Raw genomic sequence first — 113,559 nt, 5'->3', positions numbered from 1 at the left:
GAAACGACCCGGTCGATCCGGCATCGCGCGCCGCCGCTCGGCCGACGGAGCGGGAAGCCGTCTCGGCGCGGCACGGCCAGATGGCCGACCGGGGCGACTTCGACGCGTTCACCGGCAGTGAGGCGGCACACCACCCGGGAGCGGAACCCCCGGCGGCGGATCACACCTCACCCGGCGCGATGGTCGGCTGACCACCTTCGGTACCGGCCCCAGGGGCCCTTCACCCCCGCAGATCCACCAGAACCGGCGGCGCATGCTCGCCCCGTACCGACGTCACCGACAGCACCGCGTGTCCCGGGGGGACCGAGTTGGCCAGGTCGGAGGCGGACCAGCGTTCGCGTTCCACGGTGCGGACGGTGACGGCCTTGGCGGTGGCCGCCTTGCCGGTGACCAGGTGGCGGAAGATGTGGAACGCCTTCATCGCCGCGCCCTCCGCGATGATCTGCCGGTCGGTCACATCGCGTGTCTCGACCCACTCCTTGCCCCACACCTCGGCGAAGCGCGCCCCGTCCCAGGTCGTCACGCCCGCGAACGCCATCCGGCAGCCCACCGCGCCCAGCAGCGCGCTGCGCAGGGTCTCGGGGACGTCGTCGAGGGAGCGCAGGGTCATCAGGACACCTGCGTTGGCGGCGCGCAGCCGCTGCAGGCCGCGCAGCGACTCGGCGGTGACGGTGTGCGCCGCGTCGTCGAGGACCAGGCAGGCGAAGAGCGAGCGGTCGGTGCGGGCGGCCGCGCATTCGGTGAACTGGGCCAGCACCAGCCGGGCCAGGATGCGCGACGCCTCCGCGTGCCCGCGTTCGGGCAGGTCGATACGGACCCGCAGCGGATGGTCGAGCGTGCGCAGCGAGAGCTGGCGGTCGCCGCCCTCGGGGTCGAAGTACGGCGCGAAGGCGGGGCGGTCGAGGAGGGCGACGCGGTCGGCGAGGAGTTCGCCGATGTCACCGGGGCGGCCGGACTGCCGTTCGCGGGCGTCGAGTTCGCGCAGCAGCGCGTGCGCCTCTGCGGTCTTCAGCGCGGTACGCAGGGCGGCGAGCGCCGTCGCCGTGCCGTCGAGGAGTTCGCGCAGTTCGGGTACGGAGGGGAAGCGGCCGTGCGCGGCGCGGAACGGGCCGAGCAGCTGGCCGAGCGCGGTCGCGGCGCGCCGGCTGTCGCCGCCGGGCAGGGTGGCGGCCAGATCGCCGACCAGCGCCTCGGCGAGGACGCCGGCCGCCTCGTCGGGGTCGGTGGTGCCGCCGTACAGGTCGAGGTCGCAGTCCGGTTCGGGGGCGCCGATCCGTACGACCACGTCGAACGCGTCGTCCGGGCCGAGCGTGGAGCCGGCCGCGCCGACGGCGACCACCGCGCCGCGCCCGGCCAGCGCCTGGAGGCACATGGCCTCGACGACGGGCCGCACCACGCGGGTGGTCTTGCCGGCGCCGGGCGGGCCGACGGCCAGCAGTGAGGTGCCGAGCAGGGCCGGGTCGAGGGCGAAGCCGGTGCCGCGGTGCTGGTGGGGGTTGCGCGGGTGGTCGGTGGCGGTGCCGATGCGTACCTGGTGGGCGAGCAGGTCGTGGTGGGCGGAGCGGGCGGGCAGGTCGCGCAGGCCGGAGGGGTGGGCGCAGGCGGCCGCACCATGCCGCAGGACGGTGTCGGTGAAGGAGGCGAGGGAGTTCCTGCCGGAACGCACGGAGTGCCAGGCGCGTTCGATGCGGGCTGCGTCGACGTCGTTCATGCGGCCGGCGAGGGTCTCGGCGGCGAGCTTGTCGGCGGCGTCGGGCGCGCCGCCCGCGCGCAGGGCGGGCCACTGGGCGCGGTCCGCCTGCGGCTCCGGTACGGCGTCGGGGGCGCGTTCCCGGGCGCGGCGCAGCACCGGCCCCAGGCAGCGCCGCCCCAGCTCGGCCCAGCGCCCCAGGCGTCCGAAGACGAGGACGAGGGCGGCCAGGAAGAGGGCGTAGTAGAGGTAGGTGACCCAGACGTAGATCATCTTGTCGCCGCCGGCCGCACGCCAGGAGTCGGGCGTGAGCAGCAGCAGGGGGTAGAGCCAGTAAGGGCCGAGGTAGCCGTTCCAGAGCAGGGACCACAGCAGCCAGCCGCACAGGAACGAGATCAGCGCACCGGTGACGAGCTGCCGGGTGGGCACCCGGTCGGGGTTCTCCGCCGGTTTGGGGACGTGTCCGTATGTCCAGATGCCGGGCGCGGCGGCCCGGCGTGGGGCGCGCAGCCAGCGCAGGAAGGTGCCGTCCTCGTAGGCGGCGGGCGGGCCCGGCGGCACCGGCGGGATTCCCGGAGCCGGCGGGGCGGACGGGGCCGGTGGTGCCGTGGGGCGGGGTACGGGGTGGTCGGTGCGGGTGTGCGGTGCGTCGTGCTGCGTGCCCTCGGTGTCCATCCGGTGCCCCTCGTCCCCCTTGAGACGTTCGGACGCGGGACGGAAACGGTTCCGCCCGCGCGCCCTGCTGTTCCCTGCCGTTCCCTGCGTACGCCGCTGTTCCCCGCGTGCGCCGCCGCTCAATCTACTGGCCGTGGCGCGCCGCTATGTCCGGTGCGGACAACGCAACACGCGCACTTCTCCCGAACGGAACATGCCGACGCCCCGCTCCTCCCCCTAGCCTGCGAGCACAACCCCTTCAGTACGTCCCGTTCCACCCCCAGGAGACTGCCATGACCGAACTGTCCGGAGGCCCGGCCCTCCCCCAGGAGCGTCGCGTCGTCACCGCGATCCCCGGCCCCAAGTCCCAGGAGCTGTGGGCCCGTAAGCAGGCCACGGTGGCCGGTGGCGTAGGGGCGGTGCTGCCCGTCTTCGCCAAGCGCGCGGGCGGCGGCATCCTGGAGGACGTCGACGGCAACTCCTTCATCGACTTCGGCTCCGGCATCGCCGTGACCTCGGTCGGCAACAGCGCCGAGGCCGTGGTGCGCCGCGCGACCGCGCAGCTCGCGGACTTCACCCACACCTGTGTGATGGTCACGCCGTACGAGCCGTACGTGGAGGTCTGTGAGCAGCTCGCCGAGCTGACGCCGGGCGACCACGCCAAGAAGTCGGCGCTGTTCAACTCGGGCGCGGAGGCCGTCGAGAACGCCGTCAAGATCGCCCGTGCGTACACCAAGCGCCAGGCGGTCGTCGTCTTCGACCACGGCTACCACGGCCGGACGAACCTGACGATGGCGCTGACCGCGAAGAACATGCCGTACAAGCACGGGTTCGGCCCGTTCGCGCCGGAGGTCTACCGGGTGCCGCTGGCCTACCCGTACCGCTGGCTGACCGGCCCGGAGAACTGCGCCCAGGAGGCGGCGGACCAGGCCATCTCGCAGATCACCAAGCAGATCGGCGCGGAGAACGTGGCCGCGATCATCATCGAGCCGGTGCTCGGCGAGGGTGGTTTCATCGAGCCGGCCAAGGGCTTCCTGCCCGCCCTCGCCAACTTCGCGAAGGAGAACGGCATCGTCTTCGTCGCGGACGAGATCCAGTCCGGCTTCTGCCGTACCGGCCAGTGGTTCGCGTGCGAGGACGAGAACATGGTCCCGGACCTGATCACGACCGCGAAGGGCATCGCGGGCGGCCTGCCGCTGGCCGCCGTCACCGGCCGCGCCGAGATGATGGACGCGGCGCACGCGGGCGGCCTCGGCGGCACCTACGGCGGCAACCCGGTCGCCTGCGCGGCGGCGCTCGGCTCCATCGAGACCATGCGCGAGCTGGACCTGAACGCGAAGGCCCGGCGGATCGGCGAGGTCATGAAGCCGCGCCTGCAGGCGATGGCGGACAAGCACGACATCATCGGTGAGGTCCGCGGCCGTGGCGCGATGATCGCCATCGAGATCGTGGAGTCCGGTTCCAAGGAGCCGAACCCGAAGGCGACCGCGGCGCTCGCCGCGGCGTGCCACCAGGAGGGCCTGCTGGTGCTGACCACCGGCACGTACGGCAACGTACTGCGCTTCCTGCCGCCGCTGGTCATCGGCGAGGACCTGCTGAACGAGGGTCTGAACATCATCGAGAGCGCCCTCGCGACGGTCTGACCCGAGGTGCCCGGAGGCAGGACGTGAAGAATGTGTGCGGGGCCCATGGCGGGCAGGTGATCTGGCTGTCCGGCCCCGCCTCACTGCCGTACGGTTTCTGCAGATGAGAGAAACACCCCGCTCACAGGGGACTGTGAGCGACGCCCGGTCGGGGCTTCCCCAGCTCCGGCCCGGCCGTGCCTTCGCGCACGACTCCGGGGCCCCGCGCCCCGGGAATCCTCACCGATCGGACGGCCGCCCGCCCCAGACCCCCCGGGGCGCGCGGCACTCCAGTCAGCCCGGCCGCCTCGGAACCACCCCCCCTGTTCCGAGGCGGCCGACCTTCTTCCGCCACCGCCTTCTGCGGGTGGGCGTGCTGTGCGCCGTGCTCTTCGCGGTTCTCGCCTGGCAGGTGGCTTCCGACGGCCCGCTGCGCGCGCTGGACGAGCGCCTCGGCCGCGCGGTCGTCCACAGCCTCATTCCCGCGCCGCTCGCGGAGTTCTTCGCCGACCTCGGCAACACGGCCGTCGCCCTGCCGGTGCTGGCCCTCGCGGCGCTGTACGCGGCCTGGCGCGGGCGGCGGGGCGCCGTGCCGCGCTGGTGGCTGCCGCCGTCGGCCGCCGTGCTGACGATGGCCGTGGTGCCCGCGCTGGTGGTCCCGCTCAAGACGTGGCTGGCCCGGCCGGGTCCCCCGGAGATGGCCGGCGGCACACACGGCGGTTTCTTCCCGTCGGGGCACGGGGCGACGGCGGCGGTGGCGTACGGGGCGGTGGCCCTGCTGCTCGCCCGGCCGCGGCACGCTCGCCCGGCACGCGCGCGCAGGCCGATGACGACCGGTCTCGCAGCCGGTGTCGGGCTGCTCAACCTCGCGGTCGGCATCGGCCTGGTGCGCCGCGGCTACCACTGGCCGCTGGACGTACTGGCCAGTTGGTGCCTGGCCGGGGTGCTGCTCGCGGCATGCGCGGCGGCGTGCGGGCCGTGGGCGCATCCCCCGAAGAGACGCCCACAGCACCCGCAGCACCACCCGCACCGGCAGGACGGTCAGCTCGCCACGCCGAACAGCTCCGACGCGATGTAGTGGCTCGGGCGCCAGCTCGGGCCCGCCGGAATGCCGACCCGCTCCGCCTCATGCCGCTTCATCAGCCGGAAGCGGTCCACGCCGGTCTGCACGACGACGGCGTGCCAGGGCGTCAGCCAGTTGTCCGCCGCCTCCAGCAGCGCGATCCCGAACTTCGCCGAGCCGCAGTCCTGCGGGTGGATGGACAGCCGTACGGTCTGCCGGTAATGGTGGGCGATCAGCTCGCCCCATGCGCGGCTGCGCCGCAGGACGCCGTACGCGCGGCTCCGGCACTCGCGCTGCAACTGGGCCTTGGAGCCGGTCCAGTCCGCGGTGTCCTCGACGAGGAAGCGGATGGTGCCGCGGTAGTGGCTGAGCGCCGGGCCGCCGGCCCGTACCTCGGCCCGCAGTTCCTCCACGCTCTGTGCGAAGTCCCGCTCCAGCAGGGCGCGCTTCTCGTCGTAGGTGCGCTCCTCGTAGACGTGGTCGAGGCCGAAGGTGTCGATGTGCCGCAGACCGTTGGCGTCGATCATGTCGCGCAGCGCCTTGCCGTACGCGTCGATGTGCGCGTCCGGGACCCGTATCAGGTCGCCGAAGACATGGCCGTCCGAACAGATCAGCAGCCGGGCGCCGGGCGGGTAGACCGCGCCGACGGCCGCGCACAGGTCGTCCAGGAAGCGCAGCGAGAGCAGTTCGCCGAGGTCGGGCAGGTGGCCGGCGACCTTGGCGGGGTTGGGCGACTTGCAGGGGAAGGCCGGCAGGGTCAGCTGCACCGGTTCGCGGCGGGCCACGAAGCCGCGGATCTGGGCGAGCTGTTCGGCGAAGCACTCCTCGGGGCGGTGACCGTAGTGTTCGCCGTCGTGGTGGCCGCCATCCTCGGCGCGCGCCTCGGCCGGTGCGCCGACGGGCCGGCGGTGCGGCAGCAGCAGCTCCAGGATGCGGGCGCAGTACTGCTCCGTGCGGGCCCCGTACGCGGCGTCCCCGTCGTCCTCCCCCTGTTCCTGGTGCTCGGCGTGCTGCTCGTACGTCACGGTCATGCGGTCCCCCGCTGGGTGTCGGTCCCGGTGGTGCCCTGTTGGTCGTGGATGTGGCTGGGCAGCGGGGGGTCGCCCAGGACGTGGACGCGGCGCAGGTGGCGCGGCAGTCCGCGGCGGTAAGGCACACGGGTGTGCAGCAGGGTGTAGTTGTCGGCGACGACGATGTCGTCCCGCTGCCAGGCGTGGACGTACACGTGGCGGGGGTCGTACGCGGCGTCGCGGATGGCGGCCAGTTCGGCGGCCGCCGCCGCGCCGTCGAGTCCGTCGACGCTCACGTCGGGCTCGTTGATGATGTGTTCGCCGTCCGGCACCGGTTCGAGGAACCGCATGACCGGGAATCCGGCGTCGGGGTGCGGCTCGATCAGGGGCGAGACGACGAGCCCGCCGTAGTGGGAGACCTTGGCGTTGCGGTAGCGCAGGGTCAGGCCGCGCCAGCGTTCCAGGGTCTCGGGGTCGGCGTCGGCGAGGACGCGGGTGGTGTCGCAGAAGAGCGTGCCGCCGCCCTCGGCCGGGCCGGGGGCCGCGACGCAGTGGAAGACCTGGAACTCGGGTACGAAGTCGACGTACATCCCGTCCCAGTGCAGCGGCATGAAGCCGGTGTCGAAGACGTGGTCCTCGGGGTCCTGGTGGGCGCGTACGTCGAAGACCGTGCCGAACGGCCACTCCATCACCTCGCCCCAGGTGCGTGCGTACGCGTCGAGGGCCGCCGCGTCGGCGGGGGCGGCGAATCCCCTTAAGGCCACGAGGTGGTGGCGGCGGGCCAGGTCGCGCAGCCACGGCACGGGAACGGCGGTGACCGGGGTGCCGGACTCGGTCGCGGTGATCAGGACACCGAACGGGCCGGGTTCGGCCGTCGTCCAGGACCGGGTGTCGTCAGGGGCGTCGGCGGCGGTCGGGCCGGACGCGTGGACGGCTTGGGACGTCATGGTTCCTCTCCGGGAAGCGGCGCGCCGGACCGGTCGGTCCGTGCGCGGTGACAGCGAGAGTACTTGAGAGTTCAAGATCTTCGCACGTCGCGGTGACATCTCGCTGACACGGACGACTTTTGCCGCCGCCGCCCCGTGCGGGGAAGGCGCGGGCGGTGGCCCGAACCGGCCCCGGCCCGTTCAGGTCCGAGCTGCCGGGCGGGGCGCCGTGGGCGGGGCCGTCGGGGGTGGTCTCGCCTGGGGCGGTCTCGGTCCGCGCGGCCCCGTTCCGTGCGGCCCCGTTCCGTGCGGCCCCGTCCTGTGCGGCCCCGTTCCGCGGCCTCGTCCCCGACCCGGGCGGGTCCAGTTCGGCGTTGTCCCCGCGTCGATCCCGTGCTGTCGGGCCCCGGCGCCTGCCAGGCTCCGCCCCATGCGGCCCGCCCCATGCAGCCCCAACCCCGCCCCGTCAGGTCCCGATGCCTGCCAGGCTCCGCCCCATGCGACCCACCCCGCGCGGCCCGCTCCGTCAGCCCCCGGCGCCTCCCAAGCTCCGCCCCATGCGTCCCGCCCCATGCAGCCCCAGCCCCGCCCCGTCAGGTCCCGATGCCCGCCAGGCTCCGCCCCATGCAGCCCGCCCCGTGCGTCCCACTCCATGCAGCCCCGCCACCCCGTCAGGTCCGGACGCCCCTCAGACCCCGCCCCACGCAGCCCCGCCCCACGCGATCCAAGCCCCGTCAAGACCGGGCGCCCGTCAGGCCGACGACGCCGGGAGGTAGCCCAGCTGGGCCGCGAGCACCCCCGCCTGGAACCGGCTGCGTGCCTTCATCCCCGCCATCGCGTCGGTCGCGATCCGGCGTGCCGTACGGGGCGAGACGCCCAGCCGCCGGGCGACCGAGGCATCCGTATGGCCTTCGGCGAGCAGTTGCAGCGCGGCCAGGTGCTGCCGGGTGAAACCGTCCGCCACGCGCCGGGACGGCGGCGGGCCCAAACGTTCCGCCGACGCCCAGACCGCGTCGAACAGCGTGCTCAGCGCGGTCACCACGCCGGGCACCCGCACGGAGACGGCGGCCTCCGCGGCGCCCTCTCCGGCGGTGAAGACGACCGCGGCCCGCCGGTCGACGACGGCCATACGGGTGGGCAGCACGGCGGCGGTACGGACCTCCGCACCGGCCGACGCCAGCCACTCGGCGTGCGCCACGGCCTCCGGGTCGTGCCGCGCGCTGTCGAGGCAGACGGCGCGCACCCGTACGCCCCGCGCGAGCAGGCCCTCGTACAGCCGCCGGGAAGCCAACGGTTCGGGCAGCCCCACCGCCGCACACGGCCGCCCGGCGGCGAACACCTGGAACTCCTCCTCGGCGACGGCGCCGAGTTCCGTCAGATGGTCGGCGATCCGGTCGGCCCCGGCCAGCCGGGCCACCCCGTGGTCGGCGGCGGACCGCTGGTGCGTGGCGAATTCGGAGACGAGCCGGGCGGCCGCGGCCCGGCCCTCCTCCACGCGCTGTTGCTGCGCGGCGAGTTCGGCCTGCTGCCGGGCGAGCAGGATGTCCATGCCCAGGCGCGGGCTCACCGCGTACAGCCGGCCGGGGTGCTCCACCGAAAGGCGCACCAGCGAGAGGGCGGCCAGCCGCTCCAGGCACCGTTCGACCTCCTGCTCGGCCATCCCCGTGCGGGCCGCCAACTCGGACGCCTCTGCATGCGGTTGGGTCAGCAGGGCACGGTAGACCGCTTCCGTAGTCGGCTCGACTCCCAGCCGTCCGAGGACGTGCTCCGACGTGCGCATGATTCTTCCCCCTGAGGTGCTGCGCCTGCCCCCGGCCGGGCGCCCCGCACGCCCGGACCGGCGGGGAGCCCCGGCGGGCGTCCCTCCAGAGGCACGCGCCCGGCGCCCGGGCGACTCAACTCGGCTCCGCCGGGAGGGTGTTTGTGTCGCGCCTCACGCTGCGACGCCCCGGCTCCGGCCCCTCACCCGTCGGCGGCGAGTGACGCGGCGGCCTCGTGCATCGCCAGTTCGAGCACCGCCGGTTCGGTGAGGCGGCCCGTACCGTCCGGGACGACGAGCCAGCGCACGCCGCCCGTCACCCGCCCTGGATACGGCACCACGATCCAGCTGCCGTCGCCCGCGCCGCGCACCCCCGTGCCGAGCCAGCGCGCGGCCGTACCGGGCGGCACGAAGAACCCCGTACGGGCGTCTCCGAAGTCCCCGAGGACCGGCCCCGGCCGGTCCAGCACGCGGGTCAGTACGTCCAGGGTGGGGCGTCCCAGCGCGCCGGGCACGATCAGTACGTCCCAGAGCCTGCCGGCCGGAAGGAGAGCGACCCCGAGGGGGTTGCGCTCCCATTCCCACCGGCAGGCGTCCGGGTCCGCTGCTGCCGTCACCAGCCATTCCACTGCGTTCTTGGCCCCCGCGGCGTCCATGTCTCCTCGCTTCCGCGGTCCGCTCGGACCGCTGTCCGCCCGGTGAGAGACAGCGACGGCGGCATCCTTACACGGGTTTGCCGGGGTTTTTCGCGGGAGACGGAAGCGGTTGGGGGCGTGGGGTGGTGCGGGGAGGCACTTGGGGCACATGGCGGGCGCGCCCGGAAGACGGCAGGCGCGCTCCCGGAGACGGCAAGCACGCCCGAAGGCCGTACACAGCCGCCCCGCCCCATGCACGGCCGAGCCCCCCGGACGGGGCCAGCCCCCATGCACGGCCGATCCCCCTCCCGTACGCGGCCGCCCCGCCCCACGCACGGCCGACCGCCCCCCATGCACAGCCGATCCGCCCCACCCACCCGCGGCCAGCCCGCCCCATGCACAGCCGAGCCCCCCTCCCGGACGGGCCCCACGCACGGCCTGCCCCCTGCACAGCCGGTCCCCCTGCTCCCCCTCAGCTGTCGAAGCCCAGCCCCGCCCTGTCCATCGCCCGCAGCCACAGGTTGCGCCGCCCCCCGTGGGTGTCGGCCCGCGTCATGGACCACTGCGTCAGGCCGATCCCGGCCCACCGCAGCGGCTCCGGCGGGAACGGCAGCGGCTTCCTGCGGACCATTTCCAGCTCCGTGCGCTCGGTGCGCTCCCCCGCCAGCAGGTCGAGCATGACCTCCGCGCCGAAGCGCGTGGCGCCCACGCCGAGGCCCGTGTAGCCGGCGGCGTAGGCGACCCGCCCCGCGTGCGCGGTGCCGAAGAAGGCCGAGAAGCGCGAGCAGGTGTCGATGGCGCCGCCCCATGCGTGTGTGAAGCGCAGGCCCGCCAGTTGCGGGAAGCACTGGAAGAAGTGCCGGGCCAGCTTCTCGTACGTGGCGGGGCGGTGGTCGTACTCGGCGCGGACCGTCGCGTTGAAGCGGTAGACGGCGTCGTATCCGCCCCACAGGATGCGGTCGTCGGCCGTGCGGCGGAAGTAGTGGAAGTGGTGGTTGCTGTCGGACAGGCCCTGGCGGCCCTGCCAGCCGATGGCGGCGAGCTGTTCGGCGGACAGCGGCTCGGTCATCAGCGCGTGGTCGTAGACGGGCACGACGTACGGGCGGACGCGGCGCACCAGGGAGGGGAAGACGTTGGTGCCCAGGGCGACCCGGCGGGCGAAGACGCGGCCGTACGGCGTGCGGGCGGCCATGCCCACGCCGTCGGCGGCGAGGGCGGTGGCGGGCGTGTGCTCGTAGATCCGTACGCCGAGGTCCAGGCACGCCTTCTTCAGGCCCCATGCCAGGCGCGCGGGGTGGAGCATGGCGACGCCCGTGCGGTCCCAGAGGCCGGCGAGGAAGGTCGGTGAGTCGACCTGGGCGCGCAGCGCGTCGCGGTCGAGGAACCGGATGCCGGGCAGGCCGAGTCGGGCGGCCTGTTCGGCGTCTTCCTTGAGTTCGGCGACCTGGTGGGGTTCGGTGGCGACGTTGATCTCGCCGGTGCGCTCGAAGGCGCAGTCGATGCCGTAGCGGGTGACGGCGTCCTCGATGGCGTCGAGGTTGCGGGCGCCGAGTTCTTCGAGCTTCGCCAGCTCGTCCGGCCAGCGGTCCAGGCCGTTGCCGAGGCCGTGGGTCAGGGAGGCGGCGCAGAAGCCGCCGTTGCGGCCGGACGCGGCCCAGCCGACTTCCTGGCCCTCCACGAGGACAACATCGCGTCCGGGATCGCGTTCCTTGGCGATCAGGGCGGTCCACAGGCCGGAGTAGCCGCCGCCGACGACGAGGAGGTCGGTCCGTTCGTCGCCGACGAGGGCGGGGAGGGCTGCGGGGCGCGCCGCGTCGTCCAGCCAGAAGGAGGTCGGCGCGGCGTCCGCGAGGGCGTGGACGGGGGTGGTCATGGCAGCTCGTGCCATGGTTCTCAGCTCCTCTTCCGGCGTCCGGAGAGCAGCTGGGCCCCCAGGACGCAGAGCACGGCGATCAGGAACATCGCCGTTCCGATGACATTGATTTGAACGGGTGTGCCACGCTGCGCCGATCCCCAGACGAACATGGGGAACGTCACAGTGGAGCCGGCGTTGAAGTTCGTGATGATGAAGTCGTCGAAGGACAGCGCGAAGGAGAGCAGGGCGCCGGCCGCGATGCCGGGCGCGGCGATCGGCAGGGTCACCCGCAGAAACGTCTGTGCGGGGGACGCGTAGAGGTCCTGGGCCGCCTGTTCCAGGCGTGGGTCCATGCTCATCACGCGGGCCTTGACCGCGGTGACAACAAAGCTCAGGCAGAACATGATGTGTGCGATCAGAATCGTCCAGAACCCGAACCGAATGCCCATGTTGAGGAACAGGGTGGCCAGCGAGGCGGCCATCACCACCTCGGGCATCGCCATCGGCAGGAAGATCAGCGTGTTGACGGCGGGCCGGGCACGGAAGCGGTACCGGGCCAGCGCGAAGGCGATCATGGTGCCCAGTACGGTCGCGCCCACCGTCGCCCAGACGGCGATCTGCAGGCTCAGCCCCAGCGATCCGCACAGGTCGGCGACGCCGCACGGATCGGCCCAGGCGTCCGCCGAGAAGCGCTGCCACTCGTAGTTGAAGCGGCCGTTGGGCTTGTTGAAGGAGAAGGCCAGCACGACGAGGTTGGGCAGGATCAGGTACCCCAGCGTGCCGAGGCCCGCGAGTACGACGAGGTGGCGGCGCAGCCACCGGAGCACGGCCATCAGACCAGGTCCTCCGTCCCGGACTTGCGGATGTAGAGCGTGACCATGGCGAGGATCGCCGCCATGAGGATGAAGGAGAGCGCGGCGGCCGTCGGATAGTCCAGGACGCGCAGGAACTGCGACTGGATGACGTTGCCGATCATCTTCTGGTCCGTGGAGCCGAGCAGTTCGGCGTTGATGTAGTCGCCGGCGGCCGGGATGAACGTCAGCAGCGTGCCGGCCACCACGCCCGGCATGGACAGCGGGAAGGTCACCCGGCGGAAGGTGGTGACGGGCCGGGCGTAAAGATCGCCGGCGGCCTCGTGCAGCCGCGGGTCGATGCGCTCCAGCGAGGTGTACAGCGGCAGCACCATGAACGGCAGGAAGTTGTACGTCAGGCCGCAGACCACCGCGAGCGGCGTGGCCAGCACCCGCTGCCCTTCGGTCAGGCCGAGCCAGCTGGTCACGTCCAGGACGTGCAGCGAGTTCAGTACGCCGACGACCGGGCCGCCGTCCGCCAGGATCGTCTTCCAGGCCAGCGTGCGGATCAGGAAACTGGTGAAGAACGGGGCGATGACCAGGATCATCACGACGTTGCGCCAGCGGCCCGCCTTGAAGGCGATGAGGTAGGCGAGCGGGTAGCCCAGGACCAGGCAGAGCACGGTCGCGGTGGCCGCGTAGCCGACCGAGCGCAGGAACTGCGGCCAGTACGAACCGAGTGCGTCCCAGTACGTCGCGAAGTGCCAGGTGACCTTGAAGCCCTCTTCGAGGGAGCCGGTCTGCACGGACGTGGACGCCTGGTAGACCAGCGGCGCCGCGAAGAAGACGACCAGCCACAGGATGCCGGGGAGCAGCAGCCAGTACGGGACGAGCCGCTTGCGCGTGGCGCGTCCGCGGACCTCCGGTACCTCCTCGGCGGCGGGCGGTGGCGGCGCCCCGGTGGTCGTCGTCATGCGGCCTCCTCGCCCGTGTCCGCTCCGGCCCCGATGTCCTGGGAGGCGTCCAGGCCGAAGGTGTGGGCGGGGTTCCAGTGGAGGACGACCTCGGCGCCGGGCACCAGGCGCATGTCGCGTTCGACGTTCTGCTCGTAGACGGCGAGGCGCCCCGCGCCCGGGGACTCGATGACGTACTGCGTGCTGACGCCGAGGAAGCCGGCGTGCGCGATGCGGCCGGGCAGCCGGTTGCGGCCGTCGGCGATCGTGCCCGCGTCGTCGGCGTGGGTGAGGCCGATCTTCTCCGGCCGGACGCCCGCCAGGACCTTCCCGCCGGTACGGACCGTGGCGCGACATCGCCCGGCGGGCAGCCGCAATTTGGCCCCGCCGGCGGTGAGCAGCAGATCGTCGCCGCCGGCCGTCACCACCTCGGCCTCGATGAGGTTGGAGGTGCCCAGGAAGTTGGCGACGAAGGTGGTGCCCGGGTTCTCGTACAGGTCGGCGGGGGCGCCGAGCTGCTCGACCCGGCCGCCGTTCATCACCGCGACCGTGTCGGCCATCGTCATGGCCTCCTCCTGGTCGTGGGTGACGTGCACGAAGGTGATGCCGACCTCGGTCTGGATGCGCTTGAGTTCGAGCTGCATCTGGCGGCGCAGCTTGAGGTCGAGGGCGCCCAGCGGCTCGTCGAGGAGGAGCACCTGCGGGTGGTTGATCAGGGCGCGGGCGACCGCGACGCGCTGCTGCTGGCCGCCGGAGAGCTGCTGCGGCTTGCGGCGCGCCATGGGGCCGAGCTCGACCAGGTCGAGCATCTCCCCGACCTGTTTCTGCACGGATTTGATGCCGCGACGGCGCAGGCCGAACGCGACGTTTTCGAAGATGTCCAGGTGTGGGAAGAGCGCGTAGTTCTGGAAGACGGTGTTGACCGGGCGTTTGTACGGGGGCAGCGCGGTGACGTCCCTGCCGTCCAGCGCGACGGTGCCGGTGGACGGGTCCTCCAGACCCGCGATCATGCGCAGCGTGGTGGTCTTGCCACAGCCCGAGGCGCCCAGCAGCGCGAAGAAGGAGCCCGCCGGGACCGTCAGGTCGAGCGGGTGGACGGCGGTGAAGGAGCCGTAGGTCTTGCTGATCCCGGAGAGGCGGACGTCGCCACCGGAGGTCTGTGTCATGGGTGGTCCCGTGGGTCGGAGGGCGGGCGCGGGCTGGGGCGCGACCGGTGCGGGGCGGCGTGCGGGGGCGGCGTGCGGGCGGTACGGGTCCGGACGGGTACCGGTCTGTACGGGTAACCGTCCGAACGGGTACGGGCCCGAGCGGGGCTCACGCGCCCGTGAGGTCGGCGAATTTCTGGGCGAAGACCTTGCTCTCCTCGCCGTCCAGCGCGCGGAAGGAGTGCGACCGGGCGGCCATCTCCCGGTCGGGGAGGATCAGCGGGTTGTCCGCCAGGCCCCGGTCGATCTTCGCCAGTTCCTCGCGTACGCCGTCGACGGGGCACACGTAGTTGATGTACGCCGCGATCCGCGCCGCCGCCTTCGGTTCGTAGCAGTAGTCGATGAGGCGTTCGGCGTTCTTCTTGTGGCGGGCCCGGTTCGGCACCATCAGGTTGTCCGTGGACGTCATGTATCCGGCGCGCGGCACGGCGTACTTGATGTCCGGATTGTCGTGCTGGAGCTGGACGACGTCCCCGGCCCATGCCACGCATGCCGCGAGGTCGCCCTTGCTGAGGTCGTTGATGTAGTCGTTGCCGGTGAAGCGCCTGATCTGCTTGCTGTCCACGCCCTTCTGGAGGCGGGCGACGGCCGCGTCGAAGTCGTCGGCCGTGCAGTCCTCCGGGCGCTTTCCCATGTCCAGGAGGGTCAGCCCGACGGTGTCGCGCATTTCGGAGAGGAAGCCGACCCGGCCCTTGAGCCGCGGGTCGTCCAGCAGCTGGCTCACGGAGTCGACCGTACGGCCGCCGGTGGCCTTCGCGTTGTACGCGATGACCGCCGGGATGCCCGTCCAGGGGTAGGAGTGGGCGCGGCCGGGATCCCAGTCCGGGTCACGGAACTGCGGGGAGAGCCGGGCGCGCGCGTGCGGCAGGGCGGCGGCGTCCAGCTTCTGGACCCAGCCGAGCCCGATCATCCGCGCGCACATCCAGTCGGTGAGCACGATCAGGTCCCGGCCGGTGTCCTGGCCCGCCGCCAGCTGCGCCTGGATCTTGCCGAAGAACTCGTCGTTGTCGTTGATGTCCTCGGTGTACTTCACCGTGATCCCGGTACGGCGGGTGAAGGCGTCCAGGGTCGGCCGGCTCCTGCCGTCGTCGCCGACGTCCAGGTACTCCGTCCAGTTGGAGAAGACGACACGTTTCTCCTGGCCCGAGAAGTCCGCGGACCGTCCGGCGTCCGTTCGGCCCGCGGGCGGAATGCCGCAGGCCGACAGCGCGCCGAGACCGCCGAACGCGAGCGCCCCCGCCCCGCTCGCGCGCAGCAGCGCACGCCGGGTCATGGCCAGCCGCCCGTCGGTGAGGCTGCGCCGCACGGCGGCGAGTTCGGGCGGGGACAAGGTCCCGGGCTGCCGGGTGTCCTCCATACGCGGTGCCCTTTCAGGATGAGCCCGGTGGTCGGCCGGTGCGGCCGTGCGGCGGCCGCCGCTTTGCGTCGGCGCCTGTGCTGGTGCTGCCCCATGCCTCAGGCGCGGTCCCCGAAGACGGTGCGGTGCCAGTCCTTCCTGACGACCCCGGTGTTGTCGTACATGACGTGCTTGACCTGCGTGTACTCCTCGAAGGAGTACGCAGACATGTCCTTGCCGAAGCCACTGGCCTTGTAGCCGCCGTGCGGCATCTCGCTGAGGATCGGGATGTGGTCGTTGACCCAGACGCAGCCCGCTTTGATCTCGCGGGTGGCGCGCCCCGTGCGGTAGACGTCCCGGCTCCATGCGGAGGCCGCCAGGCCGTACGGGGTGTCGTTGGCCAGCGCGATGCCCTCGTCGTCGCTGTCGAAGGGCAGCACGACCAGCACCGGGCCGAAGATCTCGCACTGTACGGCCTCGCTGTCCTGCGCGGCGCCCGTGATGAGCGTGGGCCGGTAGTACGCGCCCTTGGCCAGGTCGCCCTGCGGGGCCTCGCCGCCGGTGACGACGGTGGCGTAGGAGCGGGCGCGCTCGACGAACCCGGCGACCCGGTCACGCTGGGTGTGCGAGATCAGCGGGCCGAGGTCGGTGGCCGGGTCGAACGGGTCGCCGAGCCGGACCGTCGCCATCAGGTCGGCGACGCCGCCGACGAACGCGTCGTACAGCGGACGCTGCACGTAGGCGCGGGTGGCGGCGGTGCAGTCCTGCCCGGAGTTGATCAGGGCGCCGGCCACCGCGCCGTGCACCGCGGCCTCCAGGTCGGCGTCGTCGAAGACCACGAAGGGCGCCTTGCCGCCGAGTTCCAGGTGCAGCCGCTTGACGGTGCTCGTGGCGATCTCGGCGACCCGCTTGCCGACCGGCGTCGAACCGGTGAAGGAGGTCATGGCGACGCCCGGGTGGGCGACCAGGTGCTCGCCGGCCTCCCGGCCCGCGCCGGAGACGATGTTGAGCACCCCGTCCGGGATGCCCGCAGCGGTCGCCGCCTGCGCGAACATCACCGAGGTCAGCGGGGTGATCTCGGCGGGCTTGAGGACGATCGTGTTGCCTGCCGCGATGGCCGGCAGCACCTTCCAGGCGGCCATCTGGAGCGGGTAGTTCCACGGCGCGATCGAGCCGACGACGCCGATGGGCTCGCGGCGGATCACTGAGGTGTGGTCGGGGCTGTACTCCCCCGCCGACCTGCCCTCCAGGTGCCGCGCGGCGCCCGCGAAGAAGGCCGCGTTGTCGACCGAGCCCGGTACGTCGAACTCCGCGCTGAGTTTGACCGGCTTGCCGCACTGGAGGGACTCGGCGTACGCCAGCTCGCCGGCCCGCTCACCGAGGACGGCGGCGAATCGGTGCAGTGCGTCGGAGCGCTCGCCGGGGGTCGCGCCCGCCCAGGCGGGGAAGGCTTGTTCGGCGGCCCGTACGGCGGTGTCCACATCCGCCGTCGAGGCCAGCCGGTACCCGTACACCTGCTCGCCGGTGGCCGGATCGACCACGTGCTGGGTACGGCCGGAACTGCCGTCCCGCAGCTCGCCGGCGATGTACTGCGCCCCCTCGGCGAATCGTTCGTTCACGTCGAATCGCTCAACCATGGTGCTCTCCTCCGCCGGGCGCCGGGGCCGCTCGGCGGCACACCCAGGCGTAGCTCTTTCCGGAATCGATGGCTGATCTTGACAGAGGGGAAGGGCCTCAACAAGGGATTTCGTTGTTGCCTTTTGGTTACGCGACGGATTCTGCGATTTCCGTCGTAGGACACCCCGACACGTTGTCAGTGCCCGCTGACAGAATCCCGGCATGATGCACGACAGCACGGGGGGTGCGGGGATGATCGAGCCACGGGGTGAGTCGGCGCGGGACGCGGTGGTCGCGGCAGGGGCCGGTGCGGCGGGAGCCGACGGGCCGCGGACGGTGGCGGAGCTGACGGCGGGTGCAGCCGCCGGGAAGCGTTACAAGTACGTCTTCTTCTGGGGCCATGCGCCCCGTCGCGACGGGCAGCTCGGCGCGAGCTGCTTCAGCCAGTGGTGGCCCGCGCCGTTCACGGTCGACGGCGTGCGGTACGCCACCGCGGAGCACTGGATGATGGCCTGCAAGGCCCGCCTGTTCGGCGACTCGGAGGCGGAAGAGCGGGCGATATCCGCCGCGCACCCGAAGCAGGCGAAGGACGCGGGCCGCTCGGTGCGCGGCTTCGACGGCGCACAGTGGGAGCGGCATCGCTTCGGGTACGTGGTCGAGGGCAACCACCACAAATTCGGCCAGGACACCGCTCTGCGCGACTATCTGCTCGGCACGGGCTCCCGCGTACTCGTCGAGGCCAGCCCGCTGGACCGCATATGGGGCATCGGCCTGACCGCCGACGACGAGCGCGCCCCACACCCCGCACGCTGGCGCGGCCTGAACCTGCTCGGCTTCGCCCTGATGGAGGCGCGGCAGCGGCTGAGGGCGGGGGTGGCGGCGGCGCAGACGGGGGCCGTGGAGGGCTAGGCGAGGACGACGAGCCGAGTCCGGGACGGGGCCGAGAAGCCCGGGAGAGCGGTCGGTCCGGGGGCGGACGCGGCTTCGTGCGTTCGGGGGCCGGGGGCTGGGGCGTTCTCGTACGTTCGGGGGCCGAGTGCGGGGGCGGCCTCGTACGTGTGAGGACCGGCGGGTGTGGAGGCGGCCTCCTCGTACGTACGGTGCTCGTACGTACGGTGGCCGGGCGCGGGCGCGGCTTCGTACGTGTCCGGGCCGTCGTCGGAACCGGAGTCGGAGCCGCCGGAGCCTGAGCCACCGGAGTCCGAGCCGTCGGAGTAGCCCGGGTCCCACGGGTCGTCCCCTCCCTCGTAGGTCGCGCTCGACACCACGAGGAAGCAGACCATGAGCACGCTCAGCAGGATCGCCACGCCGCCCAGGATCATTCCGGCCAGCGCGCTTCCGCCGTTGTCCGCCTCACCCCTGGTCGCCCTGCCCCGCCCGACACCGCCGAAAATCACCGCGAGCGTACCGAGGAGGATGCCGAAGACCACAGTGACGCCGAGGACGGCGGCCACGATCCCGAGGACGAGAGCGGCCGTACCGAGCCCGTTGCTCGGTCCGGCGGGCATCCAGTACGGCTGATAGCCGGGCGGCAGTTGCTGCTCCGGACGGCCGGTCGCAGAAGGGGAGCCACCCCAGCCGTATCCGGCGGCGCCGTACGGGGGCTCAGGGGTGCCGTACGGGGGCGCGGCGGTGCCGTACGGGGGCGCGGCGGTGCCGGAGACGTGACCCGCGGGGCCGTGAGGGCGGTGGCCGTCGCTGTACTGATGCCCTCCCGGGCCGTACGGGGCGTCGGGCCGCTGCCCGTTCGCCGCGGCGCCGGGTATCGGCGGCACGCCGGAACCATGCGGCGCGTACGCGGGTGCCCCTGCCGTGCCCGGCGCGGGTGGGGGCGGCGGAACGTCGTACCGACCGGCCCGGGCAGCTCCCGGATCGGCCGGATGGCCCGGCGCGGCGGCCGGAGTCCCGGCCGGGGCAGAGACGTGCGTCCCCGGCTCAGCCATCCCGGGCTCAGCCGCCTCCGGCCCTGTCGCCCCATGCACAACGGCCCCATGCACAACCGGCCCCGGCACCGTCGTCCCCGGCCCGGCCGGCTTGCTCCCGCCCGGCTCCGGTGCACCGGTCCCCACCGCCCCGGCGGCCATCGGCGCGCCCGCCAACGGCGCGGCCAGGGGCTCCCGGTCCTCCGGCGGTGCCCACGGGTCGCGCGGCCCGGGCTGCTGACTGTCGGACATCGACACCCCCACATTCCCCCACATTCGCTGTACGCCAATGCTAAGACCTGCACCGTTCGGGGCGGCGGGCCCCGCATACGATGAACACCGTCCGCGGCATGCCCAGCTCGACCCTTCGACCAGGAGGAACCGTTGTCCGATCTCGACGCTTTCATCGCCGGACTGCCCAAGGCGGAGCTGCACGTCCATCACGTCGGATCGGCGTCCCCCCGCATCGTCTCCGAGCTGGCCGCCCGCCACCCGGACTCCGCGGTCCCCACCGACCCCGAGGCGCTCACCGACTTCTTCACCTTCCGCGACTTCGCCCACTTCATCCAGGTCTATCTGTCCGTCGTGGACCTCATCCGCGACGCCACGGACGTCCGGCTGCTGACGTACGAGATCGCCCGCGACATGGCGCGGCAGAACATCCGGTACGCCGAGCTGACCGTCACCCCGTACAGCTCCACCCGCCGCGGCATCCCCGACGAGGCCTTCGTCGAGGCCATCGAGGACGCGCGGCGGGCGGCGGAGGCCGAGCTGGGCGTGGTGCTGCGCTGGTGCTTCGACGTCCCCGGCGAGGCCGGGCTCCAGGCGGCCGAGGAGACCGCGCGCATCGCCTGCGACCTGCGGCCCGAGGGTTTGGTGTCCTTCGGGCTGGGCGGCCCGGAGATCGGTGTGCCGCGTTCGCAGTTCAAGCCGTACTTCGACCGTGCCATCGCCGCGGGCCTGCACTCCGTCCCGCACGCGGGCGAGACCACCGGCCCGCAGACCGTCTGGGACGCGCTCACCGACCTGCGCGCCGAGCGCATCGGCCACGGCACCAGTTCCGTCCAGGACCCCAAGCTGCTGGCCCATCTGGCCGAGCACCGCATCCCGCTGGAGGTCTGCCCGACCTCCAACATCGCCACCCGCGCCGTGCGCACCCTCGACGAACACCCGCTGAAGGAGATGGTCGACGCGGGTGTCCTGGTGACGATCAACAGCGACGACCCGCCGATGTTCGGCACGGACCTGTGCGTGGAGTACGGCATCGCCGCGCGCCTGCTGGACCTCGACGCCACCGGAGTCGCCGCCCTGGCCAAGAACGCCGTGGAGGCCTCCTTCATGGACGCCTCCGCCAAGGCGACGCTGGCCGCCGAGATCGACGACTACACCGCGGCGTGGCAGCGGTGAGGGCCGGGCGTTCCGCTCCGGCCCCGGCCCCCGGGGCCGCTCGGGTTCCGGCAGCTGCGCCGGCCCCTGTCTCCGCTCCTGTTCCGGCGTCCGCTCCCGCTGCGGCGGTGCGGGCGGCGTCCGCGGGCGCGCGGGTCGCGGTCATCGGCCATCGCGGCGCCCCGTACGACCACCGCGAGAACACCCTCGCCTCGCTCCGTGCGGCGCTCGAAGCGGGCGCCGACGCTGTCGAGATCGACGTACGGCTGACCGCCGACCGCGTCCCGGTCCTGCTGCACGACGCGACGCTGGAACGGCTGTGGGAGCACGACCGCCGGCTTTCCTCGCTCACGCACGCCCAGGTGGAAGAGGTCACGGCGGGCGGCGTCCCGACTCTGCGGGAGGCCCTCGCCCTCACCGGCAAGTACCCGTCCGCCCGCGCGCTGATCGACCTCCCGGCCCCTTCGGCCGCGCAGGGCGCCGTGACCGAGGTGCGCGAGTCCGGCGCGGCCGACCGCGCGTACTACTGCGGGGGCGGCCTGTCCATGCTCGCCGTTCGCGCCGCCGACCCGGCCGCCGAACTCGCCCTCTCCTGGCGCCGGACGGCCCCGCCCCGCCCCGAGCTGCTGGCCCGCGTCCGTCCCCGCTGGCTCAACTACCACTTCGGCCTGGTCACCCCTGGCATGGTGGAACGGGCCCACGGCGACGGTTACTTGTTCGCCGCCTGGACCACCGACACGCCGCGCGCCGCGCGCCGCCTCATGCGCGCGGGCGTCGACGCCATCACCACCAACCGCGTGGCCGCCGTGCGCGCCGCGCTCTGACCCGTACCGGGCCCCTCCCCAGGCTCAGCGCCCCACCAGGCGCCGCGCCACGAAGTGGGACAGCACCGTGGCCGCTCCGGCCGTGGCCAGTCCGCCCACCATGCCGCGCACGTCCGTGGGCCTGAGCCGCCCCGCGCGCCGCAGCCTGCCGCGCGCCCACACGGCGTACGGGACGACGATCAGCGGTGAGGTGACCGAGCCGGGGGTGTAGCCGCGTACTGCGGCGGCCTGCGCGAGGTGCACCAGGCCGTGCAGCCCGAACCCGTCCACGGCGCCCTGGAAGAAGGCCGAGCGGCCGCCGGTGCGGTGCCCCTGCACCGAGGCGGCGGCCACGATCGCCGCCATGATCCCCACCGCGACCGTGAACTCCCGCTGGTCGACTCCTTCCAGCGCGCGCCAGAGACGCTCCGGCACCCCGGGGAACCGTTTCCTCAGCTCCGGCAGGTGGTTACGCATCCAACGCGGCCCGAAAGCCACCTCCTCCGCGTCATGCAACGCCCAGGCGACGAGCAGCCCGAACGTAACGGCGGGCGGCACGGCGGGGTTCATGTCCTGCGCGTTCCGTGCGTTCTGCGCGTTCGGTCTGGTCTGCATGCCCCGTGCGTTCCGCGTGGCCCGCATGTGCTGCGTGTTCTGTGTGATCCGCATGTGCTGCGACATGTCGGCCGAGTCTGGCATGAGCGCCGTCTGGGGCCGCAATCGGGCGCCATGCGGCTGCACTTGACCTTGCCACGGTGTCAGGCCGTCCACTGAGAGGCGCCCGGCAGATACCGACGGGCCCCGGCGAGCCCCGGTGGACACCCTGAGCCTGACCACCCACCGCGCGCCCCCGCCCTCCGTCTCTCCTGCCTGTCCCCTCTCCTTCGACCAAGGACCTCCATGCTCACCTGCACCGGCTACACCACCAGTCACACCGATTACACCGGCTCCGGACCGTACTGCTACAGCAGTTCCCTGGCGATGGTGCTCGGCCCGGACTCCGCCCCGTCGACCGCCGTCATCGAAACCCTCACCGGCTCGCCCTTCGGCGTACAGCTCGTCGGCGGCACCATGCCGCTGTTCGACCCCTACGCCTGGGACCCGGAAATCGGCCTGGATGCCGCCGTGTCGGCTCTCGGCCTGCGCTGTGTACGCAGTGCGGGTGGCACCCAGGAAGAAGCGCTGGCCCGGCTGGGTGCCGCCTGCGCCGAAGGGCCCGTTCTGGTCGGCCCGCTGGAGATGGGCCTGCTGCTGTACCAGCCCGGCTCCGGCGCCGCGACCGGCGCCGATCACTACGTGGTGGTCCTCGCGGTCGAGAACGGCACCGTCCTCCTCCACGACCCGCACGGCCATCCGTACGCGACGTTGCCCGCCCCGGCGTTCGCCGCCGCCTGGCGCGCGGAGACGGTGCCGTACACCGACGCCCCGTACGTGATGCGTGCCGCCTTCGTACGGGAACGGGCGACCGATCCGGCCGAGGCCCTGTGGCACTCGCTGCCCGGCGCCGTACGGTGGCTGGCCGGCCGTGACGATCTGCCGGTGCCGCCCGACTCGCTGGGCGGGGCCGACGCGGTCGAGGCGCTGGCGGATCAGGTCGCCAAGGGCCTGCCCGCCGACACCCGCGATCTGCTCGGGGTGTTCGCCGTCCAGGTCGGCGCCCGCCGCCTCAATGACGCGGCAGCGTGCCTGGCCCCGTTGGGCCTGAGCGGCCCGGCCGCCGTCCTGGCCGAGCAGTCGCGCCTCCTCGGCAGCCTGCAGCACCCGCTGGTCGCCGGGGACGACCGGACGCTGGAAGCGGGCCTGCGTCAGCTCGCCCCCACGTACGACCGCCTGCGCACCACCCTCGAACAAGCCCTCGTCTCCAGCCCGCCCCACTGAAACCACGCGACACCGGACACCTCACAGCACGCCCCGCCTGCACCACGCCACGGGGAACCTCACAACCCCCGCGCCCTCACAACCCCACGATCCCGTTCCACTCCTTCGCGAACGCCGGGCGCTCCTTGGACGTGATGTCGCGGGCGATGGCCAGGCGCCTGCGCATCGCGTCGTCAGGGAAGACCAGCGGGTCCTCGGCCAGCGCGGCGCGTTCCCCGTCCTTGGAGGAGGCGAGGACGTCCCGCGCGGCCGGCACCGGGCAGACGTAGTTGACCCAGAAGGCCAGTTCGGCGGCTGTCTCCGGACGGTAGTAGAAGTCGATCAGCCGTTCCGCGTTGCGCTTGTGCTCCGCGCGGGCGGGGATCATCAGGCTCTCCGCCCACAGTTCGGCGCCCTCCTGCGGCACCACGAACTCGATGTCCGGGTTGTCCTCCCTGAGCTGGATGACGTCACCCGAATACGCCTGCGCCGCGAGCACGTCTCCCGAGGCCAGGTCCTTGATGTAGTCGTTGCCGGTGAAGCGCCGGATGTGCTTCTTCGCCACGAGGCGGCGGATGCGGCCCGTCATCCGGTAGAAGTCGTCCTCCGTCCAGCGCGTGATGTCGGCTCCGTCGCCCTGCATGAGCATCGCGAAGGACTCGTCCAGCCCGGACAGCAGCGTCACCCGCCCCCGCAGGTCGTCCTTCCACAGGTCGGCGGTGTGCTGGATCTCCCGTCCGAGCTTCCTGCGGTTGTACGCGATGCCGGTGATGCCCGACTGCCATGGCACGGAGTGCTTGCGGCCGGGGTCGAAGTGCGGGGCGCGCAGCAGCGGGTCGAGGTGCCGTGCGACGTTCGGCTGCCGCTCGCGGTCCATCTCCTGTACCCAGCCGAGCCGTACGAAACGGCCGCACATCCAATCGCTGATGACGATCAGGTCGCGACCGGTCGGCTGGTGGTTCATCAGCGCGGGGCTGATCTTCCCGAAGAACTCGTCGTTGTCGTTGATCTCTTCGGTGTACGTCACGGAGATGCCGGTGTGCTTCTCGAACGCCGCCAGTGTGGGCCGCAGCTGCTTGTCGCGCTCGTCCACGTCGATGTAGAGCGGCCAGTTGGCGAAGGTCAGGCGCCGGTCCCGGGCCGAGCGGTCGGGGGCGGCGCGGTCGGCCGGGGCGACGTACGCGGCGGGCACTCCGCATCCGGCCGCCAGCAGGGCCAGCGCCCCGGCCGCTCCCGTACCGACCGTGCTCCGTAGCAGCGAACGCCGTGTAAGTTCAGCCATGGCGAGCACTCTCACGTGGCGTGGGCAGCGGCGGCAAGCGACAGAACGTCGACTGCCGGGGCACTGCCCACGACGGTGTGCCGAGCGCGGGGCGTGGGGCCCCGGGCATGGGGCGCCAGGCGCGGGGCCGCAGCACGGCGCACGGGGCACCCGGCCCCGCCGCCCACAGCCGGGCCCCCGCCCTGGGCCCCGTCCTCCGTGGCTACGCGCTCAGCCGTCGAGCGACGTCATCACGTGCTTGATGCGGGTGTAGTCCTCGAAGCCGTAGCCCGACAGGTCCTTGCCGTAACCGGACTTCTTGAAGCCGCCGTGCGGCATCTCGGCGACCAGCGGGATGTGGGTGTTGATCCACACGCACCCGAAGTCCAGCTTCTTGGACATCCGCATGGCCCGCGCGTGGTCCTTGGTCCACACCGAGGACGCCAACGCGTACTCGACGCCGTTGGACCACTCGACGGCCTGGTCCTCGTCCCGGAAGGACTGGACAGTGATGACCGGGCCGAAGACCTCCTGCTGAATGATCTCGTCGTCCTGCTTGAGGCCGGAGACGACGGTCGGGGCGTAGAAGTAGCCCTTCTCGCCGACCTGGTGGCCGCCCGCCTCGATCTTGGCGTGCGCGGGCAGGCCGTCGATGAAGCGCTTGACCTGCGCGAGCTGGTTGGCGTTGTTCAGCGGTCCGTAGAGCACGTCCTCGTCGTCGACCGCGCCGGTCTTGGTGTCGGCGGCGGCCTTGGCGAGCGCCGTCACGAACTCGTCGTGGATGGTCTCGTGGACGAGGACCCGGGTCGCGGCCGTACAGTCCTGGCCCGCGTTGAAGTAGCCCGCCACCGAGATCTCCTCGACGGCCTTGGCGATGTCGGTGTCCTCGAAGACCACGACCGGGGCCTTGCCGCCCAGCTCCAGGTGGACCCGCTTGAGGTCCTTCGAGGCGGTCTCGGCGACCTGCATGCCGGCCCGTACCGAACCGGTGATCGAGGCCATCGCCGGGGTCTTGTGCTCGACCATCAGGCGGCCGGTGTCCCGGTCGCCGCAGATGACGTTGAAGACGCCGCGGCTGTGCCCCAGTTCGTCCAGCACGCCGCCGATGATCTCGGCGATCAGCACGGTCGAGGCGGGCGTGGTGTCGGAGGGCTTGAGGACGACGGTGTTGCCCGCGGCGAGCGCCGGCGCGAACTTCCACACCGCCATCATCATCGGGTAGTTCCACGGCGCGACCTGCGCGCAGACGCCGACCGGCTCGCGGCGGACGATGGACGTGAAGCCGTCCATGTACTCGCCGGCCGCGCGGCCTTCCAGCATCCGGGCGGCGCCCGCGAAGAAGCGGATCTGGTCCACCATCGGCGGGATCTCCTCCGAGCGCACGAGCGCGAGGGGCTTGCCGCAGTTCTCCGACTCGGCGGCGATCAGCTCCTCGGCCCGCTCCTCGAAGCGGTCGGCGATCTTGAGCAGGACCTTCTGGCGCTCGGCCGGTACCAGGTCGCGCCAGGCGGGGAAGGCGGCCTCGGCTGCGGTCATCGCGGCGTCGACGTCCGCGGCGGCGGACAGCGGAGCGGTGGCGTACGCCGCACCCGTGGCCGGGTTGACCACCTCGGTGGTCCGCCCGTCGGCGGCGTCCCGGAACTCCCCGTCGATGTAGTTGCGCAGCCGACGCAGTTCGGTGGTCACGAGCGACCCCTCCTAGTCAGGTGTCCAGTGGTTGAGATGCCCACCCTAGCCAGGAAGGCAACGTTTTCGACATACCCACAAAGGATGAACAACGAAATCAGTGGCGTCGCCTTCTCTGGGCAACTGATTTCATCGAATCAGGGTTGCGGGACTGACGAGGCTCGTGCACAGTGAGGGATGTGGCCACTCGTGACAGAAACGGCACCCAGTCGATCGACTCCGTCTCCCTGGCGATCATCGAGCAGCTCCAGGAGGACGGCCGCCGTCCGTACGCCGCGATCGGCAAGGCCGTGGGCCTGTCCGAGGCGGCGGTACGGCAACGCGTACAGAAACTGCTCGACCAAGGCGTGATGCAGATCGTCGCGGTCACCGACCCCCTCACGGTCGGCTTCCGACGGCAGGCGATGGTCGGGATCAACGTCGAAGGCGACCTCGACCCGGTGGCGGACGCCCTGACGGCCATGGAAGAGGTCGAGTACGTCGTCATGACCGCGGGCTCCTTCGATCTCCTCATCGAGATCGTCTGCGAGGACGACGACCACCTCCTGGAGATGATCAACAAGCGCATCCGCACGCTGCCCGGCGTCCGGACCACCGAGAGCTTCGTCTACCTCAAGCTCCGTAAGCAGACCTACACCTGGGGAACCAGATAGCCATGACCGCTGACCTCTCGAAGACGGCCTACGACCACCTGTGGATGCACTTCACCCGCATGTCGTCGTACGAGAACGCCCCCGTGCCGACGATCGTGCGCGGCGAGGGCACGAACATCTACGACGTACAGGGCAAGCGCTACATCGACGGTCTGGCCGGCCTCTTCGTCGTCCAGGCCGGACACGGCCGCGCCGAGCTCGCCGAGACCGCGCTGAAGCAGGCCCAGGAACTGGCCTTCTTCCCCCTCTGGTCGTATGCGCACCCCAAGGCCGTGGAGCTGGCCGAGCGCCTGGCGCACCATGCGCCGGGCGACCTGAACAAGGTCTTCTTCACCACCGGCGGCGGCGAGGCCGTCGAGACCGCCTGGAAGCTGGCCAAGCAGTACTTCAAGCTCACCGGCAAGCCGGCCAAGCACAAGGTCATATCGCGTGCGGTGGCCTACCACGGCACGCCGCAGGGGGCCCTTTCCATCACCGGCCTGCCGGGCCTCAAGGCCCCGTTCGAGCCCCTGGTGCCCGGCGCGCACAAGGTGCCGAACACCAACATCTACCGGGCGCCGCTCTTCGGCGACGACCCGGAGGCGTTCGGCCGCTGGGCCGCGGACCAGATCGAGCAGCAGATCCTCTTCGAGGGCCCGGACACCGTCGCCGCCGTCTTCCTGGAGCCGGTGCAGAACGCGGGCGGCTGCTTCCCGCCCCCGCCCGGCTACTTCCAGCGCGTACGCGAGATCTGCGACCGCCACGACGTGCTGCTCGTCTCCGACGAGGTCATCTGCGCCTTCGGCCGCCTGGGCACGATGTTCGCCTGCGACAAGTTCGACTACGTACCCGACATGATCACCTGTGCCAAGGGCATGACCTCGGGCTACTCCCCCATCGGGGCCTGCATCATCTCCGACCGGCTGGCCGAGCCGTTCTACAAGGGCGACAACACGTTCCTGCACGGCTACACCTTCGGCGGCCACCCGGTCTCCGCCGCCGTCGCCTGCGCCAACCTCGACATCCTGGAGCGCGAAGGCCTCAACCAGCACGTGCTGGACAAGGAAGACGCGTTCTTCTCGACGCTGAAGAAGCTCCACGACCTGCCGATCGTCGGCGACGTGCGCGGCAACGGCTTCTTCTACGGCATCGAACTCGTCAAGGACAAGACCACCAAGGAGACGTTCAACGACGAGGAGACCGAGCGCGTCCTGTACGGCTTCCTCTCCAAGGCCCTCTTCGACAACGGCCTGTACTGCCGCGCCGACGACCGCGGCGACCCGGTGGTCCAGCTCGCCCCGCCTCTCATCGCCGACCAGCCGGTGTTCGACGAGATCGAGCAGATCCTGCGGGGGACGCTCCAGGAGGCTTGGACGAAGCTCTGAGGAGTGCGGAACGGCGGTGCCGGGCCCGGGGTCGAAGGTTGAGCGGCAGAGCCGTTACGGCCTCGGCCCCGGGCCTTCGGCCTGGACCGACCGGCCCCCTCGTCGCCGCCTCCGCCCGCCTGCCGGCCCGTGCCCGCTCAGCAGGCTCGCGCGCCCGCCCGTGATGCGCGTACGGCCACGAACTCGCGGCCCCGTACGCCCTTCGGACAGGCGTGGGACACGGACGAGCGCGGGCTCCGGGCGCCGTCCCCGCCTCATGCCTGCGCGCCCCGTGCCGCCCGGCAGGCCCCTCCAGCTCCCCTTCTGCCAGGTTCTTCATATAAGCGGCCGTTTGGGTGAACCTGGGCCGTGGTGCGCGCCGAGCGCCGAATACCGAGGGTCGCCACTCCTTACCGTGCCAGTGACCGATACTCTCCATGGTCGTTCACCCGGTCGGGGGAACGATCGGACGCGACGAGCATGAGGTGCGCAGATGGTGGCCCCACCTGACAACGACGTTCTCTGGGCGCGCGGCCTGCACCACACATACGCCGGCTCCCCCGCTCTGACCGGGGTTTCCGTCGGTGTCCGCGAGGGCGAGATCCTCGCCGTCACCGGGCCTCGCGGCTGCGGCAAGACGACGCTCCTGCGGTGCCTTTCCGGCCAACTTCTGCCGGACAGCGGCGAAATCTGGTTCAACAGTTCACCAGTGCACACCCTCTCGCCGCTCAGCCGCGAACGGCTGCGCCTGGACCGGTTCAGCTGGGTGGACACCGAACCGCACCTCGTCCCCGAGCTGACCGCCTGGGAGAACGCCGCGCTCCCCCTGCTGCTGCGCGGGGTCGGCCACCGCTCCGCCAAGCAGACCTCCGGCGAATGGCTGGACCGCCTGGACGTGGGCATGTGCGCCCGCCAACGCCCCGGCCGCCTCGACCAGTCACAGCGCCAGCGCATCGCCATCGCCCGCGCCCTGGCCTGCGCGCCGCAGGTCCTGTTCGCCGACGAGCCCACGGCGCCGCTGCACCGTGCCGACGCCGCCCAGGTTCTGCGCACCATCACCACGGCCGCCCGCTCGCACGACATCACGGTGGTCCTCGCCACCCACGAACCCGAGGCCGACACCCTCGCGGACCGCACCGTGGCACTCCTCGACGGCCGACGCGTCGGCACCAAGGCCCCCGCCCCCGACAAGGAAAGCAGGGCAGAGTGCTCGCTCTCCGTCTAGCCCGCGGGGCCCACCCCCTCGTCCTGTTGCGCCGCCTGCTCGTGGCCGCCGCCTCCGCGGGCACGGGATTCCTCCTCCTGGCCGCACTCGGCCACGCCGCCGCGCACCCCGAGACGGCCACGGACTCCTTCGTACGCCTCCTGTGGTGCGCCATCCCGGTCGCGGCCACCGCGCAGCTCGCCCTGTCCGCGGCCCGTACGGACCCCGCGTCCCGCCCTCAACGGGGCATGTCCGCCGCCGGATTGGGCCCCGCCCGGCTGACGCTGATCGCCGCGACGTCCACCGCCGTCTCCTGCGTCCTGGGCAGCTTCTTCGCGCTGCTCGCCTTCCTCGCGCTCCGTGGCGACCTCGGCGGCGCGACCGCCACCGATTCCGCCACCCAGCTCCTCGGCGCGGGCCATTCGCTGCCCCTGGCGGGCACGCTGATGCTCCTCGCCGTCGTCCCGCTGACGGCCGCCGCCACCACCGCGGCCGTCCTGCGCCCCCGCAAGGACGTCCGCGGCAGCAGGCGTGGGGCCCGGGCGGCCACCGGGGCCGGCGAGCCGCTCACCGCCACGGACAGCAACAGCACCCGCTCCTCCGTACCCGCCGCACTCCCGTGGGGGATCACACTGACGGCGGCAGGCCTCGCCCTGGAGACCTACGTCAGCCGCGGCCCCGCAAGCGCCGACACGCTCCTCCCCCTGCCCGGACGCCTCATCGGCAGCCCGCCGGGCGTCCTGGCGGGCTGGACGCTCTCCGCCCTCGGCCTGGTCCTGGCAGGCCCCGGCCTGGCGCAGCTGTCCGGCCGCCTGCTCGCCGCCGGCCGGCCGGGCGCCGTGCGCCTGCTCGCGGGCCGCGTCCTCCAGGAGGAGTCCCGGCGCATCGGCCGCCCGCTCGGCGTGCTGTGTGCGGTCGCGTCCGGTACGTATGCGGCGGTGAGGGTGTACGAGGCGGCCCCTACGCGCCCCTTCGGCCCCCTCACGGGACTGGGCGCGGCCCTCGTGCTGGCCTGCGTCACGGCCAGCGCCCTCACGGCGGCCCTGGAGGCCCGCTGGGCCCGTACCCACACCACCGCCGCCCTCCGCCGTCTCGGTACTCCCCGCTCCCTCCTGCTCCGTGCCTCCGCCCTGCGCGTCCTGGCCCTGCTCGTCGTCCTGGGCCCGCTGACCTGGGGCATCGCCGAACTCGCCGCCCTCCCCCTCCTCCACTGACCTCCCGCACCACGCCCCGGCCCCACGCCGACAACCAGCCGGGCCCAGCCCTCACCATGCTCCCCGCCCGGCCCTCATCTCGGCCCGCGGCACCCTCCCCCTACGATGACGGGCGTGCAGCCGAACTCCGAGCCCCCCACGCCCCATCGCCCCGTCGAACGTCCGCAACGGCGCGGCAGCGACCGCGAGATCGAGACGCTCGCCGCTTTCGACCGCGTCCTGGCCTCGGGCAGCCTGCGTGGTTACCGCGTGCAGTCCGTCGATCTGACCGGCCGTACCTCGGCCCTGCTCGGGACCCCCACGTCCGACGCCGTCTTCCTCGGCTGCCGCATGGAGCCAGAGGCCGCCGCGAGCGTACGGGCAAGCGGCGCCCTGGTCTTCCCGCCGATACCGAACCTCCCCTTCGACCCGTACCGCGGCAGTCTCTACTCACCCGGCGAACTCTTCGAGTCCCTCGCCACGGACGCCGGGTACGCGGCGACCCCCGACGCCCGCGCCTACGGCTGGTACCAGCGGACCATGTCGGACGGCGACATCTTCGCCTCCATGCTGCGCAGCATCCACGACGACGCCATCTCGGACGCGCTGGACGAACACCTCGCCGGGGCACGCGTCGTCGGCATCATGGGCGGGCACGCGCTGGAGCGCGGTTCCGCCGCGTACGAGGGCGCGGCCCGGCTCGGGCGGCGGCTCGCCCGCACCGGCCTGACGGTCGCCACAGGCGGCGGCCCGGGCGCGATGGAGGCCGCGAATCTCGGTGCCTACGCCGCTCCCTTCGACGACACCATGCTCGACGAGAGCCTTGCTCTCCTCGCCAAGGCGCCGCACTTCGGCCCGTCGGTGACGGACTGGGCCCGGGCCGCCATCGAGGTACGCGACCGCTGGCCGGGCGGCGGGGAATCGGTCGGCATCCCCACGTGGTTCTACGGTCACGAGCCGCCGAACGCCTTCGCAGCCCACATCGCCAAGTACTTCGTCAACGCGGTTCGCGAGGACGGCCTCCTGGCACGCTCCAACGCCGGAGTGGTCTTCCTGCCCGGCGCGGCGGGCACCGTGCAGGAGATTTTCGACAACGCGACGCCGAACTACTACGGATCGCGGGGCGAGCCGACCCCCATGGTGCTCGTCGACCGCGCCCACTGGACCGAGAAGCTGCCGGCCTGGCCGCTGCTGCGGGCACTCGCAGCGGAGCGGGCCATGTCCGCCAGGATCGCGCTGGTCGACTCGGTGGAAGAGGCCCCGGAGGCGCTGGCCCGCCTTGGGGAAACGCCCGCTTCCCCTGATCCAGCAGCCTGAGCCGCCGAATCGCCCGAAAAGCACCTTTCCTCTACTCCCGGGGCACCTGTTTGATTACCTGCTTGGCCGTCCGAGGCAACTCACGCCCCCGAAACCACGTCTCGCTAGTCAGGTAATGCACAGGTAAAACCAGGCAGTGCGCGAAACGGAGTTCTTGGTGCTCATCGGTCTTCTGACGGCGGTAGCGGCCTCGGCCTGCTATGGCACGGGGTCGGTCCTGCAAGCGGTGGGGTCGCGCAAGTCCGCGCGCCGGGAGGCGGCCGCCGCGTCCACGACCGGCGTCACCCAGCATGGCGGGCCCAGCCTCTCTTCGACCGCCAAGGCCGCCGTGACGTGGGAGTTCATGGTCGGCACGGTGCTGGACTTCGTGGGGTTCGGCCTCGGCGCGCTGGCCGCCCGGATGCTGCCGCTGTTCCTCTCGCAGACCGTCATCAGCGCCAACCTCGTGATCACCGCCGTGCTCAGCATCAAGCTGCTCGGCATCCGGCTGAACCGGCCCGAGTGGGCCTCCATCGCCGTCGTCTGCTCGGCACTGGTCCTGCTGGCCACGGCAGCCGGACCGGAGGGCGGCGGTGACGCCTCGACGACCACGCACTGGTGGCTGCTGGTCGCCTCGGTGGTGCTGATCGGCGGGGGCACACTGGTCGTCCGGCTGCTGGGCAGCCGCGCCGCGATCCTCGCCGGTCTGCTGTCCGGTCTGGGCTTCGGCGCGCTCGGCGTCGGAGTACGCGTACTGAACGGCGTCGACCCGTTCAACCTGCCCACGCTCCTGGCCGACCCGGCCCTTTACGCCATTCTCGTCGCCGGCGTCGGTGGCATGTACCTGCACACGGTGGCCCTCCAGATCGGTTCGGTCAACGGCGCCACGGCGGCGCTGGTGGTGGGCGAAACAGTGGTTCCTGGCATCCTCGGGGTGCTGTGGCTCGGCGACTCCTCCCGTCCCGGCTTCGCCTGGATGGCCGTGCTCGGCTTCGTGATCGCGGTGGCCGGTGCCGTCGCGGTCGCCTGGTTCGGCGAGCCGGAAGACGGCTCCGGGACCGGATCGGCGGCCGTACCGGCTCCTGCGGAGGGAGCGAAGACGCTGGACGGGCAGTCGCCCGAGAGCGACAACCGACCCACGGCCGGCAGCCGCGCCACTTCTTCGTAGACACGCCACGGGGCACCAGCCGACAGCCACCGGCTCCGTCCACAGGGCCACAGGCCCCGGCTACCGGCCACCGGCCACCGGCCACCGGCCACCGGCCACCGGCCACCGGCCACCGGCCACCGGCTACCGGCGAACAGTGGCCCAACGAGGCGCGCGGAGCCCCCTCCAGGCATCAGCGGCAGGACCCACGGGGACCCGCGGGGCTGACAGCAGGCCCCCCTCCGCCCCATGCGGGCCCGCTCCGGGCCCGCATGGGGCGGCTGTCTGTGGCGGATGTCTGGTGACCGTTGTCCTCAAACGACCGGCCGACGGCAAGCCGCCTCTGCCGGCCGACGGCAGGCAGCCTCGGGCACGCGCGCCCGCCGTCCCCACGGAAAACGTCCGTCAGCGGTCCAGGACCACGACGTCTTCCGCCGCGAAGGTGACGCCCACCGACTCTCCGTCTTCCGGGGCGTCCCGCAGCGCGCAGGCCGCCTCCAATTGCGGGCCGGCGTCCGGCTGGAGGAGCAGGGCGACGTGCGTGCCGCGGAAGGTGCGGGCCGCGACCGTGCACGGAAGCCCTTCCGAGGCGGTGGTGATCCGTACACCGACCGGGCGTACGAGCAGGCGGCAGCGTCCGTCCGCCGTGCCCTCGGGCACGGGCAGCTTGCCCCATGGGGTGTCGGCGGACTCGCTCCGTACCGTCGCCTCCACCACGTTGTCGAAGCCGAGGAAACGGGCGACGAACTCGGTGGCGGGACGCTGCCACACCTCCAGCGGGGTGCCGCTCTGCGCGATCCGCCCCTCCTGCATGACCACCACCCGGTCGGCCAGCGCGAAGGCCTCCCCCTGGTCGTGGGTCACCGCCAGCACGGTCGTACCCAGTTCGCCGAAGACACGGCGGAGTTCGACGACCAGGCGCTCGCGCAGACCGCGGTCGAGCTGTCCGAGCGGTTCGTCCAGCATCAGCAGCCGGGGCCGGGGCGCGAGCGCACGGGCCAGCGCGACGCGTTGTTGCTCGCCGCCGGACAGCGCCGCGACGGCGCGCCGCTGCGCGCCCGGCAGGCCGACGAGGTCCAGGAGCCCGGCCACCGTGCGGTCCCGCTCGGCGCGGGGCACTCCCCGCATGCGCAGCCCGAAGGCGACGTTGCCGCCGACGTCCCGCTGCGGGAAGAGCTGGTGGTCCTGGAACATCAGCCCGACGCCGCGCCGGTGCGTGGGTACGCACGACTGGTCGCGGCCTTCCAGGTACACGCGTCCCGCGTCGGCGGATCGCAGTCCCGCCACCACCCGAAGCAGGGTGGATTTCCCGCTGCCGCTGGGCCCGAGCACACAGACGATCTCCCGTGCGGCGACGTCCAGGTCCACCGCGTCCAGGGCGGCCGGCTGCCCGTCGCGGAAGCGGACGGTGACGTCCTCCAGCCGCAGCAGTGCGCCGTCCGCCGCTGTGTCAGCGTGTTCCGCCATCTAAAACTCTCCGGCCTGATCGGTACGGATGCGCTCCAGCGCCAGCAGCGCGCCCGCGCACACCACCATCAAGATCGTGGACAGCGCCATCGCCTGCCCGTAGTTGAGTTCTCCGGCGCGTCCCAGCAGCCGCGCCACGGCCACCGGCAGCGTCGGGTTGTCGGGCCGGGCGATGAAGACCGTCGCGCCGAACTCGCCCAGCGACACGGCGAAGGCGAAGCCCGCGGCGATCAGCAGCGCCCGTCGCACCAGCGGCAGGTCGACCTCGCGCCATACGCGCCACGGCGAGGCCCCCAGCACCGCGGCCGCCTCACGCAGCCGCTCGTCCACCGCGCGCAGCACCGGCAGCATGGTGCGTACGACGAACGGCACCCCGACCAGCGCCTGGGCCAGCGGCACCAGCCACCACGACGAACGCAGATCGAGCGGCGGCTTGTCGAGAGTGATCAGAAAACCAAAGCCGACGGTCACCGCCGAAACCCCGAGGGGCAGCATCAGCAGCGCGTCGAACCCCCGCACCAGCCTGCCGCCCCGCTTCGTCAGTGCGGCCGCCGCCAGCCCGCCGACCACGAGGGCGATGAGCGTGGCGGCGGCCCCGTAGGCGAGAGAGTTCCACAGGGCGTTCAGTGGGGCGACGGCGAAGGTGCTGTCCATGGAGGCCGCGGACCGCAGCGCCTGGTAGAAGACGAGCCCGTAGCCGTCGGGTCCGGCGAAGGAGCGCTCGATCAGCACCAGCAGCGGCACCACCAGCAGCAGTGTGATCACGACGAGCGTGCCCCACAGCAGCGCCCACTGGCCGACGCCACGGGGCCGTCGCGCCGTCTGCGCCGGGTCGACGAGTGTGAGGGTGGCTTCCCGCCGCCGTACGGTCCAGGCGTGCAGCGCCAGCAATGCGAGCACGGCGGCGAACTGCAGCAGGGTGAGGACGGCGGCCGTCGGGAGGTCCAGGAAATCGGCGGTCTGCCGGTAGATCTCCACTTCCAGAGTGGAGAACTTCGGCCCGCCCAGGATCTGCACCACCCCGAAGGAGGTGAAGGTGAAGAGGAAGACCATCAGAGCGGCCGCCGCGACGGCCGGCGCCAGAGCGGGCAGCGTCACCCGCCGCCAGGCGCTCCAGCGGGACGCGCCGAGCACCCGGGCCGCTTCCTCCTGCCGCGGGTCGAGCTGTCCCCAGAGGCCGGCGACGGTCCGTACGACCACGGCGTAGTTGAAGAAGACGTGCGCCAGCAGGATCGCCCACACCGACGTGTCCAGCCGTACGCCCCACAGGTCGTCCAGTACGCCGCCGCGCCCGACCAGCGCCAGGAACGCCGAGCCCACCACCACCGTGGGCAGGACGAACGGCACCGCGACCACCGACCGCAGCAGCCTCTTTCCGGGGAATTCGAAGCGCGCGAAGACGTATGCGCCGGGGAGCGCGATCAGCAGCGTGAGCCCGGTCGATGCCGCCGCCTGCCAGACGGTGAACCACAGCACGTGCAGGACGTCCGGGTCGGAGAGCACTTCCCCGGCCCGGCCCAGCTGCCACTGTCCGCCGTCCTTCAGCCCGCGCCCGACGATCGCGGCGACGGGGTAGGCGAAGAAGAGCGCGAAGAAGGCGAGCGGCAGGGCCATCAGAGCCAGCCGCGAGGCCGTTCCCCGTCCCCGTGAGCGCCGTGCCCGCTTCTCGCGGCCGGTTACTTCAGGACGAGCGAGGACCACTGCTTGATCCATTGTTCGCGGTTCTTTGTGATGGCGTCCGGAGCCACCGTCTCCGGCTTGTCGATCTTCTCGCCGTACTTGGTGAACAGTTCGGGCACCTTGGCGTCCGTACGCGCCGGGTTGACGAACATCTGGAGCGGGACGTCCTCCTGGAACTTCTTGCTCAGCAGGAAGTCCAGCAGCGCCTTGCCGCCCTTGTCGTTCTTGGCGCCCTTGAGCAGGCCGGCGAACTCGATCTGCCGGAAGCACGTACCGGTCGCGACACCCGTCGGCGCTTCCTTGGGCTCGGGCTTCTTGCCGAGCACCTCGACGGGCGGGCTGGAGGCGTACGAGACCACCAGGGGCTTGTCGCCCTTGCCCTTGCCTGCCGCGGAGCCCGAGAAGCGTTCGTTGTACGCCTGCTCCCAGCCGTCCACGACCTCTACGCCGTTGGCCTTGAGCTTCTTCCAGTAGTCCTGCCAGCCGGATTCACCGTATTCGGCGATGGTGCCGAGCTGGAAGGCAAGGCCGGGCGACGACGTGGCGGAGTTCTCGGTGACGAGCAGTCCCTTGTATTCGGGCTTGAGCAGGTCGTCGAAGGTCCGCGGCGGCGCGATCTTGTGTTCGGCGAAGTAGGCGCGGTCGTAGTTGACGCAGGTGTCGCCGTAGTCCACCGGCGTCACCCGGTGCTCCGCCTTGTCGAGCTGCAGCTCTCCGGGGACGCTCGCCAGCCCCTTGGCCTCGTACGGGGTGAAGAGCCCCTCCTTCAGGCCACGCGACAGCAGTGTGTTGTCGATCCCGAAGAAGACGTCGCCCTGCGGGTTGCCCTTGGAGAGGATCGCCTGGTTGACGGCCTTGCCCGCGTCCCCGCCCTTGAGCACGTTGACCTTGTAGCCGGTCTGCCGGGTGAACTCCTCCAGCACGGACTTGGAGACGTTGAAGGAGTCGTGGCTGACGAGCGTGACCGTCTTGGGGTCCGTACTGCCGCCGCCGCCCGAGCCGCACGCGGCGAGCGCCGTCATGCCGGCCGCGGCGGCCAGCGCCGTGACGGTGATCCTTCTGGTGGTGCTCACTGGATTCCTCCTGGCTGGCCAGGAAGAGACGCGGCCCCACCCGGCGCTTCACGAGGAAGGCCGGATGGGGCGCAACAGCATGAGTGACGACCGAACTTCCTACCCGGAATGACCCGGGCGAGGTTCAAGGGTCTGCGGCACCTCGGTGTCCGTGACGCTCGGTCCGTGACACTGCCGCACTCTCAGCGCTGTGGCGCTCCCCTGTCGGAATGTGCATTTGTTCGATCACACAGTACCAGCGGGCGGTCAGCGCTCCGAGGCCGCGAGCTGCCCGCAGGCGCCGTCGATCTCCTGCCCGCGCGTGTCGCGGACGGTCACCGGCACTCCGTGCGCGGCGATGGCCTCGACGAACGCCTTCTCGTCCTCGGGGCGCGAGGCGGTCCACTTCGAACCGGGCGTCGGGTTCAGCGGGATCAGGTTCACATGGACGCGCTTGCCCTTGAGCAGTCGGCCCAGGAGGTCCCCGCGCCAGGCCTGGTCGTTGATGTCGCGGATCAGGGCGTACTCGATCGAGATCCGGCGGCCGGACTTCTCCGCGTACTCCCAGGCGGCGTCCAGCACCTCGCGCACCTTCCAGCGCGTGTTGACCGGTACGAGCGTGTCGCGCAGCTCGTCGTCGGGTGCGTGGAGCGACACCGCGAGCCGGCACTTCAGGCCCTCGTCCGCGAACCGCAGCATCGCCGGGACGAGACCGACCGTGGACACCGTGATGCCGCGCTGGGACAGCCCCACGCCGTCGGGCTCGGGGTCGGTCAGCCGCCGGATCGCGCCCACGACCCGCTTGTAGTTCGCCAGCGGCTCGCCCATGCCCATGAAGACGATGTTGGACAGCCGGGCCGGCCCGCCCGGCACCTCACCGTCGCGCAGCGCCCGCATGCCGTCGACGATCTGATGAACGATCTCCGCGGTGGAGAGGTTCCGGTCCAGTCCGGCCTGCCCCGTCGCGCAGAACGGGCAGTTCATGCCGCACCCGGCCTGCGACGAGATGCACATCGTGACCCGGTCCGGGTAGCGCATCAGCACGGACTCCACGAGCGTGCCGTCGTGGAGCTTCCACAGCGTCTTACGGGTGGTGTCGTCGTCACAGGAGATGTGCCGCACCACGCTCATCAGCTCGGGCAGCAGCTCCGACGCCAGCTTGCCGCGCGCCGCGGCCGGGATGTCGGTCCACTCCGCCGGGTCGTGCGCGTACCGCGCGAAGTAGTGCTGCGACAGCTGCTTGGCGCGGAACGGCTTCTCACCGGCCGCGGCCACGGCTTCGCGCCGCTCGGCGGGGGTGAGATCAGCAAGGTGCCGCGGGGGCTTCTTGGCCCCGCGCGGCGCGACGAAAGTGAGTTCTCCGGGCTTAGGCATGGTTCTTCCAGTGTCGCAGACGTACGAAGTGACGATCGCCGCTCGGACGGGAGGCCGGTCCCGGAGCGCGAAAAGGCCCGCCACAAGGTGTGACGGGCCCCTCACGCGTACGGGGACGCGTACGGAAAACCGCTGGTCAGCCGGATCCGACGAAGATGACGTACAGGAGCCAGACGACCGGGGCGGTCGGCAGGAGGGAGTCCAGGCGGTCCATGATGCCGCCGTGGCCGGGCAGCAGCGTGCCCATGTCCTTGATGCCGAGATCCCGCTTGATCATGGACTCGCCGAGGTCGCCGAGCGTCGCGCTGGCCGCGACGGCGATGCCCAGGAGCAGGCCCTGCCACCAGGCGCCGTCCGTGATGATCAGCTCCATGCACAGCGCGCCCGCGACCATGGCGAACAGCACCGCGCCGAACAGCCCCTCGCGGGTCTTGCCGGGGCTGATGCGCGGCGCGAGCTTGTGCTTGCCGAAGCGCCAGCCCACCGCGTACGCGCCCGTGTCGCTGACGACGGTCAGCAGCAGGAACGTCAGGACGCGCTGCGGCCCGTCGTCGGCGGCCAGCATCATCGCCACGAACGTCGCCAGGAACGGCACGTAGAACGCCGCGAAGACGCCTGCCGTGACGTCACGGAGGTAGTTCTCGGGGGCCTCCGTCATGCGCCATACGAGGACGGCGAGCGCGGTGAGGGCCATCGCCACCCAGGCACCCTCCGCGCCCCGCACGTAGCCGGCGACCACCATGGCCGTACCGCCGAGCGCGAGCGGCACCAGCGGCACCTTGATGTCCTTGCGCTCCGACAGCCGCGAGGTCAGCTCCCACAGGCCCACGACCACCGCGATCACTATCACGCCCACGAACAGCGGCTTGTAGACGAAGAGCGAGATGAGGATGACGGCGCCGAGGCCGACGCCGACCCCTATGGCGGCCCGGAGGTTGCGTCCCGCGCTCTTCTTCTGCGGCTTGTGGGGTTGCTGTGAGCTGTCGGGCCCCGGCAAAGAGGTGGGCATGGGCTCCTGCGGCTGTTCGTCGCGGAACAGGGGGCCGCTCAGCCGAGCGGCCCCCCGGTCGTCCCGGTCGTCGTCCAGAGGTTTCCGGTCGTCGTCCTGGTGTCCGCCTGGGTCGGGCACGATGGGCATGGGGCGAGTCTGCGCCGCCGCGCCCCAGTCGTGCGCGGGACCCGCCGAACCGACGGGTCCCTGGTCGGGTGGTCCCCATTGACCGGCTTGACCGACGCCAGGCGGGGCCCCCCAGGATGACTCGTTCATCAGACCTCGAGGAGCTCGGATTCCTTGTGCTTGAGGAGCTCGTCCACCTGCGCGACGTACTTCGCGGTGGTGTCGTCGAGCTCCTTCTCCGCCCGGCGTACCTCGTCCTCGCCGGACTCCTTGTCCTTGACGAGCTTGTCGAGGGCTTCCTTGGCCTTGCGCCGGATGCTGCGGATCGAGATCTTCGAGTCCTCGGCCTTGTTCTTGGCGACCTTGATGAACTCCCGGCGGCGCTCCTCGGTGAGCTCCGGGAAGTTCACGCGAATGATATGGCCGTCATTGCTCGGGTTGACGCCCAGGTCGGAGTCCCGGATCGCCTGCTCGATGTTGCGCAGCGCGCTCTTGTCGAACGGGGTCACCACGGCCATCCGCGGTTCGGGCACCGAGAACGACGCCAGCTGGTTGATCGGCGTCATGGCGCCGTAGTAGTCCGCCACGATCTTGTTGAACATCGCCGGGTGCGCACGCCCGGTGCGAATCGCGGCGAAGTCCTCCTTGGCGACCACGACGGCCTTCTCCATCTTCTCCTCGGCCTCGAGGAGGATCTCTTCGATCACCACTTGCTCCTGGTCTTTTCGGTAAGAAGCAGAGCCTCGCCCCTGCCGCGCGTCTTCTCCTGCACGGTGTCCGACCGGCAGGCCGTTGTCCATCCCCGTGCCGGGGTCTTCCCCGGACCCGGGGTTGCCGCCCGTACGGTGCGCTGCCCGTACGGCAATACGGCAGTTGGGGCCGTCAGGCCCGGGTGCCCTGATCGCTGACGAGCGTGCCGATCTTCTCACCCTTCACCGCGCGCGCGATGTTGCCCTCGGCGAGCAGTTCGAAGACGAGGATCGGCAGCTTGTTGTCACGGCAGAGCGTGATGGCGGTGGCGTCGGCGACCTTGAGGTCGCGGGTGATGACCTCGCCGTATTCGAGGGCGTCGAACTTCACCGCGTCCGGGAACTTCTTGGGGTCGGCGTCGTAGACCCCGTCCACCCCGTTCTTGCCCATCAGCATGGCCTCGGCACCGACCTCAAGGGCGCGCTGGGCCGCGGTGGTGTCGGTGGAGAAGTACGGCATTCCCATGCCGGCGCCGAAGATGACGACGCGGCCCTTCTCCATGTGGCGCACGGCGCGCAGCGGAATGTACGGCTCCGCGACCTGGCCCATGGTGATCGCGGTCTGGACGCGGCAGTCGATGCCCTCCTTCTCCAGGAAGTCCTGGAGGGCCAGGCAGTTCATGACCGTGCCGAGCATGCCCATGTAGTCCGAGCGGGCGCGGTCCATGCCGCGCTGCTGCAGTTCGGCTCCGCGGAAGAAGTTGCCGCCGCCGATCACGATGGCGATCTCGTAGCCGTCGCGGACCACGGCTGCGATCTCACGGGCGATGGCGTGCACGACATCGGGGTCGACGCCCAGTCCGCCGCCGCCGGCGAACGCTTCGCCCGACAGCTTCAGCAGGAAGCGTCCCTTCCCGTCACTGTCGGCTTTGTGGGCTGTGTCCGCGCCGTCGGCACCCTGATTCATCACGCTCTCCTCGTGCACATACGAAGAAGGCCATTGCCGGGGGTCTGGTTCAGATCCCTGTACGGCAATGGCCTCCTCGTCACATCTGCGGTCGGCCGGTACGCGGCCGACTGCGTACGACCCTAGCGGGGCCGCAGGTCATTCGCTGGCCTTGGCGACAAGGCCCACGGCTGGGCTCAGGCGCCGACGCGGATGCGCGCGAAGCGCTTCAGCGAGACACCGGCCTCTTCCAGGACCTTCTCGACGGACTTCTTGTTGTCCTTCGCGAAGGGCTGCGCCAGCAGCGTGTTCTCCTTGAAGAAGCCGTTGACGCGACCCTCGACGATCTTCGGGAGGGCGGCCTCGGGCTTGCCCTCCTCGCGCGAGGTGGCCTCGGCGACGCGACGCTCGTTCTCGACGACATCGGCCGGGACGTCCTCACGGGTGAGGTACTTCGGCGCGAACGCGGCGATGTGCTGCGCGACGTCCTTGGCGGTCTCGGCGTTCTCCTTGTCCAGCTCGACCAGGACGCCGACCTGCGGCGGGAGGTCGGGCATGGTGCGGTGCATGTAAGCGGCCACGTAGCCACCGGAGAACTGCGCGAAGCGGTCCAGGACGATCTTCTCGCCGAGCGTGGCGTTGGCCTCGTCGACGTACGCCTGGACGGTCTTGCCGGCCTCGATCTCGGAGGCGAGCAGCGCCTGGAGGTCGGCCGGGGAGGTGGCGGCGACGTGCGCGGCCAGCGCGTTGGCGACGGCCAGGAACTTCTCACCCTTGGCGACGAAGTCCGTCTCGCACTTCAGCTCAAGCAGGACGCCGGAGGTCTTGTCCTCGGAGATGAGGGAGACGACGGCGCCGTTCTCGGCCGAACGGCTCTCGCGCTTGGCGACGCCCTTCTGGCCCTTGACGCGGAGGATCTCCACGGCCTTGTCGACGCTGCCCTCGGCCTCGTCCAGGGCCTTCTTGCAGTCCATCATGCCGGCGCCGGTCAGCTCGCGGAGCTTCTTGACGTCCGCGGCGGTGTAGTTCGCCATGGTCTGTGAATCTCTTCTCGAAATCTCGACAGTCGAAAGATCTACGGGTGGACGGCGGGGGCAGCGCGCGTGGCGCTCTCCCCCGCCGTCGTCAACCGGTCGTGCGGCGTCAGGCCTGCTCGGCGGCCGGCTTCTCGGCCTCGGCGGCGGGGGCCTCAGCGGCAGGAACCTCGGCGGCGGGGGCCTCGGCGGGCTTGTCCTCGGCCTTGGGGGCCTCCTCGGAGTCCGCCTTCTTGTCGCCCTCGAGCAGGTCGCGCTCCCACTCGGCGAGCGGCTCGCCGGCCTTCTCGCCCGGCTTCTGGTCGCCGGTGGCGACGCCGGAGCGGGCGATGAGGCCCTCGGCGACGGCGTCGGCGATCACGCGGGTGAGCAGGGTGACGGAGCGGATCGCGTCGTCGTTACCCGGGATCTTGTAGTCGACCTCGTCCGGGTCGCAGTTCGTGTCGAGGATCGCCACGACCGGGATGTTGAGCTTGCGCGCCTCGCCGACGGCGATGTGCTCCTTCTTGGTGTCCACGATCCAGACGGCGCTGGGCACCTTCTGCATCTCGCGGATACCGCCGAGGGTCTTCTCCAGCTTGGCCTTCTCGCGGGAGAGGACCAGGAGCTCCTTCTTGGTGAGGCCGGAGGCGGCCACATCCTCGAAGTCGATCTGCTCGAGCTCCTTCAGACGCTGCAGGCGCTTGTAGACGGTCGAGAAGTTCGTCAGCATGCCGCCGAGCCAGCGCTGGTTCACGTAGGGCATGCCCACGCGGGTCGCCTGCTCGGCAATGGCCTCCTGGGCCTGCTTCTTGGTGCCGACGAACATGACCGAGCCGCCGTGGGCGACGGTCTCCTTGACGAACTCGTAGGCGCGGTCGATGTACGACAGCGACTGGAGCAGGTCGATGATGTAGATGCCGTTGCGCTCCGTGAAGATGAAGCGCTTCATCTTCGGGTTCCAGCGGCGGGTCTGGTGCCCGAAGTGGACGCCGCTCTCCAGCAGCTCCCGCATCGTGACGACGGCCATGGCCGTACTCCTCGTGTTACTCGGTTCCACTGCGGCCGGGCGGCCGCGGTGCCTGACGCCCCGGCGCGCTCTGCCGGGGAAGGAACCTTGCGGGGCCTTCCGAGGACCGAGGGGCGCGGCCACCGTGCTGCCCGAAAAGGGACTGTTGCGCTGGTGGCGGGGCGTGCGAAGTCGACCCGGTGACCCGGATCGCCACAAGAAGTGTACGGGACCGCCGAAGGGACGGGCGACACGCTCCTTTCGGCCAGGTGGTGGGGTGGGGTGGAGATGGCGTGGGGGCGGGATGGAGGTAGCTGTGGGAGTGGGGTGGAGGTTGCCGTGGGAGTGGGGCTTGGGGCAGCGATCTGAGGTATCGCACGGGTGACGCGGTTGTGCACAACCCGCCGGTAATCCACCGATCCAGCTCAAGATCCCCAAGCAGCGGCCGCCCGCGTCATCGTCGAGACATGCGCCTACGAACCATTACCGAGACCGTACGAGCCGTAATCACCTGGCACCCGAAACGCAGCGCAAGCACTTCGAACACTCGCCGGCCCCGCGTGCCGTCCGCCCTCGTCCAACGGGCCCTACGCATCGCTGCTGAACCCATCAACCACGCCGATCGGACCGGCCTGGGACCCTCCTGCACCTCCCGCCGCTCCGGCACCCTCTATGCCTGGCAGGCGGGGGGCGGCGGCCGGGGCGGTGCTCTCCCAGCCGTCGTCCGCGTCCTGGCCCTCTGCGCAGTGAGCGCCTCGTTAGCCGTGCTGTTGGCCGGTGCCGCTGCGACAGCTGCCGGGCTCACCGGCGCGGCCCCATCACCCCCTGAGACACCTACCGCATGGCCAAAAGGCCCTCCGCCACCGGACCACCCATTCACCGCCCGGGCGGCCCACCTCTCCCCAGCAACCAACGGCGAACGGGCATGGCCGGTCGCCGGACCGACCGGCGCACGGCCCACCATCGCGCGCGGCTGGGAGCCTCCGCCCGCCCCCTGGGCGCCCGGCCATCGGGGGGTGGACCTTGCCGCCTCGCCAGGCGCGACGGTGGGAGCCGCCGCCCCGGGCCGCGTGCTTTTCGCCGGCATGGTGGCGGGCCGCGGCGTCCTGTCAATCGAGGTTGCAGAGTCCGGGCGACCACCGCTCCGGACCACCTACGAGCCGGTCGACCCGACCGTCCGGAAAGGCGACCACGTCACCGCAGGCCAACCCGTGGCCACCCTCGCCTCAGGCCCCTTCCACGGCTCCAGCCCGTGCCTGCACTGGGGCCTGCTCCGCGACCGGATCTACCTGGACCCGCTGTCCCTGCTCCCGGCCTCGATACTGCATCCCGGCCCGTCGCGGCTCCTACCGGTCATCGGCGTACCCGAACCAGGCGAAGATCCAGCACACCACCGCGCCCCACCAGCACCGCGCCACTCAACACGCACGAGAGGCACTAACTCCGGCACTGGCACTGACCGGGTGCACACCAAAACCCCGGCCCACCCAGCTCACCTCTACCGGCAAGTAGCACACGCCGAGGAAGGCCGGACCAACCCCCTGCTCAGCCTCTTACGCCGCCCAAAACCATGGCGACCGCAGCCTCCGTGATCTGCGTCGGGTCTTCCGCGGCCCCGAGCTCGATACGGCGTACGGCAGCATCGACGATGCCCTGAAGCAGCATGGCGGCGAGACGCGGCTGCTCGTGACCGAGGCCGGCCAAGGCTTCCACGATCATCGCGATCAGTCCGCCGTGTGCGGCACGGATCTTCTCCCGCGCGCCTGCGTCCAGCTCGCCCGCCGAGATGGCGACCACGGCCCGGTGCCGACGGTCACCGACCAGCGCAAGCTGTTGCCGCACATACGCTTCGATCTTGGCCTCGGACCCCTCGACCCGATCCATCGCAGCCTCGACCTCAGCCGCCCATACGGGGAAGTCGACAGCGCACAGCTCCTCGACGACAGCCGCGCGGGAACGGAAGTACTCATAGACGGAGGAGCGCGCGAGGCCCGTGCGCTCGGCGAGGGCGGGGAAGGTCAACGCCTCGGTCCCGCCTTCGGACAGCAGGGTGCGGGCGGCGTCCAGAAGGGCGCCACGCTGCATCGTCCGGTGCTCGGCCACAGAGGCCGCTCGAATCCTGGGCACGCCACCACTGTACGGATGGCACGCCTGACGCGGCACTCCGCATCACGATGCACCCGTGCCGACAACCAGAAATAGAACAGCGAATAACCACCATGAAAAGGGAGAAAGCACGCCGAGTCGAACCGCGGCACAGGGGAATCCCCTAGTTCGAGCGAGCGGGGCGGGGCGGTGGCCGCCGATGCACCGGCCCGGGCAGCCGAGTGGGCGTGCCTACGCCTCGAATGCTGGCGAAGCGGAAAAGCGAACCCGTACAGCGTCGGAGCCCGGCTGTAGGGCGTGGGGGCGTGGGGCCTGGGGGCGCCTGACGTTAGCGGAGGGGCGGGCGGTACGAGAGGTGTCACCGTCGCAGAGCCGTTTGCGCGGAGCATCACCGTGGAGCGGCCATCAGCCCAAAGGCGGTCCGCCACGAGGCTACGGCGGGACAGAGCGCGCTGGCTTACGCAAAGCCATGCGCGGGTCGGCCGTGGACTGAGGGGTGAAGGCGGGCGGGCGTGGCGAACCTGCCGCGGGAGGGCAAACGCAGTGGTTCAATGCGCGCCCTTCTGCAGCCCTCGGACACGGAGGCCTGCGCGCAGGCGGCTGACGGCCCAGCGACGCCTGGGGAGCGCCACAGGGGCGCGGCGGAGGTGGTGGAGGTGGAGGAGGTGGTGGAGGTGGGTGGGCCGGGGGGGGGAGGGAGAGAAGAAGGGCCTTGGGCCCGGCCCGTCAGGGGAAGGCGCGGCAAGGGCCCCGAGGAAGAGGCCCCGGGCGACCCGGGCCCATGGTGGGGGCGGCCCGGGTCCCCCATGGGGCCCTACGGGAGGGGTGGCCCCACGGGGGAGGCAGTCCGGGGAGAGAAGGGAAGGCAAGGGGCGAGTACGGGGCTGAGCACATGGGCCGGGTCTTCGCAAAGCGTCGCCGACGGGAGGGCGCCAGCGCAGCGGCGGCCTCAGCTCCGGCCGCGGAAGTGTTCGCAGGCGTCGACGGCCCAGAAGAGCTAAGCATTGACGCCCCAGAGAGACTCCGCCCTCGTCAGCCCAGGGCTACAGGCGATCCCGCCGTACCCGCGACAGAACGCCTCGCCCGAGCGCGACGGCAGCTGAACCCCACCTCCCCCGCCCCGCCCCAGCCCGCCTCGGCCCAGCCCAGCCCGGCCCACCCTCACCGCCCCACGTCAGCCAATTTGGCGCGGAGCTGCAGTACGGACTTGGTGTGGATCTGGCTGACCCGGCTCTCGGTGACGCCGAGGACGTTGCCGATCTCGGCGAGGGTGAGGCCCTCGTAGTAGTAGAGCGTGACGACGGTCTTCTCGCGCTCGGGAAGTGTGTTGATGGCCCGTGCCAGCAGCCGCCGCAGCTCGCGATCTTCGGCCACCTCGACAGGGTTGTCGGCAGCCGTGTCTTCCAGGGTGTCCATCAGACTCAGCCGGTCGCCGCCCTCGCCGCCGACGTGCAGAAGCTCCTCCAGGGCGACGACGTTGGCCAACGACAATTGGCTGAACACCCCGTGGAGTTCCTCCAGCGCGATGCCCATTTCCGAGGCCACCTCCGCTTCGGTCGGGGTACGCCGCAGTTGGGCCTCCAGCGTGGCGTATGCCCGCTCGACCGCTCGGGCCTTCTGTCGTACCGACCGCGGAATCCAGTCCAGGGCCCGCAGTTCATCGATCATCGCGCCCCGGATGCGGGTGATGGCGTACGTCTCGAACTTGATCGAGCGCTCAGGATCGAACTTTTCGATGGCGTCGATGAGCCCGAAGACGCCGGAGGAGACGAAGTCGGCCTGCTCGACGTTGGGCGGCAGGCCGACACTGACGCGGCCGGCGACGTACTTCACCAGAGGTGAGTAGTGCAGGATCAACTGCTCGCGCAGCCGTCCGTCACCCGAGGCTTTGTAGGCGCGCCAGAGTTCCTCCAGCGAGGTGGGCGCGGTGGGGCGCACGCTACCGCGCGCGGCGGGGGGCGCGGCCGCGCGGTCGGACCCGGAGGTGTGCTGGGGCATTCGTTGCCTTGAGCCGTTCTGCCGAAACACTGGGGAACACGTGCGTGAGGGAATTACTCGTGAGCGTAGCGTGACTGCAGTGTCGCGATGCGCGATGAAGGGTCGTTCGGGAGTGCGCAGATACGTTCCGCTGCCCGCACCCCCGGGTTACAGGGGGCCGTGCCAAATCCACTCCCAGGGGTAAGGGCCCGTCGTTACGGGCGCCCGGCGCACGCTCCCCCGTACGCGTCTTCGCTGCTGCCCGACACAGCGGCAGCCGACATGGCCGACCGCCCCCCAACGAGGGCCGGACCCTACGAGCCGAAGCACGGCAAACTTGGATTCCGCGACCATTTCCCTCACCACTTCACCCGTTCGCCCCGGGTCAAGGGCCGTCTCGCCCGGAACTCGCCACGGCCGTGGGACGTCGAGCCAACTCCCAGACAGCACCACACCTTTGAACGAACCCCAGCGACTGCAGCTCGAAGAGCTTGCCCTGCGCCACTTCCTCTGCCGTGCCCGAGTCCCGCGCCAGCCGCCGCGAATCCGCGCCGCCCCTCGCGGGCACCGCTTCGAGCACCCGGGTCGCCACCGGATCGAGGAGGTCGCGGGAGAGGACCGGCCCGCGTTGTGCGGGCGCCAGGTCGCCGATGCTGCCGACCAGCTCGATGACTTCAGCCGCGTTGGTGACCACTACCGCTTCGCCACGCAGAAGTTGATGGACGCCGGCCGACAGCCCGCTGGTGACCGGCCCCGGCATCCCCATGGTGAACCTGCCCAGCTCCGTCGCCCGCCGGGCGGTGACCAGAGACCCGCTGCGCAGCTCGGCCTCTACCACCACGGTGCCCCGGGTGAGGGCCGCGATGACCCGGTTCCGCAGGATGAAACGACTGCGGGTCGGATGGTCGCCGGGAGGTAACTCCGCTACCACCAAGCCCTGTTCCGCCAGCCGTCGGATCAGGTCGGTATGTCCGCGCGGGTAGGCATAATCGACGCCGGAGGCCATCACGGCGACAGTGGACCCCTCCGCCGAGAGAGCACCTCGATGAGCCGCACCATCCACTCCGTAAGCGGCTCCGGACACCACCGTCCAGCCACCGTCCGCCAGATCCGCGCCGAGGGTGGCCGCCAAGTGTGCGCCGTACTCCGTACAGGCACGAGCGCCGACGACCGCAACGGAGCGCAGGGCCCACATGCGCAGGTTCGCGCTGCCGCGCACCCACAGGCCGAGCGGTCGCCCATCTCCCAGATCGTCCAACTGTTGCGGCCACTCGTCGTCTCCGGGGCAGACGAACCGGCCGCCGAGTGCAGCGACGGCTTCGAGGTCCGCGGCTGGTTGGTTGACGTCCACCCGAGCGGTCCTCAGGCGTAGCCCCTCAAACTTTTCCTGGGACACTCCCGTCGGCATGTCGCGCTCGCCGAACAGGGACTGTACGAGCTGAGCGGGCGTCGTCTGCCGTAGCCACCGCCCTACCGTCTCGTCACCCGGCTCGACGATGCGCGTCAGCACCGCGCGTGCGTTCCTTTCCGCCTCTCTGTTTTCCTCTCCGCCTTCACTCATGTGTCGCCTCGCGTTGCCTGTCGCCAAACAGGCTTCAGTCCCCCGCATGCCCTTCTTCCTCTCTTCGTTTCCGTGGGTGCTGCCCTGATGGTCGGGCGTCGTCGTGTAGCCGAAAGTGGTAAATGCGTCGCCCCACGTCGACGCGCCTCGGCGGGCGCGATTCAACTGGAGGCCCGGGCAGGCGCGGCCGAGACAGCCACACCCGGGGGTGGCACGAACCGGGGCGGGGTAGGCGCAGTGCAGACCACGAGTAGGTGCTCGTGAGACGGTGGTCCTCTCCGGAGGGCGAGGTTCATACGACGCTCCCCCACACTGCTGCAGGGTCCCCCTAATCCCCCGGCGCGCCATACCTTCCACGCCTGCCAGCCGTGCCGTACCGCGCCAGCCGGGGCACGCTTCCCACCGCTCAGCCCCGGTCGTCCGGCCCAACCCCCAGCCCTCAACTCACCTCGACCCCGATGTCATAGGTACGCCCCGTCTGATGCCTGTACGCAGTTCCAAGGCCCAGTTGATGTCTTCCCCCGTGGGGCGGTCGTGGCCGGCGAGGTCGGCGGAGGTCCAGGCGACCCGGAGTACGCGGTCCATGCCTCGGGCCGTCAGGAGGCCGGTTTCCAGGTCACGTTCTGCCTGCGCTATCGCTCCCGGAGCCATCTGCCAGCGCGTACGCAATTCGTGGCCGGGGATCTCGCTGTTGGTGTTCCACGGCGTACCGGCGAGGCGGGCTGCGGCGCGGTCGCGGGCGGCTCGTACCCGTTCGGCAACTTCCGCGGTGGATTCGGCGCCCTGGGTCAGCGAAAGCAGTTCGGAACGGGCAACGGGCTCCACTGCCACCCGCAGGTCGACGCGATCCATCAGAGGACCCGACAGCCGGGCACGGTAGCGCCGGATGGTGGAGGGACGGCATTCGCAGCCGCCTCCGAGGGTGCCGTGGCGTCCGCAGGGGCAAGGGTTGGCGGCGAGGGCCAGCAGGAACTTCGCCGGCATGCGCATCATCCCGGCCGCCCGTGCGACCACCACGTATCCCGATTCGAGCGGTTGGCGCAAAGCGTCCAGGACTCGGGCGTTGCACTCGGCCGCTTCGTCGAGAAACAGAACTCCGTTGTGAGCAAGCGACACGGCGCCCGGCCTGGGCAGGCCGCTGCCGCCGCCCACCAGCGAGGCCATGGTCGCGCTGTGGTGGGGCGCGCAGTACGGCGGGCGGTCCACCAGGGGCTGTCCTGGCGGCAGGGCGCCGGCCACCGAATGCACCGCGGTCACCTCCAGGGACTCCTTCGGCGAGAGGCGCGGCAGCAGCCCGGGCAGGCGTTCGGCCAGGAGGGTTTTCCCGGCTCCTGGCGGGCCCAGGAAGAAGATGTGGTGACGCCCGGCCGCCGCTACCTCCAGAGCTCTTCGCGGACCGTGCTGTCCGGCGACGTCCGACAGGTCGGGCAAGCGATCGTCGTACATCCGCTCCGTGCCGACACCACTGCCTGGTACGACCAGTCCCGCCAGCAGCGAATCCGGACGTCCTTCGGCTGCCGCGCTCTCGTCCTCCTCCTCGGGCACCGGCTCGTCGGTGAGCACCGCGATCAGTTGCCTGAGGCTGCGTACGCCGAGGACGGAGACGCCGGGGACGAGCGAGGCCTCGGCCACGGTTTTTTCCGGTACGACGACCTGGCGGTATCCGGCGTCGGCCGCGGCCAGGACGGCCGGGAGGACTCCGCGCACCGGCCGGACGCGGCCGTCCAGCCCCAGCTCTCCGATCATGACGAGATCGGACAGCTCACGCGGATCGATCCGTTCCGCCGCGCCGAGCACCGCGCAGGCCACTGCGAGATCGAATCCACTGCCGCTCTTGGGAACGGAGGCCGGGCTGAGGCCGACGGTGAGCTTCTTCTGCGGCCATTCACCGCCAGAATTCACGACCGCGGCCCGCACCCTGTCCCGCGATTCGATCAGGCTCTTGTCAGGCAGTCCGACCAGAGTGAAGGCGGCCACTCCTGGTTCCAGGTCCGCCTGGACCTCGACGACCACACCCTCGACCCCGACGAGCGCGACCGAGCACGTACGGGCGAATCCCATCAGGTCACCCCCCGGACGTGCTCCAGGAGCGGTGCGCCGCGGGTGGGCAGCAGCACGCCGACCACGTCGATGCGGACCCCGCCGGGCGGCGGGTCGCCGTGCTGCTCCAGCCAGCGTTCGGCCAGATGGAGGAGGCGGGCGGCTTTTTCGGGCCGTACGGCCGCCATCGGATGTTCGTAGGAACTCGCACGACGGGCTTTGACCTCGCAGAGCACCAGCGCGTCGCCGTCGGCGGCCACGATGTCGACCTCGCCGTCCTGACAGCGCCAGTTACGGTCCAGGATGCGCATACCGACCGAGGTCAGGTGGCGTGCCGCCAGATCTTCGCCGTATCGCCCGAGCGCCCGTCGCGCGGTTGTGCCGTGCGGGATCTCGGGAGCTGTGGCCTTCGCGGCGGGATGCCGGGGGCGACGGCTGTTCCGGGGCCCGCTCGGGGCGAGGGCGGACAGGCCGTCTCCGTAGCTCGCGATCACCCGGCCGCCCCGGACTCGCGACGAGCTGTCCTGAACCGGCTCCCGGCCTCCCCGGGCCGACCGCCCACCTGCCCGGCCCCACTGCCCGTCTACCTGGCCCGGCTGCCCGCCTGCCTGGCCAGCCTGCCCGTTTTCCCGGACCGGCTGCCCGTCCACCCGGCCCGATTGCCTGTCTTCCCGGGCCCGCGGTAGGCCTTCTCCGGCCGGTGGCCGGCCTTCGCCAGGCCCTCGTACCCCCGCTCGGGCCCGTACCGCGCTCTCCCGACCCCGCGGAGCGCCCCTCCGGCCCCGCGGAGCACCATTACAGTCCTCCGAGCCGCTTCCACCTGCGCTCGTCCGAGGATTTTCCTCATCTGTCGCGTTCACTCGGCACCACCTCCGGCACCGACTGTGACGCTTCAGCCACGTTCTGTTGGATCTTGGTGGACAACCAGACGGTTGTGGATAACTCCGTCACCCACCTCAGCGACCTGGGGCCGGCGTCGGCCGCCCTCCGCGCGTACTCAGCTCGCGGGAAGATCCAGATCGCTCTTGTTCAGCTCTTCGATGTTCACGTCCTTGAACGTCAACACCCTCACCTGCTTCACGAAACGCGCCGGCCGGTACATGTCCCAGACCCATGCGTCCGCCATCGAGACCTCGAAGAAGACCTCGCCCTGCACGGAGTGCACCTGCATCTCGTAGTCGTTCGTGAGATAGAAGCGGCGCTCGGTCTCGATCACGTACTTGAACAGCCCGACGACATCGCGGTACTCCCGGTAGAGCTTCAGCTCCATCTCGGTCTCGTACTTTTCGAGGTCCTCGGCGCTCATGGCAGATCCCCTTCAGCCGTGCGTCCCCCTATTGTGCGTCAGACGCTCTCGGTAGCCAGCAGCACCGGCGCGTCAGGGGGCCCTTCGTCGAGCAGCCTGCGCAGCAGCTCGGCGAATGTCATCGGATACACCGTCTCATGCGACGCGGAAAGTTCTTCCGAAGTCCACCACCTCAGTCCGGATACGCTGCGTCGCTCAAGATCCGTCTGCCCGGACATCTCGGTTGCAGTCCCGTCGGTACGGGCGAGGTAGTACCACTCCTCCTGATCCCAGCGGCGCCCGTCGAAGGGGAAGGAGCAGCGCCGTTTCCACAGCAGCGGCCCCAGTCGGACGTCGGTGATCCCCGTCTCCTCGGCCAGCTCCCTGCGGGCGGCCTCCTCCCGGGTCTCCGTGCCCTCCAGGCCTCCGCCCGGCGTGAACCACCACGTACTGGACGGATCGCCCGGTTCGTAGCCGTGCAGCAGCAGAACCCGGTCGTCGGGGTCGAGCAGCACCACCCGCGAGACCTGCCGCGCCTCCAGCGGCAGGTCATCGGCCGCCTCGCGTGCCTCATCCATCGCTTCAGCCACTTCTGCGCCTCCTCCGTGCCGCCACCGGCCCGTACGCCGCGCCGCCCAGAATCATCACCGCTCCGGCGACGACCGCGACAACGAGGATGCGCACCGGTCCGGGCTGCGATGTGCCGCCGGGCAGGGCGGCGAAGTTCTGCGGACGTTCCACCATGCCCATGCTGCCGATCGGCCAGGCCCTGGCATCCACCCGGGCGTCCACCGCGGTGCGCGACACGGCGCCGTGGTCGCCGTCCGTGAGGTGTGTCCTGGAGTCCAGGGAGTCGTTGCGGTGATCGCCGAGGAGAAACAGCTGCCCCACCGGGACCTTGGAGCTGAAGCCGGTCGGCGAGGCCGGGCCCTTGGCGTGGAGATACGGTTCTTCGACAGGCTTGCCGTTGATCGTCAGCCGGCCGTCCTTGCTGCAGCAGGCGACCGTGTCGCCACCCACCCCGACCACGCGCTTGACCATCGGCACGTCGCCCCACACCGCGTCCCGGAAGACCACGACATCGCCCCGCCGCACCTCGGATCCGTCCACCTGCTCCGCCAGCACCCGGTCCCCCACGCCGATCGTCGGGGCCATCGAGTCGGTCGGCACCGTGTAGGGGCGGTAGACCAGCGCTCCCCAAACGAAGCCGCCCAGGAACAGCACACAGCCGACGGCCACGGCCAGACCGGACAGCACACTGCCCGTCGTCCGGCCGCGGCCGTCGTCCGTACGTTCCTTGCTGCTGCTCATCCCAGCGCTCCCACCCCGCGAGCGCGGCCCGCGTCGAAGATCTGGGACGGCACCCTACCCGGGGGTACGTTCCCCAGTCAGCACCATGAGCCGGGATTAGAGCCGCTACGTATGCACAAGCAAGCCCGTCAGTCGGAAGCCCGCTCAGTCGACGTCCGCTCCACAGGCTGCGCCGCCCGCGCGGCCCGCCTGCGCCGCCGCCACATCACGATCGGCACCGCGCCCGCGAGCCCCATCGCCGCCGGCGTCGCCGCCATAGCCTTGTTCAGCGCGGGCTGGTCGAAGGTGTCCGGCACCGACAGCCACGACCAGCGGTTGATCGGCCAGGCGATCGTGAAGGCGCGCCCGACGACCTGGTTGACCTCGACCGTGCCGTTGCCCTTGAGGTTCGTGTGGTAGCGCGAGTCGAGGGAGTCCTGGCGGTGGTCGCCCATGACCCAGATGCTGCCCTTGGGCACGGTGAGCTTGTCGATTTCCTTGTCACCGCAGGGCGTGTTGCCGGGGAAGAGGTACGAGTCCTCCTTCAGCGGCGTGCCGTTGACCTTGACCGGCCCGGTTCCGTGGCATTCCACGGTGTCGCCGCCGACCGCGATGACCCGCTTGATCAGATCCTTCTCCTCGGCCGAGGGCATCAGGCCGATGAAGCTGAGGACCTGCTGGATCGCGTTGGGCTCGGGGGTGGCCACTTCGTTCAGCCAGCCGCCCGGGTCGTGGAAGACGACGACTTCGCCACGTTCCGGCTCGGAGCCGAACCAGGGGGTGAGCTTGTCCACCAGCACCCGGTCACCGCGCTGCAGGGTGTCCTGCATCGAGTCGGACGGGATGGAGAACGCCTGGACCAGGAACGTCTTGATGACCAGTGCCAGCACCAAGGCGATTCCGATGAGGATCGGCAGCTCTTTCCAGAAGGCACGCGGCTTCTTGCCCTTCTTCACGCTGCCGCTCTCCTCCTCGTCCACCGGCTGTTCCTTGTCCATCGGGGCCCCCTGGCCGGTCGGCCACCCGGAGCCCGCCGGCTGTCCCGGGCCCGCCGCCCGCGCCGGATCCGCCGGTCGTCCCGGCTCTCCGTGCGCAGCGGGCTTTGAGGACTCACCGTTTCCCGCCGGCTCTTCGGGCTCTTCGGTTCCGGACCGCGCGCCGACCGCCAAGTCCCCCACATCCACTCCTTACTCCACGCCACCGCCTGCCCGATAGTCGGTGCAGGCCCACCACTCCCATAACGAGCGGGAGTTCCGCAGGGGTCGGGAGTACGGACAAACCGTCGGGGGACACACTATGCGGCCCATGCCCCGCCGTCGCCCTCGCACCCGGCGCGTCGCGCACGGTCGCATAGGTGTCCGGCTCCTCCAGACGGCGCCAGTGCCCCACCGGCCAGGCGATGACGATGGCCCGGCCCACCACGCTGTCCACCGAGATCGTCCCACGGTACGGCTCGTCCAGGTGGTACCGCGAATCCGCCGAATTGGAGCGGTGGTCACCCATCACGAAGATCCGCCCAACCGGAACCTTGACCTCGAATTTGAACTGCGAGGGCGGATTGTCCGGATGTACGTACGGTTCGCTCAACGGTGTGCCGTTGACCGTGACGCGGCCCTGCTTGTCGCAGCACTTGACGGTATCGCCCCCGACGGCCACCACCCGCTTGATCAGGTCCTGCTCGTCGGCCGACGGGAGCAGCCCGATGAAGGTCATGAATTCTTTGACCTGCTTGACCACGACCGGGTCGTCAGCGGCCTTGACCTGCTCCCCCTGGAGCCAGTTGCCGGGGTCCTTGAAGACGACCACGTCACCGCGCTCGGGCTCCGAGCCGAACCAGGGGGTGAGCTTGTCGACCAGAACGCGGTCGCCGATCCGGATGGTCTGTTCCATGGAGCCCGACGGGATCACGAACGCCTGGACGAGGAAGGTCTTGAGCACCAGGGCGATGGCCAGGGCCACGCCTATGAGGATCGGTATTTCCTTGAGGTAGGAGCGGCGCCTGCGGCGTTTGATGCGGCGCGCCTGGCGCCGCCGTTCGGCGCGTCCTCCGATGGCGCGCCGGGTCGTACGCGTGACGGTGCCCGAGTCGCCATCGGCTCCGTAGCCGTACGGCCCGTTTCCGCGCCCCCCGTCCCCGTCGAGGCCGCTCCGGTCGGGGCCGCGCCCGGTGGGGTCACTCCCGCTCCCGTTGGGGCCGCCCACGTACGCCTCGTACGCGTCCGCTTCGTACGAGCCACTCCCGTACGCCGCTTCCGCGTCCGCCCCCGCAGCGTCCTGGTGCCCGTGTTTGGGCCGCCCCCGATTACCCATGGCTACCTGCCGCGCCCGGTATGCCGTCGAAGGCACGCGGGCGGTCCAGGGTCGTCCAGTGGCCCACCGGCCAGGCGATCCAGTCGGCACGGCCGATCACCTTGCCGACCGGGACGGTACCGCCTCCCGGCTCGCCCAGATGGTCCCGTGAGTCACGTGATCTGCCGCGGTGGTCTCCCATGACCCACAGCTTTCCCTCCGGCACCACGATGTCGAACGCATCGGAGGAGGGCGCGTCCCCTGGAAACAGGTAGTCCTCGGCCACCGGCTTGCCGTTCACCTTGATCTGCCCCCGTTTGTCGCAGCAGGTCACGCGGTCCCCGCCGACGCCGATCACACGCTTGATGTAGTCGGTGGCCGCGGGCTGCGCCAGCCCCAGCGCCGCGCCCGCTCCTCTGACCAGCCCCGTCACCGGGTTCTCCGTCGGTTCGCTCTGCAGGAACGAACCGGTGCCGTCGAAGACGATCATGTCGCCCCGACGCGGTTCGCCGCCGAAGCGGTACGCCAGCTTGTTGACCAGCACGCGATCGCCGACCCGCAGGGTGTTCTCCATGGAGGAGCTGGGGATCAGGAAGGGCTGTACGACGAAGGCGCTGATCAGCAGGACGAAGGCCACGCAGGCCGTGAGCAGCAGAACGGGCCGGTGCCAGAGGGCGACCAGGCCCGCTCCCAGCCAGGACCCGAACCGCCTGATCCGGGACCTCCGCGGCTGCGGAGCCCCCTCCTGCGCCTCCATGGGCGAGGGGGCCTCTTCTCGGGGCTCCGGTGGCGCGTCCGGCTTGGCCGACGCATCCGGCTCGGCCGGCGGGTCCAGCCGGCTTTGCGGCTCCGTCAACGGGGCGGGCTGGTCCTGTGGCTCCACCGACGGGACAGGCTTGCCGTACGGCTGCCCCGACCGCTCCGATCGTTTCTCGGACTCCTCGGGCTCCGCGCGCAGGTCGGGGCCCTCCTCCCGGCCGCGCCGACCGGCCTCGTCCTCCTGCCCGGAGGACGAGCGTCCGGAAAAACACGCGGAGCGCGACCCCTGCTCCGGCCCCTGCGTGGGGGCGGGAGAGCGGTCGCGCTCCGAAAGCTGTGCGTCGGTGTCCATCGGACCCTGAGCCTATCCGGCCGGTCCAGGACGCCGGACGTCTGTTCAGCTGTCGCGCTTCTCCTTGATCTTCGCGGCCTTGCCGCGCAGCTCACGGAGGTAGTACAGCTTGGCGCGACGCACGTCACCGCGGGTCACCAGCTCGATCTTCTCGACGATCGGGGTGTGCACGGGGAAGGTGCGCTCGACGCCGACGGAGAAGCTGACCTTGCGGACCGTGAAGGTCTCGCGGACGCCCGCGCCCTGGCGGCGGATGACGACGCCCTTGAACTGCTGCACACGGGAGCGGTTGCCCTCGATGACGCGCACGTGGACGTTGACGGTGTCACCCGGGCGGAAGGCCGGGATGTCGCTGCGCAGCGACGCGGAGTCGACGGAGTCGAGGAGGTTCATGACCCACTGCTTTCTTCGTTGATGCCACAGGTCATCAACGGAACTGGAAAATGATGATGAGGTTGCCGTTCCGTCGGGCGGACGTCGTTCCCCCTGTGGCAGGGGCGCGCGCCGGACGCACACAGCAGCTGCCTATTCTTCCACGGCGTCACTCGTACGCCCAAATCGGCCGTCCGTTCCCTCGGCCCATCCGAGGATCGAGAGGGTCTCTCGGTCCTTCTTGTCGAAGGCGGACGGGTCCGCGCGCCCGATGAGGTCGGGGCGGTTGCGGTCGGTGCGGCGGAACGCCTCGTCCCGGCGCCAGCGGGCGATCTTGCCGTGATGGCCGCTGAGCAGCACCTCGGGGATGCCGCGGCCACGCCACTCGGGCGGCTTCGTGTAGACGGGGCCCTCCAGGAGGTCCGCCATCGCGCCGGGGGCGAAGGAGTCGTCCTGATGGGAGGCCGAGTTGCCCAGGACGCCGGGCAGCAGCCGGGCGATGGCCTCGACCATCACCAGGACGGGGGCCTCGCCGCCGGCCAGGACGTAGTCGCCGATGGAGACCTCGCGTACGTCCACGCGGTCGCCGTACTCCTCGATGACGCGGCGGTCGATGCCCTCGTAGCGGGCCGGGGTGAAGATCAGCCAGGGCTTCTCGGAGAGTTCGACGGCGAGCTGCTGGGTGAAGGGTTTGCCGCTCGGCGTGGGGACGACGATGACCGGGTCGCCCTCCTGGGAGTCGATGACCGCATCCAGCGCCTCGCCCCACGGCTCGGGCTTCATGACCATGCCGGGGCCGCCGCCGTACGGCGTGTCGTCGACGGTGTTGTGCTTGTCGTGGGTCCATTCCCGCAGGTCGTGGATGCGGACGTCCAGCTGGCCGCGGGCGCGTGCCTTGCCGACCAGGGAGACGTTCAGCGGTTCCAGGTACTCCGGGAAGATCGTGACGATGTCGAGCCGCATTACGCGCCCTCGCCCGCGTCACGGGCCGAGGCCACCTCGGCCTGGCTGTCGTCGAGCAGGCCGGGCGGAGGGTCGACGACCGCCTTCTGCTCCGCCAGGTCGATCTCCGGCACGATCTCGGAGACGAACGGGATCAGGATCTCGCCGCCGTCCGGACGGCGGACGACCAGCAGGTCCTGATAGGGCAGGTGGGAGATCTCCGCGATGCGCCCGACCTGCGTGCCGTCGGTGGTGACCACGTCGAGATCGATGAGCTGGTGGTCGTAGAACTCCTCGGGGTCCTCGGGGACCTCTTCGGGGTCGACCTCCGCGATCAGCAGTGTGTTGCGCAGCGCCTCGGCGCCCGTACGGTCGCGGACGCCCTCGAAGCGCAGCAGCAGGCGCCCGCTGTGCACCCGGCCGGTCTCGATGGTCAGCGGGCCGGTGGCGGGCGGGTCCGTGGCGAGGACGGCGCCGGGCGCGAGCCGCAGCTCCGGCTCGTCGGTACGCACCTCGACGGTGACCTCGCCCTTGATGCCGTGGGCGCGGCCGATCCGCGCGACTACCAGCTGCACAGTGGCCCCTCTTCGCGGCCGGCCGCCGCCGCTCGCGCGGGGGTGGTCCTTGCCGTCGTGGTTCTTCAATCGGTGGTTACGGTCATACGGGCATCGTCGCAGACGCCTATGACAGCGGGCCGGGGCGAGCCGTAGCCCTCCCCGGCCCGTGCCGGTACTGCCTGGTCCGGGGAGTACCCCGGTGCCCCGGTTCTGCTCAGCGAACCTGGTCCACGTCGACGAGGTCGACCCGGATGCCACGACCGCCGATGGCGCCTACGACCGTCCGCAGGGCACGCGCGGTGCGGCCGTTGCGGCCGATCACCTTGCCGAGGTCGTCGGGGTGGACCCGGACCTCCAGCACGCGCCCGCGACGCAGGGTGCGCGAGGCGACCTGCACGTCGTCGGGGTTGTCGACGATGCCCTTTACGAGGTGCTCGAGGGCCTCCTCGAGCATGATCAGGACTCGGTCGACTCGGAGGTGGACTCGGCCTCGGCCTCGTCCGCCTTCTTGTCAGCCTTCTTCGCCTTCGGGGTGATCGCCTCACCCTTCGGCTCGTCGCCGGCGTCCTTGGCCAGGGCCTCGAACAGGGCGCTCTTGTCGGCCTTCGGCTCGGCGACCTTCATCGGCGCCGGGGCCGGCAGACCCTTGAACTTCTGCCAGTCGCCGGTGACCTTGAGGATGGCCATGACGGGCTCGGTCGGCTGCGCGCCGACACCCAGCCAGTACTGGACACGCTCGGAGTCGACCTCGATGCGCGACGGGTTCTGCACCGGGTGGTACAGACCGATCTCCTCGATGGCCCGGCCGTCACGGCGGGTACGGGAGTCGGCGATGATGATGCGGTAGTGAGGCGCGCGGATCTTGCCCAGACGCTTCAGCTTGATCTTGACTGCCACGGGAGTGGTGTCTCCTGGTCTTGACGTGGTTGGGCACAACGGGATGCCACGTGGGGTTGCGGTACTCGGGTGCCCGATGGACGCGTCAGCCGGAGGAGAGAGGGGTCCTGTGCGACTGTCGAGTACAGCTAGCCATTGTGCCACACCCCTCCAGGTCAGCCGACCGCGGCCACCTCGGGAATACGGAACGGCTTGCCGCAGCCGCCACAGACGATGGGCGCCTGGGCCAGCACGGACGGGACAACCCGGACATTCCTGCCGCAATCACATACGGCCTTGACGCGCACACCACCACCTGACGAGCCGTGCCGGGCGGCCGGACCCCGGAAGCTGCGGGCACTGTCGGCCGTGGTCGCGGCGGAGTGCGCCTTGAGGGCTCTGGCGAGCCGCTCGATGGTGGGGCGGTAGCGCCTTCTGGCCTCGGGGTTGAGCGTGACCAGTGAGAAGCCGCTGCTCGGGTGCGGCTCGTCGACGTGATCGAGGCCCAACTCCTCGGCAATCGCGAGGAATCGACGGTTGTGGTAACGGCCGGCACGTGAGGTGTCGCGGACGCCGCGCGCGGCGGCGATGCCGTGGACTGCCTCGTGCAGCAGCCGTTCGAAGGAGAGCTCGGCCCCACAGGCGGACGAGGACTCTCCGATCAAGGACTCGGGCGCGGCCAGGTCCGGCAGCTCGGGGTGGTGCCGTTGAATGTCGGCCCACGCGAGCGCCAGCTCGGCGGCGAGAACAGGCGGTGTCGTGCTCACGTCGTGACAACGAGCCGGGCCCATCCAGTGTTCCGATTACGGGGCATCTCAAATAATTTGCACGTACCGGTCAGTTTCTGGTCATGGGTTTCGAGGACGGCGTGTGCGCAGAACTGCGGAGAAGGCGCGCGTCAGGCGGCAAGCCGGGACGTACCCGCGCGTACGCCCCGGCGCGTAAAAGATGTGTACGCGCCGGGGCAACCGTGGCCCATGGGTCGCGACGTGACACCGGTGGAACCCGGTGGGGCTCGGTGGCGCGCGCGACGAACGCGATGCTACCGGTCGGTTCGTCCGCACCGGGCAGCGGCTCGCCCTCGATGTGCAGACACCGTACGATCGCTCCCCGCCCGGTGGTTCGGGGCTACGCGGGGCGCGAAGCGGGGGGTCCGCGGGGCTCGAATGCGGGGATGAGTACGGGCACGACCTCACAGCGACCGCCTCCGAAGGATTTCCGGGCGGGCCCCGGGCGGCCTCCACGACCGTCGCGATCACGCTGCGCCGCCGCCATCGATCACGCCACGCCCCGGCAGCGCCTGGTGCCGACGGGGGACAGCCGCCCGCATGAGGCGCGGGAACAAGAGCCTTTGCCATGTCGTGCGTGATGCGCGCGCGACAGCGTGCATCACCGACCCGATTAGCACCCCGGCGCACTGAGGGGCGCTCGGGAGACAACCCCGGCGCACCCCTGGACTCAGGCACAGAAGGGGAGTTGTCTGGAATGCGGGGGCGCACGACGCGAACACAGGGGCGGGACACGGGGGCGATCGACTACTGACAGCTTCGGGTTCTCGGCGGATTGGGGCGCTTTCGATGACACCCACGCTCGTACGGCATCACCTCCGGCAGTCCGGCTCTCCCGGTTCGTACGACTCCTCCGCACCGGCCGACTTCTGTGGGCGCGCCCGTGACTGGGCCGAGATCCAGGAACGGATGCTGGTGCCGCTGTACGAGGCCGTCTACGACCGGCTGGATGTCGGCCCGCACACCAGGCTGCTGGGCCTGGGCTGCGGTTCCGGGCTCGCACTGCTGATCGCCGCGTCCCGTGGTGCGCAGGTCTGCGGTGTGGACGCGGACAAGGAACGACTGGATCTGGCGCGGGAACGGCTGACTCCCGACTCTTCGCGCGAGGGTCACGACGACGGGCCGCGCGCCATGGCGCTCGCCTGCGGCGACGCCGAGCGGGCGGCGGCCGACGCCGGCGGCACGGCGTTCAACCTGGTGACGGCCTTTCACCCGGTGGGCTGCGTCAGCAGCATCGAGGGTCTGACGGCTTCGTTGGTGACAGCCGCCGGGCTCACGGAGCGCGGCAGTCCCGTGGTGCTGGGCGGCTGGGGCCCCGTGGAGCGGTGCGCCACGGCGAGCGTGCTGCGGGTGGCCCAGCGGCTGGCGGATCCGCTGCGCACGGCGGGCGGCTGGCGGCCGAGCGGCCGGGACGACCTTGAGGATCTGGCCGATCGCGCGGGGCTGCGGCCCGACGGGTCGGGGCGGGTGGCCTGCCCGTTCGGCTACGGCAGCCTGCCGAGCGCGGTGCGCGGGCTGCTGTCCACGGGCCTGTTCGACGCGGCACTGGAGGTCACCGACCAGGCCCAGGTCGAGAAGGAGTTGAGCGAGGCACTGCATCCGCATCAACGCCCGGACGGGACGGTGTGGATGGCGAACGTGTTCCGTTATCTCATCGCGCGCACATGAGTCTTACTGCTCGCCTCCTCCTTTAGCTTCTCCGCTGCTTCGATCCACTGCCCCTCCGGCCCTTCCGATCCCCTGGCCGCCGGAAGTCCCCTCCCTCAACCCGTTTCCGCGAGGACTCCACCGCCGTGGCGCCCCGGCCTTCGGGCCGTGGCGCGCCTGACGGAGCCGCTGGGCCGGTGTCCGTGCTCGGTCAGCATCGCGTGCCCGGCATTCACCCGTGCGAGGTATCGCCAATATCCAGAATTCTGTTTACTGTCGTTTGCATGAACAGCATCGACGAACGGTTCCTGACCCGCAACGGCCACGCGGCCCGGCGGCTCGCCGCCCTCCTGATCAATCAGCCCACCGAGGGCGAGGCCGCCCGACTCCCCCGGGTGCGCGACCTCGCCACGGAGCTCGGGGTCGGCAACGGGACGGTGCAGGCCGCGCTCCAGCTGCTGGAGGAAGCGGGCGCGATGGAGACCGTGGCCCGCGGACACCTCGGCACCTTCCTGGTGCGCGCCGACCGCGCCATACTGTGGCGCCTCGCCGGGCTGGGGACCGTTCTCGCCGCGATGCCGCTGCCCTACTCGCGGCGTTACGAGGGCCTGGCCACCGGGCTGCGGGCCGCCTTCGAGGAGGCCGGCGCGCCCTTCGCGATCACCTTCATGCGCGGTGCCACCGCACGGGTGGCCGCCCTGCTGGACGGGAAGGTGGACCTGGCGGTGCTGTCCCGCTTCGCCGCCGACCAGTTGGTGGAGAAGCACCCGATCGACCTGGTGGCGGATCTGGGGCCGGCCACCTACGTAGGCGCTCACGGACTGTTGCTGCGGCACGGCGTCCAGCTCGAAACGGACGGCCTCCGGGTCGCTGTCGACCCTGCCTCCGAGGACCAACGGGCAGTGGCCGAGCGGGCGTTCGCGGATCGGCAGGACGTGACGTGGCTGGAGAGCTCGTTCATACAGCTCCACGATCTGTTCGCGGACGGCCGGGCCGATGCCACCGTCTGGAGCCTCGACGAGGTGCAGGGGCAGGTCGGTGACGAGGTCGATGTACTGCCGCTCGGTGAGGAGGTCACCGGCGATCTGTCGCCGCGCAGTTCCAGCGCGGCGCTGATAGCCCGCAGCGCGGGCAGCGAGGCGCTGACGGCGGTGAGCGCATCGCTCGATCTGGAAGCCGTCACCAGTCTGCAGGCCGAGGTTTTGCGAGGGGAGCGCATTCCTTCCTACTGATGCCTATTGATTGCGGCCCTGTCGGGCGGCCAGGAGCAGGGAGCAGGAGAGTCGGTGCCGACGGGCCCTCGGGGCCTGCCCCCACCAACAGCGTCTGCGCCCAAGTACTCCCATCGCTCCCCAGCACTCCCTCGGAGCTGCACCCCATCTGCACGCCACCAGCCACAGATTGTGTCTATTGATCAATCAGGGGGACGGTCATGGAAGCCCTGCTCGCGCAGCGGATCCGGCTCTTCGTGGAGAGCGGTCAGGTGCGGCCCGAGATCGCCGGGTTCGTACGGGCCGAACTGGACGCGCTGGCCGCCGAAGGGTGCGCGGTCACCGAAGAAACCGCGGGAATGCTCACCAGCCACCTGCTGATGGCACTGACCCGGCTGGAGAACGGTGAGCCGGTCGAGGAGTTCCGCACCGACGACCTGGTGGCCGCAGAGCTTGCCGAGCATCCCCGAGCCGTACGGCGGGCCCGCGCCGTCTCCATACGGGTGGAGCGTGCCCTCGGTTCCCCGCTCCCCGAGTCCGAGATCAACTTCCTGGCGATGCACCTCGCCCTGCTACGAGAGGACACACCATGACGATCATCCTCACCGGCGGTATCGGCAAAGCCGAGGTCGCACGCACCCTGGAGCGGCTTGCGCTGGACGGCGTCGAGGTCGTGGTCAGCAACGACATGGACGCGGCGGCACAGCTGCGGGCCGGCCGGGCCGACTACTTCCTGGGCACCTGCCAGACCGGGGCCGGGGCGTCGCTGGGCCTCCTGGTCGGCCTCCTGGGCACCGCGGCCTGCCACACCTTCGGCCGCTCGGTCCCCTCGGGCGAGGAGATCGACACCTTGCTGGACCAGGGCAAGAAGGTGTTCGGCTTCGCCGTCGACCAGATCGACGCGGTCACGCCCGCTCTGGCCGAAGCCATCACCGCCCGCAGCTGACCGTGCCGGACCCGCCCGCGGTCCCGGCAGACCTCGGCCCCCGTGGGCCGTACGACCCGATGACGTGCCAGGGCACAAAGGAGTGACCCCGTGAGCAGCACCGTCCTCGCCGCGAGCACCGGTCTCGACTTCTCGCTCGCGCAGCAACTGACCGTCGTGGCCCTGTGCGCGCTGACCGCCTTCCTCTCGCACCTGGCGCTGGCCGTGTTCAACGACGGCGTGCGGCCCTTCATGCTCGACTTCGTCCGGGGCCGTACGACGCGGAGCGCCACCACGGCGGTGTCCTTCGGGCTCTCGGCCGGGTTCGTCTTCGGCCTGGGCGCGCCGATGGCGCTCTCCTCCGGAGTGCTCAATCCGTGGCTGTTGTTCCTGCCCACCGACGTACTGGGCATCCTCGCGCCGAAGAAGTGGCTCGCGCCGCTGCTGGGCGGCGCGTGGGGCGCGGTGGTCGTGTTCGGTCTGAACGGCGCCAACAATCTCGCGCACGATCTTCCGGTCGACTTCCTGACGGCCCTGCAACAGATGGCGACGCCGATCCTCTACCTCTTCACGCTGTTCCCGGTGCTGGCGATCACCAGGCAGTTCGGAAGGCTGCGCGGTGCCCTGGCCGGTGTGGTGGAGCTGGCACTCGTGGTGCTGACGATGAAGGTGTGGCCCGACATCTTCGCCGGGGCGCCGGCCATGGCGGTCGGTGTGCTGCTTCTCATCGGGTTCGCGGTGGCCAAGGACGTACGGCAGCGCCAAGCGGACCGAGCCACCGCGAGGGCCGGGGCAACCACGGGTACCGGGACAGCCACGGGCCGAGGGGCCGCGGCTGGTCAGGTCGGCGTCGAGGTGCCGGGGGACGTGGACCCGATGGCGTCGCTGTTCGGCGCCAGTGCGGCACGGCTGCGTCGGCACCTGCCGTTGTTCATGGTGCTGGGCGCCGGTATCTGTCTACTGGCCCAGTTGCATGTGTTCGGCGGCGGGGAGGCCACCAGCTTCCTCATCGCCAAGGGGCAGTACGCGGAAGCCGCGCAGGTCGACTTCTACCGGGCCTTCGGGTTCATCCCCCTGATCGCCACCACCGCGTTGGCCTCCGGGGCGTACGGCATCGTCGGATTCACCCTCGTCTACCCCGTCGGCTACCTGCTCCCGAGCCCCTGGCCGGCGGCGGCCTGCGGCGCGTTGATCTTCGCGGCGGAAGTGCTGGCGCTGAGCTGGATCGGCAAAGCGCTGGGCAGGATGCCCTCGGTGCGGGATTCCTCCGAGCACCTGCGCGGCGCCATCGGCGACACCCTGCAACTGGCCATTCTCTTCGGGTCCTTGATGGCCGCCAATGCCATGGGCGGCGGTCTGGGGATCTTGATAGCCGGCGGCCTCTACCTGTTCAACGAGGCGGTGGGCCGGGTGGTGATCCGGATGGCGGCCGCCCCCGCCGCGGTCGTCGTCACCGGCATCGTCCTCAACCTCCTCCACTGGCTGCACCTCTTCACCCCGGTCAAAGGCTGACAGGCGCGCGGGGCGCCAGGAAGGCAGTACGTCATGAACTCTCCGCTTCGAACCGTCACCGGGCCACTGCCCGCGACCGCCGTGCAGGGGCCCGTGCTCGCCCACGAACACCTGGCTCTCGACCTCACCCGTTCGGCCGACCGCGCCGCCTTACTGAAGGCTCGGCACGCCGCGGCGATCGCCGATGAACTCGCCGATCTCCGGGAGGGGTTCGGGCTGTCGCTCGTGATCGAGCTGACTTGCCGCGGCATGGGGCGGGACTTCGCGACGCTGGCCCGTATCTCCCGGGAGTCGGGGGTGGCGGTCGTCGCGGGCACCGGTTGGTATCATGAGGCGTTCCACCCGGCCGAGGTGGACGGCGCGAGCGTCGAGGAACTGGCGGATGCCCTGATCGAGGAGATCGCGAGCGGGCCGGGTGACGACCGCGTCCTCCCCGGCGTCGTAGGGGAAGCGGGCAGCCATGGTGAGGCGCCGAGCGATCCGGAGGTCCGTACGCTCACCGCGGCTGCCCGTGCCGCTGTCGCGACCGGGCTGTCGCTGGCGACCCACACCCAGTTGGGGCGCGGCGGCCTCGCCCAGTTGGAGCTGCTGACCGCGGCCGGTCTGGCACCACAGCGGATCAGCATCGGGCATCAGGATCTGCTCGACGATCCGGTGGCCCATCGGGAGCTGGCGGCGGCGGGCGCGTACGTCGCTTTCGACACCGTCGGCAAGGAGAGCTACCAGAGCGACACGGCCCGCCTGCGGCTGCTGCTGGCGCTGCTGGACGCCGGGCACGCCGACCGCGTACTGCTCAGCTGCGACATCTCCCGGCACTGCTATCTGGTCGGCGAGGGCGGCCAGGGGTACGGGCATCTCTTCCGCTCGTTCCTGCCGCGCGTGCGGGCGGCCGGGGCCGACGAGGAGCTGATCGATCTGCTGACCCGCCGCAACCCGCTGCGCTTCCTCACGGGCGGGGACGACGGAACAGCCGGGAGCGGTACGGCCGATCTCCGTGACCGGGCGGGAAAGGAGGCGTTGGCATGAGGGTGCGGCTGCCCAGGACGTTCCCGTTGCCGACGGTGGCGGTGGAGGACGCGGTGGCGAATCAGTTCCGGCTGGTGGAGTGCGTGGCCCGGCATTTCGAGGGTGGGCAGCTCTTCGAGGCGGATGCGGGGGTGCTGCCGGGGTTGGGGCGTCCGCGTACCACCGCACGGGTCGAGGCCGTCCTCGCGGACTTCTTCGGGGCTCCCGCCGCGGCGCTGGTGCAGGGCGCCGGCACGGGCGCCATCCGGGCCGCGCTCGGTGCCGTGCTCGGCGCGGGTGATCCGTTGCTCGTGCACCGCGCGCCGCCCTACCGCACTACCGGCGTCACCCTGCGCGGGCTGGGGGTGGAGACCGTCGAAGCGGACTTCGACGACCGCGCGGCGTTGGACCGGGCACTGGCATCCGGCCGGTTCCGGTGGGCGTTCGTGCAGCACACCCGGCAGCGGGCGGCGGACTCCCACGATCCGGGCGAGGTGCTCGCCGTCTGCCGGGCCGCCGGCGTGCGCACCGTCGTGGACGACAACTACGCGGTCCTGCGTGTTCCGGCCTGCGGGGTGGAACTGGGCGCCGCCGCCTCCTGCTTCTCGCTCTTCAAGCTGCACGGCCCGGAGGGCGTGGGAGCGGTCGTCGGCTCACGGGATCTGGTGCAGCGCGTGCATGACGACAACTACTCCGGGGGCGGCCAGGTGCAGGGGCACCAGGCACTGGAGGCGCTGCGGGCGCTCAGTCATGTTCCGGTGATGTGGGCCGTCCAGTCCAGAACGGGTGCCGAGGTCGCGGAGCGACTGGCGGCCGGGGAAGTGCCTGGTGTCGCCGAGGTGCGGATCGCCAATGTCCAGGACCGGTGTGTGCTGCTGAGGCTGGACCGGCCCGTGGCCCGCGCGTTGCCGGCCGCCGCCGCGCGGTACGGCGCCGCTCCGTATCCCGTCGGTTCCAACTCCCGGTACGAGATCGCTCCGCTCTTCTACCGGATGTCCGGCTCCGCTCTGGAGGACGCGCCGGAGCTCGCCGACTGGACGGTGCGGATCAACCCGATGCGAGCCGGCGCGGACCTGGTGATCGACATCCTTCGCCGCGCGCTGTGTGACGTGTGCGGTGCCGCCGCCGAGGGCCCCGTCCGTGCGCGCGGTCTCACATCCCCGCTCGCACCTGCCCCTGGCTCCACCGCCCCGCCTCTCACCCGCGCTCCGCACGCCCCCGCCGACCAGCGGGAAGGGGGCTGACCGCCATGTTCCTCGACACCGTTCTCGCACGTAACCCGCAGCTGGTCGACCATGCCGCCGAGTTGCACCGCACCGGCGTGGTGCAACCGGACACGTACGTCATGGACCGCGATGCCGTCGCGGCCAATGCCGAGCTGCTGGCGGCCGAGGCGAGACGGTGGGGCCTCGGCCTCTGGCCCGTGGTCAAGCAGGTCGGCCGCAATCCTGAACTGATCCGGGCCGTAGCCCGGCACCTCCCCCGCTTCGCCGCCATCGACGCGCCCGAGGCCCGCGTCCTGCACGCGGCGGGGGTCCGGCTCGGGAACGTGGGCCATCTGGTGCAGGTACCGCACCGCGCGGTTCCGGAGGTCCTCGCCTGGCGTCCCGAGGCGGTGACCGTCTTCGATCGGGCCAATGCCCGTGCCGTCTCGGATGCCGCACGGCAACTGGGGTGTGTGCAGGATGTCCTGGTACGGATCGAGGGCGCCCCCGGTTCCGTCCATCCGGGCCAGGAGGGCGGCGTACCGCTCGGTGACCTGAGCACATTCGCGGATGAGGTGGAGCAGTTGCCCGGGGTCCGGGTAGCCGGGCTTACGGCATTCCCCTGTGTCCGGTGTGATCCCGGATCGGGGCAGCCGTACCCCACCGCGACGTTCGCACTCCTCCGCGAAGCCCGTGCGGAGCTGGCCGCGCGCGGGCATACGGATGTGAAGCTGAGCGCTCCGGGCGTGACCTGCGCGGCCACCTTGCCGATGCTCGCCGAGTTGGGCGCCACGCATGGCGAGCCCGGCCACGCCCTCACCGGCACCACACCCCTCCATGCCGTCGACGGGGGCCAGCCGGAGAGGCCCGCCTACGTCTATGTCACCGAGGTCGCGCACCTCCTCGCCGACGGGCGTCCCGCTCTCCACGGCGGCGGTTTCTACCCCAGGTCCGGGGTCGAGTCGGCGCTGATTCCCCGTACCGGCGCCCGGCTCGCCGTCCAGCAGGCCCCTGCCGAGAACATCGACTACTACCGCCTGCTGGCTCCTGGAGACGCCCGGCCCGGTGACACCGCCGTCCTCGCGTTCCGTACGCAGGTCTTCGTCACCCGCAGCAGCGTCGCAGTCGTCGCCGGTCTCGGTACCGGCTCCCCGCGGCTGATCGGCCGCCATGACGCTCTCGGCCGTCCGCTTCCGAAGGACGCGAGCGGGAAAGGCGCAGGTGGGCCATGAGCAGGATCGTCATCCTCGTCATCGACGGCTTCGGGATCGGTGCGCTGCCCGACGCGGGTGAGCCGCGCCCCGGCGACGCCGCCGCCGACACGCTCGGTCATCTCCTCGACGGTCACCGCGCGGCCACCGGACACCGCCTCGCACTGCCCGCTCTGGAGGCGCTCGGCCTCGGCCTCGCGCACCCACACCCGGATCTGTCCCGGACGCCGTCCCTCCCGGCGGCCGCGGGCCGCACCGCCCTCGGCTATCCGGGCGCCGACACCTACGCGGGGCATCAGACCATGATGGGGGCGGACTTCAGCCGGGTGACGGTGGCCCGGCTCGCCGAGCACCGCGACGAGGTCGCCACCGCCCTTCGCGCGGACGGGCACGGCACGGAGCTGCTCGGCGGGCGGCCGCCGCTGGTCGTGGACGGGCGCATCCTTGTCCACGACAACCTGGAGGCGGACCCAGGCGTCAACTGGAATGTCTCGGGCCGTCTGGAGGACGTCTCGTTCGCGGACGTTCTCCGCGTCGCCCGGGTGGTGCGTTCGGTGGCGCCCGTCGCCCGGGTGATCGCGGTGGGCGGCCACGCCGACGCTCCGCTGCGCACTTTCGTACGGGAAGGCAGCCTCGGCACGGTCGGCCTGGACACCCCGGCCAGCGGCTTCTACCGGAACGGCGGGCTCGCGGTGCAGCACCTCGGCGCGCCGCTGGACCGCGCCCGCCGACTGCCGGAGCTGGCGGTGGGCGCGGGCGTCCCCGTCACTCTCGTCGGCAAGGCGGCGGATGTCCTGAGCTGCGACGCGGCAGTGTGCTGCCCGGCCGTCAGCACCACGGATGTCCTGGCGCTCACCCTCGACGCCCTCCGTCGGGCACCGGATACGGCACTGATCGTCAGCAACGTCCAGGAAACCGACCTGGCGGGACACCAGCAGGAAGCCCCGCGTTACGCCTCCGTGCTCCAGCAGACCGACACAGGACTGCGCGCCCTTCTGCCGCTCCTCTCCCCCGGCGACCGCTTGATCGTCACCGGCGACCACGGCAACGATCCGACGATCGGCCACGCCTTCCACACGCGTGAGTACGTCCCCGTACTGATCCACCGTCCTGAGGCCACCGGCCACGACCGCCTGCCGACGGCCGGGACCTTGGCGGACGTGGGTGCCACGGCGGCGATCGCGCTCGGGCTGCGCGCCACCGCGCTCGGGAGCGGCACGCCACTGCTGCGGCCGGCGGCCGGATCGGCGGGGGTGCCGGGATGACCACACAGATGAGCCCCCGACCGGGGCTCCGGCCAGGGGCTCGATCGGGCGTCTGCGCACCCGGCGCGGTCCCCGGGACGGCGCGAGCCGCCCGGGGGCCGGGAGAAGTGCTAGCCCATGAACTTCTTGAACTCGTCGGGAAGTTCAAAGTTCTTCGCGTCGTCGCCCTGCGGCAGACCCAGCGGGTTGCCGGACTGTGCGGCCTCGCGGCGGGCGGCAGCGGCCTCCTCCTCGGCCTTCCGCTTCATGGGGTTGCCGCTCTTGCGCTTGCCCTTGGCCTGCTTCTGCTGCTTCTTCTTCTTGGCGCCGCCACCGCCCATACCCGGCATCCCGGGCATGCCCGGCATTCCCGGCACGCCACCGCCCTGGGCCATCTTCGACATCATCTTGCGGGCGTCGAAGAACCGCTCGACCAGGTTCTTGACCGCGCTGACGTCGACGCCGGAGCCCTTGGCGATACGGGCGCGGCGCGAGCCGTTGATGATGGTCGGTTCCTGGCGCTCGCCGGGCGTCATCGACTTGATGATCGCGGCGGTGCGGTCGACCTCGCGCTCGTCGAGGTTGTTGATCTGCTCCTTCATCTGCCCCATGCCGGGCAGCATCCCGAGCAGCTTGGAGATGGAGCCCATCTTGCGGACCTGCTCCATCTGGGCCAGGAAGTCATCGAGGGTGAAGTCCTTGCCCTTGCTGCTCGCCAGCTTGGAGGCCATCTTCTCGGCCTCTTGCTGGCTGAAGGTCTGTTCGGCCTTCTCGATGAGCGTGAGCATGTCGCCCATGCCGAGGATGCGGGACGCCATGCGGTCCGGGTGGAACGCGTCGAAGTCGTCCAGCTTCTCGCCGTTGGAGGCGAACATGATCTGCTTGCCGGTGACGTGCGCGATGGAGAGCGCGGCACCACCGCGGGCGTCGCCGTCCAGCTTGGAGAGCACCACGCCGTCGAAGCCGACGCCGTCGCGGAACGCCTCGGCGGTGTTGACCGCGTCCTGGCCGATCATCGCGTCGACGACGAAGAGGACCTCGTCCGGCTTGACCGCGTCGCGGATGTCCGCGGCCTGCTGCATCAGTTCCTGGTCGATGCCGAGGCGGCCCGCGGTGTCGACGATGACCACGTCGTGCTGCTTGCCGCGGGCGAACTCGATCGAGTCCTGAGCGACCTTGACCGGGTCACCGACGCCATTGCCCGGCTCCGGCGCGTAGATGGCGACATCGGCACGCTCGGCGACGACCGAGAGCTGGTTGACGGCGTTGGGGCGCTGGAGGTCACAGGCGACCAGCAGCGGCGCGTGGCCCTGCTGCTTGAGCCAGTTGCCGAGCTTTCCGGCGAGGGTCGTCTTACCGGCACCCTGCAGACCGGCCAGCATGATGACGGTCGGCGGGTTCTTGGCGAAGCGCAGCCGACGGGTCTCGCCGCCGAGGATGCCGACGAGCTCCTCATTGACGATCTTGATGACCTGCTGGGCGGGGTTGAGCGCCTGGGAGACCTCGACGCCGGTCGCCCGCTCCTTGACCTGCTTGATGAAGGCCCGGACGACGGGCAGCGCGACATCGGCCTCCAGCAGGGCGATACGGATCTCGCGCGCCGTGGCGTCGATGTCCGCCTCGCTCAAGCGGCCTTTGCCCCGGAGGTTTTTGAAAGTACTCGCCAAGCGGTCGGAAAGCGTATCGAACACGGCGGTCGTCGATCCTCGGGGTCGGGGGCAGGGTCAAGTCGGCTTCTAGGGTATCCGCACGGGCAAGCAACGTGTCCCCGCCCGCAGTGGAAGGCCGCCGGGCCGGGGCCCCGCGCAGCCGCGGGAGCGGTGCGCAACCGACCAGGGTGCCCGCCGCGCGTCCCGCATCCACCGTCTCACGGAGCCGCCGCGTCCGGGCAGCCCGTGCCGTGTTCGGGGAGGCTTCCGCTGCCGAGGGTGCCCCTGGCCGCGCTGGTCGTGCCCGCGAGGGGCCCGGATGGGCGGGGCCTGGCGGGAGCTGTTCGGGCTGGGGCGGCCTCTGCTGAGCCGGCGCCCGGGGCGTCTCCGGTGTCGGCGGGGATGATCTTGGTCAGGCGAGTCACGGTCGCGCCGGTCCCAGGCGTGCTGGTCACGGGCGCACCGGCGCCGATTGCGCCGGTCACCGTCATGCCGGTCCCGATTGCGCCGGTCCCGATTGCATTGGTCACGGTCACGCCGGCCCCGATCGCGCGGGCCCCGATTGCGCCGGTCACCGTCACGCCGGTCCCGATCGCACGGGCCCCGATCGCACGGGCCCCGTGTGCGCTGGTCACGGTCGTACGGGTCCTGCCAGCGGCGGTGCCGGACGGGAGGACGGCCCCGGCCGTGGCGACGATCTTGCTCCTGCGCCCCCTCCCGGCCCAGCTGCCCACCCCGCCCCCAGGGCCGGCCCTGCCCCCACAGCCCACGCCGGCGCCGAGGGTCGCACCGGTTTCAGGCGCCGCGCAGCTTCCCGGGCCCGCGCCACGCCCGAAGTCCGCCCCGGCAGGGTGGCCGGTGTGGCTACTTCAGTGCGCGCTCCACCGCCTGTGCCACCTCTGCGGCCACCGCGTCCGACAAAGGTTCGCCCTTCTCGTCCGTGACATAGAACGCATCCACCGCGTTCGCTCCCAGCGTGCTCACGTGGGCGCTGCGTACGGCGACCCGGGCCGCCTCCAGTGCCCGGCCGATCCGGTGGAGCAGCCCTTGGGCGTCCTGGGCCCGTACCTCGATCACGGTCGCCAGCTGCGAGGTGCCCGCGGCGACCGTCACCCGTGGCGGCGGGGCCTGCACTCCCCGCGACCGGCGTGCGTACGCCTGCTCGCGCTCCGCCAGCCGGGCCGGCACGTCCAGCGAGCCGTCCAGGGCGCGTACGAGATCCGCCCGGAGCCGTACGCTCTGCGGGAGCGAGCCGTATTCGACGGCCACCCGCCAGCTCAGCAGCAGCACCGGCCCCTCGCCGAGCGGGTCGACGCTGCGCAGGTCGGCGGCGCGGACGGTGAGGCGGTGCATGGCCAGCACACCCGCTGCGGCAGGCAGTACACCGGGCTGATCGGGTACGGCCATCAGCAACTCGACGCCCACCGGTTCCGGCTCCGGCGGTTCCCGTACCGGCTCCGCCACCAGGCCCGTCCCCACCCTCGTGCCCGTGTACGGTCCCGCGCCGGTGGGCCCGGAAACGGGGTCCGATCCGCCGGGGGTCTCCGACCGCGTGTGCAGGGCCAGCACCGGGCCGCCGGCGCGCGACGCCTCGACAGCCAGGCTTTCCTGTTCGGCGGTCGGCTCGTCCGCCGTCCGTCCCTGCGGCGCGGCCTCCCCCGCCAGCCGCGCCGTGACACGTTTCACCAGGTCGGCGACGAGCGATCCGCGCCACGCGCTCCAGGCCGCGGGGCCGGTCGCCAGCGCGTCGGCCTCGGTGAGGGCGTGCAGCAGTTCCAGCGTCCCGGCGTGGCCCACCGTGTCCGCGACCGCGTCGACCGTCGCCGGGTCGTCCAGGTCCCGGCGGGTGGCCGTCTCGATGAGCAGCAGATGGTGCCGGACGAGCGTGGCGATCACCGTCACGTCCCGGGCGTCGAAGCCGATGCGGGACGCCATGTCCCGGGCGATGGTCTCGCCGGAGACGGAGTGGTCGCCGGGCCAGCCCTTGCCGATGTCGTGCAGCAGGGCAGCGACGAGCAGCAGATCGGGGCGGTGCACGCGACGGGTGAGCGCCGAGGCGCGGACCGCGGTCTCGATCAGGTGCCGGTCGACGGTCCAGCGGTGCACGGCGTTGCGCTGCGGACGGCAGCGCACCCGCTCCCAGTCGGGCAGCAGCCAGGTGACGATCCCCTCGGCCTCCAGGGCCTCCCAGACGGGTACGGTCTGGGCGCCCGCGCCCAGCAGCGTGACCAGTTGTTCCCGCGCCTCGGCCGGCCACGGCACGGGCAGCGGCCGGGACGTGGCGGCCGTGCGCAGCCGACGAACGGCGTGCGGGGACAGCGGCAGTCCGGTCTGCGCGGCGGCGGCAGCGGCGCGCAGGGGAAGCACCGCGTCGCGTTCCGGGCGGGCCGTCCGGGCCAGGACGACTTCGCCGTCCAGCTCGACCACGCCCTCGGCGAGCGGCGACCGTTCTCCCCGACCGGACCCGCCGCCCGCCGTACGGCCCTTCAGCAGGCCCCGCAGTACAGGCCGTACGGACCGGGCCCGCAGCACCCGCCCCACCTCGCGCCAGGTGACATCGCTCGCGTACGAGATGGTGCGCGCGGATTCGTAGACCTGCCGCAGCAGTACGTCCGCGTCCAGTACGCCGAGTGCTTCGGCCACCTGGTCCTGTTCCTGGAGGGCGAGCCGGTCGGTGGCGCGGCCGGTCGACAGGTGCAGCGCGTCGCGTACGTCCAGCAGGCGTGTGCGGGCCGCCTCCAGGCCTTCGCGCGGCGCGTCGGCCAGCCAGGAGGCGGCGACCGCCCGCAGCGCGGTGGCATCCCGCAACCCGCCCCTGGCCTCCTTCAGGTCCGGCTCCAGCAGGTACTGCAACTCGCCCTGGCGTGCCGCTCGTTCGCGGCAGATCTCATGCAGCTCGGGCAGGCGTTTGGGGGCCTGCTCGCGCCAGTCGGCCAGCGCGGTGCCGCGCAGGGCACCCGTCAGTTCCGGGTCGCCGGCCAGGTGGCGGGCGTCGAGGAGACCGAGCTGGACCTTGAGGTCATCGCGGGCGGCCTTGCGTGCCTCGGCGGGTGTCCGTACCGAGTGGTCCAGTGCGAGGCCCAGGTCCCAGACCGGGTACCAGAGCTGGTCGGCGAGCGCGGCCACCGTCCGGGCGCCGGTCTTGCCGTCGTGCAGCAGGAGCAGGTCGAGGTCGCTACGGGGGGAGAGTTCGCCGCGGCCGTAGCCGCCGACGGCGACGAGCGCGAGGCCGGAGCCGATATCGGCGTCGGTTTCGCCCGTCGCGTGGGTGAAGAGGCCGGTCAGCCAGTCGTCGGTGAGGCGGGCGAGGGCGGCCCGGCGGCCGGGGCCCTCCTGACCGGCGGGTCGGCCGCCGGATTGCAGGAGCCGCAGCCGCTCCGCGGGGAAGCTGTCTTCGGCGGCGGAGGGCGCGGGCGGCTTCGCCTCCTGAGCGCCCGCTGCATCCGCCGCCTTTCCGCCTTCCGCTGCGGCCGGCGGCTCCGGGACGTCGTCTTCGGCTGTTTTCTTCAGGCTCTCCGTCAACTCAGGCGCTCCTTGGTCGCTTCGGCCCCCAGGTCCCGTCCTTCTTCAGGCCCCCGCTCTCGTGTGCTCCCCCCCTGTGGACACTCCGGCGGCCCGGCCGGACCGCCGCGGTTGCGCCGCAGGAGACCGCTCATCGTCCGGAGCAGAGCCGGGATTCAGGAACCGGAAGCCGAGTGCCGAAAGCCGAGTACCGGCCGCCGAATTCCAGGCGGCCAACACCGAATGCCGGGCGCCGGGCGAACGCCGAACGCCGGATGTCGAATGCCCGTCCCGAGTGCCGGCCCCCGCCCCCTCGCCCCGAGCCACACCGTCCCGCATCGGCCCCCACCCCCCCCCTACAACGCGTCCGGCCCCCGCTCCCCCGTGCGGACGCGGACCGCCTCCTCGACCGGGATGCTCCAGACCTTCCCGTCGCCGATCTTGCCGGTGCGTGCCGCTTTCACCACGATGTCCATCAGCTCAGCGGCGTCCGCGTCGTCCACGAGCACCTCGATACGGACCTTCGGCACCAGGTCGACGGTGTACTCCGCTCCCCGGTACACCTCCGTGTGTCCGCGCTGCCTGCCGTATCCGCTGGCCTCGGTGACGGTCAGGCCGTGTACGCCGAACGACTGCAGGGCCTCCTTCACCTCGTCGAGCCGGTACGGCTTGATCACTGCGGTGATGAGCTTCACGCGTCCACCTTCTTTTCCTTGCCGGAAGCCGGGGGCGTGCCCCGGCCCTTCCCCTGGCCCTTCTCCTGGGACGGCTGGTCGCCACGGGCCGGTACGGCGGCCGGAACCGCCCCCGGTCCCGCGCCCGTGCGCGCGACCACGCCCCCGCCCGTACCGCCGAAGTCGTACGCCGTCTCCGCGTGCGCGGCCTGGTCGACGCCCGCGACCTCCTCGTCCTCGGAGACCCGGAAGCCCATCACCAGGTCGATGGCCTTGGCAAGGACGAACGAGACGACCAGGGAGTACAGCAGCACGCACACGACACCCACGGCCTGCTTGCCCAACTGCTCCAGGCCGCCGCCGTAGAACAGGCCCTTGGCGTCGCTCTGTACGCCGCCGGTCGCGAACAGGCCGATCAGCAGGGAGCCGGTGACGCCGCCGACGAGGTGGACGCCGACCACGTCGAGGGAGTCGTCGTACCCGAACCGGTACTTCAAGCCGACCGCCATCGCGCACAGCACACCGGCGATGACGCCCACCGCGATCGCGCCCAGCGGGCTGACCGCGCCGCACGCCGGGGTGATCGCGACCAGTCCGGCCACCGCGCCGGAGGCCGCGCCCAGGGTCGTGAAGGAGCCGTGCCGGATCTTCTCGTACGCGAGCCAGCCCAGCATCGCGGCGGCCGTGGCCACCTGGGTGTTGACGAAGGCGACCGCGCCCACCCCGTCGTCGTTGTTCAGCCAGGAGCCCGCGTTGAATCCGAACCAGCCGAACCACAGCAGTCCCGCGCCGAGCATCACCAGTGGCAGGCTGTGCGGCCGCATCGGGTCCTTCTTGAAGCCGATGCGCTTGCCGACGACGAGGATCACGCCGAGGGCCGCCGCGCCGGCGTTGATGTGTACGGCCGTACCGCCGGCGAAGTCGATGACCCCCAGGTCGAAGAGCCAGCCGCCCTCGGCCCACACCCAGTGCGCGACGGGGAAGTAGACGACGGTGGCCCACAGGGCGATGAACAGGGCCCAGGCGGTGAACTTCACCCGGTCCGCGAGGGCGCCGCTGATCAGCGCGGGCGTGATCACCGCGAACATCAGCTGGAAGACGGCGAAAACATAGACCGGAATGGTGGTGGTGCCCCACAGCTCGGTCAGGCCGATGCCGCTGAGCCCGGCGAAGTCGCCGGTCCACCCGAGGAAGCCGCCGTTGTCCTGGCCGAAGGCGAGCCCGAAGCCGTACAGGACCCACAGGACGGTGACGATCCCCAGGCTGATGAAGCTCATCATCAGCATGTTCAGCACACTCTTGACCCGGACCATGCCGCCGTAGAAGAAGGCGAGTCCGGGGGTCATGAGCATCACCAGGGCGGTGCAGATCAGCATGAAGCCGGTGTTCGCCGGACTCAGGGTGGCCTTGTCTGCCGCGAGCGTCATGATGCCTGGGGGCATCGGCGTCTCCTGTCGTCGATGCGGCCCGTGCGGGCGTGGTTCCGGGTGGGCCGTCTTTCGCCACGAGGCTGTCGCAGCACCGTTTCGGCCATGACCCGCCGGTGTTTCCCCCCGGTGACGAAGCCCTCGCCAGTGTTACGCCCCCATGAACTGCGAGATCAGCCCGCCACGCCCCCACACGCACAGCCGACCGCGGCTGTCACCCGTATGACCTGGCGTGGGGGAGCCGAGTCGAGCTGTACGGGGTGACGGGCCGCGGCCGGGGTCTGTGGGAGTGCGGTCAGACGGCCTCCGCGCCGGTTTCCGGCAGTTGCTGGGCCAGCTCGTCGCTGAGCCGGCTGACCTCGGTCACGCTCTCGAAGTTGCGCGCCGCCGTGTCCACGGTCTTGCGCAGCCGGGTGTTGACCCGCTCCGAGCGGACCTTCTTCGCCAGGGGTATGGCCTGCTGTGCCAGGACGGCGCACTGCTCCGGCTCCTTCTGGAGCAGGTGCACCGTCGCCATGCCGATCAGGTTGAGCGCGTACGACCGCTGGTGTTCCTCGTCCTTCGCGAACAGTTCCACCGCCCGCTGCATCACCGGGTTGGCGAGGGAGGCGTACGTCGGGCTGCGACCGGCCACGTAGGCGAGGTCGCGGTAGGAGTGGGCGTTCTCCGCGTTCAGCTCGGCTTCCGAGAAGAAGCGGATCCAGTCCGGTTCGGGTTCGCCGGGCGCCACGTCGCCGAAGGTGTCCTCGGCCATCCGCACGGCCCGCTTGACCTTGCTCGGCTGGCCCATGCTCGCGTACGCCCGCGCCTCCATCGCATACAACATCGCCTGCGTACGGGGCGTAGCCGATTCGCGGCTGCCGTACTGGGCCAGGTGGATGAGCTCCAGGGCGTCGTCCGGGCGGTCCAGGTGGATCATCTGGCGGCTCATGCTGGAGAGGATGTACGAGCCGAGCGGGCGGTCACCGGCCTCCTTGGAGGCGTGCAGCGCGAGGACGAAGTACTTCTGCGCGGTGGGCTGCAGGCCGATGTCGTAGCTCATCCAGCCCGCCAGCTCGGCCAGTTCGGCGGCGACCTTGAACAGTCGTTTGGAGACCTCTTCGCTCTGCGGTTCCTGCAGCAGATCGGTGACCTCGTGGAGCTGGCCGACCACCGCCTTGCGGCGCAGGCCGCCGCCGCACTGGGCGTCCCACTGGCGGAACATCACGGTCGTCGACTCCAGCAGGTCCAGTTCCGGCCGGGACAGCCGGTTGGAGCGCCGGGACCGCTCCTGGGCCGCCTGCTGGGCGGCGGTCACCTGCCCCGGGGAGACCGGCACCAGCCAGCGCTGCATCGGCTCGATGAGGGCGGGCCCGGCGGCCAGCGCCAGGGAGGTGCCCAGAAAGCCGCGGCGCGCCAGCATCAGGTCGCTGCGGGAGAACTCGCTGATCAGGGAGACGGTCTGGGGGCCTGCCCAGGGCAGGTCGACGCCGGAGACGGACGGGGACTGGTGTGCGGAGCGCAGGCCGAGATCCTCGATGCCGACGACACAGCCGAACCGCTCCGAGAACAGCTCGGAGAGGATGCGCGGAATGGGCTCGCGCGGCTGCTCGCCGTCCAGCCAGCGCCGTACGCGGGAGGTGTCCGTGCTGATGTGGTGCGCGCCCATCTGGCGCGCGCGCCGGTTGACCTGTCGTGCCAGTTCGCCCTTCGACCAGCCGCTGCGCACGAACCACGAGCCCAACGGTTCGTTGGGGCGCTTGTCAGCGCCGGTGCCGCCACTGCCGCCCACTGGAACGCCCCCATTCCGATTGCTGCCTTGCTTGACTGCGCCGCGCCATCGCTTCGCATCGCCGCTCTTCGTTGCTTCCGGGTCGCTTTGCCATACGTCTTCTACATACGGTTCGAACCGCGCCGGCGCCTCATCGCGCCGGTGCGGTGTCCTTGTCGCGGCCGCCGCTCCTGTCCGGTGCGGTGTGTGGAGTGCCGCCCCGCCGGTGCCCGGCCGTTCGTGGCGTCCGCGGTTTGCTGGTGCCGCCGCGTCCGCCCTTGTGGTGCTTTTTTCGTTTCGACTGCTTCTTCCGCCGGTCTGCGGTGTGCTCGCCCTGACGGCTGCGAGTCCGCGGGCCCGCAGTCCTGCTCACTCCGCGAATTGCCCGTGCCTGCGGATTGCGCCTGTACGTCTGTTTCCGCTGCTGCTTCTTTCGTCGGTGCGTCGCTTTCGGTGCTTCGCACCCTGCCGGTGCTTCCTGCACTTCTGGTGCCGCTCGTCCTGCGCGTACTGCTCGTTCTGCCCGTGGGCCCCCGGGTCTTCCCACCCGGTTGCGCCTGCGTGTTCCCGTGCCGTCCGTCCTGCTGCCGCTTCTTCGTCGCCGCTTGTCTTCGCGTCCGGTGCCTCTTCGTCGCCGCTCTTCGCCGGCATCGCGCCGCCGTGCCCGGCGCGGTGCTTCCTGCGCACCGGCCGCCGTGCCGCTTCGCACGGCCATCGTGCCGCCGTGCGTCGCGGCCGTGTCCCGTGAACCTCCCACAGGATGCCGTCTGTTGCGGCGACCGGTACGGGGTGGACCTACCCGACCACGGAATCCAGCCAACCCGATTCGGGAGGGTTCACCCGCCGGTGCGTTGCCTCCGGCATACCCACGCCCACGGCACTCCGCCCCAGGTCGTGCACTGAAAGTAATCCTACGATCACGCCTCCGGCGAGGGCGATCCGCTAAACGCCACCATTCGCCACCCCTTTGAATGAACTCCCCGACCGGTCCTCGCGATTGACTTGACACAGGTCGGGAGGAGGCGGACGGAAAGGAGCACGCGAAGGCGCGTGTCGCGCACCGCACCACCCTCCGCACCACGTTGCACCACGAACACCGGCACTCCCTGACGGAGCGTCACGATCGCGCTCCGGCACGTAACCACTGGCATACACCACCCGTTGGAGGAGGCATGGGCTTCACGATCGGCGGCATCCGCGACATTCGGTCCGGTTCACGGCGTCGCGCCCGCTCGACCGAGAGCACGGCGGTGGCGGAGTACACGGGGCTGTGGGGCTGGGACGTGGTGCCCGGCGCCCGCGCGGCCCGCTCCGGCAGCGGGCGCACCCTCTGCTCGTGCGGTGCCGCCGACTGTTCCTCTCCCGGCGCACACCCACTGGCCTTCACGGACGGCCTGGCGGCCGGCGCGACGCTCGAAGAGGCCGCCGCCGCGTGGGCCAGGACGCCCGGCGCGGCCGTCCTGCTGCCCGTGGGCCGGTTCTTCGACATCCTCGAAGTGCCGGAGGCGGCGGGACGCAGCGCGCTCGTACGGCTGGAGCGGATGGGCCTGCCGCTCGGTCCGGTGGCCGCCACGCCGACGGGCCGCGCCCTGTTCTTCGTGGCGCCCGGTGCCGCCGCCGGGCTGCCGAGGCTGCTCTACCGGATGGGGTGGGACGACGCCGCCCTCGACCTGTGTTCCCGCGGCCCCGGCGACCACATCACGGCGCCGCCGTCCGACCTCGGCGGGCTCGGCCCCATGCGGTGGCTGCGACCGCCCACCCTGGACACGGCCGGGCAGCCGCCGCAGGCCCGGCTGCTGCTGGGCACGCTCGCGTACGTATGCCACCGGTCGGCGGCGTAAGGGCACGGGCAGTCCCTCGCGCCACACCCACCACGTCCGATCACGCCCCGCTCCTGTCGCGACCGCCCCCATCGCACCCGCCGCGCTCCGCCTCACCGCCCCCTCCGGCGCACCGCCGACCGTACGAGCCGCACCTCTCCGGCACACAGCCGGGCGCGCGCCCACCGCCAGGCGCGCCCACCGGAGCGCGGCCGCCCAGCAGAAAGCCCCGCAGCGCGTTCACCTCGCTGCGGGGCTTTCCGGTGCGGAGCGTGCCCGTAAGGCCATCTGTGCGTCCTGTGCGTGCTAGTCGCCGATCAGGGCGTCCACGAATGCCTCCGGCTCGAACGGCGCCAGGTCGTCCGCGCCCTCGCCGAGGCCGACCAGCTTGACCGGTACGCCCAGCTCGCGCTGGACCGCGACGATGATGCCGCCCTTGGCCGTGCCGTCCAGCTTGGTCAGCACGACACCGGTGATGTCCACGACCTCCGCGAACACGCGGGCCTGCACCAGGCCGTTCTGCCCGGTGGTGGCGTCCAGGACGAGGAGGACCTCGCCGACCGGGCCGTGCTTCTCCACGACCCGCTTGACCTTGCCCAGCTCGTCCATGAGGCCGGTCTTGGTGTGCAGGCGGCCCGCGGTGTCGACGAGGACCACGTCGGCGCCCTCGGCGATACCTTCCTTCACCGCGTCGAAGGCGATCGAGGCGGGGTCGCCGCCCTCCGGACCGCGGACCGTACGGGCTCCGACCCGCTCGCCCCAGGTCTGGAGCTGGTCGGCGGCGGCGGCGCGGAAGGTGTCGGCGGCGCCCAGGACGACCGACTTGCCGTCGGCGACCAGCACCCGGGCCAGCTTGCCGGTGGTGGTGGTCTTGCCGGTGCCGTTGACGCCGACGACCATGACGACGCCGGGGATCTCCTGACCGTCCTTGCCCAGGGCGTTGTCGGTGGCGACGGTGCGGTCCTGGTCCGTGCCGATCAGCTTGAGCAGTTCCTCGCGCAGGAGGGCGCGCAGTTCCTCGGGGGTACGGGTGCCGAGCACCTTCACGCGCTCGCGCAGCCGCTCGACCAGCTCCTGGGTGGGCGCGACGCCCACGTCGGCGGTGAGGAGGGTGTCCTCGATCTCCTCCCAGGTGTCCTCGTCGAGGTGCTCGCGGGAGAGCAGCGTGAGCAGGCCCTTGCCCAGCGAGTTCTGGGAGCGCGAGAGCCGGGCGCGCAGCCGTACGAGCCGGCCGGCGGTCGGTTCCGGGACCTCGATCTCGGGGGCGGCGGGGGCGGGCGGCGCCTCGGCCGCCGGCTCCTCGACGGGCGCCTCGGCCGACGGCAGGTCGACTTCTTCTATGGTGCGACGGCTTTCGTCGCGGGGGGTCTCGGCGTCCTCACCGACCTGCGGTTCCGCAGGGGGCGCGGTGACGGACGGGGTGGTCGGCGGGGCCGGCGGCAGCTGCTGCTTCTTCCTGCGGCTGCTGACGACGAGCCCGCTGATCGCGCCGAGCGCGACCACAGCGATGACTACAGCAAGGATGACGATTTCCATAACCCACCCAGTATCGGTCACACCCCGCCGTGGAGGACCGCACACGCCGAACCTGGACTCGCCCTGTCCAGGTTCACTCGCCACGGGCCCGTCCGGCGGACCCCGTGGACGCCCTCGGGCACCCCTCGGACACCCCGGACGAAAAGTCCGGACATGTTACGCCCTGGCCCTCGGCACGATCACGCCGGGGCGCGGAGCGCGGAAAACGCCGTACGGCTGCCGCGCGGACGCGCCCCGCGCCGTACGGAGCCTCGGATTCCGCCACCTGGGCCGGATGCCTGAAACGCCCGCGCAACCGGCCGGGCAGCCCGCCTGACCTGCACCGTCACCGACTGCCCCGGATGCTCGGACGAGTTGCGGAGCCCTTTATGGTCGTCGTTGGACACAACAAGGCGTATGAACCGAAGTTGGATCAAAGTACGATAGCTCTCGGCTGCGCAACGCGCGTAGAGTCCTGGCAACCCCCTCCCCTTCGCCAGGCATCACAGCCGCTGCCTGAACCCGCACGGAGACACCTGCACCATGGGCACCACGTCCACGGACACCTTGTCCGCTCCTGAAACCGAAGGCGCCGTCGAGCAACGAGGCATCGAGCCCGTCCCCGACCACGAACGCCACGGCCGCGTCCGCGAGCTCTTCCCCACCTGGGTCGCCGCCAACATCAGCGTGCTGCTGCTCACCATGGGCGCCTCCCTGGTGATCACCAACGGTCTGAACTTCTGGCAGGTCCTGATCGTGGCCGCCATCGCCTCCGTCGTCTCCTTCGGCATGGTCGGCGTGCTGTCGGTCTCCGGCAAGTGGGGCGGCGCGCCGGGCGCCATGCTCTCCCGCGCGGCCTTCGGTGTGCGGGGCAACTACTTCCCGGGCGCGATCCTGTGGGTGGCCCGGTTCGGCTGGGAGACGATCAACGCGGTCAGCGGCGCGTACGCGGTGCTGACCGTCTTGAAGCTGCTGTTCGGCATCGAGGCCAACAACGTCCTCACCGTCATCACGCTGCTGCTCTTCGTCGCCACGACGTTCGTGGTCAGCGGCATGGGCCGCAAGGCGCTCAACCTCTGCAACAAGTACTCGACGTACCTGTTCAGCGTCTTCAGCATCATGGTGCTGGTCTACCTGGTCGCCGAGATGCCATGGGGGAAGATCTTCTCCCAGTCGGCGGGCAGCACCGCCCTGATGATCGCCGGTATCGGCACCATCGCGGCGGGCGGCATCAGCTGGGTGCCCACCGGCCCGGACTTCGCGCGCTATCTGCCGCACGCCGCCTCCGGCAAGAAGATCGTCGGTACCACCATCTCCGGCGCGGCCCTGGTGCTCGTACCGATGGTGCTGATGGGCGGCATCATGGCCGTCTCCAAGCCGGACCTGGCCAACCAGAACACCGACCCGATGTCGTTCCTCGGCTCGGTGCTGCCGACCTGGCTGGCGGTCCCGTACCTGATCACCGCGCTGGTCGGGATGCTGCTGATCAACAGCCTGTCGATGTACTCCGCCGGTTTCACCGCGCAGACCATGGGCGTCAAGCTGCCGCGCGCCCTGGCGGTGAGCATCAACGCGATCATCAGCCTGGTCGGCGGCGCGTTCATGATGCTGGTGGCCAAGGACTTCATCGGCCAGTTCATCACCTTCTTGACTCTGCTGGCGGTCTCCTTCTCCGCCTGGATCGGCGTGTACGCCGTCGACATGGCGCGCCGCCGCAAGATGGCGGTCCGCTACGACGGCGACAGCCTGATGGACACCGGCCGCACCAGCCGCTACTGGTACACGGGTGGCTTCTGCTGGCAGGCGCTGACGGCCTGGGCCGTGGCGCTGGTGGTGGGCCTGTGCCTGACCAAGGTCACCTGGTTCACCGGTCCGCTGGCCGAGACCTGGCCGGGCCGGCACGGCCTGGGCTGGGCGGCCACGATCCTGATCGCCGCGGTGGTCTTCGCGGTGCTGCCGAAGCCCCGGGAGATGGTGCCCACGCGCGCCGCCGCCCCGGCCGAGAAGCCGGCGCCGGTCGGCTGATTCGGCTCCCGCACCCTTCTCACCTGATGTGACGTCAGCTAGCGTCCCCTTCGCCAACCGGCCCCACGGCCTCGGTGAAGGGGACGTTCGTCATGCCCGTAACGGTCCTGCGCTTCAATCTCGCCGACCCCTCCCCCACCCCCGCTTCGCTCAGCGCCCGCTACCGGGCCGCCGTCGAGATGGCCGCCTACGCCGACGACCGGGGTCTGACCACCGTCCAGACCGAGGAGCACCACGCCACCACCAACGGCTGGATGCCCGCGCCGCTCGCGTTCGCCGGCGCCGTCCTCGGCGCCACCCGGCGGATCACTGTCACCGTCTCCGCGCTGATCACTCCGCTGCACGATCCGCTGCGGCTGGCCGAGGAGATCGCCGTACTGGATCTGCTCGGCGGCGGCCGGCTGGTCACGGTGGCGGGCATCGGCTACCGGCCCGAGGAGTACGCGGCGCACGGCCGGGACTGGCACTGGCGCGGCAAGCTCCAGGACGAGGTGCTGGAGACGCTGCTCGCCGCCTGGACGGGTGAGCCGTTCCGCTACCGGGGCCGCACGGTGCGGGTCACCCCGCGGCCGTACACGCAGCCCCATCCGCTGCTCCTGGTGGGTGGGAGTTCCCGGGCCGCCGCCCGCCGGGCCGCGCGGCTGGGCCTGCCCCTGTTCCCCAGTGCGCATCTGCCGGATCTGGAGGCGTACTACCACGCGCGGCGCGCCGAGTACGGGACCGAGGGCTGGGTGATGCAGCCCCCCGCCCGTACCTGTCTGCTGCATGTGTCGGAGGACCCGGACCGGGCCTGGGCCGAGTACGGCGGGCATCTGCTGCACGAGGCGCGTACGTACGCCTCCTGGCAGTCCGCCGGTGTGGAGTCCGCCGTACGGTCCGCGGCGGAGGACGCCGAGGCGCTGCGGCGGGAGGGGATCTACCGGATCGTGACGCCCGAGGAGTGTGTGCGGCTGGCCGGGGAGGCGGGGTCGCTGATCCTGCATCCGTTGTGCGGCGGGATGCCGGTGGACGAAGGGTGGCGTTCCGTACACCTGTTCGCGGAGCGGGTCCTTCCGCACCTGAAGGAGGACTGAGGGCCGGGCCGCTCCACGTGCCCGCCCCGTGACGGTCCGCGAGAGAAAGGGACCACCGGAAATAGGGCGCTTTTAAACAAAGGAGCTGCCCCGGTCCGTCGGACGGACCGGGGCAGCTGCCCACAACTGAGGAGACGGGCTGGCGGGGGGTGTTAGCCCATCTCCTCCAACGCCTTGCCCTTGGTCTCCTTCACGAATTTCAGCACGAAGGGGATCGAGAGCAGAGCGAAGATCATGTAGATCACGTACGTACCCGAAAGATTCCAGTCGGAAAGGCTCGGGAAGCTGGCCGTGATGGCCCAGTTGGCGATCCATTGCGCACAGGCCGCCACACCGAGCGCGGCGGCGCGGATCTTGTTCGGGAACATCTCACCGAGGAAGACCCAGACCACGACGCCCCAGGACAGGGCGAAGAAGAGCACGAAGCCGTGGGCCGCGATCAGGGCGACGGTGCCCTCGGCGGTCGGCAGCGTGCCGGCCGCGCTCTTGGCGGAGAAGGCCCAGGCCTCCAGCGCGAGGGCGACGGCCATACCGGCGGAGCCGATCAGCGCCAGCGGCCGGCGGCCGATCCGGTCCACGAAGACCATCGCGATCACGGTGCCGATGATGTTGATGATCGACGTGGTGAAGCTGTAGAAGAACGAGCTGCTCGGGTCGATGCCGACGGACTGCCACAGCGTCGAGGAGTAGTAGAACGCCACGTTGATGCCGACGAGCTGCTGGAAGATCGACAGGCCGATGCCGATCCACACGATCGGCAGGAAGCCGAACCTGCCGCCCAGCAGATCCTTGAAGCTGGACTTGTGCTCCCGGCGCATCGCCTCCTTGATCTCCGAGACGCGGGTGTCCAGGTCGACGCTCTGGCCCTCGACCTCGGCCAGCACCTCCTTGGCCTTGTCGGTCTTGCCGACGGAGATCAGGAAGCGGGGCGACTCGGGGATCGCGAAGGAGAGCAGGCCGTAGAGCACGGCCGGGACGACCATCACGCCGAGCATCCACTGCCAGGCCTCCAGGCCCGCCAGCTTGCCGCGCTGGTCGCCGCCGGCGAGGTTGAGGATGCCCCAGTTCACCAGCTGCGAGATCGCGATGCCGATGACGATGGCCGCCTGCTGGAAGGAGCCCAGGCGGCCCCGGTACGCGGGGGGCGCGACCTCGGCGATGTAGGCCGGGCCGATGACCGAGGCCATACCGATCGCGATGCCGCCCAGGACGCGCCACATGGCCAGGTCCCACAGGGCGAACGGCAGCGCCGAGCCGACCGCGCTGATCGTGAACAGCGCCGCGGCGATCTGCATGACCCGGATGCGGCCGATGCGGTCGGCGATCCGGCCGGCCGTCGCGGCACCGATGGCGCAGCCGATCAGCGCGATGGCGATCACCTGGGCGAGTCCGGCGGAGCCCACCTCGTAACGGCCGCGGATCGCCTCGACGGCGCCGTTGATCACGGAGCTGTCGTAGCCGAAGAGGAAGCCGCCCATCGCGGCAGCCGCGGTGATGAAGATGACATGGCCGAGGTGGTCCGGCTGGGCCTTGCGGCCTTCCGGAGCCGTCGGCTGCGCGGTGCTGGTCAACGTGTACTCCAGTGCCCGGCTGCGCTGCCGGGCGTAGGGGGCTGGCCCTTCCAGTGGCGCATAGGTTGGGGGTACCCACCACTTGAAGGTAAAAGCAACGTTGCAGACCCTATGCCTTCAAGTTTCGAAGTCAATAGGTCGTGATGAATTTGTTTCGGCGCAGCTTCGCAGGGATTGCGTTCAAGTTATGAACCGTAGCGGGCCGTAGTAATCGTGTAGGTCACACCGGTTACCCGGGTGCCGCGCCGCCTGCCGGGCAGCGGTCAGCGCAGCCGCTGACTGATCACCTTCGAGACGCCGTCCCCCTGCATGGACACGCCGTACAGCGCGTCGGCGACCTCCATCGTCCGCTTCTGATGCGTGATCACGATCAGCTGGGAACTCTCCTGGAGCTCCTCCATGATCCCGATCAGCCGCTGCAGGTTGGTGTCGTCGAGCGCCGCCTCGACCTCGTCCATCACGTAGAACGGGCTGGGGCGCGCCTTGAAGATGGAGACCAGCAGCGCCACCGCGGTCAGCGACCGCTCGCCGCCGGACAGCAGCGACAGCCGCTTGACCTTCTTGCCCGGCGGGCGGGCCTCCACGTCCAGGCCGGTGGTGAGCATGTTGTCCGGGTCGGTCAGCACCAGCCGCCCCTCGCCGCCCGGGAACAGCCGCGCGAAGACACCCTCGAACTCCCGCGCCGTGTCCTGGAACGCCTCGGTGAAGACCTGCTCCACGCGCTCGTCGACCTCCTTGATCACCCGGAGCAGGTCGGACCGGGTCTTCTTCAAGTCTTCAAGCTGTTCGCTGAGGAACTGGTGCCGCTCCTCCAGCGCGGCGAACTCCTCCAGAGCCAGCGGGTTCACCTTCCCGAGCTGCTGGTACGCCCGCTCGGCGGCCCTGAGCCGCTTCTCCTGCTCGGCGCGCACATAGGCCACCGGCCGGTTGCGCGGGTGCTCCGGGTCCTCGGGCAGCTCCTCGCCCTGCGCGGCCGGGGACGGCGGTACGGGCTGGTCGGGACCGTACTCGGCGGCCAGCGCGGCAGGCTCCACCCCCAGCTCCTCCAGGGCCTTGGCCTCCAGCTGCTCGATGCGCATCCGCTTCTCCGCGCCCAGCACCTCACCGCGGTGCACCGAGTCGGTCAGCTTGTCCAGCTCCGACTTCAGCTCCCGGCTCGCGTTGCGCTCGGCCACCAGTGCCTGTTCGCGCTCCCGCTTGGCCAGCTCGGCGGCCAGCCGCTCCTCCTCGGCCCGTACGACGGAGACCTCGATGTGCGCCAGCAGCTGCCGCGCGCCCGAGGCGACCGCGGACGCCACGGCCGCCTCGTGACGGGCCCGCGCGCGCCGCTGCTCGGCCCGCGCCCGCGCCTCGCGTTCGGCCCGTGCCGCGCGGTCCAGTCCGTCGGCCCGGCCCGCGAGCCCCTTGACCCGCTCCTCGTGCGTACGGACCTGGAGGCGCGCCTCCATCTCCGTCTGACGCGCGTTGGCTCCGTCCGCGGCCAGCCGGTCCCGTACGGAGGTGTCCGGTTCCTCGTCGCCGGGCTCCTCCTCGGCCACGGCCAGCCGCGCGGCCAGCTCCTCGGCTTCCTCGGTGGCCCGTTCGAGCGCTTCCTCGGCCTGCGCCGCGGCGGTGGCCGAACGCTCCGCCTCGTCGGCGGCGCCCCGTGCCTGCCCGCCGAGGCGGCCCAGGTCGCCCGCGACCCGGGACTTCTCACGGTCGGCGGCGCGCCGCCGCTCCCCCGCCTCCTCGGCCAGCGCCGCGCACTCGTCCCGCCGCCGGCGCGCCGCTTCCTGGGCGGTGGTCAGCTCGGCGCAGTGTTCGCCCAGTTCGGCGGCCTCGGCCGCGGCCTCGTCGACGGAGGCCTGCACCTCCAGCAGGGTCGGCGCGCCGGCCGATCCGCCCTGCGCGAAGTGCGCGCCGAGAACGTCGCCGTCGGCGGTCACGGCCGTCAGCCGTGGCCGGGCCGCCACCAGTTCCTCGGCGTCCTCCAGCGAACCGACGACCACGACGCCGCGCAGCAGCCGCCGTACGGAGTACACCAACTCCTCGGGCCCCTGGACCAGTTCGGCCGCGAACGGCAGGCCGCCGGAGTCCGCTTCCGGAGCTCCGTCCTGGGCGAACGCCGCGTCCGCCGCGGCCGGCCCCGCTTCCGGGGACCCGTCCGTCCCGGCGGCCGGCCCCGCTCCCAGCACCATCGCCGCGCGTCCCGCGTCGTCCTTGCGCAGCAGGCGAATCGCTTCGGCAGCGGTGGCCGGACCGGCCACCGCGACGGCGTCCGCCGCCGCGCCGAGCGCCGCCGCCACCGGCACCTCGTATCCGGGTACGACGGTCAGCAGTTCGGCGGCCGGGCCGAGGAGGCCGGTCAGCCGGTCGGCCGCGGCGAGCAGCGCGCCGGACCCGTCCTTGCGGCGGAGCCCGAGGGCGAGCGCGTCGTGCCGGGCGGAGACCGCGGCGCGCTGCCGCTCCGCCGCGGTCAGCGCGTCGCGCGCGGCGCTCAGCGCGGCCTCCGCGTCGGCCAGGTCCTGCTTGGCGGCCTCGTGCTGCCGCGACAGGTCGGCGTCGTCCGCGTCCAGCCCGTCCACCTCGGCCTTGAGCGTCTCGTACTGCTCCTGGGCGTCGGCCGCGCGCTGCTGCGCCCCGTCCCTGGCCGTGGCCAGCCGGCCGATCTCGGCCTGCGCCGACGCCGCGCGGCCGCGCGCGGCGGTGACCTGCCCGTGCAGCCGGGCCAGCCCCTCCCGCCGGTCCGCCATGGCGCGCGCCGCGTCGCGCAGCCGCCGCTCCTCGTCCGCCAACTGCCGTTCGAGTTCGGCGCGGTGTTCGGCGGTGTCCTCCAGCGCGCGGCTCGCCGCTTCCAGGGCCGCTTCCAGCTCGGCCTCCTGCTCGCGGACCCGGGCCGCCTCCCGCTCCAGGTCCTCCGGGTCGCGGCCGCGCCGCTCCTCCGGTGGGGCGGCCGTCGCGCTCTTGACGCGCGCGTCGGCCAGCGAGACCGTGCCGCGCACCCGTTCGGCGAGCTGTGACAGCTCGTAGTACGTCTGCTGGGCCCGCTGGAGTCGCGGCGTCAGCGTCCGTACCTCCTCCTCCAGGGCGGCCTCGCGCCGCGTCGCCTCCTTGAGCCGCTGCTCGGCGGTCTCCTTGCGCTGCTTGAGGGCCGCCTCGTCGGCGATCTCCGTGCGCAGCGCCTCGCGCAGGGTGACGAGGTCGTCGGCGAGCAGCCGCAGCCGCGCGTCGCGCAGGTCGGCCTGGATGACGGCGGCCCGGCGGGCCACCGCGGCCTGCCGGCCGAGCGGCTTGAGCTGGCGTCGCAGCTCGTCGGTGAGGTCCTGGACGCGCGCCAGGTTCGCCTTCATCGCCTCCAGCTTGCGCAGCGCCTTTTCCTTGCGCTTGCGGTGCTTGAGGACGCCGGCGGCCTCCTCGATGAAGGCGCGGCGCCCCATGGGGTCGGCGTGCAGGACGGAGTCGAGCTGGCCCTGTCCGACGATGACGTGCATCTCCCGGCCGATGCCGGAGTCCGACAGCAGTTCCTGGATGTCCAGCAGGCGGCAGGTGTCACCGTTGAGCTGGTACTCGCTGCCGCCGTTGCGGAACATCGTGCGGGTGATGGTGACCTCGGCGTACTCGATCGGCAGCGCGCCGTCGGTGTTGTCGATGGTCAGCGAGACCTCGGCGCGGCCCAGCGGCGGCCGGCCGGTCGTCCCGGCGAAGATCACGTCTTCCATCTTGCCGCCGCGCAGCGACTTGGCGCCCTGCTCGCCCATGACCCAGGACAGCGCGTCGACGACGTTGGACTTGCCCGAGCCGTTGGGGCCCACGACACAGGTGATGCCGGGTTCGAAACGCAGTGTCGTGGCGGAGGCGAAGGATTTGAATCCTCGCAGTGTCAGGCTCTTGAGATGCACGCCGTTGGACTCTACCGCCCGGCCCCCACCGGGGGCCGCCCCGGCACGAGGGCCCGGCACACCCGGCCGCACGCGGACCGCCCGTCCGGGTCCGGGGCGTCCGCCCCGCCTCACACCTATTCGATTTCGGTTTCGCCGCTGAAGGTGCAGGGCACATCAGACGGTGAGGGTGGCCCGGGAACGGAAGAGAAACGACGGAAAACGACGAAGGGACGCCGAAGCGTCCCTTGAAGATCTTGCTAGCGGTGCCTCAAGCGGCTGGCGATACAGCCCGTCGGCCCCGGGGGATGGGGTCAGGTGAGCGCGGGCTCCGCCTGGGGTACGTCGATGCCCTCAAGCATCGAGTCGTCGTGACGTGCGGCAGCGGACAGCATGTCGTTCTCGGCCTGCATCCGGATGAGTTCGGATTCCAGGTCCTGGACGCGCTGCTGAAGCCGTCGCATCTCGGAGAGGACTCGGGGGTCGGAGCCGCCGACGTAACCGAGAAGCGCCTTTGCCATGATGGATGGTCCTCCACACTGAGTGACCGACCGAAGCGGTGTGGGTCGTGAGGGATTCGCACCCGCGGTGCTTGTCATTATCCTGCGAGCTCAATGCCAAACAGCTAAGGTGCGCGGGGCTTCCAGAGTCTCACCAAAAGGTTTGAGGGTCAACACGATCACGCCCCGTATCCTTGGGCGCCCGGGAGTTCAAGGCCGCGGCAACGCCGGGCCTACTCCCCAGAAAGGCGCCTCGGGGGCGTGGAGATCATCCTTACTGCGGCAGCCTTCCACGGGTCGGCCCAGTTGGCAACCACCAGGTCATGACTGCATTGTGCATGTGACGGGGACACGCGAAACCGACCTGCGGGCCGGTTCCCGAATCCCCCGCGCCGCACCGGGTCAACGGATGGCGAACCCGTCGTAACCGCCCCGCGGAGTGTCCCAGATCTCAGTCACCCCTTCGACACGTCCGGGCGTGTCACCGGTGCGCAGCCATTCCAGGAGTTCTTCGCACCGTTCGCGGGAGCCTTCGGCGACGACCTGCACCCGGCCGTCGCCGAGGTTGAGGGCGAAACCGGCGAGGCCGCCGATGCGCAGGGCGTTGGCCCGGGTGAACCACCGGAAGCCGACTCCTTGGACCCGGCCGCGCACCCAGGCGGTCAGGCGGACATCTTCGTTCATGTCTGCACGTTAACCGGCCAATTGCTCATGAGGCACGTCGGCCCCACACGTCATGGCGTACAGTCGCCCGGCAACGAGGCTCACCCTTACGAGTGAGGCACGTTGACGCTCATGTGGACAGAAGGAAGGCAGTGGATGGGCCGCCATCGACGCTCCGCTCCCGCATCGCCCGAAGCCGCCGGAGCCACGGACCGCGCCGGGAACCCGGCCGCCCCACCCCCCGCGCACTCCGGCCGCCACCGCGGCCACCGCCCCGCGCGCGACCGCCGCACCGCTCCGGTCCGCACCGGCCTGCTCGGCGCCTCGGCCGCCGTGGCGATGGGCGCGGTCGCCGTCGCCTCCGGCCTGCTGCCCGGCGGCAGCCAGTACGACTGGGGCGGCAGCGGCGGCACCGGCGATCGAATACGCGCGGGCTCCCTGCCGCACACACCACCGCGCGACACGGCGTCCGTCTCGCCGACGGACCGCGGCACCGGTCAGGCCAGCCGCGGTGAGAGCCGCCCCGGCCTCCCGGACCGGACACGCCCCACGCCTGCCACCACCCCCTCGGCCACCCCGGCCCCCAAGCGGCCGTCCAAGCCCGCCGACACCGGCCCGGACCGGGACCGCACGAAGCGGCCGGAGCGTACGGCCCCCGTCCCCGCGCCCCCGAAGAGCACGCCGACCGCCTCCGCCGCCGCGTCGGACACCCCACCCGCGAACGCCGAGTCGCAGGTACTGTCCCTGGTCAACCAGGAGCGCTCGAAGGCCGGCTGTTCACCCGTGACCGCCGACCCCGAACTGGGCAAGCTGGCCGGTGACTTCAGCGACGACATGGCTCGCCGCGGCTTCTTCGACCACACCGACCCCGACGGCCGCAGCCCCTGGGACCGCGCCAAGAAAGCGGGCATAGACAACCTCGGTGGCGAGAACATAGCCCGCGGCCAGGCAGACGCCCGCGCGGTGATGGACACCTGGATGCACAGCCCCGGGCACCGCGCCAACATACTCAACTGCGACTACAAGACCCTGGGGGTCGGTGCGCACTTCGGGTCCGGCGGACCGTGGTGGACGCAGGACTTCGGATTCTGAACCGGCCGGGGCCACCGGAGCCGGCTCAGACCTAGGCGTCCTCGCTCAGGCCTCCGCGTCCTCGGCGCCCGCGGCGTCCTCGGGGAGGCTCTCCCACTCCGGGCCGTCCCGGTAGAGCTCGTAGTCGTGCTCGGAGGCGATCTCCTCCGCGTGGGCGCGGCTGCGCACCGTGACCTCGTGCCGCTCGCTGACGACCTCTCCGTGTACGCCGCCTTCTTCGACCACCTCGATCGCGTGTGTCTCGTACACGACGCTGCCGGGCGCCGCCGAGCTCCAGACCAGATGCATACTCGTCGCCATCGGATTCCAACCTCCGAAGGTATGGCCCCCTGGCTACAGGGTCGCATCTCCATCCGTACGAAAGCACGCGTATGCGGGTGGGTCGGCGTGTACAGGTCCCCGCGTACGGGCGGCACGCCCGGGACAGGGCGCGCGGGGCGGGCGCGTACGACACCCGTGGGCGCCCCGGTCCGGCGGCCACGGGTCAGGCGGTGACGGCGGCCCGCCCGGCGGCGAAGATCGCGGCCTGGTCGGCAACGCGGCGGCCGAGGTGCTCGGCGGTGGCTATGTCCGCCTTGTGGACGCCGTCCGGACCCCGGTCGTTGTCGGACTGCGCGGCGGCGCCCAGGAAGAAGCCGAGACGGTTGAGGTCGTTTTCGGAGGCGGTGGTGGAGTTCCAGCCGGGCAGCAGGCCGAGGTTGACCCAGTGCATCCCGTGCTGGGCGGCCAGTACGGAGAAGAACTGCAGGGTGTGCAGCTTGTCGCCGCTCTTGGACGCGGAGTTGGTGAAGCCCGCCGCGAGCTTGTCCTGCCAGGCGCGGGTCGCCCAGCGCTTGGCGGTGGCCTCGGCGAAGCCGTGGAAGGCGCCGGACGCGGTGCCCATGTAGGTCGGCGAGCCGAAGACGATCGCGTCGGCGGCGTCGAGCAGCGCCCACCCGTCCTCGGTGATCTCGTCGACCTTGACCACGTGGACGGTGGCGCCGGTCTCGGCGGCGCCGGCGCGCACCGCCTCGGCGAGCACCGCGGTGTGCCCGAAGCCCGAGTGGTACGCGATGGCGACGACGGGCGGGACGGGGGCGGCGGCGGGGGCGGGCGTGGTCATGGCGGGCTCCTCGGCTTCGTGCCGCGCGGCGAGCTGCGGCGCGGGCAATAACCAAAGGAAAGCACTAACTTTTAGAAAGCGCAATAGTCCAGTTAGCGCTGTGCGGGAGTAGGCTGGCGGTATGACGGATCAGGGCAGCTCGGGGCAGGTCCCGGAAGTCGGCACGGACATGGCGACGGACATGGCGTTCAACGTCTTCGCACGCACGTGCCCGTCGCGCGACACCCTCAAGCACGTCACCGACCGCTGGGGCAGCCTGACGCTGGGCGCGCTGCACCAGGGCACGTTCCGCTTCAACGAGCTGCGGCGCCAGGTCGACGGCGTCAGCGAGAAGATGCTCTCCCAGACCCTGCACGCCCTGGAGCGCGATGGTCTGGTCCGCCGCGAGGCCCAGCCGACCAACCCGCCGCGGGTGGACTACGAGCTGACGCCGCTGGGGCAGGAGGTGGCCGAGCGGCTGCTGGGGCTCATCGATCTGGTGGAGAGCCGGATGGAGGCCGTGCTGGCGGCGCAGGAGAGGTACGACGCGGCGCGCGCGGAGGCGTGAGCGAGCCCGGGTCCTCGAAGGCGGGAGCGAGCCCGGGTCCTCGAAGGCGGGAGCGAGCCCGGCTCGCCGCAGGCGTGAGCCCCGGCTGCCGGGCCCAACGCCCCGCCGGCGCTCCCGCTACGCCCGCGGCGGCCGCTGGCAGCGCGGGCAGAAGTAGCTGGACCGGTTCATCCAGGGACGGCGGCGCATGGCCGTACCGCAGCGGCGGCACGGCTCGTCCTCACGCCCGTAGGCGTCCAGGGACCGTTCGAAGTAGCCCGACTCGCCGTTGACGTTCACGTACAGGCTGTCGAAGCTGGTGCCGCCGACGGCCAGCGCCGCGCTCATCACGTCCCGGATGTGACCGAGCAGCTCGGTGGTGCGCGGGCGGGTGAGGGTGGCGGTCGGACGGTCGTAGTGCAGACGGGAGCGCCACAGCGCCTCGTCGGCGTAGATGTTGCCGACTCCGCTGATCAGCGACTGGTCCAGGAGCGCGCGCTTGACGGTGGTCCGGCGGCGGCGCAGCGCGTCGTGGAAGGCGGCGTCGTCGAAGGCCGGGTCGAGGGGGTCGCGGGCGATGTGCGCGATGACGTCCGGCAGCCCGTCGGGGTCGCCGGGTACGGCGTCGTGCAGCGACAGTCCGCCGAAGGTCCGCTGGTCGACGAAGCGCAGTTCGGTGCCGGCGTCGTCGTCGAAGGTGAAGCGGACGCGCAGGTGCTTCTCGTCGGGGGCGTCCTGCGGCTGGACGAGGAGCTGTCCGCTCATGCCGAGGTGGGCCAGGACGGACAGGCCGTCGGTGACCGGCAGCCACAGGTACTTGCCGCGGCGCCGGGCCTCGCCGATGCGCTGCCCCTTCAGGCGCGTGGCGAAGTCGACGGCGCCCGCGGTGTGGCGGCGAACCGCCCGCGGGTGCCGGACCTCGACGGTGTCGACCGTACGCCCCCGTACCCAGCGCTGGAGTCCGCGGCGTACGACCTCGACCTCGGGCAGCTCGGGCACGGCTCTCCTCGTCTGGGGGCGTCTGCCGCGGGCACGCGACGGACTCGGTACGGATGTGACGGGTGCGGCGGATGATGCGGACCGGATATGGCGGGTGCGGCGACACGGTGCCGACCCGATGTGGCCGGTGCGGCGCAGGGTGCCGACCGGATGGAGCAGGCGCGGCGCACGGTGCGGACCGGACGAGGCAGCGAACCCCGCCCCGTACACGCCGAGCCCCCGCAAAGCACTGTCCGGCCGCCCTCCCCCTGAAGGGGCGGACGGCCGGGAGTACGGAGCGTGCCGCTCAGCCGGCGACGGGCGGATCCCCGGCCGGGGGAACCACGGGCTCCCCCGCCGGCGGCGCGTCCGCGGCCCGCTCGGCCGCTTCGTCCGCCGCCGCGCGGATCGCCCGCCAGGCGGACTCCGCCGCCTGCTGCTCGGCTTCCTTCTTGCTGCGGCCGGTGCCGGTGCCGTACGAGACACCACCGACGCGGGCAGCAGCAGTGAAGGTCTTCTCGTGGTCCGGACCGGTCTCGCTGACCAGGTACTCCGGGACACCGAGACCTTCGGTCGCGGTCAGCTCCTGGAGGCTGGTCTTCCAGTCCAGGCCGGCACCCAGGCCGGCGGACTTCTCGATGAGCGGGTCGAAGAGCCGGTGCACCAGCTCGCCCGCCGCGTCGAGGCCCTGGTCGAGATAGACCGCGCCGATCACCGCTTCGAGGGTGTCGGCCAGGATGGAGGCCTTGTTGCGGCCTCCGGTGCCCTCTTCGCCCCGGCCGAGGCGGATGAAGGCGCCGAGGTCGAGGCCACGGCTCACCTCGGCGAGTGCACGCGAGTTGACCACCGCGGCCCGCAGCTTGGCCAGCTGGCCTTCGGGCAGGTCGGGGTGGGTGCGGTACAGCGTGTCCGTGACCACCAGGCCGAGCACCGAGTCCCCGAGGAACTCCAGCCGCTCGTTGGTGGGCAGGCCGCCGTTCTCGTATGCGTACGAGCGGTGCGTCAGCGCACGCACCAGAAGGGCGGACTCAAGGTGATACCCGAGCCGCCCTTCCAGAAGCGTGTGGGACGAGGCCGTGTCCGCCGGTGCCGTTTCAGCCCCGCGCTTGCGGGGAGACGTCTGGGCGTCTGACATAGAGCCTGTCACCAGCCGATCAGACCTCGAGGACCTGTCGCTTGTTGTAGGTGCCGCAGCTCGGGCACGCGATGTGCTGCTGCTTCGGCTCGTGGCAGCGCTCGCACGCCACCAGGGTGGGGACCGCAGCCTTCCACTGCGACCGGCGGTGGCGCGTGTTGCTGCGCGACATCTTCCGCTTCGGAACAGCCACGGCTACTTCTCCTGCTTCTCGTCGACGCCCGCTTCGGCGCCGCCCATGTTGTCCTTCTCGCCGTCCAGGTCGGTGGCGAGTCCCTGCAGTGCCGCCCAACGGATGTCGACGGCGTCGTGGTGGTGGTCCGGGTCGTCCGCGAGCCGCTCTCCGCACTGGGAGCACAGGCCCGGGCAGTCGTCCTGGCACACCGGCTGCATCGGCAGTGCGAGCACCACCGCATCACGCAGCACGGGTTCGAGGTCGAACAGGTCGTCCTCAAGGAAGAGAGTGTCCTCCTCTTCCTCGGCGTCGTCGCCGGGCTCCGCGGTGCGGGTCCTGGCGTCGGCGTCGGGGTAGGAGAACATCTCCTGGAAGTCCGCTACGAGCTCGCGCTCCAGCGGCTCCAGACACCTTACGCACTCCCCCTGGACCGATGCACGGGCGGTACCTGTGACAAGCACCCCGTCCATGACGGACTCCAGGCGGAATTCGAGTTCCACCGGCGCGCCCTCGGGCACTCCGATGACCTCGTTGCCGAGGTCCCGGGGGGCCTCGACGGTGCGGGAGAGCCGCTGCAGCGCACCGGGACGACGTCCCAGATCGCGCGTGTCGAACACGAGCGGGGAACGATGGTCGAGGCGGGCGTTGATGGCTTCCTGCTTTCTACGCTGACGTACGAGCCGCCCTGTCACCGGCAGGCAACCGGGCAGCAGTGATCGCGGACGTACACGCGACCGAAGAGCCAGGATACTGGAACGGTCCCGATAGGCCCAATCCGCTACTGCCGCCCCTCCTCGTACTGCCGCAGCCGGTCCAGATCGATCATGCTCGTGTCGAAGAGACTGGTCTCGTCGAGCGCGGCGGGCTGCGCCGCCCGCCCCTCGGGCGCCTGCCCGGGGAGCTGGGCCTGCTGGTGCGGGAGGTAGGCCGCGTTCGGGTCGTAGCCCTGCTGGTGCTGCTGGGCCTGCGGGTCCTGCCAGCCGTAGCCGTACGGGTCCTGCTGCGCGTACGAAGCCTGCTGGTAGCCGTAGGCGTCCTGCTGCTGGTAGCCCGGGTCTGTGTAGTAGTCCTGCTGGACCACGGGCTGTGCCTGGGGCGGCACGGTGGGCTGCGGCGGGGCCTGGGGCTGCGGCGGTACGGGGGCGGCCAGCTCGGCGAGGCCCGCGAGGTACTCGGCGTCGCCGGTGTGGCCCGCGTGGCGGCCGTCTTGCTGCACGGCCAGGCCGCCCAGCTCGTCCGTCGGGCGGACGCCCTGGAGCTTGAGCCGGCCGCGGCCGACCGCCTCCAGGGTCTTGGTCAGTACGGCCTCGAAGGCGCCGAATTTGGCGTCCACGTACCGGTCGGCGCGCTCCCTGAGGGCCTGCGGGTCGGCGGTGGGCTCGGGCGCCTGTACGCCGTCCTCGTCCTGGTGGCCGCCCTCGCCCGGCGCGCGGCCGAGCAGCTTCTCGCGGCCGCGGTCGACCGAGCCGATGGTCTTGGTGAGGACGACCTCGAAGTTGGCCAGTTTGCTGTCGACGTAGTCGTCGGCCTCGGCGCGGATCTCCTCGGCCTCCTGGCGGGCCTCGGCCAGGATGCGGTCGGCCTCGGCCTGGGACTGCCGGGCGACCTCGGTGTCGGAGATCAGCGAGCCGCGGTGGGCGTTGGCGGACTCGATGATCCGCTCCGCCTCGGCGCGGGCCTCCTCGACCAGCTGCTCACGGCCGCCGATCAGCTCCCGGGCCTCGGCCAGCGACCCCGGAAGGGCGGCGCGCACCTCCTCCAGCATGGCGAGCAGCTCGGCGCGGTTGACCACGCACGAGGCCGACATGGGCATGGACCGGGCGCTGCCGACGGTCCGGACGATCTCGTCGAGCTTCTTCTGCACGTCCACCTTGGACTCGCCACTCTCCGGGTCGGTACGACGGAACGGGGACGACTGTACGTCCACAGACCCCCGCACCGACACCTGCTGACCGGGCGTCAGCCGATCACTTGGCGCCGAGCCGCTCGGTCAGCTCCTCCAGGACGAAGGGCGGTACGAGGTGGGACACGTCGCCGCCCCAGGCCGCCACCTCCTTGACCAGGCTGGAGGAGAGGAAGCTGTAGGTGGGGCTGGTGGGGATGAAGAGGGTCTCGATGCCGGAGAGACCGTTGTTCATCTGGGCCATCTGCAGCTCGTAGTCGAAGTCGCTGACCGCCCGCAGCCCCTTGACGATGGCGGGAATGTCGCGCTGCTTGCAGAAGTCGACGAGCAGGCCGTGGAAGGACTCGACCTCGACGTTGCCGTACTCGGCGGTGGCCCGGCGGATCAGGTCGATCCGCTCGTCGACCGAGAACAGGCCCTTCTTGGCCTGGTTGATCATCACGGTGACGTGGACGACGTCGTAGAGCCTGGAGGCCCGGGCAATGATGTCCAGGTGCCCGTTGGTGATGGGGTCGAACGACCCCGGACAGACTGCGCGGCGCAACTGAGGTTCCTCGCTCTCCGGTCCGGTCATGACGCGTTGTCGCACGTCGAAGCGGCGCGACCGTACCAAAGCGTTCCCTCGCCGTAGCGCCGGGACCGAACGGCCTCGAACCCGGCAGGCCAGGGGAACGGACCGCCTCTGGTGCTCCGCTCCACGGTGACGAGTGCCTCCTCGGCGCACCAGCCCCGTCGGCGGAGTGTGAGGAGGATCTCCCCAAGATCGACGTCGGTGACGGCGTACGGCGGGTCGAGGAAGAGCACGTCGTACGGCTCGTCCGGGGCCGGCCCCGCGATCACCTGCTCGGCCTTGCCGGCGCGGACCTCGGCGCCCGGCAGGCCGACGGCGCGGGCGTTGTCGCGGATGGTGCGGACGGCGCGGGCGTCGGCCTCGACCAGCAGGACGTGCGCGGCGCCGCGGGACAGCGCCTCCAGGCCCACGGCGCCGGAGCCGCCGTACAGGTCGAGCACCCGGGCGCCGGACAGCGGGCCGTCCAGCGACTCCCAGGTGGAGAACAGGCCCTCGCGCGCCCGGTCGGAGGTCGGGCGGGTGCCGTTGCCGGGGGGCACGGCCAGGCGCCGGCCGCCGGCCGTGCCGGCGATCACGCGGGTCATGGGTCTCGGTCCTTCGCGCTGCGGGTGGGGCGGCCCGCCTGCGCGGGCCACGACCCCACGATATGGCGTCGGGCGGCGCGGGGCCGCGCCGCCCGGCCCCGGCCCCGCTCAGCCCTTGTCGAGGTACTGCTCGCGCTCGGCGTCCAGCAGGGCCTGGAGGGCGATGCGCAGCTCCGGATAGCCGGTCAGCTCGGGGTCGGCCGCGACCACGGAGGTGGCCTCCTCGCGGGCGGCCTCGATGACCTGCTCGTCCTCGATGACGGCGAGCATCCGCAGGGACGTACGGGCGCCGGACTGGGCCTGGCCGAGGACGTCGCCCTCCCGGCGCTGCTCCAGGTCGATACGGGACAGCTCGAAGCCGTCCAGGGTGCCGGCCACCGCGGCGAGCCGGGCCCGCGCGGGGCCGGCCTCGGGCATCTCGCTGACCAGCAGGCACAGGCCCGGGGCGGAGCCGCGGCCGACCCGGCCGCGCAGCTGGTGCAGCTGGGAGACGCCGAAGCGGTCCGCGTCCATGATCACCATGGCGGTGGCGTTGGGCACGTTCACCCCGACCTCGATGACGGTGGTCGCCACCAGGACGTCGGCCTCCCCGGCCGCGAACCGGCGCATCACCGCGTCCTTGTCGTCCGGGTGCATCCGGCCGTGCAGCACCTCGACGCGCAGCCCGGCGAGCGGGCCCTTCGTGAGCTGGTCGGCGACGTCCAGGACGGCGAGCGGGGGCCGCTTGTCCTCGCCCGCGGCGGCCTCCTCCTCGGCCTTCTTCTTGGCGCCCTTGGCCTTCGGCGCGTCCTCCTCGTCGCCGATGCGGGGGCAGACCACGTACGCCTGGTGGCCGTTCTCCACCTCCTCGCGGACCCGCTCCCAGGCGCGCGCGAGGAAGTGCGGCTTGTCCTTGGCGGGCACGACGTGGCTGGCGATCGGCGAGCGTCCGGCGGGGAGTTGGTCCAGTACGGAGGTCTCCAGGTCGCCGAAGACGGTCATCGCGACCGTACGGGGAATGGGGGTGGCCGTCATGACGAGCAGGTGCGGGGGCTGCTTGCCCTTGCCGCGCAGGGCGTCGCGCTGCTCGACGCCGAAGCGGTGCTGTTCGTCGACGACGACCAGGCCCAGGTCGTGGAACTGAACCTTGTCCTCGATCAGGGCGTGGGTGCCGATGACGATGCCGGCCTCGCCCGTGACGAGATCCAGCAGGGCCTGGCGGCGGGCGGGGGCGCCCATCGAGCCCGTCAGCAGCACGACCTTCGTACCGTGCTCGGCACCGCCCAGGAGGCCGCCTTCGGCCAGCTCCCCCATCATCTCCGTGATGGAGCGGTGGTGCTGCTGGGCGAGCACCTCGGTGGGGGCGAGCATCGCGGCCTGGCCGCCGGTGTCCACGACGGCGAGCATGGCGCGGAGGGCGACCAGGGTCTTCCCGGAACCCACCTCGCCTTGCAGAAGCCGGTGCATCGGATGCTCCGTCGCCAGGTCGTCGAAGATTTCGCGGCTGACCTTCCGCTGGCCTTCGGTGAGGGTGAAGGGGAGCTTGGCGTCGAAGGCGTCGAGCAGGCCGCCGGGGGTCAACGGGCGCGGGGCGGCGGGGAGTTGGGTCTCGGCCATGCGGCGGCGGGCCAGCGCGACCTGGAGGACGAAGGCCTCGTCCCACTTCAGCCGGGAGCGCGCGTCCTCGATGTCGGCCTTCGTGCGCGGGCGGTGGACCTTCTCCAGGGCGTCCGGCAGCGGCAGCAGCGCGCGGCCCGCGCGCAGGCTCTCCGGCAGCGGGTCGAGTGCCTCGCGGGCGCTGGGCAGCACCGCGTCGACCGCCTTGGCGATCTTCCAGGAGGCGATCTGCTGGCAGGCCGGGTAGATCGGCATGAGCCGGCCCGCGAAGGCGTCCACGGCCTCCTCGCCGCCCTCGCCGTCCAGCAGCGCGTATTCGGGGTGGGCCAGTTGCAGCTTGCGGTTGAAGACCGAGACCTTGCCCGCGAACATCGCGCGGCGGCCGGGCAGCAGGTCCTTGTGCGGTTTGTGGATGCCCTTGCCGAAGAAGACGAGCTGGAGCCGGCCGCTGCCGTCGGTGAGGGTCACCTCCAGGCGCTGGCCGCGGCCGTTGTTGAACTTCAGCACCCGGGCGTCCGCGACCTGTGCGACGACCGTGACGTGTTCGTCCAGCGGGAGGTCGGAGAGCCGGGTCAGCTCACCGCGCTCCGCGTATTTGCGCGGGTAGTGGTGCAGCAGGTCGCCAACCGTGTGCAGACCGAGATGCTCGGCCATCACCTTGGCGGTGGTGCCACCGAGAATCTTCTTCAGGGGTTCGTCGAGCGCGGACACGCAGACCATTGCACACCACGCCACTGACAACCGGCGGCAGGCCCCGGGAATCCGCCGGGGCGGTACGGATTTCCGCACCGCCTTCCCGGCCGTTATTCGACGCCGATGAGGAGCGGCGCGCCGCGCTGCCCGCCTTCGTAGACGACGGTGTCCACGGCCAGATAGCGCTCCCGTACGTGCCTTTCCAGGCGCTCGGCGACGGAATCGGGGAATTCCGCGCCCAGCACGAGCGTGACCATTTCCCCGCCCGCGGAAAGCATCCGGTCCAGTACGGTCGCCGCGGTCGTGGCCAGGTCCGAGCCGATCACCGCCACATCCCCGTCGATCATTCCGAGGACGTCCCCGGCCTGGCAGACCCCGGCCATCGTCCAGGACTGCCGTTCGGCGACGGCCAGCTCCGCGTAGCGGGTGGCGCCCGCGGCCGCGGTCATGGCCACCACGTCCTCGTCGAAGCTGCGGGCCGGCTCGTGCACGGCCAGCGCGGCGATGCCCTGGACGGCGGCGCGGGTGGGGATCAGCGCGACCCGTACGCCCTCGGTACGGGCCTGCTCGGCCGCTGCCGCCGCCGTGTGCCGCAGCTCGGGGTCGTTGGGCAGCAGCATCACCTCGCGGGCGTGCGCCTGCCGGATCGCCTGGACCAGCTCGCCGCTGGCGGGCGGCTCCCCGGGGCGCACGGTCACCGCGGTCACGCCGGCCTCGGCGCACAGCCCGGCGAGCCCGTCGCCCGGCACCACGGCCACCACAGCGCGCGCCGCCGGCTCCGGCTCGCGGCGGCGGGTGCCCCGGCCGCCGTCCGGCGCTCCGAAGTGGGTGATCCGGATGCGGTACGGGCGACCCGCCTCGATGCCCGCCTCGACGGCGGCGCCCGCGTCGTCCACGTGGACGTGCACGTTCCACAGCCCGTCGCCGCCGACGACCACCAGGGAGTCGCCGAGGCCGTCCAGCCGGGTGCGCAGCCGGGCCACGGCGGCGTCGTCGGCTTCGAGGAGGTAGATCACTTCGAAGGCGGGCCCGTCCGGGTCGCCGTGCGGTCCCTCCTGGTCCGGTGCGTCCCCCTGTACGGCCGGGCAGCCGCCGGGTACCGGGACGGGGGCGTCCGGGCGTACCGCGATCGCCGCCGTCGGCACCTCCCCGGACAGCGCACCGGCCAGCGCGCCCAGCAGCGCGACCAGGCCGCAGCCGCCCGCGTCCACGACCCCCGCCCGGCCCAGGACCGCCAGCTGTCCCGGCGTCGCGTCCAGGGCGGTACGCGCTCCTTCGTACGCGGCGCGCGCCACCGCAGCCGGGGTGCCGTCGGCCCGCTCCGCGGCCTGTGCGGCCACGGTGGCGACCGTGAGGACCGTGCCCTCCACGGGGTGCGCCACGGCTTCGTACGTCGACTCGGCCGCCCGCCGCAGGGCCCGCTTCAGTGCCGCCGCCGGACCGCCGGGCTCGGCCCCGTAACCGTCCCCCAGGATCTCCGCCATGCCGCGCAGCAGCTGGGCGAGGATCGTCCCGGAGTTGCCGCGCGCGCCTATCAGGGCCCCGTGCGCCATGGCGCCGACGGCGTCGGCCAGCCCGGGGGCGGTGCCCGAGGCGCCGTGCCCGTCGAAGGCGGCCTCGACCGCGCGGGCCGCGGACTCCACGGTCAGGTACAGGTTGGTGCCGGTGTCGCCGTCGGCCACCGGGTAGACGTTGATCGCGTCGATCCGCTCGCGCTCCCGGCCCAGGGCCTGGAGCGCCAGGGCGCACCAGGTGCGTACCGCATCGGCGTCGAGCGGGTGCGGCACCGTTCGTCCTCCTCGGCCAGCGGCCCGTCGCGGGCTCGGCTCGGTCATGCGATCCACCGCACAGTAGTCGCGCGGGGCCCGGCGGCCGGGGCGGGGGCCCGGGCGCTCATGGTAGTTTCGTTCTACGGGAGCGGTCGTTGTATGCTGCTCCGGTTGCCCGATGCGAATCGGGCCATTCCTCTCCTGGCGAATCGGGTCGGTTCAATGCACTCCGCTCGTCGGGATTCACCGTAAGTGCATCTGAAGTCTTTGGAGTGACCCGTGGCTGCCAACTGCGACGTCTGCGGCAAGGGGCCGGGCTTCGGCAAGAGCGTTTCCCACTCGCACCGCCGTACCAACCGTCGTTGGAACCCCAACATCCAGACGGTGCGCGCGGTCATCGGGCGCACGCCGAAGCGGCTCAACGTCTGCACCTCGTGCATCAAGGCCGGCAAGGTCTCGCGCTGACGTCCTAGTCGTAGCGCAGCCCGCCGGTTGCCTGAAAGCCGGTCCACCTCGGTGGGCCGGCTTTTTGCCGTACCCGGCGCGCGGTGCCCCGGGCAGTGGCGCACGGGGCACGGCGCCTGGCGCACCGGTGCGCCGGGCGTCCTACCCCCGCATCCGCCACCCGTGATCCACCGGCCCGATCCCCGCGCCCAGGCGGAAGCCGCCCGCGATGGCGCCGGTGACGTACTCCTTGGCCGCCGCCACGGCCTCCGGGACCGTGTCCCCGTGGGCGAGCCGGGCGGCGACGGCGCTGGCGAGCGTGCAGCCGGTGCCGTGGGTGTGCCGGTTGTCGTGCCGCCGGGCGCGCAGCCAGTGCACCTCGGTGCCGTCGGTGAGCAGGTCGGCGGCGTCGCCCTTCAGGTGGCCGCCCTTGATCAGCGCCCAGCGCGGTCCGAAGCCGAGGACCGCGGCGGCGGCGCGCGGCATGTCGGCCTCCTCCCGTACCCGTACGCCCGTGAGCTGGGCGACCTCGTCGAGGTTGGGGGTGGCGAGGGTGGCCGTGGGCAGCAGCTTGGTGCGCACGGCGTCCAGCGCGGAGGCCGCCAGCAGCGCGTCGCCGTGCTTGGAGACGCCGACCGGGTCGACGACGACCGGCGCGGACACCCCGGCGAGCAGGTCCGCGACCGTCTCGACCAGTTCCGGTGAGGAGAGCATCCCGGTCTTGACGGCCTGGACGCCGATGTCGTCCACGACGCTGCGGAACTGGGCCCGTACGGCCTCGGCGGGCAGCTCCCACGCGCCCTGCACGCCCAGTGAGTTCTGCGCGGTGACGGCGGTCAGCACGCTCATGCCGTGCGTGCCGAGCGCCAGCATCGTCTTCAGGTCGGCCTGGATGCCCGCGCCGCCGCCGGAGTCGGACCCGGCGACGGTCAGGACGCGTGGAGGTGTGCGCATACCGGCGAATCTACCGGGGGCCCCGCGCCGGGCCTTCCCGCGGTCCCTCAGGCGCCGGCGGGCTCGTCGTCCTGGTCCGCGCCGAAGTGGTCCCAGCCCGCGTGGGCCCACGGCGCCCCGTCCACCGTCACCTGCGGCAGCGCCGACGGGTGCAGCACCTCGCCGATCACCTTCCAGCGGGCGGGCAGCTTCACGTCCGGCGGGAACGTGGCCACGATGGCGTGGTCCTCGCCCCCGTTGAGCACCCACTGCATGGGGTCCACGCCGACGGCCGTACCGATGTCGGACATCTGCGAGGGGATGTCGATCTGGCCGGAGCGCAGGTCGATGCGGACCTTGCTGGCCTCGGCGATGTGGCCCAGGTCGGCGACCAGGCCGTCGCTGACGTCCGTCATGGCGGTGGCGCCGAGGCCGGCCGCCGCCGGGCCCGCGTGGTACGGCGGTTCGGGGCGGCGGTGGGCCTCGACGAAGGCGCGCGGGGAGCGGAAGCCGCGGGTGAGGACCGCGTAGCCGGCCGCCGACCAGCCGAGCCAGCCGGTGACGGCGACGACGTCGCCGGGCTGGGCACCGGATCGGGTGACCGGCTCCTGGTTGCGCAGGTCCCCCAGTGCGGTGATCGCGACGGTGATCGTGTCGCCGCGTACGACGTCGCCGCCGACCACGGCGGCGCCGGCCACCTGGCACTCGTCGCGCAGCCCGTCCATCAGCTCGGTCACCCAGGTCGCGGGCAGTTCGGCGGGCACGACCAGGCCGAGCAGGATGGCGGTGGGCACCGCGCCCATGGCGGCGATGTCGGCCAGGTTCTGGGCGGCGGCCTTGCGGCCCACGTCGTAGGCGGTGGACCAGTCGCGGCGGAAGTGCCGCCCTTCGAGGAGTACGTCGGTGCTGGCCACGACCCTGCGGTCCGGCGCGGTGACCACCGCGGCGTCGTCGCCCGGACCGATCCGTACGGCCGGGGTGGCGGTGAGCCGGGAGGTCAGCTCCCTGATCAGCCCGAACTCTCCCAGCTCGCCCACGGTGCCCTTCATGCTGCTGCCCTTCCGATGCGTACGGACGATCCGTACTGCGCTGCCGATCCGTACTCCACCACCGCGCGGCCGGCCCCCGCTCCCCCGGGGCGGCCGGTCCCCGCGCCGCGCGTCGCGTTCCCCGCGCGGGTCTCCCCGGCGCGCGCGCCGACGCGGTACCGTGGCGTCCCTTCTTCCCACATGATCCTCGAAGCCGCCCTGGAGGTCCCGTGGTACAGGCGTACATCCTGATCCAGACCGAGGTGGGCAAGGCGTCGGCCGTAGCGGAAGTGATCGCCAAGATTCCCGGCGTGATCCAGGCCGAGGATGTCACCGGGCCGTACGACGTGATCGTGCGGGCCCAGGCGGACACGGTCGACGAACTCGGCCGCATGGTGGTCGCCAAGGTCCAGCAGGTGGACGGCATCACCCGCACCCTGACCTGCCCGGTGGTCCATCTCTAGCTCCCCCGTATGCTCGGCCGGGTGATCTCCTCGTCGCGCCGGCTGCTGACTCCGGCCCTGCTCACCGTGGCGTTCGCCGCGGTGAGCTGCTCGTCCTCGGTCCCCACCGCCGCCCCCGCGCCGACGGGCGGCGCCGCGCGGCAGTGCCGGGCGCTCCAGAAGGAGTTGCCGCGGACCGTGGACGGGCTGGAGCGGGGCACCGCCGATCCGGTCTCGGACTTCACCGCCGTGTGGGGCGATCCGGCCGTCCGGCTGCGCTGCGGGGTGCCGAAGCCCGCCGTGCTGACGCCTGGAAGTGAACATTACAACCCTGGTGCGGACGCGGCGGAAGTCAACGGCGTCGAGTGGCTCTTCGAGAAGCAGGACGACGGCTACCGCTTCACGACCGTACTGCGCAAGACGTACGTCGAGGTGCGCGTGCCCGGGAAGTACACCCCCGAGGTCGATGTGCTCACCGACCTCGCCGGCGCCGTCAAGAAGACGGTGCCGGCCGGGGTCTGAGGACCGGGGCCGGCCGCCTCAGCGCAGCCCCGTGGCACGCCGCAGCGCCGCCCGGATCAGCCGGTCGATCAGCTCCGGGTAGCTCACGCCGCTCTTCTGCCACATCAGCGGGTACATCGAGATGGGGGTGAAGCCGGGCATCGTGTTGATCTCGTTGATCACGTACTCGCCGTTGTCCTGGAGGAAGAAGTCCACCCGGGCCAGGCCCTCGCAGGACAGCACCTCGAAGGCGCGTACGGCCAGCTCCTGGACCTCGGCGGTCTGCTCCGCGGTGAGCGGCGCGGGCACGATACCGGTGGCCGAGTCGATGTACTTGGCCTCGAAGTCGTAGAAGGTGTGGTCCGAGACCGGCGGGATCTCGGCCGGCAGGCTGCCGCGCGGCCCGTCCTCGAACTCCAGCACCCCGCACTCGATCTCGCGGCCGCTGAGCAGCGACTCCACCAGGATCTTCGGGTCGTGGCGGCGCGCCTCCTCGATGGCCTCGTCCAGCCCGGAGACGTCGTCGACCTTGGTGATGCCCATGGAGGAGCCGGCGCGGGCGGGCTTGACGAAGATCGGCCAGCCGTGTTCCCCGGCGAAGTCCACGATCCGCTGCCGGGCCGCCGCGCCCCGGTCGGGCCGCTCCCACTCGCGGGGGCGGACGACCTCGTACGGGCCGACCGGCAGCCCGTAGGAGGCGAACACCCGCTTCATGTACTCCTTGTCCATGCCGACGGCCGAGGCGAGCACGCCCGAGCCGACGTAGGGGACGCCGGTGAGCTCCAGGAGGCCCTGGATCGTGCCGTCCTCGCCGTACGGGCCGTGCAGGACGGGGAAGACGACGTCGACCTCGCCCAGCGACTTCGGGACCGAGCCGGGTTCGCCGTAGACGACCTCCCGGCTGGTCGGGTCCGTGGGGAGCTGGACGGCGCCCTCGGTGGACTCGGCCAGTTCCGCCACGCTCGGCAGCCGCCGGTCGGAGAAGACCATCCGCTCGGGGTCGTCGGCGGTCAGGGCCCAACGGCCGTCCGCGGTGATGCCGATGGGCAGCACGTCGTACTTCTCGCGGTCGATGGCGGCCAGCACGGCGCCCGCGGTCACCACGGAGACGGCGTGCTCGGAGCTGCGCCCACCGAACACGACGGCGACGCGAGGCTTCTGGGGAGGGGTCTCGATGCTCATATCGCGATGAGCGTACCTGCTGCCCCAGGTGGGGTCGGTCGGCGGCGTGCGCGGTCCGCGCGGCGCCCCGGGCACGGCCCGCCGCCGTCAGCGGCGCTCGGCCTTGGCGCTGCGCGACATCAGTTCCTTGAGGGCCACCAGCGGCGGCTTGCCCTCGTGGACGATGTCCACGACCGTCTCGGTGATCGGCATGTCGACGCCGTGCCGGCGGGCCAGATCGAGCACCGACTCGCAGGACTTGACGCCCTCCGCGGTCTGCTTGGTGACCGCGATGGTCTCCTCCAGCGACATACCGCGGCCGAGGTTGGCGCCGAAGGTGTTGTTGCGGGACAGCGGCGAGGAGCAGGTGGCGACCAGGTCGCCCATTCCGGCGAGGCCGGCGAAAGTGTGCGCGTCGGCGCCCATGGCCAGGCCCAGGCGGGTGGTCTCGGCGAGACCGCGGGTGATCAGGGAGGCCTTGGCGTTGTCGCCCAGGCCCATGCCGCCGGCGATGCCGACGGCCAGCGCGATGACGTTCTTGACCGCGCCGCCCAGCTCGGCACCGACCACGTCGGTGTTGGTGTACGGGCGGAAGTACGGGGTGTGGCAGGCGGCCTGGAAACGCCGGGCCACCGCCTCGTCCGCGCAGGCGACGACCGCGGCGGCGGGCTGCCGGGCGGCGATCTCCTTGGCGAGGTTGGGGCCGGTCAGCACCGCGACGCGCTCGGCCGGGGCCTTGGCAACCTCCTCGACGACCTCGCTCATCCGCTTGGCGGTGCCCAGTTCGACGCCCTTCATCAGGGAGACCAGGACGGTGTCGGCGGGCAGCAGCGGCGCCCACTCGGCGAGGTTGCCGCGCAGCGTCTGCGAGGGGACGGCCAGGACGGTGAAATCGGCGCCGTGCGCGGCCTCGGCCGGGTCGGTGGTGGCCCGTACGGACTCGGGCAGTTCCACGTCCGGCAGATAGTCGGGGTTGGTCCGGCCGCTGTTGATGGCGTCGACCAGACCCGCTCTACGGCCCCACAGGGTCACCTCGCAGCCCGCGTCGCCGAGCACCATCGCGAATGCGGTGCCCCAGGACCCCGTGCCGTAGACGGCGCAGCGCGTCACTTGCCTTCATCCTCCTGTGTCTTCGGTGCCTGGTCGTCCAGTTTCACGCCCTGCTCGTCCAGTTTGCGCGCCCGCTCGGCGGCCTGCTGCTCCCGGCGGGCCCGGCTGCGCCGGACGGCGTCCTTGCGGTGGTCGTACGGTTCGGCGGGCGCCGGCTCGCCGCGTACCTCGGCGAGCAGCTCGGTGACGGCGGCCATGACCTTGTCGGTGACCGCGCGCAGCACCTCGGCGGTCGGCTCCTTGCCGTAGAACTCGCTCAGGTCGACGGCCGGGCCCGCCTTGACCCGCAGCGTCTTCCGCGGGAGGAGCCGCAGCTTCTTCTCCTTGGCGTACGGCGGCATGACGGCGTTGGCGCCCCACTGGGCCACCGGGATGACGGGCGCCTTCGTGAGCAACGCCACCCGGGCGGCCCCGGTCTTGCCCTGCATGGGCCACATGTCCGGGTCGCGGGTGAGGGTGCCCTCGGGGTAGAAGGCGACACATTCGCCCTTGTTGATGGCGGCCACGGCGGCGCGGAAGGCCACCGCGGCGTCGGCGGATTCCCGGTAGACCGGGATCTGGCCGGTTCCGCGCATCATCAGGCCGACAAAGCCGCCCTTGAAGAGCCCGGACTTGGCGAGGAATCGCGGGACCCGTCCGGTGTTGTACTGGTAGTGCGCATACGAGAGCGGGTCCAGATACGAGTTGTGGTTGACCGCGGTGATAAAGCCGCCGTCGGCGGGAATGTGCTCCATTCCCTGCCAGTCCCGCTTGAACAGAACCAGGAGCGGCGGTTTGCAGATGACCGCGGCCAAGCGGTACCAGAAGCCGATTCTGCGGCGGGACACTGGGACACCCTCCTTGTGGGATCTGTGGGATCTGCTGAGCTGCTGCGACCCGGCAGCCGCACAAGTGTCGCCCCAGGTACCCGCTATGTCGAGAACACCGTAACCCCGCCGCTCACGGATGGCGGTGGCGGCAGGTGAGAATGAGGGCGATGCGAAGAGACGGAGCGGACGCGGGCTGGAGCCTGGTCGTCCCGTTGAAACCCCTGGTACGGGCGAAGAGCAGGCTGTCCCCGGCGGCGGGGGAGGCGCTCCGGCCCCAGTTGGCACTGGCGTTCGCGCTGGACACCGTGACGGCCGCGCTGGCCTGCGAAGACGTGCTGGATGTGGCGGTTGTCACGGACGATCCGGTGGCCGGGGAAGGGCTGGCGGCCCTGGGAGCGCGCGTCGTGGCGGACGTACCGGCCCGGGGACTCAACGCGGCGCTCGCGTACGGGGCGAGCCGGGTGCGCCGGCGGCGCGCCGCGGCGGCCGTGGCGGCGCTCAACGCGGATCTCCCGGCGTTGCGCCCGGCGGAACTGGGGCGGGTGCTGTCGGCCGCCGCCGCATTTCCCCGGGCATTTCTCGCGGATGCGGCGGAAATCGGGACGACGCTGCTGACCGCGGCCCCGGGGGTGGAATTGGCGCCTGCTTTCGGGGGGCCGTCCCGGGCGCGTCACCGGGAATCGGGCGCGCGGGAGATCATGCTGTCGGGCGCCGATTCCGTCCGCCGGGACGTGGATACCGGCGAGGATCTGCTGGCCGCGCTGGCCCTGGGCGTGGGGCGGCACACCGCCCGCTGCGTGCCGGGGGCGCGGGCGCGCGCCATCGCGGAAGGCGTCAGAACGTCTGGAGGGTGACGAGCACGATGCGGCGCCCGTCCGCTTCCTTGCCGTCGCCGGCCTCCCCCTCGACGTCGATACGGACCCGCTGGCCGGGCCGCAGCAGCCGCAGGCCGCCCGCGTCGAAGGCCGCCGTGCCGAAGGGCAGCGGCGTGCCGTCGTCGAGCAGCACGCTGCCGGAACGGGTCTGGGCATCGTAGGTGTACGCGGTGGCCTGCATGGCGACCAGCCTAGACGGCGGGCCCCCTGAACCGCGCCGCGCACCGGGCGCCGGGGCCGTGCCGCGCACGGGCGCCGGGCCGGGACACACCGCGGGCCGGGCTCCCCGAGGGGAGTCCGGCCCGACGCGTGGCGTCGCCGCTGCTGAATTACCGCTTGCGGGCGGTGGTCTTCTTGGCGGTGGTCTTGCGGGCCGTGGTCTTCTTGGCCGGGGCCTTCTTGGCCGTCGCCTTCTTCGCGGGCGCGGTCTTCTTGGCGGTGGCCTTCTTGGCGGTGGCCGTGGCCTTCTTGGCCGGGGTGGCCTTCTTGGCGGCGGTGGCGGTGGTCTTCTTCGCCGCCGCCTTCTTGGCCGTGGCGGTGGTCTTCTTCGCCGGGGTCGCCTTCTTCGCCGTGGCCGTCGTCTTCTTCGCCGGCGTGGCCTTCTTGGCGGCGGTGGCCGTGGTCTTCTTCGCCGTCGTCTTCTTGGCGGTGGCCTTCTTGGTGGCGGCCTTGGCCGTCGTACGGGTGGAAGAACCGCCCGAGAGGCTGCCCTTGGGAGCCTTCTTCACGGCCACGTCGTTCTTCGGGAGCTTCTTCGAGCCGCTGACCAGGTCCTTGAAGCCCTGACCCGCGCGGAAACGCGGCACCGAGGTCTTCTTGACCCGGACCCGCTCACCCGTCTGCGGGTTGCGGGCGTAGCGGGCCGGACGGTCCACCTTCTCGAACGAACCGAATCCGGTGACCGATACGCGGTCGCCGGAGACAACTGCACGGACGACTGCGTCCAGTACCGCGTCCACCGCGTCCGCGGCGTTCTGACGGCCGCCGAGCTTGTCGGCAATGGCTTCTACGAGCTGCGCCTTGTTCACGTCTTCCCCTTCGGAGACATTGCTGGAACGAAAGTGTTCAAGCCTTTTCGCACGTTAGGCAGATATATACCGCAAATCAAACACGAAACGGGCTAATCACCCTTGTGCCGCAACGAACTCGACCTTCACGGAGTTCCGTCGGCGTGCACGTCTTCGGGAAAGCGACCCTCGTCGAGGTCGTTCATGAACCACTCCAGACGCCTTGCCGCGTCCGCCAGATCGTGTTTCGCCGCCGCCGTGATGACGAGCAGCTTCCGGGTCAGCGCCATGCGTACGCCCTCCGGGACTTGCAGTGTCCGCACTCGTGTGTGTGCGTCCTTGAGTCGGTCGGCGACGAGACCGTAGAGCTTGAGTTGGTCGTCGCGTTCCATGCGCTAATTGTGCCATCTGCGGCGAGTTGTCGCTTCACGGGGCCTCAACAGCTGCCTTCACACGCCGATGCGCCCCCTGCCAACTAGCAAGGGGCGCATCGTACGCAATAAGGCTTTGAGCCAAAAAACCCGAGGTCAGACTACTACCGTACGCGGCTTGAACGACGGCCTGTTCGCCTCGTACCGGGCGATGGCCTCCTCCTCCCTGAGGGTGAGGCTGATGTCGTCCAGGCCTTCCAGCAGGCGCCAGCGCGCGTTTTCGTCGAGCTCGAATCCTGCGGTGATGCCGGGGGCACGGACCTGCCGGGCGACGAGGTCGACGGTGACCTGGGCCGCGGG

The 113,559-nt window shown here is 71.4% G+C and carries 102 protein-coding genes, 1 pseudogene and 1 riboswitch (1 of these 104 only partly in view); of the genes and pseudogenes, 32 read left to right on the top strand and 71 right to left on the bottom strand.

Going from position 1 to position 113,559, the window contains the following annotated elements; genetic code table 11:
• Positions 1–191 carry the 3' portion of a RidA family protein gene (locus tag ACFV57_RS12385; protein ID WP_385229301.1) on the top strand. It extends 394 nt beyond the left edge of the window, so the window shows 191 of its 585 coding nt (coding positions 395–585); the start codon falls outside the window, past its left edge; it ends in the stop codon at positions 189–191.
• A 29-nt stretch (positions 192–220) separates the two neighbouring features.
• Here ACFV57_RS12385 and ACFV57_RS12380 read toward each other — a convergent pair whose 3' ends face one another.
• Complete coding sequence (locus ACFV57_RS12380; RefSeq protein ID WP_385229298.1) at positions 221–2,365, bottom strand: ATP-binding protein; 2,145 nt, start codon at positions 2,363–2,365, stop codon at positions 221–223.
• Between the two features lie 272 nt (positions 2,366–2,637).
• Between ACFV57_RS12380 and gabT the strand changes: the two genes are divergently transcribed.
• Both gabT and ACFV57_RS12370 read left to right on the top strand, forming a co-directional pair.
• On the top strand, positions 2,638–3,987 hold the full coding sequence (gene gabT / locus ACFV57_RS12375) for a 4-aminobutyrate--2-oxoglutarate transaminase (RefSeq protein WP_385229295.1): 1,350 nt from the start codon (positions 2,638–2,640) through the stop codon (positions 3,985–3,987).
• Positions 3,988–4,351: 364 nt separating this feature from the next.
• Positions 4,352–5,044: a phosphatase PAP2 family protein gene (locus tag ACFV57_RS12370; RefSeq protein WP_385229292.1), complete on the top strand. Its 693-nt coding sequence runs from the start codon at positions 4,352–4,354 to the stop codon at positions 5,042–5,044.
• Here the strand turns inward: ACFV57_RS12370 and ACFV57_RS12365 are convergent.
• From ACFV57_RS12365 to ACFV57_RS12320, 10 genes are all read right to left on the bottom strand, one after another.
• A complete protein-coding gene (locus ACFV57_RS12365) occupies positions 5,008–6,060 on the bottom strand; it encodes an L-tyrosine/L-tryptophan isonitrile synthase family protein (protein ID WP_385229289.1) in 1,053 nt (350 codons plus the stop codon). The genes ACFV57_RS12370 and ACFV57_RS12365 overlap by 37 nt on opposite strands.
• Complete coding sequence (locus ACFV57_RS12360) at positions 6,057–6,986, bottom strand: TauD/TfdA dioxygenase family protein (RefSeq protein WP_385229286.1); 930 nt, start codon at positions 6,984–6,986, stop codon at positions 6,057–6,059. Before ACFV57_RS12360 ends, ACFV57_RS12365 begins: the two co-directional genes overlap by 4 nt.
• A gap of 730 nt (positions 6,987–7,716) precedes the next feature.
• Positions 7,717–8,745 carry a helix-turn-helix domain-containing protein gene (locus ACFV57_RS12355; RefSeq protein ID WP_385229283.1) on the bottom strand — a complete coding sequence of 343 codons (1,029 nt, stop codon included), beginning with the start codon at positions 8,743–8,745 and terminating at the stop codon, positions 7,717–7,719.
• 182 nt (positions 8,746–8,927) lie between these two features.
• Positions 8,928–9,380, bottom strand: coding sequence for a hypothetical protein (locus tag ACFV57_RS12350; RefSeq protein ID WP_385229280.1), 453 nt, complete (start codon positions 9,378–9,380; stop codon positions 8,928–8,930).
• 451 nt (positions 9,381–9,831) lie between these two features.
• On the bottom strand, positions 9,832–11,247 hold the full coding sequence (locus tag ACFV57_RS12345; protein WP_385229277.1) for an NAD(P)/FAD-dependent oxidoreductase: 1,416 nt from the start codon (positions 11,245–11,247) through the stop codon (positions 9,832–9,834).
• A 5-nt stretch (positions 11,248–11,252) separates the two neighbouring features.
• A complete protein-coding gene (locus ACFV57_RS12340) occupies positions 11,253–12,047 on the bottom strand; it encodes an ABC transporter permease (RefSeq protein WP_385229274.1) in 795 nt (264 codons plus the stop codon).
• Positions 12,047–12,979 (bottom strand): ABC transporter permease, encoded by a 933-nt coding sequence (locus ACFV57_RS12335; protein ID WP_385229271.1) that lies wholly within the window; start codon positions 12,977–12,979, stop codon positions 12,047–12,049. The genes ACFV57_RS12340 and ACFV57_RS12335 overlap by 1 nt, the downstream gene beginning before the upstream one ends.
• Entirely contained in the window at positions 12,976–14,124 is a 1,149-nt protein-coding gene (locus tag ACFV57_RS12330; protein ID WP_385229268.1) for an ABC transporter ATP-binding protein, read from the bottom strand. Before ACFV57_RS12330 ends, ACFV57_RS12335 begins: the two co-directional genes overlap by 4 nt.
• 148 nt (positions 14,125–14,272) lie before the next feature.
• On the bottom strand, positions 14,273–15,520 hold the full coding sequence (locus ACFV57_RS12325; RefSeq protein WP_385229265.1) for a PotD/PotF family extracellular solute-binding protein: 1,248 nt from the start codon (positions 15,518–15,520) through the stop codon (positions 14,273–14,275).
• Positions 15,521–15,618: 98 nt separating this feature from the next.
• Positions 15,619–17,136, bottom strand: a complete 1,518-nt coding sequence (locus ACFV57_RS12320) for a gamma-aminobutyraldehyde dehydrogenase (protein ID WP_385229262.1) — start codon at positions 17,134–17,136, stop codon at positions 15,619–15,621.
• A 232-nt stretch (positions 17,137–17,368) separates the two neighbouring features.
• On the opposite strand from ACFV57_RS12320, the gene ACFV57_RS12315 reads away from it, so the two are divergent.
• A complete protein-coding gene (locus ACFV57_RS12315; RefSeq protein ID WP_385229259.1) occupies positions 17,369–18,025 on the top strand; it encodes an NADAR family protein in 657 nt (218 codons plus the stop codon).
• Here ACFV57_RS12315 and ACFV57_RS12310 read toward each other — a convergent pair.
• A complete protein-coding gene (locus ACFV57_RS12310; protein ID WP_385229256.1) occupies positions 18,022–18,891 on the bottom strand; it encodes a DUF4190 domain-containing protein in 870 nt (289 codons plus the stop codon). The two genes, ACFV57_RS12315 and ACFV57_RS12310, sit on opposite strands and share 4 nt — an antisense overlap.
• Positions 18,892–19,422: 531 nt before the next feature.
• Between ACFV57_RS12310 and ACFV57_RS12305 the strand changes: the two genes are divergently transcribed.
• Both ACFV57_RS12305 and ACFV57_RS12300 read left to right on the top strand, forming a co-directional pair.
• A complete protein-coding gene (locus ACFV57_RS12305; protein ID WP_385229253.1) occupies positions 19,423–20,445 on the top strand; it encodes an adenosine deaminase in 1,023 nt (340 codons plus the stop codon).
• Positions 20,446–20,552: 107 nt separating this feature from the next.
• Positions 20,553–21,248, top strand: a complete 696-nt coding sequence (locus tag ACFV57_RS12300; RefSeq protein ID WP_385229250.1) for a glycerophosphodiester phosphodiesterase — start codon at positions 20,553–20,555, stop codon at positions 21,246–21,248.
• Between the two features lie 24 nt (positions 21,249–21,272).
• Here ACFV57_RS12300 and ACFV57_RS12295 read toward each other — a convergent pair whose 3' ends face one another.
• Positions 21,273–21,797, bottom strand: coding sequence for an HXXEE domain-containing protein (locus ACFV57_RS12295; protein ID WP_385229504.1), 525 nt, complete (start codon positions 21,795–21,797; stop codon positions 21,273–21,275).
• Positions 21,798–22,127: 330 nt separating this feature from the next.
• Between ACFV57_RS12295 and ACFV57_RS12290 the strand changes: the two genes are divergently transcribed.
• A complete protein-coding gene (locus tag ACFV57_RS12290; RefSeq protein ID WP_385229247.1) occupies positions 22,128–23,105 on the top strand; it encodes a hypothetical protein in 978 nt (325 codons plus the stop codon).
• Between the two features lie 76 nt (positions 23,106–23,181).
• Here ACFV57_RS12290 and ACFV57_RS12285 read toward each other — a convergent pair whose 3' ends face one another.
• On the bottom strand, positions 23,182–24,366 hold the full coding sequence (locus ACFV57_RS12285) for a spermidine/putrescine ABC transporter substrate-binding protein (protein WP_385229244.1): 1,185 nt from the start codon (positions 24,364–24,366) through the stop codon (positions 23,182–23,184).
• A gap of 210 nt (positions 24,367–24,576) precedes the next feature.
• Positions 24,577–26,031 carry a gamma-aminobutyraldehyde dehydrogenase gene (locus ACFV57_RS12280; protein ID WP_385229241.1) on the bottom strand — a complete coding sequence of 485 codons (1,455 nt, stop codon included), beginning with the start codon at positions 26,029–26,031 and terminating at the stop codon, positions 24,577–24,579.
• A gap of 179 nt (positions 26,032–26,210) precedes the next feature.
• On the opposite strand from ACFV57_RS12280, the gene ACFV57_RS12275 reads away from it, so the two are divergent.
• The 6 genes from ACFV57_RS12275 (at position 26,211) to ACFV57_RS12250 (ending at position 32,888) form a co-directional block, all read left to right on the top strand.
• Positions 26,211–26,684, top strand: coding sequence for an Lrp/AsnC family transcriptional regulator (locus tag ACFV57_RS12275; RefSeq protein WP_003980199.1), 474 nt, complete (start codon positions 26,211–26,213; stop codon positions 26,682–26,684).
• Positions 26,685–26,686: 2 nt separating this feature from the next.
• Entirely contained in the window at positions 26,687–28,048 is a 1,362-nt protein-coding gene (locus ACFV57_RS12270) for an aspartate aminotransferase family protein (protein WP_385229237.1), read from the top strand.
• 472 nt (positions 28,049–28,520) lie between these two features.
• Complete coding sequence (locus ACFV57_RS12265; protein WP_385229235.1) at positions 28,521–29,252, top strand: ABC transporter ATP-binding protein; 732 nt, start codon at positions 28,521–28,523, stop codon at positions 29,250–29,252.
• Positions 29,234–30,445 (top strand): hypothetical protein, encoded by a 1,212-nt coding sequence (locus ACFV57_RS12260; RefSeq protein ID WP_385229232.1) that lies wholly within the window; start codon positions 29,234–29,236, stop codon positions 30,443–30,445. Before ACFV57_RS12265 ends, ACFV57_RS12260 begins: the two co-directional genes overlap by 19 nt.
• Positions 30,446–30,559: 114 nt before the next feature.
• Complete coding sequence (locus ACFV57_RS12255) at positions 30,560–31,741, top strand: LOG family protein (RefSeq protein WP_385229229.1); 1,182 nt, start codon at positions 30,560–30,562, stop codon at positions 31,739–31,741.
• Between the two features lie 157 nt (positions 31,742–31,898).
• Complete coding sequence (locus ACFV57_RS12250; protein ID WP_385229501.1) at positions 31,899–32,888, top strand: hypothetical protein; 990 nt, start codon at positions 31,899–31,901, stop codon at positions 32,886–32,888.
• 384 nt (positions 32,889–33,272) lie between these two features.
• Here the strand turns inward: ACFV57_RS12250 and ACFV57_RS12245 are convergent, their stop codons facing one another.
• The 9 genes from ACFV57_RS12245 to rpsB all read right to left on the bottom strand — a co-directional run bounded on the left by ACFV57_RS12245 (position 33,273) and on the right by rpsB (position 43,235).
• The gene (locus ACFV57_RS12245; RefSeq protein WP_385229226.1) at positions 33,273–34,334 is read right to left on the bottom strand and encodes an ABC transporter ATP-binding protein; all 1,062 of its coding nucleotides are present in this window, start codon (positions 34,332–34,334) and stop codon (positions 33,273–33,275) included.
• Positions 34,335–35,948: an ABC transporter permease gene (locus tag ACFV57_RS12240; protein WP_385229223.1), complete on the bottom strand. Its 1,614-nt coding sequence runs from the start codon at positions 35,946–35,948 to the stop codon at positions 34,335–34,337.
• 62 nt (positions 35,949–36,010) lie between these two features.
• Positions 36,011–37,087 (bottom strand): thiamine ABC transporter substrate binding subunit, encoded by a 1,077-nt coding sequence (locus ACFV57_RS12235; protein ID WP_385229220.1) that lies wholly within the window; start codon positions 37,085–37,087, stop codon positions 36,011–36,013.
• 78 nt (positions 37,088–37,165) lie between these two features.
• A riboswitch (TPP riboswitch) is annotated at positions 37,166–37,300 on the bottom strand.
• A 33-nt stretch (positions 37,301–37,333) separates the two neighbouring features.
• On the bottom strand, positions 37,334–38,440 hold the full coding sequence (gene rlmN / locus ACFV57_RS12230; RefSeq protein ID WP_385229217.1) for a 23S rRNA (adenine(2503)-C(2))-methyltransferase RlmN: 1,107 nt from the start codon (positions 38,438–38,440) through the stop codon (positions 37,334–37,336).
• Between the two features lie 136 nt (positions 38,441–38,576).
• Entirely contained in the window at positions 38,577–39,707 is a 1,131-nt protein-coding gene (locus tag ACFV57_RS12225) for a phosphatidate cytidylyltransferase (RefSeq protein WP_385229214.1), read from the bottom strand.
• Positions 39,707–40,264 (bottom strand): ribosome recycling factor, encoded by a 558-nt coding sequence (frr, locus tag ACFV57_RS12220; protein ID WP_003980211.1) that lies wholly within the window; start codon positions 40,262–40,264, stop codon positions 39,707–39,709. The genes ACFV57_RS12225 and frr overlap by 1 nt, the downstream gene beginning before the upstream one ends.
• A 175-nt stretch (positions 40,265–40,439) precedes the next feature.
• Entirely contained in the window at positions 40,440–41,213 is a 774-nt protein-coding gene (pyrH, locus tag ACFV57_RS12215; RefSeq protein ID WP_030017377.1) for a UMP kinase, read from the bottom strand.
• Between the two features lie 176 nt (positions 41,214–41,389).
• Positions 41,390–42,226, bottom strand: coding sequence for a translation elongation factor Ts (tsf, locus tag ACFV57_RS12210; RefSeq protein ID WP_385229210.1), 837 nt, complete (start codon positions 42,224–42,226; stop codon positions 41,390–41,392).
• Between the two features lie 109 nt (positions 42,227–42,335).
• Positions 42,336–43,235 carry a 30S ribosomal protein S2 gene (rpsB, locus tag ACFV57_RS12205; RefSeq protein WP_385229207.1) on the bottom strand — a complete coding sequence of 300 codons (900 nt, stop codon included), beginning with the start codon at positions 43,233–43,235 and terminating at the stop codon, positions 42,336–42,338.
• 446 nt (positions 43,236–43,681) lie between these two features.
• Here rpsB and ACFV57_RS12200 point away from each other — a divergent pair, with 446 nt between their 5' ends.
• Positions 43,682–44,806, top strand: coding sequence for a murein hydrolase activator EnvC family protein (locus ACFV57_RS12200; protein WP_385229204.1), 1,125 nt, complete (start codon positions 43,682–43,684; stop codon positions 44,804–44,806).
• Here the strand turns inward: ACFV57_RS12200 and ACFV57_RS12195 are convergent.
• From ACFV57_RS12195 to ACFV57_RS12115, 17 genes are all read right to left on the bottom strand, one after another.
• Positions 44,760–45,299 carry a TetR/AcrR family transcriptional regulator gene (locus ACFV57_RS12195; RefSeq protein ID WP_385229498.1) on the bottom strand — a complete coding sequence of 180 codons (540 nt, stop codon included), beginning with the start codon at positions 45,297–45,299 and terminating at the stop codon, positions 44,760–44,762. The genes ACFV57_RS12200 and ACFV57_RS12195 overlap by 47 nt on opposite strands.
• Positions 45,300–46,481: 1,182 nt before the next feature.
• Positions 46,482–47,318, bottom strand: a complete 837-nt coding sequence (gene whiG / locus ACFV57_RS12190) for an RNA polymerase sigma factor WhiG (RefSeq protein WP_385229201.1) — start codon at positions 47,316–47,318, stop codon at positions 46,482–46,484.
• Positions 47,319–47,682: 364 nt separating this feature from the next.
• The gene (gene dprA / locus ACFV57_RS12185) at positions 47,683–48,858 is read right to left on the bottom strand and encodes a DNA-processing protein DprA (RefSeq protein WP_385229198.1); all 1,176 of its coding nucleotides are present in this window, start codon (positions 48,856–48,858) and stop codon (positions 47,683–47,685) included.
• Between the two features lie 444 nt (positions 48,859–49,302).
• Complete coding sequence (locus tag ACFV57_RS12180) at positions 49,303–50,919, bottom strand: YifB family Mg chelatase-like AAA ATPase (protein ID WP_385229195.1); 1,617 nt, start codon at positions 50,917–50,919, stop codon at positions 49,303–49,305.
• A complete protein-coding gene (locus ACFV57_RS12175; RefSeq protein WP_385229495.1) occupies positions 50,919–51,290 on the bottom strand; it encodes a YraN family protein in 372 nt (123 codons plus the stop codon). The genes ACFV57_RS12180 and ACFV57_RS12175 overlap by 1 nt, the downstream gene beginning before the upstream one ends.
• A gap of 605 nt (positions 51,291–51,895) precedes the next feature.
• Positions 51,896–52,204, bottom strand: coding sequence for a DUF2469 domain-containing protein (locus tag ACFV57_RS12170; RefSeq protein ID WP_384984672.1), 309 nt, complete (start codon positions 52,202–52,204; stop codon positions 51,896–51,898).
• A gap of 38 nt (positions 52,205–52,242) precedes the next feature.
• The gene (locus tag ACFV57_RS12165; RefSeq protein ID WP_385229492.1) at positions 52,243–52,761 is read right to left on the bottom strand and encodes an NUDIX hydrolase; all 519 of its coding nucleotides are present in this window, start codon (positions 52,759–52,761) and stop codon (positions 52,243–52,245) included.
• A gap of 4 nt (positions 52,762–52,765) precedes the next feature.
• Positions 52,766–53,494, bottom strand: a complete 729-nt coding sequence (gene lepB, locus ACFV57_RS12160; RefSeq protein WP_385229192.1) for a signal peptidase I — start codon at positions 53,492–53,494, stop codon at positions 52,766–52,768.
• Positions 53,495–53,622: 128 nt separating this feature from the next.
• Positions 53,623–54,642: a signal peptidase I gene (gene lepB / locus ACFV57_RS12155; protein WP_385229489.1), complete on the bottom strand. Its 1,020-nt coding sequence runs from the start codon at positions 54,640–54,642 to the stop codon at positions 53,623–53,625.
• On the bottom strand, positions 54,584–55,783 hold the full coding sequence (gene lepB / locus ACFV57_RS12150) for a signal peptidase I (RefSeq protein ID WP_385229189.1): 1,200 nt from the start codon (positions 55,781–55,783) through the stop codon (positions 54,584–54,586). Before lepB (ACFV57_RS12150) ends, lepB (ACFV57_RS12155) begins: the two co-directional genes overlap by 59 nt.
• Positions 55,776–56,519, bottom strand: coding sequence for a signal peptidase I (gene lepB, locus ACFV57_RS12145; protein ID WP_385229486.1), 744 nt, complete (start codon positions 56,517–56,519; stop codon positions 55,776–55,778). The genes lepB (ACFV57_RS12150) and lepB (ACFV57_RS12145) overlap by 8 nt, the downstream gene beginning before the upstream one ends.
• A gap of 399 nt (positions 56,520–56,918) precedes the next feature.
• Positions 56,919–57,266, bottom strand: a complete 348-nt coding sequence (gene rplS / locus ACFV57_RS12140; protein WP_003980226.1) for a 50S ribosomal protein L19 — start codon at positions 57,264–57,266, stop codon at positions 56,919–56,921.
• Between the two features lie 132 nt (positions 57,267–57,398).
• Positions 57,399–58,208: a tRNA (guanosine(37)-N1)-methyltransferase TrmD gene (trmD, locus tag ACFV57_RS12135; RefSeq protein ID WP_385229186.1), complete on the bottom strand. Its 810-nt coding sequence runs from the start codon at positions 58,206–58,208 to the stop codon at positions 57,399–57,401.
• Positions 58,208–58,762 carry a ribosome maturation factor RimM gene (gene rimM / locus ACFV57_RS12130; protein ID WP_385229183.1) on the bottom strand — a complete coding sequence of 185 codons (555 nt, stop codon included), beginning with the start codon at positions 58,760–58,762 and terminating at the stop codon, positions 58,208–58,210. The genes trmD and rimM overlap by 1 nt, the downstream gene beginning before the upstream one ends.
• A 196-nt stretch (positions 58,763–58,958) precedes the next feature.
• Positions 58,959–59,198 carry an RNA-binding protein gene (locus ACFV57_RS12125; protein WP_003980229.1) on the bottom strand — a complete coding sequence of 80 codons (240 nt, stop codon included), beginning with the start codon at positions 59,196–59,198 and terminating at the stop codon, positions 58,959–58,961.
• A 2-nt stretch (positions 59,199–59,200) separates the two neighbouring features.
• The gene (gene rpsP, locus ACFV57_RS12120; RefSeq protein WP_385229179.1) at positions 59,201–59,641 is read right to left on the bottom strand and encodes a 30S ribosomal protein S16; all 441 of its coding nucleotides are present in this window, start codon (positions 59,639–59,641) and stop codon (positions 59,201–59,203) included.
• Positions 59,642–59,796: 155 nt separating this feature from the next.
• Entirely contained in the window at positions 59,797–60,387 is a 591-nt protein-coding gene (locus ACFV57_RS12115) for a hypothetical protein (RefSeq protein ID WP_003980231.1), read from the bottom strand.
• 810 nt (positions 60,388–61,197) lie between these two features.
• Between ACFV57_RS12115 and ACFV57_RS12110 the strand changes: the two genes are divergently transcribed.
• From ACFV57_RS12110 to ACFV57_RS12070, 9 genes are all read left to right on the top strand, one after another.
• A complete protein-coding gene (locus ACFV57_RS12110) occupies positions 61,198–62,076 on the top strand; it encodes a methyltransferase domain-containing protein (protein ID WP_385229176.1) in 879 nt (292 codons plus the stop codon).
• 263 nt (positions 62,077–62,339) lie between these two features.
• Complete coding sequence (gene yhfZ / locus ACFV57_RS12105) at positions 62,340–63,287, top strand: GntR family transcriptional regulator YhfZ (RefSeq protein WP_385229173.1); 948 nt, start codon at positions 62,340–62,342, stop codon at positions 63,285–63,287.
• Between the two features lie 200 nt (positions 63,288–63,487).
• Positions 63,488–63,859, top strand: a complete 372-nt coding sequence (locus ACFV57_RS12100; protein WP_385229170.1) for a PRD domain-containing protein — start codon at positions 63,488–63,490, stop codon at positions 63,857–63,859.
• Positions 63,856–64,212 carry a DUF2620 family protein gene (locus ACFV57_RS12095; RefSeq protein ID WP_385229167.1) on the top strand — a complete coding sequence of 119 codons (357 nt, stop codon included), beginning with the start codon at positions 63,856–63,858 and terminating at the stop codon, positions 64,210–64,212. Before ACFV57_RS12100 ends, ACFV57_RS12095 begins: the two co-directional genes overlap by 4 nt.
• Positions 64,213–64,302: 90 nt before the next feature.
• On the top strand, positions 64,303–65,703 hold the full coding sequence (locus ACFV57_RS12090) for a YhfT family protein (protein ID WP_385229164.1): 1,401 nt from the start codon (positions 64,303–64,305) through the stop codon (positions 65,701–65,703).
• Positions 65,704–65,736: 33 nt separating this feature from the next.
• Complete coding sequence (locus tag ACFV57_RS12085; RefSeq protein ID WP_385229161.1) at positions 65,737–66,729, top strand: phosphotriesterase; 993 nt, start codon at positions 65,737–65,739, stop codon at positions 66,727–66,729.
• Positions 66,726–67,952: an aminotransferase class V-fold PLP-dependent enzyme gene (locus ACFV57_RS12080; RefSeq protein ID WP_385229158.1), complete on the top strand. Its 1,227-nt coding sequence runs from the start codon at positions 66,726–66,728 to the stop codon at positions 67,950–67,952. The genes ACFV57_RS12085 and ACFV57_RS12080 overlap by 4 nt, the downstream gene beginning before the upstream one ends.
• Before the next feature lie 5 nt (positions 67,953–67,957).
• The gene (locus ACFV57_RS12075; protein ID WP_385229155.1) at positions 67,958–69,145 is read left to right on the top strand and encodes an alanine racemase; all 1,188 of its coding nucleotides are present in this window, start codon (positions 67,958–67,960) and stop codon (positions 69,143–69,145) included.
• Positions 69,142–70,389 (top strand): phosphopentomutase, encoded by a 1,248-nt coding sequence (locus ACFV57_RS12070; protein WP_385229152.1) that lies wholly within the window; start codon positions 69,142–69,144, stop codon positions 70,387–70,389. Before ACFV57_RS12075 ends, ACFV57_RS12070 begins: the two co-directional genes overlap by 4 nt.
• A gap of 110 nt (positions 70,390–70,499) precedes the next feature.
• On the opposite strand, the gene ffh is transcribed toward ACFV57_RS12070, so the two are convergent.
• The 5 genes from ffh to ACFV57_RS12045 form a co-directional block, all read right to left on the bottom strand.
• Complete coding sequence (gene ffh, locus ACFV57_RS12065; protein WP_385229150.1) at positions 70,500–72,059, bottom strand: signal recognition particle protein; 1,560 nt, start codon at positions 72,057–72,059, stop codon at positions 70,500–70,502.
• Positions 72,060–72,881: 822 nt separating this feature from the next.
• Positions 72,882–75,389, bottom strand: a complete 2,508-nt coding sequence (locus tag ACFV57_RS12060) for a [protein-PII] uridylyltransferase (RefSeq protein ID WP_385229483.1) — start codon at positions 75,387–75,389, stop codon at positions 72,882–72,884.
• A gap of 485 nt (positions 75,390–75,874) precedes the next feature.
• Positions 75,875–76,213, bottom strand: a complete 339-nt coding sequence (locus ACFV57_RS12055; RefSeq protein WP_385229147.1) for a P-II family nitrogen regulator — start codon at positions 76,211–76,213, stop codon at positions 75,875–75,877.
• Positions 76,210–77,634: an ammonium transporter gene (locus ACFV57_RS12050; protein ID WP_385229144.1), complete on the bottom strand. Its 1,425-nt coding sequence runs from the start codon at positions 77,632–77,634 to the stop codon at positions 76,210–76,212. Before ACFV57_RS12050 ends, ACFV57_RS12055 begins: the two co-directional genes overlap by 4 nt.
• 280 nt (positions 77,635–77,914) lie before the next feature.
• Positions 77,915–79,390, bottom strand: coding sequence for a hypothetical protein (locus tag ACFV57_RS12045; protein WP_385229141.1), 1,476 nt, complete (start codon positions 79,388–79,390; stop codon positions 77,915–77,917).
• A gap of 1,151 nt (positions 79,391–80,541) precedes the next feature.
• On the opposite strand from ACFV57_RS12045, the gene ACFV57_RS12040 reads away from it, so the two are divergent.
• Positions 80,542–81,210 (top strand): bifunctional DNA primase/polymerase, encoded by a 669-nt coding sequence (locus ACFV57_RS12040; protein WP_385229138.1) that lies wholly within the window; start codon positions 80,542–80,544, stop codon positions 81,208–81,210.
• A 285-nt stretch (positions 81,211–81,495) separates the two neighbouring features.
• Here the strand turns inward: ACFV57_RS12040 and ftsY are convergent, their stop codons facing one another.
• Entirely contained in the window at positions 81,496–82,725 is a 1,230-nt protein-coding gene (gene ftsY, locus ACFV57_RS12035; protein ID WP_385229135.1) for a signal recognition particle-docking protein FtsY, read from the bottom strand.
• Between the two features lie 522 nt (positions 82,726–83,247).
• On the opposite strand from ftsY, the gene ACFV57_RS12030 reads away from it, so the two are divergent.
• Both ACFV57_RS12030 and ACFV57_RS12025 read left to right on the top strand, forming a co-directional pair.
• A complete protein-coding gene (locus ACFV57_RS12030) occupies positions 83,248–84,729 on the top strand; it encodes a purine-cytosine permease family protein (protein WP_385229132.1) in 1,482 nt (493 codons plus the stop codon).
• Between the two features lie 92 nt (positions 84,730–84,821).
• Positions 84,822–85,802 (top strand): LLM class flavin-dependent oxidoreductase, encoded by a 981-nt coding sequence (locus ACFV57_RS12025; protein ID WP_385229129.1) that lies wholly within the window; start codon positions 84,822–84,824, stop codon positions 85,800–85,802.
• 152 nt (positions 85,803–85,954) lie between these two features.
• Here ACFV57_RS12025 and ACFV57_RS12020 read toward each other — a convergent pair whose 3' ends face one another.
• The 4 genes from ACFV57_RS12020 to ACFV57_RS12005 all read right to left on the bottom strand — a co-directional run bounded on the left by ACFV57_RS12020 (position 85,955) and on the right by ACFV57_RS12005 (position 92,414).
• The gene (locus ACFV57_RS12020) at positions 85,955–87,373 is read right to left on the bottom strand and encodes a sugar porter family MFS transporter (RefSeq protein WP_385229126.1); all 1,419 of its coding nucleotides are present in this window, start codon (positions 87,371–87,373) and stop codon (positions 85,955–85,957) included.
• A gap of 263 nt (positions 87,374–87,636) precedes the next feature.
• On the bottom strand, positions 87,637–91,251 hold the full coding sequence (smc, locus tag ACFV57_RS12015; RefSeq protein WP_385229123.1) for a chromosome segregation protein SMC: 3,615 nt from the start codon (positions 91,249–91,251) through the stop codon (positions 87,637–87,639).
• Between the two features lie 293 nt (positions 91,252–91,544).
• Positions 91,545–91,751 carry a hypothetical protein gene (locus ACFV57_RS12010; protein ID WP_361145746.1) on the bottom strand — a complete coding sequence of 69 codons (207 nt, stop codon included), beginning with the start codon at positions 91,749–91,751 and terminating at the stop codon, positions 91,545–91,547.
• 381 nt (positions 91,752–92,132) lie between these two features.
• On the bottom strand, positions 92,133–92,414 hold the full coding sequence (locus tag ACFV57_RS12005) for an acylphosphatase (RefSeq protein WP_385229120.1): 282 nt from the start codon (positions 92,412–92,414) through the stop codon (positions 92,133–92,135).
• A gap of 135 nt (positions 92,415–92,549) precedes the next feature.
• On the opposite strand from ACFV57_RS12005, the gene ACFV57_RS12000 reads away from it, so the two are divergent.
• Positions 92,550–93,485 carry a CAP domain-containing protein gene (locus ACFV57_RS12000; protein ID WP_385229117.1) on the top strand — a complete coding sequence of 312 codons (936 nt, stop codon included), beginning with the start codon at positions 92,550–92,552 and terminating at the stop codon, positions 93,483–93,485.
• Positions 93,486–93,530: 45 nt separating this feature from the next.
• Here ACFV57_RS12000 and ACFV57_RS11995 read toward each other — a convergent pair whose 3' ends face one another.
• Both ACFV57_RS11995 and ACFV57_RS11990 read right to left on the bottom strand, forming a co-directional pair.
• Entirely contained in the window at positions 93,531–93,785 is a 255-nt protein-coding gene (locus ACFV57_RS11995) for a hypothetical protein (RefSeq protein WP_385229114.1), read from the bottom strand.
• Between the two features lie 184 nt (positions 93,786–93,969).
• On the bottom strand, positions 93,970–94,587 hold the full coding sequence (locus tag ACFV57_RS11990; protein WP_385229111.1) for a flavodoxin family protein: 618 nt from the start codon (positions 94,585–94,587) through the stop codon (positions 93,970–93,972).
• 169 nt (positions 94,588–94,756) lie between these two features.
• Here ACFV57_RS11990 and ACFV57_RS11985 point away from each other — a divergent pair, with 169 nt between their 5' ends.
• Entirely contained in the window at positions 94,757–95,134 is a 378-nt protein-coding gene (locus tag ACFV57_RS11985; protein ID WP_385229480.1) for a winged helix-turn-helix transcriptional regulator, read from the top strand.
• Positions 95,135–95,251: 117 nt separating this feature from the next.
• Here ACFV57_RS11985 and mutM read toward each other — a convergent pair whose 3' ends face one another.
• The 9 genes from mutM to ACFV57_RS11940 form a co-directional block, all read right to left on the bottom strand.
• The gene (mutM, locus tag ACFV57_RS11980) at positions 95,252–96,112 is read right to left on the bottom strand and encodes a bifunctional DNA-formamidopyrimidine glycosylase/DNA-(apurinic or apyrimidinic site) lyase (protein WP_385229108.1); all 861 of its coding nucleotides are present in this window, start codon (positions 96,110–96,112) and stop codon (positions 95,252–95,254) included.
• Positions 96,113–96,398: 286 nt separating this feature from the next.
• Positions 96,399–97,226: a ribonuclease III gene (gene rnc / locus ACFV57_RS11975; protein ID WP_385229105.1), complete on the bottom strand. Its 828-nt coding sequence runs from the start codon at positions 97,224–97,226 to the stop codon at positions 96,399–96,401.
• A 19-nt stretch (positions 97,227–97,245) separates the two neighbouring features.
• Positions 97,246–97,419, bottom strand: coding sequence for a 50S ribosomal protein L32 (gene rpmF, locus ACFV57_RS11970; RefSeq protein ID WP_003951102.1), 174 nt, complete (start codon positions 97,417–97,419; stop codon positions 97,246–97,248).
• 2 nt (positions 97,420–97,421) lie between these two features.
• Positions 97,422–98,051: a YceD family protein gene (locus ACFV57_RS11965; RefSeq protein WP_385229477.1), complete on the bottom strand. Its 630-nt coding sequence runs from the start codon at positions 98,049–98,051 to the stop codon at positions 97,422–97,424.
• A gap of 128 nt (positions 98,052–98,179) precedes the next feature.
• Positions 98,180–99,271: a cell division initiation protein gene (locus ACFV57_RS11960; protein ID WP_385229474.1), complete on the bottom strand. Its 1,092-nt coding sequence runs from the start codon at positions 99,269–99,271 to the stop codon at positions 98,180–98,182.
• A gap of 97 nt (positions 99,272–99,368) precedes the next feature.
• Positions 99,369–99,878: a pantetheine-phosphate adenylyltransferase gene (gene coaD / locus ACFV57_RS11955; RefSeq protein ID WP_385229102.1), complete on the bottom strand. Its 510-nt coding sequence runs from the start codon at positions 99,876–99,878 to the stop codon at positions 99,369–99,371.
• On the bottom strand, positions 99,875–100,459 hold the full coding sequence (rsmD, locus tag ACFV57_RS11950; protein WP_385229099.1) for a 16S rRNA (guanine(966)-N(2))-methyltransferase RsmD: 585 nt from the start codon (positions 100,457–100,459) through the stop codon (positions 99,875–99,877). Before rsmD ends, coaD begins: the two co-directional genes overlap by 4 nt.
• A 108-nt stretch (positions 100,460–100,567) precedes the next feature.
• Positions 100,568–102,775, bottom strand: a complete 2,208-nt coding sequence (gene recG, locus ACFV57_RS11945; protein WP_385229096.1) for an ATP-dependent DNA helicase RecG — start codon at positions 102,773–102,775, stop codon at positions 100,568–100,570.
• An 83-nt stretch (positions 102,776–102,858) separates the two neighbouring features.
• On the bottom strand, positions 102,859–104,535 hold the full coding sequence (locus tag ACFV57_RS11940; RefSeq protein ID WP_385229093.1) for a DAK2 domain-containing protein: 1,677 nt from the start codon (positions 104,533–104,535) through the stop codon (positions 102,859–102,861).
• 261 nt (positions 104,536–104,796) lie between these two features.
• Between ACFV57_RS11940 and rpmB the strand changes: the two genes are divergently transcribed.
• Positions 104,797–104,982 carry a 50S ribosomal protein L28 gene (rpmB, locus tag ACFV57_RS11935; RefSeq protein WP_003984695.1) on the top strand — a complete coding sequence of 62 codons (186 nt, stop codon included), beginning with the start codon at positions 104,797–104,799 and terminating at the stop codon, positions 104,980–104,982.
• A gap of 141 nt (positions 104,983–105,123) precedes the next feature.
• Here the strand turns inward: rpmB and thiD are convergent, their stop codons facing one another.
• Complete coding sequence (thiD, locus tag ACFV57_RS11930; protein WP_385229090.1) at positions 105,124–105,915, bottom strand: bifunctional hydroxymethylpyrimidine kinase/phosphomethylpyrimidine kinase; 792 nt, start codon at positions 105,913–105,915, stop codon at positions 105,124–105,126.
• A 47-nt stretch (positions 105,916–105,962) separates the two neighbouring features.
• Positions 105,963–106,943, bottom strand: a complete 981-nt coding sequence (locus ACFV57_RS11925) for a thiamine-phosphate kinase (RefSeq protein WP_385229087.1) — start codon at positions 106,941–106,943, stop codon at positions 105,963–105,965.
• A 209-nt stretch (positions 106,944–107,152) separates the two neighbouring features.
• Here ACFV57_RS11925 and ACFV57_RS11920 point away from each other — a divergent pair, with 209 nt between their 5' ends.
• Positions 107,153–107,386, top strand: a complete 234-nt coding sequence (locus ACFV57_RS11920; protein ID WP_030018372.1) for an Lrp/AsnC family transcriptional regulator — start codon at positions 107,153–107,155, stop codon at positions 107,384–107,386.
• A 9-nt stretch (positions 107,387–107,395) separates the two neighbouring features.
• A complete protein-coding gene (locus tag ACFV57_RS11915; RefSeq protein ID WP_385229084.1) occupies positions 107,396–107,887 on the top strand; it encodes a DUF3515 domain-containing protein in 492 nt (163 codons plus the stop codon).
• Between the two features lie 18 nt (positions 107,888–107,905).
• Here the strand turns inward: ACFV57_RS11915 and ACFV57_RS11910 are convergent, their stop codons facing one another.
• From ACFV57_RS11910 to ACFV57_RS11900, 3 genes are all read right to left on the bottom strand, one after another.
• Positions 107,906–109,048, bottom strand: a complete 1,143-nt coding sequence (locus ACFV57_RS11910) for a D-alanine--D-alanine ligase family protein (protein WP_385229081.1) — start codon at positions 109,046–109,048, stop codon at positions 107,906–107,908.
• An 87-nt stretch (positions 109,049–109,135) separates the two neighbouring features.
• Positions 109,136–110,137 (bottom strand): NAD(P)H-dependent glycerol-3-phosphate dehydrogenase, encoded by a 1,002-nt coding sequence (locus ACFV57_RS11905; RefSeq protein WP_385229078.1) that lies wholly within the window; start codon positions 110,135–110,137, stop codon positions 109,136–109,138.
• Complete coding sequence (locus ACFV57_RS11900; RefSeq protein ID WP_385229075.1) at positions 110,134–110,964, bottom strand: lysophospholipid acyltransferase family protein; 831 nt, start codon at positions 110,962–110,964, stop codon at positions 110,134–110,136. The genes ACFV57_RS11905 and ACFV57_RS11900 overlap by 4 nt, the downstream gene beginning before the upstream one ends.
• A gap of 149 nt (positions 110,965–111,113) precedes the next feature.
• Between ACFV57_RS11900 and cofC the strand changes: the two genes are divergently transcribed.
• Positions 111,114–111,800, top strand: a complete 687-nt coding sequence (gene cofC / locus ACFV57_RS11895; protein WP_385229072.1) for a 2-phospho-L-lactate guanylyltransferase — start codon at positions 111,114–111,116, stop codon at positions 111,798–111,800.
• Here cofC and ACFV57_RS11890 read toward each other — a convergent pair.
• From ACFV57_RS11890 to ACFV57_RS11875, 4 genes and pseudogenes are all read right to left on the bottom strand, one after another.
• Positions 111,781–112,002: a hypothetical protein gene (locus tag ACFV57_RS11890; protein WP_385229069.1), complete on the bottom strand. Its 222-nt coding sequence runs from the start codon at positions 112,000–112,002 to the stop codon at positions 111,781–111,783. The genes cofC and ACFV57_RS11890 overlap by 20 nt on opposite strands.
• A gap of 148 nt (positions 112,003–112,150) precedes the next feature.
• The gene (locus ACFV57_RS11885) at positions 112,151–112,849 is read right to left on the bottom strand and encodes an HU family DNA-binding protein (protein ID WP_385229066.1); all 699 of its coding nucleotides are present in this window, start codon (positions 112,847–112,849) and stop codon (positions 112,151–112,153) included.
• A gap of 125 nt (positions 112,850–112,974) precedes the next feature.
• The gene (locus ACFV57_RS11880) at positions 112,975–113,220 is read right to left on the bottom strand and encodes a hypothetical protein (protein WP_360131275.1); all 246 of its coding nucleotides are present in this window, start codon (positions 113,218–113,220) and stop codon (positions 112,975–112,977) included.
• A gap of 135 nt (positions 113,221–113,355) precedes the next feature.
• Positions 113,356–113,559: pseudogene (locus tag ACFV57_RS11875) on the bottom strand (3-isopropylmalate dehydratase small subunit); the annotation flags it as partial.

The organism is Streptomyces sp. NPDC059788 (assembly GCF_042732265.1).
Taxonomy (GTDB): domain Bacteria; phylum Actinomycetota; class Actinomycetes; order Streptomycetales; family Streptomycetaceae; genus Streptomyces.
Note: the sequence above shows the minus strand (reverse complement) of the source record. Positions and strands in the feature narration are given on the sequence as shown.

What these genes read in the sequence shown, in the direction of transcription:
- ACFV57_RS12380 (WP_385229298.1), bottom strand. Translation starts at nt 2,365, where the DNA reads ATGGACACCGAGGGCACGCAGCACGACGCACCGCACACCCGCACCGAC.
- gabT (WP_385229295.1), top strand. Translation starts at nt 2,638, where the DNA reads ATGACCGAACTGTCCGGAGGCCCGGCCCTCCCCCAGGAGCGTCGCGTC.
- ACFV57_RS12365 (WP_385229289.1), bottom strand. Translation starts at nt 6,060, where the DNA reads ATGACCGTGACGTACGAGCAGCACGCCGAGCACCAGGAACAGGGGGAG.
- ACFV57_RS12360 (WP_385229286.1), bottom strand. Translation starts at nt 6,986, where the DNA reads ATGACGTCCCAAGCCGTCCACGCGTCCGGCCCGACCGCCGCCGACGCC.
- ACFV57_RS12355 (WP_385229283.1), bottom strand. Translation starts at nt 8,745, where the DNA reads ATGCGCACGTCGGAGCACGTCCTCGGACGGCTGGGAGTCGAGCCGACT.
- ACFV57_RS12350 (WP_385229280.1), bottom strand. Translation starts at nt 9,380, where the DNA reads ATGGACGCCGCGGGGGCCAAGAACGCAGTGGAATGGCTGGTGACGGCA.
- ACFV57_RS12345 (WP_385229277.1), bottom strand. Translation starts at nt 11,247, where the DNA reads ATGGCACGAGCTGCCATGACCACCCCCGTCCACGCCCTCGCGGACGCC.
- ACFV57_RS12340 (WP_385229274.1), bottom strand. Translation starts at nt 12,047, where the DNA reads ATGGCCGTGCTCCGGTGGCTGCGCCGCCACCTCGTCGTACTCGCGGGC.
- ACFV57_RS12335 (WP_385229271.1), bottom strand. Translation starts at nt 12,979, where the DNA reads ATGACGACGACCACCGGGGCGCCGCCACCGCCCGCCGCCGAGGAGGTA.
- ACFV57_RS12330 (WP_385229268.1), bottom strand. Translation starts at nt 14,124, where the DNA reads ATGACACAGACCTCCGGTGGCGACGTCCGCCTCTCCGGGATCAGCAAG.
- ACFV57_RS12325 (WP_385229265.1), bottom strand. Translation starts at nt 15,520, where the DNA reads ATGGAGGACACCCGGCAGCCCGGGACCTTGTCCCCGCCCGAACTCGCC.
- ACFV57_RS12320 (WP_385229262.1), bottom strand. Translation starts at nt 17,136, where the DNA reads ATGGTTGAGCGATTCGACGTGAACGAACGATTCGCCGAGGGGGCGCAG.
- ACFV57_RS12315 (WP_385229259.1), top strand. Translation starts at nt 17,369, where the DNA reads ATGATCGAGCCACGGGGTGAGTCGGCGCGGGACGCGGTGGTCGCGGCA.
- ACFV57_RS12295 (WP_385229504.1), bottom strand. Translation starts at nt 21,797, where the DNA reads ATGAACCCCGCCGTGCCGCCCGCCGTTACGTTCGGGCTGCTCGTCGCC.
- ACFV57_RS12290 (WP_385229247.1), top strand. Translation starts at nt 22,128, where the DNA reads ATGCTCACCTGCACCGGCTACACCACCAGTCACACCGATTACACCGGC.
- ACFV57_RS12285 (WP_385229244.1), bottom strand. Translation starts at nt 24,366, where the DNA reads ATGGCTGAACTTACACGGCGTTCGCTGCTACGGAGCACGGTCGGTACG.
- ACFV57_RS12270 (WP_385229237.1), top strand. Translation starts at nt 26,687, where the DNA reads ATGACCGCTGACCTCTCGAAGACGGCCTACGACCACCTGTGGATGCAC.
- ACFV57_RS12265 (WP_385229235.1), top strand. Translation starts at nt 28,521, where the DNA reads ATGGTGGCCCCACCTGACAACGACGTTCTCTGGGCGCGCGGCCTGCAC.
- ACFV57_RS12245 (WP_385229226.1), bottom strand. Translation starts at nt 34,334, where the DNA reads ATGGCGGAACACGCTGACACAGCGGCGGACGGCGCACTGCTGCGGCTG.
- ACFV57_RS12240 (WP_385229223.1), bottom strand. Translation starts at nt 35,948, where the DNA reads ATGGCCCTGCCGCTCGCCTTCTTCGCGCTCTTCTTCGCCTACCCCGTC.
- rlmN (WP_385229217.1), bottom strand. Translation starts at nt 38,440, where the DNA reads ATGCCTAAGCCCGGAGAACTCACTTTCGTCGCGCCGCGCGGGGCCAAG.
- ACFV57_RS12225 (WP_385229214.1), bottom strand. Translation starts at nt 39,707, where the DNA reads ATGAACGAGTCATCCTGGGGGGCCCCGCCTGGCGTCGGTCAAGCCGGT.
- pyrH (WP_030017377.1), bottom strand. Translation starts at nt 41,213, where the DNA reads ATGAATCAGGGTGCCGACGGCGCGGACACAGCCCACAAAGCCGACAGT.
- tsf (WP_385229210.1), bottom strand. Translation starts at nt 42,226, where the DNA reads ATGGCGAACTACACCGCCGCGGACGTCAAGAAGCTCCGCGAGCTGACC.
- rpsB (WP_385229207.1), bottom strand. Translation starts at nt 43,235, where the DNA reads ATGGCCGTCGTCACGATGCGGGAGCTGCTGGAGAGCGGCGTCCACTTC.
- ACFV57_RS12200 (WP_385229204.1), top strand. Translation starts at nt 43,682, where the DNA reads ATGCGCCTACGAACCATTACCGAGACCGTACGAGCCGTAATCACCTGG.
- ACFV57_RS12195 (WP_385229498.1), bottom strand. Translation starts at nt 45,299, where the DNA reads ATGCAGCGTGGCGCCCTTCTGGACGCCGCCCGCACCCTGCTGTCCGAA.
- whiG (WP_385229201.1), bottom strand. Translation starts at nt 47,318, where the DNA reads ATGCCCCAGCACACCTCCGGGTCCGACCGCGCGGCCGCGCCCCCCGCC.
- dprA (WP_385229198.1), bottom strand. Translation starts at nt 48,858, where the DNA reads ATGAGTGAAGGCGGAGAGGAAAACAGAGAGGCGGAAAGGAACGCACGC.
- ACFV57_RS12180 (WP_385229195.1), bottom strand. Translation starts at nt 50,919, where the DNA reads ATGGGATTCGCCCGTACGTGCTCGGTCGCGCTCGTCGGGGTCGAGGGT.
- ACFV57_RS12170 (WP_384984672.1), bottom strand. Translation starts at nt 52,204, where the DNA reads ATGAGCGCCGAGGACCTCGAAAAGTACGAGACCGAGATGGAGCTGAAG.
- ACFV57_RS12165 (WP_385229492.1), bottom strand. Translation starts at nt 52,761, where the DNA reads ATGGATGAGGCACGCGAGGCGGCCGATGACCTGCCGCTGGAGGCGCGG.
- lepB (WP_385229192.1), bottom strand. Translation starts at nt 53,494, where the DNA reads ATGAGCAGCAGCAAGGAACGTACGGACGACGGCCGCGGCCGGACGACG.
- lepB (WP_385229189.1), bottom strand. Translation starts at nt 55,783, where the DNA reads ATGGGTAATCGGGGGCGGCCCAAACACGGGCACCAGGACGCTGCGGGG.
- lepB (WP_385229486.1), bottom strand. Translation starts at nt 56,519, where the DNA reads ATGGAGGCGCAGGAGGGGGCTCCGCAGCCGCGGAGGTCCCGGATCAGG.
- rplS (WP_003980226.1), bottom strand. Translation starts at nt 57,266, where the DNA reads ATGAACCTCCTCGACTCCGTCGACTCCGCGTCGCTGCGCAGCGACATC.
- trmD (WP_385229186.1), bottom strand. Translation starts at nt 58,208, where the DNA reads ATGCGGCTCGACATCGTCACGATCTTCCCGGAGTACCTGGAACCGCTG.
- ACFV57_RS12125 (WP_003980229.1), bottom strand. Translation starts at nt 59,198, where the DNA reads ATGCTCGAGGAGGCCCTCGAGCACCTCGTAAAGGGCATCGTCGACAAC.
- ACFV57_RS12110 (WP_385229176.1), top strand. Translation starts at nt 61,198, where the DNA reads ATGACACCCACGCTCGTACGGCATCACCTCCGGCAGTCCGGCTCTCCC.
- yhfZ (WP_385229173.1), top strand. Translation starts at nt 62,340, where the DNA reads ATGAACAGCATCGACGAACGGTTCCTGACCCGCAACGGCCACGCGGCC.
- ACFV57_RS12100 (WP_385229170.1), top strand. Translation starts at nt 63,488, where the DNA reads ATGGAAGCCCTGCTCGCGCAGCGGATCCGGCTCTTCGTGGAGAGCGGT.
- ACFV57_RS12095 (WP_385229167.1), top strand. Translation starts at nt 63,856, where the DNA reads ATGACGATCATCCTCACCGGCGGTATCGGCAAAGCCGAGGTCGCACGC.
- ACFV57_RS12085 (WP_385229161.1), top strand. Translation starts at nt 65,737, where the DNA reads ATGAACTCTCCGCTTCGAACCGTCACCGGGCCACTGCCCGCGACCGCC.
- ACFV57_RS12080 (WP_385229158.1), top strand. Translation starts at nt 66,726, where the DNA reads ATGAGGGTGCGGCTGCCCAGGACGTTCCCGTTGCCGACGGTGGCGGTG.
- ACFV57_RS12075 (WP_385229155.1), top strand. Translation starts at nt 67,958, where the DNA reads ATGTTCCTCGACACCGTTCTCGCACGTAACCCGCAGCTGGTCGACCAT.
- ACFV57_RS12070 (WP_385229152.1), top strand. Translation starts at nt 69,142, where the DNA reads ATGAGCAGGATCGTCATCCTCGTCATCGACGGCTTCGGGATCGGTGCG.
- ACFV57_RS12050 (WP_385229144.1), bottom strand. Translation starts at nt 77,634, where the DNA reads ATGCCCCCAGGCATCATGACGCTCGCGGCAGACAAGGCCACCCTGAGT.
- ACFV57_RS12040 (WP_385229138.1), top strand. Translation starts at nt 80,542, where the DNA reads ATGGGCTTCACGATCGGCGGCATCCGCGACATTCGGTCCGGTTCACGG.
- ftsY (WP_385229135.1), bottom strand. Translation starts at nt 82,725, where the DNA reads ATGGAAATCGTCATCCTTGCTGTAGTCATCGCTGTGGTCGCGCTCGGC.
- ACFV57_RS12030 (WP_385229132.1), top strand. Translation starts at nt 83,248, where the DNA reads ATGGGCACCACGTCCACGGACACCTTGTCCGCTCCTGAAACCGAAGGC.
- ACFV57_RS12025 (WP_385229129.1), top strand. Translation starts at nt 84,822, where the DNA reads ATGCCCGTAACGGTCCTGCGCTTCAATCTCGCCGACCCCTCCCCCACC.
- ACFV57_RS12010 (WP_361145746.1), bottom strand. Translation starts at nt 91,751, where the DNA reads ATGGCAAAGGCGCTTCTCGGTTACGTCGGCGGCTCCGACCCCCGAGTC.
- ACFV57_RS12005 (WP_385229120.1), bottom strand. Translation starts at nt 92,414, where the DNA reads ATGAACGAAGATGTCCGCCTGACCGCCTGGGTGCGCGGCCGGGTCCAA.
- ACFV57_RS12000 (WP_385229117.1), top strand. Translation starts at nt 92,550, where the DNA reads ATGGGCCGCCATCGACGCTCCGCTCCCGCATCGCCCGAAGCCGCCGGA.
- ACFV57_RS11995 (WP_385229114.1), bottom strand. Translation starts at nt 93,785, where the DNA reads ATGGCGACGAGTATGCATCTGGTCTGGAGCTCGGCGGCGCCCGGCAGC.
- ACFV57_RS11990 (WP_385229111.1), bottom strand. Translation starts at nt 94,587, where the DNA reads ATGACCACGCCCGCCCCCGCCGCCGCCCCCGTCCCGCCCGTCGTCGCC.
- ACFV57_RS11985 (WP_385229480.1), top strand. Translation starts at nt 94,757, where the DNA reads ATGGCGACGGACATGGCGTTCAACGTCTTCGCACGCACGTGCCCGTCG.
- rnc (WP_385229105.1), bottom strand. Translation starts at nt 97,226, where the DNA reads ATGTCAGACGCCCAGACGTCTCCCCGCAAGCGCGGGGCTGAAACGGCA.
- coaD (WP_385229102.1), bottom strand. Translation starts at nt 99,878, where the DNA reads ATGACCGGACCGGAGAGCGAGGAACCTCAGTTGCGCCGCGCAGTCTGT.
- rsmD (WP_385229099.1), bottom strand. Translation starts at nt 100,459, where the DNA reads ATGACCCGCGTGATCGCCGGCACGGCCGGCGGCCGGCGCCTGGCCGTG.
- recG (WP_385229096.1), bottom strand. Translation starts at nt 102,775, where the DNA reads ATGGTCTGCGTGTCCGCGCTCGACGAACCCCTGAAGAAGATTCTCGGT.
- thiD (WP_385229090.1), bottom strand. Translation starts at nt 105,915, where the DNA reads ATGCGCACACCTCCACGCGTCCTGACCGTCGCCGGGTCCGACTCCGGC.
- ACFV57_RS11925 (WP_385229087.1), bottom strand. Translation starts at nt 106,943, where the DNA reads ATGAAGGGCACCGTGGGCGAGCTGGGAGAGTTCGGGCTGATCAGGGAG.
- ACFV57_RS11915 (WP_385229084.1), top strand. Translation starts at nt 107,396, where the DNA reads ATGCTCGGCCGGGTGATCTCCTCGTCGCGCCGGCTGCTGACTCCGGCC.
- ACFV57_RS11910 (WP_385229081.1), bottom strand. Translation starts at nt 109,048, where the DNA reads ATGAGCATCGAGACCCCTCCCCAGAAGCCTCGCGTCGCCGTCGTGTTC.
- cofC (WP_385229072.1), top strand. Translation starts at nt 111,114, where the DNA reads ATGCGAAGAGACGGAGCGGACGCGGGCTGGAGCCTGGTCGTCCCGTTG.
- ACFV57_RS11890 (WP_385229069.1), bottom strand. Translation starts at nt 112,002, where the DNA reads ATGCAGGCCACCGCGTACACCTACGATGCCCAGACCCGTTCCGGCAGC.
- ACFV57_RS11880 (WP_360131275.1), bottom strand. Translation starts at nt 113,220, where the DNA reads ATGGAACGCGACGACCAACTCAAGCTCTACGGTCTCGTCGCCGACCGA.